This is a genomic window from Telluria mixta, from assembly GCF_029223865.1.
Taxonomy (GTDB): domain Bacteria; phylum Pseudomonadota; class Gammaproteobacteria; order Burkholderiales; family Burkholderiaceae_D; genus Telluria; species Telluria mixta.
The window spans coordinates 6,116,223-6,231,565 of the sequence record NZ_CP119520.1 but is presented as its reverse complement, the minus strand read 5'-3'; the positions used below and the strand labels follow the sequence as shown (position 1 = coordinate 6,231,565).

95 protein-coding genes, 3 tRNA genes and 1 pseudogene (2 of these 99 cut by a window edge) are annotated in these 115,343 nt (G+C 66.7%); 52 read left to right on the top strand and 47 right to left on the bottom strand.

Going from position 1 to position 115,343, the window contains the following annotated elements; all coding sequences use genetic code 11:
* The 7 genes in view from P0M04_RS27445 to P0M04_RS27415 are tightly spaced (at most 44 nt apart) and all read left to right on the top strand, a layout consistent with a single transcriptional unit that may run on beyond the window.
* Nucleotides 1–1,436, top strand: the 3' portion of a protein-coding gene (locus P0M04_RS27445) for an AMP-binding protein (protein ID WP_259451175.1). Its footprint begins 181 nt before the window's first position; the window shows 1,436 of its 1,617 coding nt (coding positions 182–1,617); its start codon lies off the left edge, out of view; it ends in the stop codon at nucleotides 1,434–1,436.
* Nucleotides 1,433–3,820, top strand: a complete 2,388-nt coding sequence (locus P0M04_RS27440) for a bifunctional salicylyl-CoA 5-hydroxylase/oxidoreductase (RefSeq protein ID WP_259451176.1) — start codon at nucleotides 1,433–1,435, stop codon at nucleotides 3,818–3,820. The genes P0M04_RS27445 and P0M04_RS27440 overlap by 4 nt, the downstream gene beginning before the upstream one ends.
* Entirely contained in the window at nucleotides 3,820–4,575 is a 756-nt protein-coding gene (locus tag P0M04_RS27435) for an SDR family NAD(P)-dependent oxidoreductase (RefSeq protein ID WP_259451177.1), read from the top strand. Before P0M04_RS27440 ends, P0M04_RS27435 begins: the two co-directional genes overlap by 1 nt.
* Nucleotides 4,576–4,619: 44 nt before the next feature.
* Complete coding sequence (locus tag P0M04_RS27430) at nucleotides 4,620–5,024, top strand: MarR family winged helix-turn-helix transcriptional regulator (RefSeq protein WP_259451227.1); 405 nt, start codon at nucleotides 4,620–4,622, stop codon at nucleotides 5,022–5,024.
* Between the two features lie 8 nt (nucleotides 5,025–5,032).
* On the top strand, nucleotides 5,033–5,851 hold the full coding sequence (locus tag P0M04_RS27425) for an enoyl-CoA hydratase family protein (protein ID WP_259451178.1): 819 nt from the start codon (nucleotides 5,033–5,035) through the stop codon (nucleotides 5,849–5,851).
* Nucleotide 5,852: 1 nt separating this feature from the next.
* Entirely contained in the window at nucleotides 5,853–7,007 is a 1,155-nt protein-coding gene (locus P0M04_RS27420) for an acyl-CoA dehydrogenase family protein (RefSeq protein WP_259451179.1), read from the top strand.
* 2 nt (nucleotides 7,008–7,009) lie between these two features.
* Nucleotides 7,010–7,408: a RidA family protein gene (locus P0M04_RS27415; protein WP_259451180.1), complete on the top strand. Its 399-nt coding sequence runs from the start codon at nucleotides 7,010–7,012 to the stop codon at nucleotides 7,406–7,408.
* Here the strand turns inward: P0M04_RS27415 and P0M04_RS27410 are convergent, their stop codons facing one another.
* Nucleotides 7,409–9,640 carry a LamG-like jellyroll fold domain-containing protein gene (locus P0M04_RS27410; protein WP_259451181.1) on the bottom strand — a complete coding sequence of 744 codons (2,232 nt, stop codon included), beginning with the start codon at nucleotides 9,638–9,640 and terminating at the stop codon, nucleotides 7,409–7,411.
* Between the two features lie 347 nt (nucleotides 9,641–9,987).
* On the opposite strand from P0M04_RS27410, the gene P0M04_RS27405 reads away from it, so the two are divergent.
* The 4 genes and pseudogenes from P0M04_RS27405 to P0M04_RS27385 all read left to right on the top strand — a co-directional run bounded on the left by P0M04_RS27405 (nucleotide 9,988) and on the right by P0M04_RS27385 (nucleotide 19,849).
* Nucleotides 9,988–11,463: a glycoside hydrolase family protein gene (locus P0M04_RS27405; RefSeq protein ID WP_259451182.1), complete on the top strand. Its 1,476-nt coding sequence runs from the start codon at nucleotides 9,988–9,990 to the stop codon at nucleotides 11,461–11,463.
* 26 nt (nucleotides 11,464–11,489) lie between these two features.
* A pseudogene (locus P0M04_RS27400) lies at nucleotides 11,490–14,620 on the top strand (glycoside hydrolase family 2 TIM barrel-domain containing protein).
* Between the two features lie 210 nt (nucleotides 14,621–14,830).
* Nucleotides 14,831–17,800: a TonB-dependent receptor gene (locus tag P0M04_RS27390; protein WP_259451184.1), complete on the top strand. Its 2,970-nt coding sequence runs from the start codon at nucleotides 14,831–14,833 to the stop codon at nucleotides 17,798–17,800.
* Between the two features lie 75 nt (nucleotides 17,801–17,875).
* Nucleotides 17,876–19,849, top strand: coding sequence for a beta-L-arabinofuranosidase domain-containing protein (locus P0M04_RS27385; protein WP_281042116.1), 1,974 nt, complete (start codon nucleotides 17,876–17,878; stop codon nucleotides 19,847–19,849).
* 13 nt (nucleotides 19,850–19,862) lie between these two features.
* Here the strand turns inward: P0M04_RS27385 and P0M04_RS27380 are convergent, their stop codons facing one another.
* Nucleotides 19,863–21,533 (bottom strand): glycoside hydrolase family 43 protein, encoded by a 1,671-nt coding sequence (locus P0M04_RS27380; protein WP_259451186.1) that lies wholly within the window; start codon nucleotides 21,531–21,533, stop codon nucleotides 19,863–19,865.
* Between the two features lie 220 nt (nucleotides 21,534–21,753).
* Here P0M04_RS27380 and P0M04_RS27375 point away from each other — a divergent pair, with 220 nt between their 5' ends.
* Entirely contained in the window at nucleotides 21,754–22,803 is a 1,050-nt protein-coding gene (locus P0M04_RS27375) for a LacI family DNA-binding transcriptional regulator (RefSeq protein ID WP_259451187.1), read from the top strand.
* 3 nt (nucleotides 22,804–22,806) lie between these two features.
* Here the strand turns inward: P0M04_RS27375 and P0M04_RS27370 are convergent, their stop codons facing one another.
* From P0M04_RS27370 to kduI, 8 genes are read right to left on the bottom strand one after another with little or no spacing between them, the layout of a single operon-like run.
* Nucleotides 22,807–24,009, bottom strand: a complete 1,203-nt coding sequence (locus P0M04_RS27370) for a glycoside hydrolase family 88 protein (RefSeq protein ID WP_259451188.1) — start codon at nucleotides 24,007–24,009, stop codon at nucleotides 22,807–22,809.
* A gap of 17 nt (nucleotides 24,010–24,026) precedes the next feature.
* The gene (locus P0M04_RS27365) at nucleotides 24,027–25,268 is read right to left on the bottom strand and encodes an oligosaccharide MFS transporter (RefSeq protein WP_259451189.1); all 1,242 of its coding nucleotides are present in this window, start codon (nucleotides 25,266–25,268) and stop codon (nucleotides 24,027–24,029) included.
* A gap of 12 nt (nucleotides 25,269–25,280) precedes the next feature.
* Nucleotides 25,281–26,276, bottom strand: a complete 996-nt coding sequence (locus P0M04_RS27360) for a carbohydrate kinase family protein (RefSeq protein ID WP_281042115.1) — start codon at nucleotides 26,274–26,276, stop codon at nucleotides 25,281–25,283.
* On the bottom strand, nucleotides 26,273–27,484 hold the full coding sequence (locus tag P0M04_RS27355) for an AGE family epimerase/isomerase (RefSeq protein ID WP_259451190.1): 1,212 nt from the start codon (nucleotides 27,482–27,484) through the stop codon (nucleotides 26,273–26,275). Before P0M04_RS27355 ends, P0M04_RS27360 begins: the two co-directional genes overlap by 4 nt.
* 11 nt (nucleotides 27,485–27,495) lie before the next feature.
* The gene (locus P0M04_RS27350) at nucleotides 27,496–28,521 is read right to left on the bottom strand and encodes an aldose epimerase family protein (protein ID WP_259451191.1); all 1,026 of its coding nucleotides are present in this window, start codon (nucleotides 28,519–28,521) and stop codon (nucleotides 27,496–27,498) included.
* Nucleotides 28,522–28,536: 15 nt separating this feature from the next.
* Nucleotides 28,537–29,562: a sugar kinase gene (locus P0M04_RS27345; protein WP_259451192.1), complete on the bottom strand. Its 1,026-nt coding sequence runs from the start codon at nucleotides 29,560–29,562 to the stop codon at nucleotides 28,537–28,539.
* Nucleotides 29,559–30,314 (bottom strand): 2-dehydro-3-deoxy-D-gluconate 5-dehydrogenase KduD, encoded by a 756-nt coding sequence (gene kduD, locus P0M04_RS27340; RefSeq protein ID WP_259451193.1) that lies wholly within the window; start codon nucleotides 30,312–30,314, stop codon nucleotides 29,559–29,561. Before kduD ends, P0M04_RS27345 begins: the two co-directional genes overlap by 4 nt.
* 9 nt (nucleotides 30,315–30,323) lie before the next feature.
* The gene (kduI, locus tag P0M04_RS27335) at nucleotides 30,324–31,172 is read right to left on the bottom strand and encodes a 5-dehydro-4-deoxy-D-glucuronate isomerase (protein WP_259451194.1); all 849 of its coding nucleotides are present in this window, start codon (nucleotides 31,170–31,172) and stop codon (nucleotides 30,324–30,326) included.
* A gap of 503 nt (nucleotides 31,173–31,675) precedes the next feature.
* On the opposite strand from kduI, the gene P0M04_RS27330 reads away from it, so the two are divergent.
* Both P0M04_RS27330 and P0M04_RS27325 read left to right on the top strand, forming a co-directional pair.
* Nucleotides 31,676–34,693: a putative Ig domain-containing protein gene (locus P0M04_RS27330; protein WP_259451195.1), complete on the top strand. Its 3,018-nt coding sequence runs from the start codon at nucleotides 31,676–31,678 to the stop codon at nucleotides 34,691–34,693.
* Between the two features lie 10 nt (nucleotides 34,694–34,703).
* Nucleotides 34,704–35,294 carry an NF038129 family PEP-CTERM protein gene (locus P0M04_RS27325; RefSeq protein WP_259451196.1) on the top strand — a complete coding sequence of 197 codons (591 nt, stop codon included), beginning with the start codon at nucleotides 34,704–34,706 and terminating at the stop codon, nucleotides 35,292–35,294.
* A gap of 78 nt (nucleotides 35,295–35,372) precedes the next feature.
* Here the strand turns inward: P0M04_RS27325 and P0M04_RS27320 are convergent, their stop codons facing one another.
* Entirely contained in the window at nucleotides 35,373–36,176 is an 804-nt protein-coding gene (locus P0M04_RS27320) for a lipid-binding SYLF domain-containing protein (RefSeq protein ID WP_259451197.1), read from the bottom strand.
* A 112-nt stretch (nucleotides 36,177–36,288) separates the two neighbouring features.
* On the opposite strand from P0M04_RS27320, the gene P0M04_RS27315 reads away from it, so the two are divergent.
* From P0M04_RS27315 to P0M04_RS27305, 3 genes are read left to right on the top strand one after another with little or no spacing between them, the layout of a single operon-like run.
* Nucleotides 36,289–36,648 carry a DUF2784 domain-containing protein gene (locus tag P0M04_RS27315; RefSeq protein WP_259451198.1) on the top strand — a complete coding sequence of 120 codons (360 nt, stop codon included), beginning with the start codon at nucleotides 36,289–36,291 and terminating at the stop codon, nucleotides 36,646–36,648.
* A gap of 58 nt (nucleotides 36,649–36,706) precedes the next feature.
* A complete protein-coding gene (locus P0M04_RS27310) occupies nucleotides 36,707–37,078 on the top strand; it encodes a DUF427 domain-containing protein (RefSeq protein ID WP_259451199.1) in 372 nt (123 codons plus the stop codon).
* Between the two features lie 18 nt (nucleotides 37,079–37,096).
* A complete protein-coding gene (locus P0M04_RS27305) occupies nucleotides 37,097–37,822 on the top strand; it encodes a M15 family metallopeptidase (protein WP_259451200.1) in 726 nt (241 codons plus the stop codon).
* Here P0M04_RS27305 and P0M04_RS27300 read toward each other — a convergent pair.
* On the bottom strand, nucleotides 37,819–38,817 hold the full coding sequence (locus P0M04_RS27300) for an ATP-binding protein (RefSeq protein ID WP_259451201.1): 999 nt from the start codon (nucleotides 38,815–38,817) through the stop codon (nucleotides 37,819–37,821). The genes P0M04_RS27305 and P0M04_RS27300 overlap by 4 nt on opposite strands.
* A gap of 169 nt (nucleotides 38,818–38,986) precedes the next feature.
* On the opposite strand from P0M04_RS27300, the gene P0M04_RS27295 reads away from it, so the two are divergent.
* Nucleotides 38,987–40,510: a sigma 54-interacting transcriptional regulator gene (locus P0M04_RS27295; protein ID WP_259451202.1), complete on the top strand. Its 1,524-nt coding sequence runs from the start codon at nucleotides 38,987–38,989 to the stop codon at nucleotides 40,508–40,510.
* Between the two features lie 9 nt (nucleotides 40,511–40,519).
* Here the strand turns inward: P0M04_RS27295 and P0M04_RS27290 are convergent, their stop codons facing one another.
* The 8 genes from P0M04_RS27290 to P0M04_RS27255 form a co-directional block, all read right to left on the bottom strand.
* Nucleotides 40,520–40,909 (bottom strand): hypothetical protein, encoded by a 390-nt coding sequence (locus P0M04_RS27290; protein WP_259451203.1) that lies wholly within the window; start codon nucleotides 40,907–40,909, stop codon nucleotides 40,520–40,522.
* 42 nt (nucleotides 40,910–40,951) lie between these two features.
* Nucleotides 40,952–43,252, bottom strand: a complete 2,301-nt coding sequence (locus tag P0M04_RS27285) for a serine/threonine-protein kinase (protein WP_259451228.1) — start codon at nucleotides 43,250–43,252, stop codon at nucleotides 40,952–40,954.
* Between the two features lie 5 nt (nucleotides 43,253–43,257).
* Nucleotides 43,258–45,126: an AI-2E family transporter gene (locus P0M04_RS27280; RefSeq protein ID WP_259451204.1), complete on the bottom strand. Its 1,869-nt coding sequence runs from the start codon at nucleotides 45,124–45,126 to the stop codon at nucleotides 43,258–43,260.
* A 119-nt stretch (nucleotides 45,127–45,245) separates the two neighbouring features.
* Nucleotides 45,246–46,040 (bottom strand): MetQ/NlpA family ABC transporter substrate-binding protein, encoded by a 795-nt coding sequence (locus P0M04_RS27275; RefSeq protein ID WP_259451205.1) that lies wholly within the window; start codon nucleotides 46,038–46,040, stop codon nucleotides 45,246–45,248.
* Between the two features lie 24 nt (nucleotides 46,041–46,064).
* Nucleotides 46,065–46,727, bottom strand: coding sequence for a methionine ABC transporter permease (locus P0M04_RS27270; RefSeq protein WP_259451206.1), 663 nt, complete (start codon nucleotides 46,725–46,727; stop codon nucleotides 46,065–46,067).
* The gene (locus P0M04_RS27265) at nucleotides 46,720–47,493 is read right to left on the bottom strand and encodes a methionine ABC transporter ATP-binding protein (protein WP_259451207.1); all 774 of its coding nucleotides are present in this window, start codon (nucleotides 47,491–47,493) and stop codon (nucleotides 46,720–46,722) included. The genes P0M04_RS27270 and P0M04_RS27265 overlap by 8 nt, the downstream gene beginning before the upstream one ends.
* 11 nt (nucleotides 47,494–47,504) lie before the next feature.
* Nucleotides 47,505–48,740 carry an acyl-CoA dehydrogenase family protein gene (locus tag P0M04_RS27260; RefSeq protein ID WP_259451208.1) on the bottom strand — a complete coding sequence of 412 codons (1,236 nt, stop codon included), beginning with the start codon at nucleotides 48,738–48,740 and terminating at the stop codon, nucleotides 47,505–47,507.
* Between the two features lie 129 nt (nucleotides 48,741–48,869).
* Nucleotides 48,870–49,496 (bottom strand): LysE family translocator, encoded by a 627-nt coding sequence (locus P0M04_RS27255; RefSeq protein ID WP_259451209.1) that lies wholly within the window; start codon nucleotides 49,494–49,496, stop codon nucleotides 48,870–48,872.
* A gap of 67 nt (nucleotides 49,497–49,563) precedes the next feature.
* Here P0M04_RS27255 and P0M04_RS27250 point away from each other — a divergent pair, with 67 nt between their 5' ends.
* The 4 genes from P0M04_RS27250 (at nucleotide 49,564) to cphA (P0M04_RS27235) (ending at nucleotide 56,382) form a co-directional block, all read left to right on the top strand.
* Complete coding sequence (locus P0M04_RS27250) at nucleotides 49,564–50,409, top strand: metallophosphoesterase (protein WP_259451210.1); 846 nt, start codon at nucleotides 49,564–49,566, stop codon at nucleotides 50,407–50,409.
* 256 nt (nucleotides 50,410–50,665) lie between these two features.
* Complete coding sequence (gene bcaP, locus P0M04_RS27245) at nucleotides 50,666–52,069, top strand: branched-chain amino acid transporter BcaP (protein WP_281042114.1); 1,404 nt, start codon at nucleotides 50,666–50,668, stop codon at nucleotides 52,067–52,069.
* A 163-nt stretch (nucleotides 52,070–52,232) separates the two neighbouring features.
* On the top strand, nucleotides 52,233–53,690 hold the full coding sequence (locus tag P0M04_RS27240) for an iron-containing redox enzyme family protein (RefSeq protein ID WP_259451211.1): 1,458 nt from the start codon (nucleotides 52,233–52,235) through the stop codon (nucleotides 53,688–53,690).
* Nucleotides 53,691–53,748: 58 nt separating this feature from the next.
* Nucleotides 53,749–56,382 (top strand): cyanophycin synthetase, encoded by a 2,634-nt coding sequence (cphA, locus tag P0M04_RS27235; RefSeq protein ID WP_259451212.1) that lies wholly within the window; start codon nucleotides 53,749–53,751, stop codon nucleotides 56,380–56,382.
* Between the two features lies 1 nt (nucleotide 56,383).
* On the opposite strand, the gene P0M04_RS27230 is transcribed toward cphA (P0M04_RS27235), so the two are convergent.
* A complete protein-coding gene (locus tag P0M04_RS27230; protein WP_259451213.1) occupies nucleotides 56,384–57,283 on the bottom strand; it encodes a LysR family transcriptional regulator in 900 nt (299 codons plus the stop codon).
* Nucleotides 57,284–57,443: 160 nt separating this feature from the next.
* Here P0M04_RS27230 and sdhC point away from each other — a divergent pair, with 160 nt between their 5' ends.
* From sdhC to P0M04_RS27210, 4 genes are all read left to right on the top strand, one after another.
* On the top strand, nucleotides 57,444–57,866 hold the full coding sequence (gene sdhC, locus P0M04_RS27225) for a succinate dehydrogenase, cytochrome b556 subunit (RefSeq protein ID WP_281042113.1): 423 nt from the start codon (nucleotides 57,444–57,446) through the stop codon (nucleotides 57,864–57,866).
* A gap of 64 nt (nucleotides 57,867–57,930) precedes the next feature.
* The gene (gene sdhD, locus P0M04_RS27220) at nucleotides 57,931–58,242 is read left to right on the top strand and encodes a succinate dehydrogenase, hydrophobic membrane anchor protein (RefSeq protein ID WP_082576994.1); all 312 of its coding nucleotides are present in this window, start codon (nucleotides 57,931–57,933) and stop codon (nucleotides 58,240–58,242) included.
* A gap of 2 nt (nucleotides 58,243–58,244) precedes the next feature.
* Entirely contained in the window at nucleotides 58,245–60,023 is a 1,779-nt protein-coding gene (sdhA, locus tag P0M04_RS27215; protein ID WP_281042032.1) for a succinate dehydrogenase flavoprotein subunit, read from the top strand.
* A gap of 15 nt (nucleotides 60,024–60,038) precedes the next feature.
* The gene (locus P0M04_RS27210) at nucleotides 60,039–60,749 is read left to right on the top strand and encodes a succinate dehydrogenase iron-sulfur subunit (protein WP_281042033.1); all 711 of its coding nucleotides are present in this window, start codon (nucleotides 60,039–60,041) and stop codon (nucleotides 60,747–60,749) included.
* Between the two features lie 44 nt (nucleotides 60,750–60,793).
* On the opposite strand, the gene cphA (P0M04_RS27205) is transcribed toward P0M04_RS27210, so the two are convergent.
* The 5 genes from cphA (P0M04_RS27205) to ctaD all read right to left on the bottom strand — a co-directional run bounded on the left by cphA (P0M04_RS27205) (nucleotide 60,794) and on the right by ctaD (nucleotide 67,521).
* Nucleotides 60,794–63,385: a cyanophycin synthetase gene (gene cphA / locus P0M04_RS27205; RefSeq protein ID WP_259452665.1), complete on the bottom strand. Its 2,592-nt coding sequence runs from the start codon at nucleotides 63,383–63,385 to the stop codon at nucleotides 60,794–60,796.
* Nucleotides 63,382–64,296: a cyanophycinase gene (locus tag P0M04_RS27200; protein ID WP_259452666.1), complete on the bottom strand. Its 915-nt coding sequence runs from the start codon at nucleotides 64,294–64,296 to the stop codon at nucleotides 63,382–63,384. Before P0M04_RS27200 ends, cphA (P0M04_RS27205) begins: the two co-directional genes overlap by 4 nt.
* Complete coding sequence (locus P0M04_RS27195; RefSeq protein ID WP_259452667.1) at nucleotides 64,293–65,213, bottom strand: isoaspartyl peptidase/L-asparaginase; 921 nt, start codon at nucleotides 65,211–65,213, stop codon at nucleotides 64,293–64,295. Before P0M04_RS27195 ends, P0M04_RS27200 begins: the two co-directional genes overlap by 4 nt.
* A 231-nt stretch (nucleotides 65,214–65,444) precedes the next feature.
* A complete protein-coding gene (locus P0M04_RS27190; protein WP_259452668.1) occupies nucleotides 65,445–65,897 on the bottom strand; it encodes a DUF2244 domain-containing protein in 453 nt (150 codons plus the stop codon).
* Between the two features lie 16 nt (nucleotides 65,898–65,913).
* A complete protein-coding gene (gene ctaD / locus P0M04_RS27185; protein ID WP_259452669.1) occupies nucleotides 65,914–67,521 on the bottom strand; it encodes a cytochrome c oxidase subunit I in 1,608 nt (535 codons plus the stop codon).
* A gap of 119 nt (nucleotides 67,522–67,640) precedes the next feature.
* On the opposite strand from ctaD, the gene P0M04_RS27180 reads away from it, so the two are divergent.
* The 5 genes from P0M04_RS27180 (at nucleotide 67,641) to P0M04_RS27160 (ending at nucleotide 73,772) form a co-directional block, all read left to right on the top strand.
* Nucleotides 67,641–68,891, top strand: a complete 1,251-nt coding sequence (locus tag P0M04_RS27180) for an Hsp70 family protein (protein WP_259452670.1) — start codon at nucleotides 67,641–67,643, stop codon at nucleotides 68,889–68,891.
* A gap of 13 nt (nucleotides 68,892–68,904) precedes the next feature.
* Entirely contained in the window at nucleotides 68,905–69,540 is a 636-nt protein-coding gene (locus P0M04_RS27175) for a 3'-5' exonuclease (RefSeq protein ID WP_259452671.1), read from the top strand.
* Between the two features lie 193 nt (nucleotides 69,541–69,733).
* Nucleotides 69,734–71,185, top strand: coding sequence for a tetratricopeptide repeat protein (locus P0M04_RS27170; protein WP_259452672.1), 1,452 nt, complete (start codon nucleotides 69,734–69,736; stop codon nucleotides 71,183–71,185).
* A 105-nt stretch (nucleotides 71,186–71,290) separates the two neighbouring features.
* Entirely contained in the window at nucleotides 71,291–73,471 is a 2,181-nt protein-coding gene (locus P0M04_RS27165) for a prolyl oligopeptidase family serine peptidase (protein WP_259452673.1), read from the top strand.
* Between the two features lie 157 nt (nucleotides 73,472–73,628).
* The gene (locus P0M04_RS27160) at nucleotides 73,629–73,772 is read left to right on the top strand and encodes a hypothetical protein (RefSeq protein ID WP_259452674.1); all 144 of its coding nucleotides are present in this window, start codon (nucleotides 73,629–73,631) and stop codon (nucleotides 73,770–73,772) included.
* A 76-nt stretch (nucleotides 73,773–73,848) separates the two neighbouring features.
* On the opposite strand, the gene P0M04_RS27155 is transcribed toward P0M04_RS27160, so the two are convergent.
* From P0M04_RS27155 to P0M04_RS27140, 4 genes are all read right to left on the bottom strand, one after another.
* Nucleotides 73,849–74,625, bottom strand: coding sequence for a hypothetical protein (locus P0M04_RS27155; RefSeq protein WP_259452675.1), 777 nt, complete (start codon nucleotides 74,623–74,625; stop codon nucleotides 73,849–73,851).
* 92 nt (nucleotides 74,626–74,717) lie between these two features.
* The gene (locus P0M04_RS27150; protein WP_259452676.1) at nucleotides 74,718–76,052 is read right to left on the bottom strand and encodes a metal-dependent hydrolase family protein; all 1,335 of its coding nucleotides are present in this window, start codon (nucleotides 76,050–76,052) and stop codon (nucleotides 74,718–74,720) included.
* A gap of 28 nt (nucleotides 76,053–76,080) precedes the next feature.
* Complete coding sequence (locus tag P0M04_RS27145) at nucleotides 76,081–76,866, bottom strand: alpha/beta fold hydrolase (protein ID WP_259452677.1); 786 nt, start codon at nucleotides 76,864–76,866, stop codon at nucleotides 76,081–76,083.
* 9 nt (nucleotides 76,867–76,875) lie between these two features.
* Nucleotides 76,876–77,748, bottom strand: coding sequence for a fumarylacetoacetate hydrolase family protein (locus tag P0M04_RS27140; RefSeq protein ID WP_259452678.1), 873 nt, complete (start codon nucleotides 77,746–77,748; stop codon nucleotides 76,876–76,878).
* Nucleotides 77,749–77,979: 231 nt separating this feature from the next.
* On the opposite strand from P0M04_RS27140, the gene P0M04_RS27135 reads away from it, so the two are divergent.
* The gene (locus P0M04_RS27135; RefSeq protein WP_259452679.1) at nucleotides 77,980–78,834 is read left to right on the top strand and encodes a helix-turn-helix domain-containing protein; all 855 of its coding nucleotides are present in this window, start codon (nucleotides 77,980–77,982) and stop codon (nucleotides 78,832–78,834) included.
* A gap of 27 nt (nucleotides 78,835–78,861) precedes the next feature.
* Here the strand turns inward: P0M04_RS27135 and P0M04_RS27130 are convergent, their stop codons facing one another.
* Nucleotides 78,862–79,431, bottom strand: coding sequence for a helix-turn-helix domain-containing protein (locus P0M04_RS27130; protein ID WP_259452680.1), 570 nt, complete (start codon nucleotides 79,429–79,431; stop codon nucleotides 78,862–78,864).
* A 133-nt stretch (nucleotides 79,432–79,564) separates the two neighbouring features.
* Here P0M04_RS27130 and P0M04_RS27125 point away from each other — a divergent pair, with 133 nt between their 5' ends.
* From P0M04_RS27125 to moaD, 6 genes are all read left to right on the top strand, one after another.
* Complete coding sequence (locus P0M04_RS27125; RefSeq protein WP_259452681.1) at nucleotides 79,565–80,770, top strand: glycine C-acetyltransferase; 1,206 nt, start codon at nucleotides 79,565–79,567, stop codon at nucleotides 80,768–80,770.
* A 96-nt stretch (nucleotides 80,771–80,866) separates the two neighbouring features.
* Nucleotides 80,867–81,829: an NAD-dependent epimerase/dehydratase family protein gene (locus tag P0M04_RS27120; RefSeq protein ID WP_259452682.1), complete on the top strand. Its 963-nt coding sequence runs from the start codon at nucleotides 80,867–80,869 to the stop codon at nucleotides 81,827–81,829.
* A gap of 192 nt (nucleotides 81,830–82,021) precedes the next feature.
* The gene (locus P0M04_RS27115) at nucleotides 82,022–83,398 is read left to right on the top strand and encodes an L-serine ammonia-lyase (RefSeq protein ID WP_259452683.1); all 1,377 of its coding nucleotides are present in this window, start codon (nucleotides 82,022–82,024) and stop codon (nucleotides 83,396–83,398) included.
* Between the two features lie 146 nt (nucleotides 83,399–83,544).
* Entirely contained in the window at nucleotides 83,545–85,026 is a 1,482-nt protein-coding gene (gene thrC / locus P0M04_RS27110) for a threonine synthase (protein ID WP_259452684.1), read from the top strand.
* Nucleotides 85,027–85,049: 23 nt separating this feature from the next.
* The gene (locus P0M04_RS27105; RefSeq protein ID WP_259452747.1) at nucleotides 85,050–86,258 is read left to right on the top strand and encodes a molybdopterin molybdotransferase MoeA; all 1,209 of its coding nucleotides are present in this window, start codon (nucleotides 85,050–85,052) and stop codon (nucleotides 86,256–86,258) included.
* An 8-nt stretch (nucleotides 86,259–86,266) separates the two neighbouring features.
* Nucleotides 86,267–86,524 carry a molybdopterin converting factor subunit 1 gene (gene moaD / locus P0M04_RS27100; RefSeq protein WP_259452685.1) on the top strand — a complete coding sequence of 86 codons (258 nt, stop codon included), beginning with the start codon at nucleotides 86,267–86,269 and terminating at the stop codon, nucleotides 86,522–86,524.
* Between the two features lie 154 nt (nucleotides 86,525–86,678).
* On the opposite strand, the gene dctP is transcribed toward moaD, so the two are convergent.
* The 6 genes from dctP to P0M04_RS27070 all read right to left on the bottom strand — a co-directional run bounded on the left by dctP (nucleotide 86,679) and on the right by P0M04_RS27070 (nucleotide 91,615).
* Nucleotides 86,679–87,698, bottom strand: a complete 1,020-nt coding sequence (gene dctP, locus P0M04_RS27095) for a TRAP transporter substrate-binding protein DctP (protein ID WP_259452686.1) — start codon at nucleotides 87,696–87,698, stop codon at nucleotides 86,679–86,681.
* 357 nt (nucleotides 87,699–88,055) lie between these two features.
* On the bottom strand, nucleotides 88,056–89,420 hold the full coding sequence (locus P0M04_RS27090) for a M28 family peptidase (protein WP_259452687.1): 1,365 nt from the start codon (nucleotides 89,418–89,420) through the stop codon (nucleotides 88,056–88,058).
* A gap of 109 nt (nucleotides 89,421–89,529) precedes the next feature.
* Nucleotides 89,530–89,997 (bottom strand): MgtC/SapB family protein, encoded by a 468-nt coding sequence (locus tag P0M04_RS27085; RefSeq protein ID WP_259452688.1) that lies wholly within the window; start codon nucleotides 89,995–89,997, stop codon nucleotides 89,530–89,532.
* Between the two features lie 69 nt (nucleotides 89,998–90,066).
* Nucleotides 90,067–91,017, bottom strand: a complete 951-nt coding sequence (locus P0M04_RS27080) for an alpha/beta fold hydrolase (protein ID WP_259452689.1) — start codon at nucleotides 91,015–91,017, stop codon at nucleotides 90,067–90,069.
* Entirely contained in the window at nucleotides 91,014–91,217 is a 204-nt protein-coding gene (locus P0M04_RS27075) for a helix-turn-helix transcriptional regulator (RefSeq protein WP_259452690.1), read from the bottom strand. The genes P0M04_RS27080 and P0M04_RS27075 overlap by 4 nt, the downstream gene beginning before the upstream one ends.
* Complete coding sequence (locus tag P0M04_RS27070; RefSeq protein WP_259452691.1) at nucleotides 91,214–91,615, bottom strand: hypothetical protein; 402 nt, start codon at nucleotides 91,613–91,615, stop codon at nucleotides 91,214–91,216. The genes P0M04_RS27075 and P0M04_RS27070 overlap by 4 nt, the downstream gene beginning before the upstream one ends.
* Before the next feature lie 141 nt (nucleotides 91,616–91,756).
* Between P0M04_RS27070 and P0M04_RS27065 the strand changes: the two genes are divergently transcribed.
* Nucleotides 91,757–93,004, top strand: coding sequence for a TIGR03862 family flavoprotein (locus tag P0M04_RS27065; RefSeq protein WP_259452692.1), 1,248 nt, complete (start codon nucleotides 91,757–91,759; stop codon nucleotides 93,002–93,004).
* On the opposite strand, the gene P0M04_RS27060 is transcribed toward P0M04_RS27065, so the two are convergent.
* The 6 genes from P0M04_RS27060 to hpnC form a co-directional block, all read right to left on the bottom strand.
* Nucleotides 92,979–93,797 carry a head GIN domain-containing protein gene (locus tag P0M04_RS27060; protein ID WP_259452693.1) on the bottom strand — a complete coding sequence of 273 codons (819 nt, stop codon included), beginning with the start codon at nucleotides 93,795–93,797 and terminating at the stop codon, nucleotides 92,979–92,981. The two genes, P0M04_RS27065 and P0M04_RS27060, sit on opposite strands and share 26 nt — an antisense overlap.
* Nucleotides 93,798–93,804: 7 nt before the next feature.
* Entirely contained in the window at nucleotides 93,805–94,602 is a 798-nt protein-coding gene (locus P0M04_RS27055; RefSeq protein ID WP_259452694.1) for a DUF1700 domain-containing protein, read from the bottom strand.
* A gap of 22 nt (nucleotides 94,603–94,624) precedes the next feature.
* Nucleotides 94,625–94,756, bottom strand: a complete 132-nt coding sequence (locus tag P0M04_RS27050; protein WP_259452695.1) for a hypothetical protein — start codon at nucleotides 94,754–94,756, stop codon at nucleotides 94,625–94,627.
* 132 nt (nucleotides 94,757–94,888) lie between these two features.
* Nucleotides 94,889–96,229, bottom strand: a complete 1,341-nt coding sequence (hpnE, locus tag P0M04_RS27045; protein ID WP_259452696.1) for a hydroxysqualene dehydroxylase HpnE — start codon at nucleotides 96,227–96,229, stop codon at nucleotides 94,889–94,891.
* Nucleotides 96,216–97,049, bottom strand: coding sequence for a presqualene diphosphate synthase HpnD (gene hpnD / locus P0M04_RS27040; protein ID WP_259452697.1), 834 nt, complete (start codon nucleotides 97,047–97,049; stop codon nucleotides 96,216–96,218). Before hpnD ends, hpnE begins: the two co-directional genes overlap by 14 nt.
* 67 nt (nucleotides 97,050–97,116) lie before the next feature.
* A complete protein-coding gene (gene hpnC, locus P0M04_RS27035) occupies nucleotides 97,117–97,926 on the bottom strand; it encodes a squalene synthase HpnC (protein ID WP_259452698.1) in 810 nt (269 codons plus the stop codon).
* 120 nt (nucleotides 97,927–98,046) lie between these two features.
* Between hpnC and P0M04_RS27030 the strand changes: the two genes are divergently transcribed.
* The 12 genes from P0M04_RS27030 to P0M04_RS26975 all read left to right on the top strand — a co-directional run bounded on the left by P0M04_RS27030 (nucleotide 98,047) and on the right by P0M04_RS26975 (nucleotide 111,973).
* Nucleotides 98,047–99,168 carry an efflux RND transporter periplasmic adaptor subunit gene (locus P0M04_RS27030; RefSeq protein WP_259452699.1) on the top strand — a complete coding sequence of 374 codons (1,122 nt, stop codon included), beginning with the start codon at nucleotides 98,047–98,049 and terminating at the stop codon, nucleotides 99,166–99,168.
* The gene (locus tag P0M04_RS27025) at nucleotides 99,165–102,269 is read left to right on the top strand and encodes an efflux RND transporter permease subunit (protein WP_259452700.1); all 3,105 of its coding nucleotides are present in this window, start codon (nucleotides 99,165–99,167) and stop codon (nucleotides 102,267–102,269) included. Before P0M04_RS27030 ends, P0M04_RS27025 begins: the two co-directional genes overlap by 4 nt.
* Before the next feature lie 158 nt (nucleotides 102,270–102,427).
* Nucleotides 102,428–102,514 (top strand) — tRNA-Leu (locus P0M04_RS27020).
* A 31-nt stretch (nucleotides 102,515–102,545) separates the two neighbouring features.
* Nucleotides 102,546–103,886: a trigger factor gene (tig, locus tag P0M04_RS27015; protein ID WP_259452701.1), complete on the top strand. Its 1,341-nt coding sequence runs from the start codon at nucleotides 102,546–102,548 to the stop codon at nucleotides 103,884–103,886.
* 83 nt (nucleotides 103,887–103,969) lie between these two features.
* Entirely contained in the window at nucleotides 103,970–104,587 is a 618-nt protein-coding gene (gene clpP, locus P0M04_RS27010; protein WP_166861694.1) for an ATP-dependent Clp endopeptidase proteolytic subunit ClpP, read from the top strand.
* Between the two features lie 179 nt (nucleotides 104,588–104,766).
* Nucleotides 104,767–106,035 carry an ATP-dependent Clp protease ATP-binding subunit ClpX gene (gene clpX / locus P0M04_RS27005; protein ID WP_036239689.1) on the top strand — a complete coding sequence of 423 codons (1,269 nt, stop codon included), beginning with the start codon at nucleotides 104,767–104,769 and terminating at the stop codon, nucleotides 106,033–106,035.
* Between the two features lie 268 nt (nucleotides 106,036–106,303).
* On the top strand, nucleotides 106,304–108,715 hold the full coding sequence (gene lon, locus P0M04_RS27000) for an endopeptidase La (protein WP_259452702.1): 2,412 nt from the start codon (nucleotides 106,304–106,306) through the stop codon (nucleotides 108,713–108,715).
* A 182-nt stretch (nucleotides 108,716–108,897) separates the two neighbouring features.
* Nucleotides 108,898–109,170, top strand: a complete 273-nt coding sequence (locus tag P0M04_RS26995; protein WP_025511959.1) for an HU family DNA-binding protein — start codon at nucleotides 108,898–108,900, stop codon at nucleotides 109,168–109,170.
* Nucleotides 109,171–109,242: 72 nt separating this feature from the next.
* A tRNA-Asp gene (locus tag P0M04_RS26990) sits at nucleotides 109,243–109,319 on the top strand.
* A gap of 18 nt (nucleotides 109,320–109,337) precedes the next feature.
* Nucleotides 109,338–109,414: transfer RNA gene (locus P0M04_RS26985), tRNA-Asp, on the top strand.
* Between the two features lie 82 nt (nucleotides 109,415–109,496).
* Nucleotides 109,497–111,410 (top strand): SurA N-terminal domain-containing protein, encoded by a 1,914-nt coding sequence (locus tag P0M04_RS26980; RefSeq protein ID WP_259452703.1) that lies wholly within the window; start codon nucleotides 109,497–109,499, stop codon nucleotides 111,408–111,410.
* A gap of 131 nt (nucleotides 111,411–111,541) precedes the next feature.
* Nucleotides 111,542–111,973, top strand: a complete 432-nt coding sequence (locus tag P0M04_RS26975) for a GNAT family N-acetyltransferase (RefSeq protein ID WP_259452704.1) — start codon at nucleotides 111,542–111,544, stop codon at nucleotides 111,971–111,973.
* A 1-nt stretch (nucleotide 111,974) separates the two neighbouring features.
* Here the strand turns inward: P0M04_RS26975 and cynS are convergent, their stop codons facing one another.
* From cynS to P0M04_RS26960, 3 genes are read right to left on the bottom strand one after another with little or no spacing between them, the layout of a single operon-like run.
* On the bottom strand, nucleotides 111,975–112,418 hold the full coding sequence (cynS, locus tag P0M04_RS26970) for a cyanase (RefSeq protein WP_259452705.1): 444 nt from the start codon (nucleotides 112,416–112,418) through the stop codon (nucleotides 111,975–111,977).
* A 58-nt stretch (nucleotides 112,419–112,476) separates the two neighbouring features.
* Nucleotides 112,477–113,529 carry a tRNA 2-selenouridine(34) synthase MnmH gene (gene mnmH, locus P0M04_RS26965; RefSeq protein WP_259452706.1) on the bottom strand — a complete coding sequence of 351 codons (1,053 nt, stop codon included), beginning with the start codon at nucleotides 113,527–113,529 and terminating at the stop codon, nucleotides 112,477–112,479.
* Entirely contained in the window at nucleotides 113,529–114,161 is a 633-nt protein-coding gene (locus P0M04_RS26960; RefSeq protein ID WP_371877396.1) for an arylesterase, read from the bottom strand. Before P0M04_RS26960 ends, mnmH begins: the two co-directional genes overlap by 1 nt.
* Between P0M04_RS26960 and P0M04_RS26955 the strand changes: the two genes are divergently transcribed.
* Nucleotides 114,160–114,879, top strand: a complete 720-nt coding sequence (locus P0M04_RS26955) for an ABC transporter ATP-binding protein (protein WP_259452708.1) — start codon at nucleotides 114,160–114,162, stop codon at nucleotides 114,877–114,879. The genes P0M04_RS26960 and P0M04_RS26955 overlap by 2 nt on opposite strands.
* A 17-nt stretch (nucleotides 114,880–114,896) precedes the next feature.
* Here P0M04_RS26955 and P0M04_RS26950 read toward each other — a convergent pair whose 3' ends face one another.
* Nucleotides 114,897–115,343, bottom strand: partial view of an NAD(P)H-hydrate dehydratase gene (locus tag P0M04_RS26950; RefSeq protein ID WP_259452709.1) — the final stretch only. The gene runs 1,050 nt beyond the window's last position; the window shows 447 of its 1,497 coding nt (coding positions 1,051–1,497); its start codon lies beyond the right edge, outside the window; its stop codon occupies nucleotides 114,897–114,899.

Below are 115,343 nucleotides of genomic sequence, written 5' to 3'. Positions count from 1 at the left end.
GCGGCCGCACCGCCATCCTGGGCGACAAGGTCACCTGGACCTATGCCGAACTCATGCAGCAAGTCGACCGCATCGCCCACGTGCTGCGCACGGACCTGGGCCTCGTCCCCGGCAATCGCGTGCTGCTGCGCGGCGCCAACTGCCCGATGATGGCGGCCGCGATCCTCGCCGTGTTCAAGGCCGGCCTCGTCGCCGTGCCGACGATGCCCCTGCTGCGGGCGCGCGAGCTGGGCATCATCCTCGACAAGGCGCGGGTGAACGCCGTGCTGTGTGCCCGGCCGCTCGCGGACGAACTCGAACAGGTGGCGGATCATCCGCCCGTCGTGTACTTCCAGGACCCGGACGGCCTGGAAGCGCTCATGGCCCGCCACGATGCGCGGTTCGGGCCCGTCGACACGGCCGCCGCCGACGTCTGCCTCATCAGCTTCACGTCAGGCACGACCGGCGTGCCGAAGGGCACGATGCACTTCCACCGCGACATCCTGGCGATCTGCGACTGCTTCCCGCCGCATACGCTGGGCGCGCACGCGGACGACATCTTCATCGGCACGCCGCCGCTGGCTTTTACCTTCGGACTGGGCGGGCTGCTGCTGTTTCCCATGCGCGTCGGTGCGGCGGGCGTCCTGCTCGAAAAACTGGCGCCGGAAGGTCTGCTGGCGGCGATCGAGCGGTTCAAAGCCACGGTCTGCTTCACGGCGCCCACGTTCTACCGCCAGATGACGCCCCTGGTGCCGCGCTACGACCTGCGCTCGCTGCAGAAATGCGTGTCCGCCGGCGAGGCGCTGCCGCTGGCGACGCGTGAAGCGTGGAAGGCGGCCACCGGCATCGACATGATCGACGGCATCGGCGCGACGGAACTGCTGCACATCTTCATTTCGGCGAGCGGCACCGACATCCGGCCAGGCGCGACCGGCAAGCCCGTCCCCGGCTACCGCGCCTGCGTGCTCGACGACGACGGCGAACCGGTCGGCCCCGGCGTGATCGGACGGCTCGCCGTCAAAGGGCCGACGGGCTGCCGCTACCTGGCCGACGAACGCCAGCGCGACTATGTGCTGAACGGCTGGAACCTGACCGGCGACAGCTATGAGATGGACGCCGACGGCTATTTCCATTACCGCTCGCGCACGGACGACATGATCATCTCGGCCGGCTACAACATCGCCGGGGCCGAAGTGGAAGACGTGCTGTTGCGGCATCCGGCCGTCGCCGAGTGCGGGGTCGTGGGCCGGGCCGACGAGGAGCGCGGCCAGATCGTGGAGGCGCACGTCGTGCTCAAGCCCGGCTTCAAACAGACGGAAGCGACGGCGCGCCTGTTGCAGGACTTCGTCAAGGCGCAGATCGCGCCCTATAAATACCCGCGCGCCGTGCGCTTCACCGATAAGCTGCCGCGCACGGAGACGGGCAAGCTGCAGCGCTACAAACTGCGACAATCATGAACATCGTCTGCATCGGCGGCGGGCCCGCCGGCTTGTACTTCGCCCTGCTGATGAAGAAGCAGGACCCGGCACACCGCATCGTCGTCGTGGAACGCAACCGCCCGTACGATACGTTCGGGTGGGGCGTCGTGTTCTCCGACCAGACCCTCGGCAACCTCGTCGCGGCCGACGAGCCGACGGCGCGCAGCATCCTGCACGCGTTCAACCACTGGGACGACATCGACGTGTTCTTCAAGGGCGAGCGCATCACGTCCGGCGGCCACGGGTTCTGCGGCATCGGCCGCAAGCGGCTGCTGAACATCCTGCAGCAGCGCTGCGAGGAACTGGGCGTGGAGCTCGTGTTCGAGACCGACGTGCAGGACGACCAGACCGTCGCCGCGCGCTACGGGGCCGACCTCGTCGTCGCGGCCGATGGCATCAACAGCCGCACCCGGGCGCGCCATGCGGCCGCGTTCCAGCCGTTCGTCGAGACGCGCCGGTGCCGCTTCGTGTGGCTCGGGACGAAAAAGAAATTCGATGCGTTCACGTTCGTGTTCAAGGAGACCCCGTTCGGCTGGTTCCAGGCCCACATCTACCAGTTCGACGGCGACACGTCCACGTTCATCGTCGAGACGCCGGAAGACGTCTGGCGCAAGGCGGGCCTGGCGGATATGCCGCAGGAGGAGGGCATCGCCTTCTGCGAGCGGCTGTTCGCCGAGCACCTGGACGGGCACCCGCTGCTGTCGAACGCGAGTCACCTGCGCGGGGCCGCCATCTGGATCGCCTTCCCCCGCATCGTCTGCGAGCGCTGGGTGCACTGGAACGGCGACGTTCCCGTCGTGCTGATGGGCGATGCCGCGCACACGGCGCACTTTTCGATCGGTTCCGGCACCAAGCTGGCGCTGGAAGACGCGATCGAACTGGCGCGCTGCGTGCGGGAACACGGCAGCGACGTGCGCGCGGCGCTGGATGCGTACCAGGCGAGCCGCTCGGTCGAAGTGTTGAAGATCCAGTCGGCCGCGCGCAACTCGATGGAGTGGTTCGAGAACGTGGAGCGCTACGGCGCGCTGGATGCGGAGCAGTTCGCGTACTCGATGCTCACGCGCAGCCAGCGCATCTCGCACGAGAACCTGCGCCTGCGCGACCCCGGCTATGTCGCGCATTTCGAGGACTGGTTCGCGCGCCGCGCGTGTGCGCAGGCGGGCGCGCAGTGGGGCGTCCACCTGCCGGAGAACTCGCATGTGCCGCCGATGTTCACGCCGCTGCGCGTGCGCGACGTCTTCCTGAAGAACCGCATCGTCGTCTCGCCGATGGCGCAGTATTCGGCCGTCGACGGCGTGCCCGGCGATTATCACCTCGTGCACCTGGGCGCGCGGGCGCTGGGCGGGGCGGCACTCGTGATGGCCGAGATGACGTGCATCTCCGCCGACGCGCGCATCACGCCGGCCTGCCCGGGCATGTACGCGCCGGCGCACACGGCCGCGTGGAAGCGCATCGTCGACTTCGTGCATGGGCAGACCGATGCGCGTATCGGCATCCAGCTGGGCCACGCCGGGGCGAAAGGGTCGACGCGCCCGATGTGGGACGGCATCGACCAGCCGCTCCCCGACCACAACTGGCCATTGATCGCGGCGTCGGAGCAGCAGTACCTGCCAGGCATCTCGCAGGTGGCGCGTGCCGCGACGGAAGCCGATCTCGCGCGCGTCGAGGCCGATTTCGTGCGTGCCACGTTGGCGGCCGACGCGGCCGGATTCGACTGGCTCGAACTGCATTGCGCGCACGGGTATCTGCTGTCGTCGTTCATGTCGCCGCTGACGAACCGGCGGACGGACGACTACGGCGGCAGCCTGGAAAACCGTTGCCGCTATCCGCTGCGCGTGTTCCGCGCGATGCGCGCCGTGTGGCCGGCCGGGAAGCCGATGAGCGTGCGGATCTCGGCCCATGACTGGGTCGAGGGCGGCATCACGCCGGCCGACGCCGTGCACATCGCACGCCTGTTCAAGGACGCGGGCGCCGACATGATCGATTGCTCGTCGGGCCAGGTCAGCAAGGAGGAGCGGCCGGTCTTCGGCCGCATGTACCAGACGCCGTTCGCGGACCGCATCCGCAACGAGGCCGGGATCCCGACGATCGCCGTCGGGGCCATCTACGAAGCGGACCACGCCAACAGCATAATCGCCGCCGGGCGCGCGGACCTGTGCGCGGTGGGCCGGCCGCACTTGGCCAATCCCGCGTGGACCCTGGCGGAGGCGGCGAAGATCGGCGTCACGGCGGTCGCGTGGCCGAAGCAGTATCTGGCCGGGAAGGCGCAGCTGGAACGCAATCTGGAACGCGAACGCCAGCTGGCGGCCGCGAACACGGGCCTGACGCCGCAGCAGGTGGCGGCGCGGCTGCTGGAGGGTTGATGGAGACGTTACAAGGAAAACACGCCGTGGTGACGGGCGCCAGCCGGGGCATCGGCCTCGCGATCGCGCATGCGTTGATGGCGCAAGGTGCGCGGATCACGTTGATGGCGCGCGATGCCCGCGCGCTGGAGGCGGCAGCCGCGGAACTGGGCGGCGACACGGCCTGGCAGGCGGTGGACGTGACGGATGCGGAGGGCGTGGCGGCCGCGTTCGCGCGTGCGGGCGCCGTGGACATCCTCGTCAACAACGCGGGCCAGGCCGCGTCGGCGCCGTTCGGCCGCACGGACGCCGCGCTGTGGCAGCGCATGCTGGACGTGAACCTGACCGGCGCCTACCACTGCATCCACGCCGCACTGCCGGGCATGCTGGATGCGGGCTGGGGCCGCGTCGTCAACGTCGCGTCGACGGCCGGCCTCACGGGCTACCGCTACGTGGCCGCGTACTGTGCGGCAAAGCACGGCCTCGTCGGCCTCACGCGCGCGCTGGCGCTGGAAGTGGCGAACAAAGGCGTCACCGTGAATGCCGTGTGCCCGGGCTTTACCGACACGGACATTGTCGCGGACGCCGTCGCCAACATCGTGCGCAAGACGGGGCGTACCGCAGACCAGGCGCGCGCGGAACTGGCGGCCGCCAACCCGCAGGGGCGGCTCCTGCAGCCGGACGAAGTGGCGCACGCCGTCGCGTGGCTGTGCATGCCCGGTGCGGCGGCGATGAATGGCCAGGCCATCGCGGTGGCCGGCGGGGAGGTGATGTGACGCCGGCCGACGACGCCCCCCTCGACCTGAAACTGTGGCTGCGCATGCTGTCCTGCACGGTGCGTGTGGAGAACACCATCCGCAGCCGGCTGCGGACCGCGTTCGGCATCACCTTGCCGCGCTTCGATCTGATGGCGCAGCTGGAACGTCATCCGGAAGGATTGCGGATGGGCGAGCTGTCGAAGCGGATGATGGTCACGGGCGGCAATGTGACGGGCATCGCCGACCAGCTCGAGCGGGAAGAGCTCGTCGTGCGCGTGCCCGACCCGCAGGATGGGCGCGCGTTCATGCTGAAGCTGACGCCGCGCGGACGCGCCGCGTTCGCGGAGATGGCCGCCGTGCACCAGGGCTGGGTGGCGGACCTGTTCGGCGACATCTCTCCGAACGACAAGGCCACCATGATCGCGCTGCTGGATACGATGAAGCGGCAACTGAACGACCGGAACTAGGAGACCACATGCACCGCACGCAGCTGGCCGGCTACCGCGCCGAACATTTCCTGTATGAGGCGGACGGCGGCGTCGCCACCATCACGCTGAACCGCCCCGAGCGCAAGAACCCGCTGACGTTCGAATCGTACGCGGAGCTGCGCGACCTGTTCCGCGCGCTCGCGTACGCGGACGACGTGAAGGCCGTCGTGCTGACCGGCGCGGGCGGGAATTTCTGTTCCGGCGGCGACGTCCACGAGATCATCGGCCCGCTCACGCAACTGGACATGCCCGGCCTGCTCGCGTTCACGCGCATGACGGGGGACCTCGTGAAGGCGATGCTGGGCTGCCCGCAGCCCATCGTGGCGGCCGTCGACGGCGTGTGCGCGGGAGCCGGCGCGATCCTGGCGATGGCATCCGACCTGCGGCTCGCCAGCACCCGCGCGCGCACGGCGTTCCTGTTCACGAAGGTGGGCCTGGCCGGCTGCGACATGGGCGCCTGTTCGATCCTGCCGCGCCTCATCGGCCAGGGGCGGGCGGCGGAACTGCTGTACACGGGCCGTGCGATGTCGGCCGAGGAGGGCGAACGCTGGGGCTTTTATAACCGCCTGTGCGCGCCGGACGACGTGCCCGGCGAGGCGCAGGCACTGGCGCGCAGCCTCGCCGACGGCCCGACGTTCGCGCATGGGATGACGAAGAAGATGCTGCAGCAGGAGTGGTCGATGGGAATCGCGGAAGCCATCGAGGCGGAAGCCCAGGCGCAGGCGATCTGCATGGCGACGAACGACTTCCACCGCGCGTACCACGCCTTCGTCGCGAAGACGGCACCGCGCTTCGAAGGAGACTGACATGGCCGACAAACGCTATCTCGAGTGGCCGTTCTTCGACGGCCGGCACGTCGACATGGAAGCGGCGCTGGACGAATGGGCGGCCACGTACGTGCGCGATCTGCACGGCGCGGATGTCGATGCCGATTGCCGCCGCCTCGTGCGCCTGCTGGGCGAAGGCGGCTGGCTGCGGCACGCGATCGGCGGTGCCGGTTCTCCCATCGACACCCGCGCGATCTGCCTGATCCGCGAGACGCTGGCGCGCCACAACGGCCTCGCCGACTTCGCCTTCGCCATGCAGGGCCTCGGCTCCGGCGCGATCAGCCTGTTCGGGACGGAGGCCCAGCGCGAGCGCTACCTGCCCGGCGTGGCCCGCGGCGAGGCCATCGCGGCGTTCGCGTTGTCCGAGCCGGACGCGGGTTCCGATGTCGCCGCGCTGCGCTGCACGGCGCGGCTTGAGGGCGACGCTTACGTCCTCGCCGGCGAGAAGACGTGGATTTCGAATGGCGGCATCGCGGACTTCTACGTCGTGTTCGCGCGCACGGGCGAGGCGCCGGGCGCGCGCGGCATCAGCGCGTTCATCATCGACGCGGACACGCCGGGATTCACGATCGCGGAACGCATCGCCGTCATCGCGCCGCACCCGCTGGCGCGGCTGCGGTTCGAGGATTGCCGCGTGCCGGCGGCGCAGCGCATCGGCGCTGCCGGGCAGGGGTTCAAGGTGGCGATGGCGACCCTGGACGTGTTCCGCACGTCCGTCGCGGCGGCCGCCCTCGGGTTCGCGCGGCGCGCCTTCGACGACGCGCTGGCCCATGCCACGCAGCGGCAGATGTTCGGTCAGACGCTCGCGGACTTCCAGTTGACGCAGGCGAAGTTCGCGCAGATGGCCACGAGCATCGACGCGAGCGCGCTGCTGACCTACCGCGCCGCGTGGCAGCGCGACCGCGGCGGCAAGGTGACGAAGGAAGCGGCGATGGCGAAGATGACGGCGACCGAGTCGGCGCAGCAGGTGATCGACGCGGCGGTGCAGATGTTCGGCGGCCTCGGTGTCACGCGCGGCCATCCGGCGGAGCGGTTGTATCGCGAGATCCGGGCCTTGCGCATCTACGAGGGCGCCACGGAAGTGCAGCAACTGATCATCGCGCGCGAACTGCTGCGCGAGGCGAAGGAAGAGTGAACATGGAGATACTCCAACCACCCGGGTGGCCGCGCCCGCGCGGGTACGCGAACGGCATCGCGGCGCGCGGCCGCCTCGTGTTCGTAAGCGGGATGATCGGCTGGAACGCGGACGGGCAGTTCGACAGCGACAATTTCACGGCGCAGGCCGGCCAGGCGCTGCGCAACGTCGTGGAAGTATTGCGCGAGGCCGGAGCGGGCCCCGAGCACATCGTACGCATGACGTGGTACGTGGTCGACAAGCGCGAATACCTGGCCGCCGGCAGCGTCCTCGGCGGCGTCTACCGCGAGATCATCGGCGCCCATTATCCGGCCATGACGGCCGTCGAAGTGCGCGCACTGATCGAGGATCGCGCGCGCGTGGAGATCGAAGCGACGGCTGTGGTGCCGGACTCCGGCTGATCAGCTGGCGGCGATCAGCGCGGCGATGTCGGCCGCCGTCAGCGCCCCGCGGTAGATACGGAACTCATCGATCTTGCCGTTGAAGTAAGGGTCGCCGGAGTACTGCGAACGGCCGATCCAGTTCTGGCTAGTGCCGCCCAGCTGCCATGGCGGCAGGAACTCGGCGTTGTTGGTGCCGGCCACGGCGCCGTTCACGTACAGGGTGGCGAGCTGGCCCGACAGGGTGACGGCCACGTGGACCCACTGCGCGGTCGGCAGCGCGGCCGTCCCCGTCACGGCCTGTTCGCCTTTGCCGCCGTCGACGGTGATGGCGAAGCGCACGGTACCGCTGCCCGAGCGCGGCGTCAGGAACATGTAGCGGCCGGTGCCCGAGCCGAAATCGAAGATCCGTTCCCAGTTGCGCGAAGCGTTCCAGTACACCCAGCAGGCCACCGTGAAGTCCGTCAGGTCGGTCACCAGGTTGGCCGGGAGGCTCACGTAGTCCGTGCTGCCGTTCAGCGCCACGGCGCTGCCCGACTTGCCGGTGCCCCAGGCGGCGCTGCCCGTCAGCGTGCCGGCATGGCCCTGGCCGCTGGCGTCGGAGACCACCGTACCGGTGCCCTCGTTGCACGCCAAGGAGGTATGCAGCGTATTGCCGACCTTCGCCGTGGCCCGGTTCGAATCCGCAGTCACGCCGCCGGGGATATTCCCGGACACGACGTAATACCAGGTGCCCGCACCCGGATTGTCGGTGTACGTCAGCAGGTCCGTGACGTTGCTGGTGAGGGTGGTCCAGGGGCCGCTGGTCGACGCCGCGCGCTTGACGTTGTAGCTGGTGGCGTAGGCGCTGCCCCACCACGACAGTTCGACCTTGCCGGCCGGCGTGCGCGCTTTCAGTCCGCTCGGCGCCGCACCCGCGGCGATCGGGTCGCGCGTGCAGGTGAGGGTGCCGTAGCCCAGCTGGTCGAAGCCGCCGCTCGTCGAGCCGTAGTTGCCGCCGCCGCCTTCCGGCTGCACCAGCAGCGCGAACTTCTTCGAATACGGGGCCGCGAGGCCCTTGCGGTTCACGTAATGGTTGTACACCAGCGCCCAACAGGGCCGGACGTTGCCCTGGCCGCCCGTCGCGAACACGGTCTGGTTGACGTTGTCGGCGTTGTTATAAGGGACGTAGGGTACCGTGTAATACGTCGTGCCCGACTGGATCAGGTTCGCCTTGGCCACGTATTCCGCGCCCATCAGGAAGCGGTTGTTGTCGTAGCCGTACAGGTCTACGCCCTGGTTCCAGGCCATCTCGCACATGGCGCCCATCAGCGCGATGCCGAGCGTGTTGTGGCCCTGGTCGCGTCCCGATTCCTGCCATTGGCCCAGGAAGCCCGGGTGGACGTAGTAGACGGCCTGCGCCACGGCGCCGTTGCCCGCGCCGGACTTGAAATAGTTGACGGCCTCGTCGAACAGGCTCTGATCGTCGCACAGCACGCCGATGGCCATGATCGAAGCCATGTTGCACAGGTCCCAGTTGGCCCAGTAGTGCGTGACGTCCGTGCCGTTGTGGCGGATGAGGAAGTCGTGGTTGATCGGATAGAACACGGTCTTCATCATGTTCTGGAAGCGCGCGAAATCCGCCGCGGCCCAGCCGCTGTAGGTGCGCATGATCTCGCCCGCGTTGGCGAATTCGTAGCCGTAGATGCCGGCGGCCAGCTGCGAGTTCGAGTCGCCGCCGATCGTGGTCAGCGTCGACGACCACCCGTTGATGATCTGCACGGCCTTGTTCGCGTAGTTGATGTCCCCCGAGACTTTCCAGCGCAGCGCGCACGCATAGGCGGCGGCCACGTCGTTGTACAGGATCCAGTAGTTTTCCGCATGGACGCCGTCGTTGCCGCGGTAGATGGCAGCCTGCGGATTCGGCGTGTAGCCGAGGCTCGCGTGCGAATTGTTGACCAGGAGGTTCCAGCTGTCGGACCACGGGCTGGTCGTGTATTTCGCGGCCATGCGGGTGAAATCGGCCTGGGTGTGCAGCAGGCCCGGATGGACGAAGGCGGTGGCTGCGCCGGCGCCGCTCATCGTCCCCGTGGTAAGCGTCCGGGTGGCGGGTGAGTCGGCGCCACTGCCGCCACAACCGGCGAGGGCGAGTGCGCCGAGGCTCAGCAGGAATTCGCGGCGTCCCAGCAGGGCGCGCGATTCCTCGTCCGGGGCGTCGGCGAGTGTCAGGGGAGTGGTGGGGGTATTCTGGTCGTGCGGATCCATTCTTTGCATTGGCGTCTCCATGCCGTCGAGGCGTATGTTGGACTGCGATCGAAGGGTGCTGCCGTACTGCCGCGCCGATGCTAGCACGTATGCACGCGGTTTTGTTATCGTTAACCACGATCTTTATCAAATGCCTTGCCATGTCCAAAACATATCCGTTTCGATAAAAAAGGCATGCCTGCTCCGCCGTCCCCGCCGTTATCATGTCTCGCATCGTAGACCGGGGTCCGGAAAAGCCGGAGCATTCTTGACATCGTTTCGAGATGTGATATAACTGGTCAAGTTATCGATACCAAAATAAATCAAACACAAGCCCGGCGGCGGCACGATCCGCACACGGGCAAGGAGACGACCCGTTGTTTACGTTACGTGCGTTCGCGCGCCGCTGCGTCGCGCCGCTTGCCGTGCTGCTGGGGTGCGTGACCGCGAATGCCGCCGTGGCCGCGGAGAACCGGCTGCAGGTGCACCCGTTCCCGAATCCCATCCGCTATTCGCACCACAACGACGACTACACGGTGCGCGTGCGCGTACCCGGCGGGCAGTGGCAGGACCTGTACGAGTACAACGTGAAGGTCGACCTCGACAAGCCGCAGGATGCGTCGATGGTCTACTTCAATTTCGACGGCACGGTGGAAGTGGCGGTCCAGAAGAACAACGGCACGTTCTCGAAAGTGGTCGTGCGGCCGGATGCGAAAGGCGTCAAGCCGGTCGTCCGCGACGGCATCGCGTACTTCACGCTGCGCCGCCCGCAGAACCTGAGCGTGGAATTCGACGACGACCGCCTGCACAACCTGCACATGTTTACGCACGCGATCCGCGCCGACATGCCGGCCGTGCCGGCGAACCTGGCCTCGAACGACATCGGCACGGGCACGACGCCCGATTTCACGCAGCCCGTCGTGTTCTTCGGACCGGGCATCCACAGCGGCGACTTCCGGCTGCGTTCGCACACGAAGGTGTACATCCACGGCGCCGCGATCCTGAAAAGCCCGCTCGTGATCGACGGCGTCGAAGACGTGAAGGTGATTAGCGACGGGCTGTTCACCGGCACCGACGTGACTACCATCCGGAATTCGCGCAACATCGAGATCGACGGCCCCATCGCCATCAACCAGCCGCACGGCACGATGCGCTGCATTACGTCGCAGGATCTCGTCGAAAAGAACATCCGCACGATCGGCGCCGGCCAATGGTCGGACGGCCTGGGCCACTTCGCGTGCGAGCGCGTGACGATCGCCGACAGCTTCGTGCGCACGTCGGACGACTGCCTGACGTTCTACAACCACCGCTGGGACATCTGGGGCAATACGCGCGACGTGCAGGTCCGCGACACGACCCTGTGGGCCGATATCGCGCACGCCGTCATGATCGGCATCCACGGCAATACCCCGACCCCGGCGCATCCGCAGAGCGAGGTGCTGGAGCGCCTGCGCTTTTCCAACATCGACATCCTCGATCACGACGAGGACGATCCGGAATACGAGGGCGCTCTCGGCATCATGGCCGGCGACGACAACCTGGTGCGCGACGTCGTGTTCGAGGACATCCGCGTCGACCGCATCGAGGAAGGGAAGCTTTTCAACCTGAAGATCGCGTACACGGCCAAGTACAACACGAGCCCGGGCCTGGGCATCGAGAACGTCACCTTGCGCAACATCCATTACACGGGCAGGGGTGCACCGAGCGCCAGCGCCATCACGGGCCGCGACGCCGCGCGCAAGGTGAAGAACGTGACGATTGAGAACGTGACCGTGGCGGGCAGGCGCCTCACCGCGCCCGAGGCGGGGTCGCTCGAGGTGAACGAGTTCGTCGACGGTCTACGCTTTCGCTGACATAACAAAAACGACAAAGGAGACACATGGAATCAACGAACATCATCGCGGCCGTCCTGCTGGCGACGGCGGCACTCCCGGCGCTGGCGGCCCAGCCGAAACCGGCCGAGTGGGAGCAGCCGGAAGTCGTCGCAGTCAACCGCGAGCCGATGAAGGCGACGTTCTTCAATTACGAATCGCGCGACAAAGCGCTGGCGGGCGACAAGGCCGCGTCGCAGTTTTACCTGTCGTTGGACGGCACGTGGAAGTTCAAGTATTCGCCGAACCCGGAAGTGCGTCCGCAGGATTTCTACAAGACGTCGTACGACGTCAGCAAGTGGGGACACATCCAGGTACCCGGCATGCTGCAGACGCAGGGTTATGGCAAGCCGATCTTCACCAACATTAAATATCCCTTTCCGCAGAACGAGCCGTTCATTCCGCACGAACTGAACGAGGTCGGCTCGTACCGCCGCGACTTCGACGTGCCCGCCGCGTGGAACGGCCGCGATGTGTTCCTGCAGATCGGCGCGGCCGGCGCAGCGTACTACGTTTGGGTCAACGGTCAAAAGGTCGGGTACTCCGAGGATTCCAAGCTGCCCGCCGAATTCGACCTGACCCGCTACGTGCACCCGGGCCGCAACACGATCGCCATCGAACTGTATCGCTGGGCGGACGGCTCCTACCTGGAAGACCAGGACTTCTGGCGCGTCAACGGCATCGAACGCAGCGTGTACGTGTACGCCGAACCGAAGACGCGGCTGCGCGACTACCGCGTGACGGCGGGCCTGGACAAGTCGAATTACCGCGACGGCCGCTTCGAACTCGTCGCCGAGATGGCGGGCGCGCCGGCGAAGGTCGAGGTCGAGGCGCGGGTGCTGGACGGCACGCGCGAGATCCTGCGCGTAAAAGGCACGCCGGGCGCGGACCGCAAGGCCGTGCTGACCGGCGCGGTCCCGGCGGTGAAACCGTGGTCGGCGGAGACGCCGAATCTCTACACGCTGTTGGTGGAAGTGACCGATGCGCAGGGCCGCCTCCTGTCGGCGACGTCGCGCCGCATCGGCTTTCGCACCGTCGAAATCGCCGACGGCGAAGTGCGCGTGAACGGCAGGCGCGTGATGATCAAGGGCGTCAACCGCCACGAGCACGACCCGGTCACGTACCGCGTGATGTCGATGGACTCCATGCGCAAGGACATCGAGTTGATGAAGCGCGCGAACGTGAACGCCGTGCGCGCGTCGCACTATCCGAACGATCCGCGCTGGTACGACCTGGCCGACGAATACGGCCTGTACATCATGGACGAGGCGGACCTCGAGTCGCACGGCTACATGGAGAAGGGCGACCAGGCGGGCGACCCGCAGAAGCGCGCGGCCATCCAGCTGGGCTACAAGCCGCACTGGCGCATCGGCCACCTGGACCGCATCTCGCGCATGGTCGAACGCGACAAGAACTCGCCGTCGATCATCTTCTGGTCGCTGGGGAACGAGGCCGGCACGGGGCCGAACTTCGAGAACGCGGCCGCATGGATCCGCAAGAACGACCCGACGCGCCTGATCAGCTACCTGGGCCACGGCACGATCGGCGAGGAACACCTGCCGAATGCCTACGTCGACATCTATGCGCCCATGTACGACGACATCGAGAAGATGGCGGATTACGCGCTCGATCCGAACTTCCGCCAGCCGATGATCCAGTGCGAGTACGCCCACGCGATGGGAAATTCGCTGGGCAACCTGGAGGATTACTGGCAGGTCATCCGCGCGCACCGCAAGCTGCAGGGCGGCTTCGTGTGGGACTGGGTCGACCAGAGCGTCATCGCGAAGGACGACAAGGGCCGCACGTACTGGGCGTCCGGCTTCGACCTGAACCCGGCGCGCGGCGACAACAGCGTCGTCGGCGACGGCGTCGTGCGCTCCGACCGCACGCCGGATCCGGAATACTACGAGCTGCAGAAAGTCTATTCGCCCGTCGTGTTCGAAGGCGATCCGGCCGCGGGCAGCGTCGAGGTCGTGAACCGCTACGATTTCCGCGACCTGTCGCACCTGTCGTTCGACTGGGAGCTGGCGCGCGACGGCGTCGTCGTCGCCCGCGGCACGCTTCCCGATGCGGCCACGCCGGCGGGGGCCCGCCAGAAACTGGCGCTGGCGCTGCCGGAGGGCGTGTCCGGCGGCGAACGCGTAATGACCGTGCGGGCCAGGAGCCGTGCGGCGCTGCCGGGTGTGGAGCAGGGCGCCGTCGTCGGCTGGTCGCAGTTCGTGCTGGCGGCCGCGCGCGCCCCGCAGGAGCAGCTGGCCACCGTGGCGCCCGTGCGCACGGACGGTGCGGTGGAGCTGCGTGCCGGCGACGCCGTGCTGCGCGTAGCGAAGGACACGGGTCTCGTGACCTATACCGTGGCCGGCCGCACGGTCCTGAAGGGAGGCGCGCCGAACTTCTGGCGCGGCCTGACGGACAACGACGAAGGCGCCGGTGTGGACAAGAGCCACAAGGTCTGGCAGACGTTCACGGAACAGCGCAAGGTGCGCGACGTGACCGTGACGGGCGACGGCGTACGCGTGCTGTTCAGCTTCGGCGCCGGCGCGGCGCACTGGGAAAACGTCTATCGCATGCGCGCCGGCGGCAGTGTCGACGTGCAGGCCAGCTTCACGCCGCTGCGCGACGACCTGCCGGATCCGCTGCGCCTGGGCCTGCGCTTCGACAGCCTGCCGCGCTCGACGCGCTGTCGTGGTACGGCCGCGGCCCGTACGAGTCGTACGCGGACCGCAAGACGGGATCGGCGCTCGGTCTGTACGCCGGCAAGGTGGCGGACCAGTACCACGGCTATATCCGGCCGCAGGAAAGCGGCAACAAGACGGACGTGCGCTGGTTCCAGCTGCAGGGGAGCGATGGCACGGGCATCCGCGTGGACGCGGACACGCCCATCGCGTTCAATGCGCTCGCGTTCCCTTACGAAGACCTGTACCTGCGGCCGCGCGGCACGTGGAAGAGTTCCGGGATCGTGCCGCATGGCGACGGTTCGGTCCTCATCGACCTGGCGCAGGCGGGCGTTGGCGGGGACACGGGCTGGAGCCTGGATGGCCGGCCGCACGTGAAGTACCGCATCCCGCTCGCGCCCGCCAGCTACCGCTTCGTGCTCGCCCCGTGCGTGCGCAGCGCGTGGCGGACAGGTGATCGATAACCGGGATATGCCCGTCCCGGATCACGACGCCGGCGCCCGTCAAGGCGCTGGCGTCGTGTAAATACCACATCAACAATGATATTTCGCAAAGGCATTACCACCAGGAAGGACTCGCCCTATAATTCAATCCACATTTGTTATCGATACCTAAAACGCCGGCCACACAGAGCCGGGACAAACCATGCCAATCGGACTACAGAGGAGAACACAATGAAACAGCATCGCAATATCGGACCGACGATGTCGGTCGTCGCCGTGGCGCTCGCCCAGGCCTTCGCGGGCCACGCCTGGGCGCAGCAGGCGGACGCCAACACCGTCGTCGTGACGGGCATTCGTGCCAGCGCGCAGTCGTCGCTGGCGGTCAAGCGCGACTCGATGGAGGTCGTCGACTCGATCAGCGCGGACGACATCGGCAAGCTGCCGGACCCGAACGTCACCGAGACCATGACGCGCATCCCGGGCGTGCAGGGTTACCGCTACGGCGGCGAGGGCGCATCGCCGGTGGGCCAGGGCTCGGGCGTGACGATCCGCGGCCTGTCGGGCCAGACGGCGTCTGAAGTGAACGGCCGCGCCTACTTCACGGCCGGCAGCCGCGAGTTCAACCTGGAAGGTGCGATTCCGGGCATGGTCGCAGGCATCGACGTGTATAAAAACCCGTCGGCCGAACACATCGAGGGCGCCATCGGCGGCCTGGTCAACATCCGCACCCGCAATCCGAGCGACTTCAAGGGCCTGACGGGCGCCCTGAACATCGGCGGCCGCTACAACGACCTGGCGAAGAAGGGCAACCCGGAACTGTTCGGGATGATCGCCAACCGCTGGAACCTGCAGGGCGGCGGGCGCATCGGCGTGATGGCGGCGGCCGTGTTCCAGCAGAGCACGGGCCGTTCGGACAACAATCCGGCCAACGGCGGCGCCAACTACAAGCGCGCCGTGCGCGCCGACAGCGCTGAATACGCGACGCTGGCTGGTGCCAATACGGCGAACGATCCGTCCAAACCGATGTCGCAGTACGTCGGCCGCACCGACGTCTCTTATCTGGCGAGCGTTCCCACGCTGCCGACGTCGACGACTGCCGGCGCCTACATGCCGAACCTGGCGGGTCTGACCCAGGAGCAGGCCAGCAACGTCATGGCGGCGCCTGCACTCACCAATAACGTGTTCCAGGAAACGATCATGCGTACCCGGCGCGGCCTGAACCTGGCTGCGGACTGGCGCGTCGACAATACGCTGCGCTTCTACGTCGACGGCAACTACACCTATTACCTGTATCACCAAAACTACCGCGGCCTGAACTCGTCGGATAACAACAACCAGGCCAACAACGTGCAGAACCTGCAGACGACGCCGTTCAGCCTGACGGAGCAGCTCGCCAACGGCAACCTCAACGGCGGCAGCAACGACGTCCTCGCAAGCAAGCGCTTCCTGAGCGGAAGCTTCCTGAATACGAGGATGACGACGACCGGCGGCGACGAGCACCGTCCGTACACGACGTGGATCGCGGCGACCGGGGCGGAATGGCATCCCACGCCGGCATTGTTCCTGAAGGCCGACGTCAACTTCATCAAGGCCGACCAGACCCAGGACAACCGCTCCGTGACACTGTTCTCCAATCCGGGCCTGTACTGGACGGCCAACCGGGTCAGCGACGGCGCGCCGCACCAGTTGACGTTCACCGGGCCGAGCCTGTCCGATCCGGCCAACTTCATGTACCAGGCCTACAGCAACGGCACGCACAATACCGTGCACGACACCGGGGGCGCCATCGCTCTGGACGGTACGTACTCGCTGGACGACGGTTGGTTCTTCAGCCGCTTCAAGTTCGGCACCCGTGCCGCGCGCCAGTCGAGCAGCTTCAACAACTTTGGTTTTGGCGGCCGTCCGCTGACGAGCAACGGCCTCGCGCTGGCCGCCGACGGCAGCAACGGTATCTCGGCGGCGCAGGGTGGCCACACGCAATCGTCGCCGACCAACTTCATGGACGGCCTGGCCGGATATTCGGGCGGCTACGTCGTCTATTCGCCCGACCAGTTACTGGGCAACCAGGTGAGCGCCGCCTTCCCGAAAGCGGGCATCCTGCCCGAGAACGGGCTGGCGGAAAACATCCTGTCGCGTCGTTATACGAACGAGAAGACCAAGGCGATCTACCTCGTGGGTGAGTTCGCACTGCTGGATGACCGTCTCAAGGGTAACGTCGGCGTGCGCGTCGTCCGCACCAATGGCGAATTCGTGGCGCAGGTGGCGGACCCGATCACCGGCGTCATCGGACCGTACCGCCGCACGACGTCCTACACGAACGCACTCCCTTCGTTTAACGTGACCTACGACCTGGCGAAAGACTTCCTGGCGCGCTTCGGTTACGGACGCGGCATGACCCGTCCGGGACTCGACCAGCTCAATCCATCCCTGACCGTCAACTCGACACAGGGTACGTTACAGATCGGTAACCCGGATCTGCGTCCGCTGACCGCGAACAGCTTCGACTTCTCGCTGGAGCGCTACTTCAGCAAGACGAACTACCTGGCCGCCGGTGTGTTCGACAAGGAGATCAACGGGTTCTTCAACGACGTCCAGAATTGCGAGACGGTCTCGCTCGCGACGGGCTATACCGGCGCCGTCTCGAACGGTTGCCCGAGCGGCCAGCTGTTGGTGTCGAAGACCCTGAATTCCGAGAAGGGTTTTGCGCGCGGCGTCGAGCTGTCGGGCCAGTACTTCTTCGACGGCGCCCCGGGCATCCTGAAGAATTTCGGCGTCTCCGGTTCGTACACCTACGTGAAGACGGACAATCCGTTCAACGTCGGCACGAAGGCCGCTCCGAACATCATCTCGACGCCCCAGCCGTTCGCCTCGAAGAACAGTTACAGCGTGAGCGCCCTGTACGAGGACAACAAGGCGTCCGCGCGCCTGGTCTACACGTGGCGTTCGCCGTCGGTGCTGTTCGGTTTCTCGCCGAATCCGATCGATGGCCGCTACATCGACGCTTACGGCATCCTGGACGGTTCGTTCAACTACCAGCTGACCGACAACATGGCGTTGTCGCTGAATGCGTCGAACATCACCAACAAGACGCTGAACCGCAACGTGGGTGGCCTGGGCAACGAGAGCGGCATCGAACGCCAGCATTACGAAAACGGCCGATTCTTCGGTTTCAGCCTGCGTTACAAGTTTGGAAACCTGTAGTATTTTCTCTCTCGTCGCGGGACACTGTCCCGCTTTCGTACCCGCCTCCGGCACTTGCCGGCGGCGGGTTTTTTCATGAAAGGCTTTCCGATGACCTTCACCCGACGCTCGATGCTCAAGGCCACCCTCGCGGCGTGGCCGGCGCATTGTGTCGCCCGCGACCCTGGCGACCGTGACCGACGCCCGCTTCCCGTTCCGGTCGATGCGGCGCGTGCCTTCCTGGCAAACCAGGTACGCCTGCTGCCGGGAAGTCCGTTCCATGCGCGGCAGGAGCTGCATCGGAAAGGGGTGCTCGCATCGTATGATCCGGACAAGTTGCTGTACCCCTACCGCGCGTTGGCCAGGCTTCCCCAGAAAGAAGGCATCGAGCGCGGCTACGACGGCTGGGATAGTGAATTTCTCCGTGGGCACATGACCGGGCACTACCTGTCCGCCGCGTCGCGCATGGCGGCGGCTACGGGAAGCATCCTGTTTCGCGACCGGGTCAACTACCTCGTGGGCGAGCTCGCCACATGCCAGAGGGCCCTGGATCTGGATGGTTACCTGTCCGCCTTTTCCACGGCCGCCTTCGACCAGCTCGAAGGCAAGCCCGGGGCCGACGCGGGGAGCATCGGGGTGCCTTATTACACGATCCAGAAGATCATGTCGGGCCTCCTCGACGCGCATGCCCATGTCGGCAACAGGCAGGCGCTCGACGTCGCCACCAGGATGGCCGACTACTTCGGCAAACGGCTCGCGACGCTGGATGCCGCGCAGATCGACAGGATGTTCCGCACGGACGGCAGCCGCAATCCGCAAAACGAATTTGGTGCGATGAGCGACGTTCTGACGGAACTTTACAAAATCGACAAAAATCCCCGTCACCTCGAAACCGCCCGCATATTCGATCGCGCCTGGTTTGTCGGGCCCCTTGCCGAGGGCGAGGACCGGCTGGGCGGCTTGCACGCCAATACGCACATCGCGCAAGCAGTGGGCCTGGCTAACGGTGCGAACGTCAATGGCAACCCGGTGGCACTGAAGGCGTCCGAGAACTTCTGGCGGCTGGTCGTACACAGGCATTCGTTCGCCAATGGCGGCACGGCATTCAACGAATGGTTCGACAAACCCGGCGTGGAGGCCGGCCCGTCGATCGACAATCAGAAGGTATTGCCGCCGACCACCGCCGAAACCTGTAACACCCATAACATGCTCAAGCTCACCGGCAGGCTTTTCGAGCGCAATCCGCGTGCGGCGCTTGCCGACTACTACGAGCGTGCCTTGTACAACCACGTGCTGGCATCGGTCGCGCCCGATTCGGGCGCCATGACCTACTTCACGCCGTTCCATGGCGACTTTCGCACCTATCTCAACGGCAGCTTTTGCTGTACGGGCAGCGGTATCGAAAACACCGCACGCTACAACGAAGGCATTTACTTTCACAAGGACGATGCGCTCTGGGTGAACCTGTATATCCCATCCGAGCTCAGCTGGCGCGAAACCGGGATGGTCTTGCGGCAGCAAGGAGATATCATGCGCGGTGACCCGGTGCGCTTTACGGTCGTCAAACCTGGCACCGGCGCCGTCACGCTCAATTTGAGAATCCCCGCGTGGGTCGCCAAACCGGCGGCAGTCAGGATCAACGGGAAGCCGCGACGCGTGGACGCGAAGCCGTCGACCTATATCGCGTTGCGGCGGCCATGGAAAGCCGGTGACGTGATCGACCTGGCACTCCCGGCGGGGCTGCGGCTGGAGCAAGCCGGGGACGACGCCTCGATGGTCTCCCTGTTCCATGGTCCCGTCTTGCTGGCCGGAGAACTTGGCAGGGACAACATGCCTGCCAGCGACGTGGGCCACAAGGATGCTTACCTGAAGGTCGCGGCGGCGCCGGTGCCCGATATCGTCGGCACATCCGGCAATCCCGCCGACTGGCTCGCTACTATCCCCGGCGATCCGTCCGCATTCAAGTTCAAGGACGCCGGTCCGGCAACCGGCATTGTCCTTCGGCCGTTATTCGACCTGCACCATCAACGCTATTCCGTGTATTGGCACCTTCGCAAATCCGCGATCTGACGCCAACATGCGGTCAGTACGGCCCGACGCCCGGCGCCGTCACGTTGAAATAGTCGGCTTCGAGGAACGACGGCTGCGCGCGCGCCCGCGCACCGACGCTGAACAGGCCGACCTGCGCGCCCACCCACGTACCGCGCGTGACGGGGAACGGCGCCCCTGCCGGCTTGAAATCGCGGCCGTCCAGGCTGTACGACATGCCGACGAACGCGGTTTCGTACATGGACATGCGCAGCACCACCTCGTCCGGCGCGTCCGGCAGCACGACGGTGGACTCCTCGCGGCAGCGCGGTCCGAACGGGCCGCACACGGTGTGCACCAGTTCCGTCTTTCCGCCGTTGCGCCGCAGGCCGATCCAGGCGTACTGCATGGCGTTGATGATCAGGCCCGCCCGGTCGCCGTCGACAGCACCCGCGAGACGCACGCGGGTCTCCGCGACGAAGCGCGACGCGGGCACCTTCTGCGTCAGGATCGCGCCCGCCGCGCGCACGAAGCTTTCCGCCTCCGGCACGACCTGCGTCGCGAGGCGCAGGTGGCCGGGGTTGTCGGTCAGCGAGTACCAGCCGGACGCCGGATTCGCGCCCCATTGCCACTGCGGGCCGAGGGCAGGGCCGTCGAAGCCATCGTTCGTCGCCGGCGCGGCCGGGCCGAAGCCCTGCACCGGTTTCGCGTACGTGTTCACGGGTTCGCCGACGCCAGGCGTGCGGCCGGGGGCGCCGATGACCGGCCAGCCGTCCTGCCAGCGCATCGGCTGCAGGTGCACGACGCGGCCATACGCGCCCTTGTCCTGGAAGTGCACGAACCAGTCCTTGCCGTCCGGAGCATCCACCCACGCGCCCTGGTGCGGGCCGTTGACGGGCGTGTCGCCCTGGTCCATCACGCGGCGCGCTTCGTACGGCCCGTCGATCGAACGCGAACGGAACACGGCCTGCCAACCCATCTCCACGCCGCCGGCCGGCGCGAACACGTAGTAATAACCGTTCGCCTTGTACAGCTTCGGCCCTTCGACCGTGTGATAGCCGGGGTAGCGGCCGCCGTCGATGATGACCTTGCCGGCGTCGTCCAGCAGGCGCGTGGCCTGCGGGTCCATCCGGCGCAAGGTCAACACGTTGTTGATGCCGGCGCGGCTCTTCGCCCACGCGTGAAGCAGGTACGCCTTGCCGTCGTCGTCCCACAGGGGCGCCGGGTCGATGATGCCGCGCCCGGCGAGCAGCAGCCGCGGCGGCGTCCACGGACCGGCGAAATGCTCGGCCGTCGTGACGTACACGCCGTAGTCCGGGTCGGGATAGAAGATCCAGAAGCGGCCGTCGTGCCAGCGCAAGGTCGGCGCCCACACGCCCTTGCCGTATTGCGGGCGGTCGAACACGTTGGCCGGTTCCAGCCGGGGCAGGGCGTGGCCGACGAGCGTCCAGTTCACCAGGTCGGGCGACTCCAGCAGCGGCAGTCCGGGTGCGTTGTTGAAGCTGGACGCCGTCATGTAGAACTTGTTGCCGACGCGGATCACGTCCGGATCGGAATAATCCGCGTGCAGGATCGGGTTACGGTAGCGGCCGTCGCCGAGGTCGGCGATCCAGGGCGCGGCCGCGGGGCCCGCAGCCGCCGGCGGCTGGGCAGGCGCAGCCACGGTGCGGCAACCCGCGATGGCCGCCGCGGCGACGAGGATGGCGCTAAGGCGTGAAACAGGCACGAAACTCTCCTTCTTCATTCGGTGGAGCTTGGGGTTGTTATCGATCTCATGGTAGCATTGTTGAAACAGAGCAATCAAGGCAAATCAGGCTGCATGAACCTTGCCATGCCGCGTTGTCAAAAGTGGCATTTCCCCTGGCCCGGCGGTATTATGTGACATCGCGTGCCAAGGATGAAATCGATAACATAGCCAGGCCGTCAGACTACAGGACAATAAATCAATGGGTAGTGAAACCAAGCAGGGCGACCGCCCGACCGGCGGTGCGACCGTCTGGGACGTGGCACAGAAGGCCGGCGTCTCCGCGATGACCGTGTCGCGCGTCATCAACGGTAATGCGAGCGTCAGCGACAAGACGCGCGAGAAGGTCAACAAGGCCATCCAGGAACTCAATTACCAGGTCAATGTGGCGGCGCGCGCCGCGCGCATCGGTACGCTGCGCGTGGGCCTGTTGTACAGCAACCCCAGCGCCGCGTTCCTCAGCGCCTTCCTCGTCGGCGCCCTCGGCGAGTGCAGCCAGACTGGCGCCCACCTGATCCTCGAAAACTGCGACAACCTGCGCAGCCAGCGCAAGGCGATCGACCGCCTGATCGCGGACGGCGCCGACGGCATCCTCGTGCCGCCGCCGCTGTGCGACTCCAAGGCCGCGCTCAAGCAGCTGGCCGAAATGGGCATTCCGTCCGTCGCGGTCGCGACCGCAAAGCCGTCGCAGCAGATGTCGGCCGTGCGCATCGACGACTACGAGGGCGCGCTCACGATGACCAAGCACCTGCTGGCCCTTGGCCACACGGACATCGGCTTCATCAAGGGCGACCCGGAACACACGCCGGCCCAGTTGCGCTACCAGGCGTTCATCGACGCCATGCGCGAGGCCGGCCACCACGTCCCCGCCGAGCGGGTGGCGCAGGGCATGTTCACGTACCGTTCCGGCCTGCTGGCGGCGCGCGAACTGCTGGCCCAGCCGACGCGGCCCACGGCGATCTTCGCGAGCAACGACGACATGGCGGCCGCCGTCATCGCCGTCGCGCACGGACTGCACATGCAGGTGCCGGACGACATCGCCGTCTGCGGCTTCGACGACACGCCCGTCGCGACGACCGTCTGGCCGGAACTCACCACGATCCACCAGCCGATCACGGAGATGGCGCGCAGCGCCGTCGCCCTGCTGGTGGAACACATCCGCGCGCGCCGCGCCGGCCAGTCGTACATGCCGCAGCACCGGCTGATGCCGTTCACGCTGGTCGAACGCGAATCGACGGAAGCGCACGAGTAAACATTACCAGTAGGGACGCCACGTGCGGGTCAACCGCACGAGGGCCTCCAGGTAGAAGTAATCGCCCCAGATGCACGCCTCGTCCACGCCGACGCCGTTCGGCTTGTGGTACACGCCGTGCTTCAGCAGGCCGGCGCCCGGCGTGCCGCTCGCGTCGGCGTAATCGGCGGCGAGCGTGAGCACCGTGCCGGCCGCGGCGCGTTCGTAGGCGGCGCGCAGCGGGTCGGCCAGCGGCAGGTTGCGGGCCAGTTCCAGCAGGCCGCACGCGGCGATGGCGGCGCCCGAGCTGTCGCGCGGCTCCGGTCCGCTCGTGAACACGAGATCCCAGTAGCAGATGCCGTCCGCCGGCAGGCGGTTCAGGTAGTAATTCGCCAGCACTTTTGCCAGGTCGACGAGGCGGCCGTCGCCGTTGTGGCGGTAGACGAGCGGGAAGCCCGAGATGCCCCAGGCCTGCCCCCGCGCCCAGCACGAATCGTCCGCATGACCCTGGTGCGTCTTGCCGTACAGCGGCGCGCCGCTGGCCGGGTCGAAGAAGAACGTGTGGAACGTGGAGCCGTCCGGGCGCACGATGTGGCGCGCGGCGGCCTCGATGTGGCGGTCGGCCGCGGCGCGGAACGCCGGGTCGCCCGTATGGTCGCTCGCCCAGTACAGCAGCGGCAGGTTCAGGTTGCAGTCGATGATCATGCGGCCGCGCTGTGCCGGGTCGGACAATTCGCCCCACGCCTGGATGATCCCGGCGCCGGGCAGGTAGCGTTCCAGCAGCAGGCGCGCGGCACCCAGCGCCGCCTCCGCCGCCAGCGGCTCGCCCGTCAACTGGTAACCCGACACGCACGAGAGGCTGTACAGGAAGCCGAGGTCGTGGTGGTTGACGTTGATGCGGTCGCGCTGGCGCGCATGGAAGCTGGCCACGTGGCGCAGGGCGCAATCGCGGTAGCGCGCGGTACCCGTCAGCTCGTACGCGAGCCACAGCATGCCGGTCCAGAAGCCGTTCGTCCATTCCGTGTTGTCCATCGCCTGGTAGACGCCGCCCTGCGACGACGGCATCGGGAAGGCGTCGCCGAAGTGGGCCAGGTTGCGGTCGACGGCGTCCAGCGCGCGCGCGATCGCACGGTCGATGGCGGCCTTGTCGACGCCGCGGTTCCAGTGGGCCGGCAGGGCGCCGGTGTTCAGCGGCTCGAGCGTGGCCGCGTTCAGGGGTGATGTCATGCTTGCTCCTTCGGGATTCATTTGGCGGGTTCGGCGAGCGGCGCGGCCTGCTCGCCAACCGTTTCGGCGGGCGTCGGCAGCAGGAACACGGCGGACAGGATGAGGAAGACGAGGCCCAGGCCCGCCAGGGTCAGATAGGTCGCGGGGAAGCCGATCCGGTCGTAGCCGATGCCGGCCAGCGACGACAACGCGAAGATGCCGATCGAGTGGCCGAAGCTCACGCCGACCATGTAGACGGTCGACGCCAGGCGGTTGTCGAAGTGGCGTGCGATGTAGCGGAACAGCGAGACGGCGAGGATCGGCAGTTCCACCGAGTGCAGCAGCTTCATCGCCGAGATCGAGACAGGGCCGACGGCGAGGCCGGAACCGGCGATCCGCACGAGCATGATGGAACCGGCCAGCAGCAGGCCGTTCTTGGCGCCGATGCGGCGCACGAGCAGCGGCGCGACGAACAGGCCGCCCGCTTCCAGGAAGATCTGCGCGGAGTTCAGGTAGCCGAACATGGCGACGCCGGTCTTCGGGTCCGGGAAAAGCGACGCGAAATAGCGGGGGAACTGCTGGTCGAACACGAGGTACAGGTTCGTCACGCCCAGCACGAACACCATGAAGCGCCAGAAGCCCGGCATGCGCAGCAGCGCGAACGCGTCGGCGAGCCTGACGCCTTCCTTGCCGGGCACGCCGGCGACATGAGGGCCGCCGCGCGTCACGGCCAGCAGCGCGAGCATGACGCCGCCCGCCAGCGACGCGAGCGCGAAATTGATGCCCGGGTCGATGTTGTAGATCCGGCCGCTGAACACGGCGGCGCTGGCGAAGCCCAGCGAGCCCCACAGCCTCACGCGGCTGTATTCGAAGCCGTCGCGCCGGCCGATGCGGTCGACGTACGACTCGATCGCGTAGCTGCCCGCATTGAACGTGATCCCGAGATACAGGCCGCCCACGGCGGCGCCCAGCAGGATGTTCGCCTTCAGCAGCGGCGCATACAGGAAAGGGAAGAACAGGCCGGACAGGGCGACCAGCGCCGCGACCGTCCACAGGATGTTGCGGCGGGTGCCTACGCGGTCCGACACGAAGCCGTAGATCGGTTGCGAACACATCGCGGCGAAGGCGTTGGCCGAAAAGACGATGCCCGCCTCGGTACCCGACAGCTTCAATGTCTGCCCCAACCAGACGGCGAGCAGCGAAATGCTCATCGCCTGGGCGAAGAAGTAGATGTAGACGAAGCCGCACAGGAAGCGGAATTGCGATGTGCGCGTTGCCATGGTGTCTCCTGGTTATCGTTGTAATAGCGTGCCGAAATACTGTTGGCCGGGCGCCGGGAAGTCAAGGGCGTCGTCGCGGCGGACGACGATGGCGTCCGCCAGCGCCAGCGCCAGCGCCAGCACGGCGTCGAGCGTCGGCGGTTGGGCGCCCGCGACCCGGCAGGCGGCGGTGCCGGCGGCGACGGCGACGCGCAGATGGCTGCCGCCCGCGCGCTCCGGCCACGTCATGAGGCTGTAGAGCAGGGCGCCGATGCTGGCGTCGCCCGCGCCGACCGTGTCGACGACGTCCACGGCCGGCGCGGCCGCATGCCATACGCCGTCGGGCCGGACGAGGTGCGCGCCGTCGCCGCCGCGCGTGAACAGGTAGGTCGCGGCCGGATTCAAGGCGCGCAGGGACGCGAAGGCGGCGTCGGTGTCGTCGTGGCGGAACAGGCCGCGCAGGTCTTCGTCCGACACCTTGACGACGTCCGCCAGGCCGACCATCGTGCGCAACGTGTCGTCATAACGGTCGTCCATCAGCGCGCGGAAGTTCGGGTCGTAGCTGATCTTCGTGCCGCGCAGTTTCAGGTCGCGGGCCAGCGCCACGAGCGTGCCCGCGAGCGGTTCGCGCGCGAGGCTGATGCCGCCGAAGTGGACCCACGCGGCGCTCTCCTGCCAGCCGGCCGGCAGGTGCTCCGGAGCGAAGTGCAAGTCGGCGCTGTCGGTGCCGATGAAGAAGTAGCGGGGCGGATGACGTTCGTGCACGACGGCCAGCAGCGGCGGGCGGTCGACCTGCTGCAGGAAGCCGGGGTGGAGTCCCGCGGCCGCGTTGGCGGCGGCGAGTTCGAGCCCGAACACGTCGCGGCTGACGGCGCCCGCGAACGCGCTCGGGATGCCGAGGCGGGCGACGACGCGCGCCACGTTCCACGTCGAGCCGCCCGTCTGGCTCGTCCACGTGCCGCGACCCGTCGTGAGCAGGTCGGTCAGGGCCTCGCCGGCCGCGACGAAGCGGGGCAGTGGGGTGTTCATGCCCCCTCCAGCGCATGCAGCACGTCGTAGCACGCGCCCATCGTGTGGTAATCCGTCTTGCCGGCCGGGCTCTTTTCATCGGTCAGCTTGCGGTTGTCCTGGCCGAGGATGCGGTACCAGGCGCCATGGTCATGGTCGACGAAGTGCGCCCAGCTGTACGTCCAGATGCGGTCGTACCAGTCCCAGTACGCCGGGTTCCCGGTGCGCACGGCCAGCAGGGCGGCGGCCGCGAAGCTTTCGGCCTGCACCCAGAAATACTTGTCGCCGTCGCAGATGCTGCCGTCCGGGGCGTAGCCGTAGCAGATGCCGCCGTGCTCCGCATCCCACGCACGCAGCAGCGCGGCGTCGAACAGCTGGACGGCGCGCGGCGCGAGCCAGTCGGCGTCGCCCGCCAGGTGGGCGCGGTGGCGCTCGAGCAGCAGCAGGAGCTTGGCCCATTCCGTCAGGTGGCCCGGCTGGTAGCCCCACGGACGGAAGATGTTCGTCCTGTCGTCGCGGTTGTAGTCCCAGTCCACCGACCAGTCCGTGCGGTAGTGTTCCCACACGAAGCTGCCGGCCAGCGCCGCCTGGCGCAGCGTGATGTTGCGGGCCAGCGTCTCGGCGCGGTGCAGGTAGCGGACCTCGCCCGTCGCCTCGTACGCTGCGAGCATTGCTTCGCACGAATGCATGTTGGCGTTCTGGCCACGGTAGGTGTCCAGCACGGACCAGTCGGCGCTGGCCTGGTCGGCGTACAGGCCGTGCTCCGGTTCCCAGAAGCGCGTCTCCATCAGGTCGAAGGTCTCGGCGAGATAGCCGCGCGCCGCGGACACGCCGGCGCGCAGCGCATGCGCATAGGCCAGCATGACGAACGCGAGGCCGTAGCAGTGGTTGTCGCCGTCGAGGACCGCCTTGCGGCCGTCCTTCCACGCGAGCTGCCAGGCGTAGCCGCCCGTGCCCGGATCGCGGTGGACGTCGCGCAGGAAGGCGACGCCGTGGCGCACGGCCGCGAGGTAGTCAGGGTCGGCGAAGCGCCGGTACGCCATCGCGTAATTGAAGACGAAGCGCGTGCTGCTGACGAGGTGGCGCGTCGTGCGGTCGTACACCGTGCCGTCGTCGCGGAAGAAGTGATAAAAACCGCCGCTCGGGTCGATGCAGCGCGGGTGATAAAACCGCATCGTATGGGCCACGTGGTCGAGCAGGAAGCGGGGAGAACGGAAGTCGGGTGCCATGGCGGGGTTCTCTATCGTTGGGTTGGCAGGGGCGGTTGGGGCCAGGCGGCGATGCGGTAGCGGGTCTCCCACGGCGCGTCCGGGGTGATGGCGATGCCGAGCCGGTCCGCCAGCGGGTGATCGGCCGGCGCCGTCGCGACACGGCCCAGGTCGAACAGGCTGTTCACGGGTTCGGCACCCAGCGCCAGGTGGTTGCTCATCCAGGGGAAGTGGATGCGGCCACCGTTGCTCACCCAGAGCAGCAGGTCGGGCAGTTGCGCCGTGTCCCACCACAGGCCGACGCAGGCGTCGTAATCGAGGTAATGCAGGGCGAACGGCGCGGCGCCGTCCCGGCCGCCGATCGCGCGCACCTGCAACAGCTCCTCGGCCGGTGCGGCGAACGGGAGGTGCGCGAGGTCGATGGGACCGTCGACGCCGGCCAGGCTGTCCAGCGATGCCGAGCGCGTGTCGGACAACAGCCGCGACACGGCGCCCGCCGGCTGGGCGGGATAGCTGTGGATGCCGTCGTGCGGCCCGAGCACCACGCGCACGCGTCCCGCCGCCGGCGGCAGGCGGAAGGTCGGATGCAGGCCGGCGGGCACGCGCGCCGGACGGCGGGCCCACACGCGCAGGGTGATGTCGACGGCCGGGGCGTGCGGGTCGGCCGCGATCTCCCGTTCGATATGCTCGATCGGCGAGCCGGGCGGATAATCGATGGCCAGGTGGATGCGCTGTCCGGTCGCGGACACACAGCGCCAATGGTGGTTCGCCGCATACCCGTGGTTCCACGCATCCTCGGGCGCGCGCGTGCCCCAGCCGGCGGGCAGGCCTGACGGCGCCTCCGTGCAGCCGAACGGCAGGCATGGCCACTCGCCGCGCAGGCGGCGCATGAGGCCCGGCAGGCTGCCGGCGCGCGTCATGCCGGCCCAGGGTGCCACGTGCATGATTTCCAGTTCGCGCTCGTCGCCGATGCGCAGGCTCAAGGGACCGAGCATCCCGCCCAGCGACTGCACGTCCGCGCTGCCGTGGTCCCAGGTCAGACGCCAGCTGCCGCTCATGCGGACCTCCCCGCGTCAACGCCGTACATCGAACACTCCGGCGCGTGCGGCCTCGATCTGGTCTGCCCGGGCGAGGTTGAAGTCGCCCGAGATCGCATGTTTCATGGCGGCGGCGGCCAGCGCGAATCCGGCCACGTCCGCGGGGGCCATGCCGGTCTGCAGGCCATGCAGGACGCCGGCCGCGAAGGCGTCGCCGGTCCCGATGCGGTCGACGATGCCGGACAGCCGGTAGCTGCCGCCCGTCACGGAAGCCGCGCGCGTGTGCAGGACGGCCGACAGCTCGTGTTCGTCCACGCTGTGCTGCGCGCGGCGCGTCCAGGCCAGCAGGTCCAGGTGCGGGAACGCGGCGAACGCGACCCGCGCCGCTTCCGGTTCGCGCGCCGGATCCGCCAGTTCGGGGCGGTCCAGGACGAGGGCGATGTCGCGCGGGCCGGCGAACAGCACATCCGCCATGCGCATGGCTTCCAGCAGCAGCGGCGCGCCGTCCTGGCCGCGCTCGGCCCATAAGGTCGACCGGTAATTGCCGTCGAACGCGACGCGCACGCCGCCGGCGCGGGCCGTCCGCATCGCCGCGAGCACGGCCTGGGCAGGACCGTCGCCGACGGCCGGGGAGATGCCCGACACGTGCAGCCACCCGGCGCCGTCCAGCAGCGCGGGCCAGTCGTACAGGCCAGGGTTGGCCAGCGCGTATGCGGAGCCGGCGCGGTCGTAGATGATTTCGGAGGGGCGCACCACCGCGCCCGGCGTGATGAAATACAGGCCCATGCGGCCGGGGCGCAGGCGGATGCCGGCCGTGTCGACGCCGTGCGCGCGCAGGCTGTCGAGTGCCGCGCGGCCCAGGGAATTGTCCGGCAGGACGCTGACCATGGCAGTGCGGTGGCCGAGCAGCGCCAGCGATACTGCGACGTTCGCTTCCGCGCCGCCCGTGCACGCGTCCAGCGCCGGCGTCTGCAGCAGCATGCGGCCCGGCGGGGCGGCGAGGCGCAGCAGGATCTCGCCGAAGCACACGATGCGGCCCGCCATGTCGGGACGGACGCTCATCGGGCGAGCCAGCCGCCGTCCACCGGCAGAACGATGCCGTGGACGTAGTCGCTGGCGCGGCTGGCCAGGAACACGGCGGCGCCGGCCAGGTCGCCCGGCTGCCCCCAGCGGCCGGCGGGAATGCGCGCAAGGATGGCCGGTTCGCGCACCGGGTCCGCGCGCAGGGCCGCCGTATTGTTCGTGTCGAAGTAGCCGGGTGCGATGGCGTTGACGTTGATGCCTTGCGCGGCCCATTCGTTGGCCAGGGCCCGCGTCAGGCCCGCGACGGCGCTCTTGCTTGCCGTGTAGGCCGGCACGCGGATGCCGCCCTGGAACGACAACAAAGACGCGATGTTGACGATCTTGCCGCCGCCGTGCTGCGCCATATGGCGCGCCGCGGCCTGCGCCAGGAAGAAGACGGACTTCAGGTTGGTGTCGATGACGGCGTCCCAGTCCGCCTCGTCGACGTCGAGACTGTCGGCGCGGCGGATGATGCCGGCATTGTTGACGACGATGTCGAGCCGGCCGTTGAGGGCGACCGCGGCATCGACGACGTCGCGCACGGGTGCCGTGGACGACAGGTCCGCACGCACGTCGAGGAAGCGGCGGCCGAGCGCGCGGACTTGCGCGGCCGTGTCTTCGGCGGGGCTGCGCCCGGCGACGACGATGTCGGCGCCGGCTGCGGCCAGCGCGATGGCGATGCCCTGGCCCAGGCCCGTGTTGGCACCCGTGACGAGCGCCGTGCGGCCGGCGAGGTTGAACAGGTCGAGCATGGAATCCCCTTATTTCAGCTGGCAGATGTCGAGGACTTTCATGTCCGTGTAGTCCAGGTTCTCGCCGCCCATCGCCCAGATGAAGGCATAGTTCGCCGTGCCGGACCCCATGTGGATCGACCAGGGCGGGGACACGACGGCCTGCTCGTTGGCCACGACGATGTGGCGCGCCGAGTCGGGGGCGCCCATGAAGTGGAACACGCGCTGGTCATCCTGCAGGTCGAAGTAGAAATACACCTCGGAGCGGCGCTCGTGCACGTGCGGCGGCATCGTGTTCCAGACGCTGCCCGTCTTGAGGATCGTGAGACCCAGCAGCAGCTGGGCCGACTTGCACACGCCGGGGATGACGTACTGGTAGATCGTGCGTTCGTTCGATGTCTCCGGGCTGCCGCGCTCCAGCGGAATCGCCTGGGCGTGCGTGATCTTGACGAGTTCGCAGCGGACGTGGGCGGGCGTCGACGCGAGGTAGAAACGGGCCGGATCGGCCGCGTCCAGCGATTCGAAGACCACGTCGGCGCTGCCCATCGGGACGTACAGGCCGTCGCGCGGGGCCAGCTCGAACGCCTGGCCGTCGACGGTGACACGGCCCGTGCCGCCGGACACGTTGATGATGCCCAGCTCGCGCCGTGCCAGGAACGGCTGGCCGGCGGCGGAGGCAGGCTCGGTGTGCGCGGGCAGGGCCAGCGGACCGGCGACGGGTGCGGCCCCGCCGATGACGAAGCGCTCGTCGTGGCAATAGTTCAGCGTGACGGCGTCCGGCGCGAACATCTTGTCGAGCAGGTAGCGCTGGCGCAGCTGGTCGTTGCTCGCGCCGTTCATCATGTCGGGGTGGGTTGCGTAGTACGTCTTTTCGAACATGGGTGTCTCCTCGTTCCCTGTATGGCGGTTATCGATAACAATCATATCAGGGTATTTCAAAAAGTAAAACCCCGCGGCAGGCCGGCCGGCACAAAAAAAAATGACCCGCCCCGACGAGGTCGAGGCGGGCCGAATACGGGTCTGGAACGTACCCGCAAGGAGATCGCCATACCGGCACGAACCGGCTATGCCCGAGCGTACAGCGCAAGTTAACGATAACAAAAGTTGTCGTCGCGATCAACAGATTTCGATGGGGTCGGGTTTTTTCCACGCCATGCTGCGTTTTTCGGGCGGCGCAACACGCTCGGGTAACGATAACAAAATTTCATCCGTTTAGTTGTTCTCGTGTTACGATCGCCAGCGCTATCGATAACACAACAGTCAAAGGAGGAGGCAGTGTCGTCGACGGCACCCATGAACTGGTTAGCAAACATATAAGGACAATCATGTATAACCATTCGCATCAAAGGTGGAATGCGTTGCGCGGCAACGCAAAAGGAAAGATGGTGACACTGGCACTGGCGTCCGCGCTGGTGCTCGTGGGGAGCGGCGCCAGGGCCGTGACCTTCGTCGCCACGCCGATGGCCCAGCCGGTCGTGAGCAGCACCGGCTTCCGCCATCCGGGAGTGGGCTTCACGCCGGAGCAGCTGGAATACGTGCGCCAGCAGATCCGTGCCGACGTCGAGCCCTACAAGTCGTACTACAACGTGCTCGCGAACGTGTGCTGCAACTACGCGAACATCAATTTGCAGCCCACGAACCGCGACGCCACGAAGGTCGATACGCCGAACACGCCGAACTACAGCAGTTCGACGGCGCAGACGCGCATGATCAACGATTCGCAGGGCGCGCTGACGCAGGCGATCCTGTACTACGTCACGGGCCGCAACGAGTACCGGCGCAACGCGATGCGCATCCTGCGCACGTGGAGCAACATGAACCCGAACGGGTATGCCTATTTTCCGGACGCGCACATCCACAACGGCGTGCCGCTGTCGCGCATGCTGATGGCCGCCGAGATCATGCGCTACACGCCGGCCGATCCGACCTATGCGGATTATCCGCTCGCGTGGACCGACACCGACACGCAGAAGCTGAAGGACAACCTGATCGACCCGATGGAGCGCACCTTCTTCTCCAGTAACGAGCGGTTCAGGAACCAGCAGCAGTATTCGCTCGTCGGCAGGATCGCCGGGGCGATCTTCACCGACAACCGGTCGCGCTACGACGAGTCGGTCGAATGGCTGACCGTCAACGCCACGTCGACGCGCCAGGACATCAACGGCGCGATCATGTCGGCGATCGCGCGGATCGACGCCGACAACCCGATCAACAAGACCGGCAAGACGTTCTACGAGGTGGAAGAGATGTCGCGCGACGGCGCGCACGCGGGCGATAACGTCGATATCCTCGGCGGCCTGCTGCGCCTCGTGACCGCGCAGGGCACGAAGGTCGATCCGTTCACGGGCAAACCGTCGACCGGCAGCGACGCCGTGAACGTATACCGGTTCGGCGACAACCGCCTGCTGCGTGGCGCGAACGCGTACGCCGAGTACATGCTCGGCTACGATACGCCCTGGGCCGACACGACCGGAGGCACGTCGGGCATCTCGCCCGCCTACCGCGGCCGCCTGTACGAGGTCGACGCGATCGCCGAGATCTACAACACGTACAAATACGTCGAAGGGGTGGACGTCGATGCCGAGGCGCCTTATCTGGCGACGGCCGCGGCGCACGCGAACGGTCCGGCCATCCCGTGGGGACCGGCGACGCCCAACAACAAGGACATGGGCCCGACCGCGATCTTCACGTTGCCGCGGGCGCTCACCGGCGTGCCGCTGCCCGCCGGTACGCCCGGCATCCTGGAGACCGAGCGCAAATCCATCTTCCTCGACGGCGGCTGGACCATGCAGACGGAGGGCGAACGCACGTTCGGCCATGGCAGCGTGACGCCGGCCGGCGCCACGATCGTCTTCCACGACGTGCAGTATGCGGACCGCTCGAAGTATGCGCCGGTCGGCATCATGGTCCGCACCAGCGCACCGGTGACCCTGTCGGCGAGCGCCAGCCGCGACGCCACGCCGTGGTCGGTCATGACGGTGCCGGACACGCACGGCCAGTGGCGCTACATCGTGCCCGACACGTCGGCCGCAGCCATCGGCGGCCGCTGGCTCGGCGACAACATCATGTTCTTCAAATTCTCCGGCCCCGAGGGTGCGACGGTGGACGTGGACTACGTCAACATGTCGGCGCCGTCGCAACTGACGCCGCCGCGCTTCGCCATGCCCGTGTTCCCCGTGACGGAGATCGTCGTCCAGGGCATGCCTTACCGCGCGAGCTATGCCGCGACGGACGCCAACACGGCCGACAGCGTCGCGTACGAGGCCGTCAGGCTGCCGGCCGGTGCGACGGTGAACACGTCCAGCGGCGCGTTCGACTGGACGCCCGCGCCGGCCCAGGTCGGGGTGCACGACATCGTCGTGGCCGCGACCGACGGCGTCGCGATCAGCACGATGACGGCACGGCTGAACGTGCAACCGGACCGCGCGTCCGCGTTCCAGACCGCGCTCGACGGCTACGATCCGGCCGCCGCGTACACGACGCCGTCGCTGGCCGCCTTCAAGGCGGAGCTGGCGCCGCTGCAGCAGCAGATGGGCACCGTGTCCGATGCCGATTTTCCGGCCTTGCTGAAGGCCGTGCAGGCGGCCGTGCGCAAGCTGGAACTGGTCAATCCCCGCGTCGCGTCCGACGGCAGCCTGGACTGGAGCAGGAACATGGTGACGACCATCGGCTTCGGCGCCGACCGTCCGGCCCTGCTGGTCGACAATAACTACAACAGTTATTCCGGCGACCTGCGTGCCCCGATCACCATCGACTTCGGCGAGAACTACCGTGTGGCCGTCGGCGCCTTCGGCATCCAGGCCCGCTACATGTTCGGCAACCGCTCGCAGGGCGCCAACGTGTACGGGTCGAACGACAACGTGAACTGGACGCTGCTCACCAGCCGCGAGACGACGGACACGGGCGGCCGCAACTTCGAGATGGAAGTCATCCCCGTGGTGCCCGGCCAGGAGACGCAGCAGTACCGCTACTTCATGGCCCGCGTGGACCATCCGGGACCGCCGACGGATCCGGCGTATCCGGGCATTTCGTCGTACGGCGAATTCCACTTCTACGGGACGCGCTACGACCTGCTGGCGCCCGTGGACCTGACCGGCAATGTGAAGATTGCGCGTTCCGGCCTGACGATGAACCGTTTCACCCAGAAGTACACGGGCACGGTGACGTTCACGAACACGGGCGGCACGGCCCTCAAGGGACCGCTGCAGTTCCGCCTTGTCGGGCTGACGAACGGCGTCGCGCTCGACAACGCGACGGGCGTGAAGGACGGCGTGCCCTACGTGACGCTGGGCGAGGCGGAACTGGCGCCGGGCCAGACGGCGACCGTGACCACGACGTTCTCGAACCCGGCCAGGGCCGCGATTGCCTATACCCCGCAACTGTACAAGGCTAACTACTAGGAGACGAATGATGAAGTCCATCACACACCGCGCGGCCCGGCTGCTGGCCGCAACCTGGATGTGCCTGTGCGCCGGCGCGGCGCTGGCCGTGCCGGTCCACCACGTCGACATCGACACGTCCACGCTGGGCACGGGCACCGCTTACCTCGGTTTCACGTTCCTGAGCGTCGGCGGCGCCACCGCGGCCAGCGCGTCCGTGACGAACCTGGCCGCCGACCTGCTGGGCACGCCCGTCGCGACGGGCTCCGTGACAGGCGGCCCGCCGGGCGCGCTGGCGTTCGCGAGCGATGCGGGCGGCGGCGACTGGTTCCAGGCGATCCGGCTGGGCGGCCACGTCGGCTTCGACGTGAGCTTCCTGTTCGGCGACGGCAGCGACGGCAGCACATTCGGCTGGTCGCTGTTCGACGACACGCACTACCTCGGCGTCGACGGCGACCTGGGCAGCATCGCCCTCCATCCCGACGCGGCGCCGGACGGGCGCCTGACCGTCACGCCGGACAATGCGTTCAGTGCCGTGCGTGCCGTGCCGGAGCCGTCCACGCTGTTGCTGGTGGTGCTGGCCGGCTGCGTGCTGGCGGCCGTGCGGCGTCGGCCGGTGTAACCGTCCACGGTGGCACGCCGCCGGGCGCAGCCACCGTCATCGGGTCCGGGCGACCATCCCGGGCCCGGTATGCCGCTGCTACCGCCCGCCGGTCTTGCCGCTGCTGCCGGCCGGCGTCGGCGGACTGCCGAGCACCTTGCGCAGGGCGTCGGCCTGGGCATTGGTCTCCGTGCTGTCGATCGCCTGCAGCGCCGTCATCGGCTTGCCGTAATAGGCCTCGGTCAGGCGCTGGTTGTAGCGCACGTCGTTGATGCCCACCGTGGCCGCGTTGCCGAACAGGCCCTTGCTGCCGGACCACGCGACGACGTCGCCTGCCGTGGAGCCCTGGGCCATGCGCGCGAAGTTGACGACGGTGAGGCCGGCGTCGGCGCTGAGCGAGAAGTTGTTACGGTTGCGGAAGCTGTCCACGGCTTTCTGGTTCAGCAGCACGAGGGCGATCGGCCCGCCTTCCACGCCGGCCTGGAGTCCGATGCTGAGGCCGCCGGTGTCGAAGAACACCGGGTTGCCCCAGGAACCGTCCGCGCGCCGGGCCATCAGCACGCCCGCGCCGCCGGCACCGCCGACGCCGAGCGCGGCCCGTCCGTAGGTGGGCACGATGAAGACGCCGCGCGCGCGGCCCAGCAGCGCCGGCATCCCGGTGTCGTTGGTCATCGTATGCACGACGCCGACGGCGTCGCTGACGTGCTTGACGGCGGTCTGCTGGCGCCGCGTGGCGGAGTCGCTGTCAGTGGCGCGCGACGCCTGGGAAGACTGCGCGGTGGCGACAGGCAGTGCGAAGGCGAGCATCAGCAGGGCGGCGGCGCCCAGCAGGGCTTGCCTAAGGATGGACCGGCGCCGGGCCGCGGACGGCGGCGTGGTCGTGCGTGGCATCACGTGCATCATGATGTTCTCCTCGGTTCGGCCGAACGGATCGGCGATGAAGGTGGAGAATAGGAGTGCACCCGGATGCGGGTTTGACATGTATCAGTCGTGCGCCGGTGGTTATCATGGGCCCATGGTCTATCACACACTCGCCACCGTGGTGCTGGTAGTGCACCTGGGCTTCATCCTGTTCGTCGCGGGCGGCGCGCTGCTCGTCGTGCGCCGGCGCCGCCTGTTGCCGTTGCACCTGGCCGCCGTCATATGGGGCATCGGGATCGAGGCCACCGGGGCGGCATGTCCGCTGACCGGGCTCGAGAACCACCTGCGCATGCTGGCCGGGGCGGCCGGCTACGCGGGCGGCTTCGTCGACCATTACCTCGTCGGACTCATCTACCCGGCCGGTCTCACGCGGACCATGCAATGGGGGCTGGCGGCGGCCGTGCTGGCGCTGAACGTCGTGCTGTACGCGCGCATCGTGCGCGGCGCGCGCTGATCGGGCTTGCGCCCGACTGGCCGGCATGAGATCGTAGATGGCCAAGACAGGAGAGAACATGCCGACAGCCATGAAGACACCCGGTCCCGACCATCCGATCAGCATCGCGCCGGCGCCCGGCCACGTCACGGTGCGCGCCGGCGGTGCCGTGATCGCCAGCAGCGGCCGCGCGCTCGCGCTGCGCGAGGCGGATTATCCGCCCGTGCTGTACATCCCGCGCGAGGACGTGGCCATGGACCGCCTGCAGCGCACCGACCGGCACACGTATTGTCCGTACAAGGGCGACTGTTCCTATTTCTCGATCGCGGGGGCAGGGCCGCGCGGCGAGAACGCGGTGTGGAGCTACGAGGCGCCATACCCGGCCGTGGAGGCAATTCGCGAACACGTGGCGTTCTATCCCGACCGCGTCGATGCGATCGAGACCCGCTGAAGCCGGCGGCGCGACGCGATGAGCAGCGGGCCGTTCGACGAGTTCACGCTGACGGGGCGTGCGCGCACGCATGTCCAGCAGTATGGGCAGACGCCAGGGCAACCGCCGGGGCAGCCCCGCTTTGCGGCCCGGCCCGAGGTCGCGGCGGCCTTCCTCGCGATGCGCGCCGCGGCCGCGCATGACGGCATCGACATGCTGCCGATCGCATCGTGGCGGCCGTTCGACGCCCAGGCCCGCAACTGGAACCGCAAGTTTTCCGGGCAGGCAACGCTGTACGATTGCCAGGGCAGGTCACGCGACTTCGAGGCGCTGGCGCCGCCGGAGATTGTCCGCGCGATCCTCGACTGGACCGGGTTGCCGGGTGCGACGCGGCGTCACTGGGGCACGGATATCGACGTGTTCGACCGCGCCGCGCACCCGCCCGGCTACCGCGCGAAGCTGTTGCCGGACGAGGCCGGGCCGGACGGCGTGTACGCGCGCCTGCACGCCTGGCTCGACGTGCATGCGGCGCGTTTCGGATTCTTCCGCCCGTATCGGACGCGGCGCCGCGGCATGTGCCCGGAGCCGTGGCATCTGAGCCATGCGGCCTCGGCACAGGCGGCGCTGGCGGCCATCGACATCGACATGGTGGCGCGCGCAGTCCGGGGGAGCGACCTGCTCGGCCGCGACCTCGTGCTGGACATATTGCCGGACATTTTCCGCGACCACGTGCTGGACGTGGACGACCCGGTACCGGCGCGTTAGTCGGCGGCCTGGCCGCCTGTGCGGCCGAGGCGGTGCACGCCGCCGGCGTCGGCGCGGTCCGTGCGCCCGGGCGGCGGCGTCAGGTGCAGCGTGGTGCGGGCCAGCGCGTCCATGCGCACGCCGAGCGGACGCCGCATCGGACCCGGTTCCAGGCGGGTGGCGAACATCCACAGCACGGGGTAATCCAGCGTCGTGGGCACGACCACGTTCAGGATCATCGCGAGCTGCCAGTCGGCGCACTGGAGGTCGTCGATCGCGATGAGGAGGGGCTGGTTGGCCGCGCGGTGCTGGACCAGCGCGCACAGGGCGGCCGTCTGCAGCAGCTGGGTGGCCGGCAGGGGCCATTCAGGCGCGGCGTCGATGAGGCCGACGCAGGCATCGACATGGACCGGCGACACGCCCAGCGCGGCGCAGCGGGACCGCACGAGGTCGGCCAGCGGGACGGCGTCGGTGCCGGCGTCGGCCTGCAGGCCGAGCAGGGCGAGCATCAGGCCGGCGGCCGTGTGGCTGTCCGGTGCGCCGTCGAGCACGACGCAGGTGTAGCCGCGTGCCCGGGCGTCGCGGGCGCCGAAGGACAGCAGGTGCGATTTGCCGGACCCGGCCACGCCCTGCATGTCGATGATCCGCCCGCGGCCGGCCACGTGGACCGCATCGATGACGGCACGGCATTGCAGGCGCTCGACGTCCGACATGTCCGGCAGGTCCGGCACGCGGCGCGCGAGCGTTGCCTGGCGGGTCGGCTCCGCGTCGATCAGGGTCTCGACGCCGATGCCGTAGAACGCGGCCAGGTGGCGCACGGTGCGGTAGGGCACGGGCTTGCCGGATTCGGCGCGCTTGATGGCGGCGCGGGTGAGGCATAGCCTTCGTTCCTGGAATTGTTCGGACAGTGCCTCGCGTCCGCCGCGGCGCTGGCGCAGGGCTTTCAGGCTGTGCACGTCGAGCATGACGCGGGCGTCAAAGGGCTGGATGGGCGAGGAAGCGAGGTTGAATGTCATGGCACGTCCGGGAAAAGGCACCGCCCCGATGGCGGCGATACTCCTATTGCAAACGCCGTGCCATGACGAAATCCTGGGCAAACGCGCCCGATTCCGGCCCGGCGAGAGTTTCTGCGTGTAAAATTGCCATGTTTTTTACATGTAAAGCGACAACGTAGACGTTCCGCGCATGCTCGACTCCACCGAATACACCCAGACTTTGCAGCTGTCCGCGCAGGGCATGCCCGGACGGCCGCTGCTGGCGCTGACGATCCTCTGGCATCCCGATCCGGCGCGCATCGGCGAACAATTCGTCGGCGATCCCGGCACGCTGGAAGTGAACCGCTATGCGCCCCTGTTCTATCGTCCTGGCCAGGCGGGCCTGCCGCTGGGCCACGGCACGATCTCGCGCGATCCCGTGCGGATCGTGAAAGAGACCGGCGGAGAAGGCGTCGTCGTGCACTTCCCGGCGACCCGCATGCCGGTCGAGCTGAACGGCCGGGCCGCGACGGGGCCGATCCGGTTCGATGCGGCCGACGTCGCGCGCGGCCAGGTGCTGACCCTGGGCCGCGCCGTCGTCCTGTGCCTGCACTGGATGGAATGCCTGCCCAAGCACAACCCGGTGCCGGGGCTCGTGGGCGTGGGCGCGGCGGCGATCGCGCTGCGCGACCAGATCCGCATGGTGGCCCCGACGGACATCCCCGTCCTGCTGCTGGGCGAAACGGGGACCGGCAAGGAAATCGCGGCGCGCGCGATCCACGCGCTGGGCCAGCGTGCCCAGACGCGGCTGGTCGCCGTCAACATGGCGGCACTGAACGAATCGCTGGCGGCCGCCGAGCTGTTCGGCGCGGCGCGCGGCGCGTACACGGGGGCGCAGGAGCGCAAGGGGCTGTTCGCGGAAGCGGACGGCGGGACCCTGTTCCTCGACGAGATCGGCAATGCGCCGGCCAGCGTGCAGCCGATGCTGCTGCGCGTGCTGGAAGGCGGCGACTACCGGCCATTGGGCGCGAGCCAGGACCGCAAGACGACGGCACGCCTGATCGCGGCCACGGACCAGGACCTCGACACGGCCGCGTTCAACCAGGCCCTGCTGCGCCGCCTGGAAGGGTTCGCGCTCCAGCTGCCGCCGCTGCGCGCGCGGCGCGAAGACATCGGCGTGCTGATCGTGCACCTGCTGCAGGCGCATGGCGCGCAGCCCGTGCTGCCGCTGGAGCTGGTGGTCGAAATCGCGTGCTACGACTGGCCCGGCAATATCCGCCAGCTGGGCCACACGCTGCGCCGTGCCGCGCTGCTCGTGCAGCACGGCGGCACGCCGCAGCTCGAACAACTGGTGCGCCTGACGCCGGCCCCGGCCGGCAGCGCGGCGCGCCTCGTACCGGCCGCGGAAGCACCGCCCGCGCCGGCACCGGACACGCCGCGCCGCAAGCCGTCCGACATCACGGATGCCGAGGTGCTGCAGGCGATGGCCGGCAACGAGTGGAACATCCAGGCCGCGGCGCGCGATCTCGGCATCTCGCGGCCGACGATGTACAAGCTGCTCGATGCCCACCGCGAGATCCGCTGGGCGGAGCGGATTCCCGCCGACGAGATCGAACGGGCGCTGGCCGCGTGTGCCGGCGACGTCGGGCGCTGCGCGGTACTGCTCAAGACGCCGACGGAGTCGTTGCGGCGGGAGGTGCGGCGCCTGGCGCTGGAGCGCGTGGCGCCGACGTAGACCAGCGGATCAGTCGTCCGTCGGGACGGTGCCGACATCCATTTCCGGATCCGGCAGATAATAGAACGAACTGGTCCCGTCGCTATTGCGGGTGGAGAACGAGATCGTGAAACCCCACAGGCCCGATTGCTGACCGACGTTGAGGGTCGAGTGCACCTTGAGGTTGACACGGTTGCCTTCGCTGAACGGGGAACTGCCGTGGGCACGACCGTTCATCTGACCACTGATCAACACACACTCCGCGATGTCGTCGGGACCTTCGAACTGGAACGCGACCTTGTCGCCTGGCAGGACCGTGAACTGGTCGCCGTCTTTCTGGGGAACACCGTCCAGACTCCATGTGGCCAGGGTCTGGTCCTTGACGTAGGTGACGAGTACTTGGTGAGTTGGTTGCGGCATGATCTTCCTTTCAGTTGAACAGCGATCGGTGGGTGAGTCGAATCAATCGGCGTGATAATCGGGATCGCGGCGCAGCGCGACCAGGTCGGGTTCGGCTTCCACGTACTTGACCGGATAGCCCAGGCGCAGCGCCGCCGCGATCGCCGCGAGGGCGCGCTTGCGGTCGCCGAGCAGTTCATAGGCGAGACCGGCGCGGAACTGGACGTCGGCCGACGCCGGTGCCAGCGCCAGGGCGCGCGTCAACAATGCCGGCGCCTCATCCTTGTGGCCTGACCGGACGGCGTACAATCCCATGCGCGAGACGAGCACGACGTCGTTGGGAGAACGCTCGAGCCGGTCGGCAAGCAGGCGACGCGCCTTTTCGTATGCCTGCCGGGCCTCGTCGCCGCGACCGGGGATCCACAACAGCGTATCGGCCAGGTTCGCCCAGTTCTGGTAGGAGCCGGGTGCGCCGCGGGTAGGCGAGACGGCGTTTTCGAACGCGTCGGCCGCGCCCACATACTCGCCGCGCAGGAAGAGGATGTTGCCGAGGTTGGTGTACAGGGTCGCGCTCGGACGCACCTCCAAGCCCTGTTGCAGTACGCGTAACGCCTCGTCGGCGCGGTTCTGGCGCATCAGGACGGCGCTCAGGTTGGCGTAGGATCGTACCGCGTCCGGTTGCAGCACAATGCTGTGGCGAAAAGCCTGTTCGGCCGCCTTCAGGTCGGATTGCTCGTAGTACACCGTACCAAGTGCATCCGAGAAAACACGTTCGCGGGGAAAGCGGCGCGCCGCCTCGGCGATGGCTGCCTGCGCTTCGGCATAGCGTCGTGCGTGGCGCAGGGCCTCGGTCTTGCCCCACCAGGCGAAGAAGTTGGAGGGATCGAGGCGCAGGGCACGTTCGTAAGCCGCGAGCGCGTCTTCGCGCCGGCCCTGCGTATCGCGCACCCAGCCCTGGGCGATATGACTCAGCGCCAGCTGATCGTTCAGTTTCATTGCCTGCTGCGCGCCCGCATCGCCCCTGCGCAGCCATGTTTCGTCCGTGCGGTCGCTGATGTAGCGGAGTGTACTGATGATCGACTTTCCGGCTACCGCAGCGGCGCTGTCCGGGTTGTGTTTCAGGATACGGTCGAAGCGCGCTTCGGCCTTGTCGAGATTGTCCGGCACATCGACCTGCTTGAGTGCAGCCAGACCCTGCTCCATCTCGATCGCTTCGGAATAGGGTGCGAAGGCCCGGGTGAGCGCGTCCATCCGCGGTGCCATCTGCCACCACAGCCCGCCGACGAGCGCGATGCCGAGTGCGGCTGCGGCACCGATGCGCACGGCCCGGCGCGGCGCGGCAGGTGCGGAAGCGGCGACGGGCGCGCGCGGCGCGCCGGCGTCCGTCTTGCCGGTCAGTTCCGCAATCCGCCTGGCCACCTCGGCCATGCTGTCCACGCGCTGTTCGGGCTGCCGCGCCGTCATCGCCCGGATCAGCGCAATGAGCGGTGTGTCCAGGCGGTCCGGATAATCCCACCCGTCCGACGACGTCTGGACCAGGGCCGCGGCCAGCGCCAGCCCATGCAGCGTGGCGAACGGCCGCTTGCCGCACACGAGTTCGTACAAAATGACGCCCAGCGCGTACACGTCCGCGCGCGGGTCGGGCGTCGCGCCCTGCAGCCGTTCGGGGGCCATGTAGGCGATCGTGCCTTGCGGATCGGTCTGGCCGTTGGCCGCGACCTCGCCCAGCGAGACGGTCTCGGTGGCGAGCGCGTCCTGGCGCAGCGCGAGGCCGAAGTCGAGGATGCGCATGCGCCCGTCGGGTTCCACCATCAGGTTCGACGGCTTGATATCGCCGTGAACGAGGCCCGACGCGTGGGCGTCGCGCATCGCGTCCGCCACCTGGCTGATCCAGTCGAGCGAGATCGGCAGCGCGACCCGCAGTTCGGCCGACTCCTCCTGCAGGATCTGTTTTAACGTACGGCCATGCACCAGTTCCATGACGATGAACTGGCCGGCGCCATCCTCTTCGACAGCGTGCACCTTGACGAACGCGGGATGACGCAGCGACGCGGCCAGGCGCGCTTCGCGTACCAGGTCCGTGCCCGTCGTGCCGCCATGGCGGATGGCCTTGATCGCGACGCTGCGGTGCAGGCGCGTGTCCCAGGCTTCGTGGACCTCGCCGAAACCGCCTTCGCCGAGGCGGGCGCGCAGTTCGTAATGCCCGGACTGCCCGCGCCGCGGCGGCTGGTCGGATGTCCTGCTCGCTTCAGGAAGAGTGGTTGCCGCCATGACCGTAAATATATGATGTACGGCAACATTATAGCGATAAAGCAACTCTGGGGCGGGAAAATCGTGACCAGCGAGATAAGACGTGACGTGAATGCAACTCAGGTCCGCGGCGCCCGCTCCGGCGCCACGAACGCCAGCGCTTCCTCGAACGAGCGCAGCACGATGTCGACATGTTCCTCGACCGTCGGCTGGGGCACGGTCGACTGGTCGAACGGCAATCTCACCGTCGCCAGCAGCGCGTCCGGCAGGTGGGTACGCAGCTCCGTGACGGCATTCAGCCAGTCGCCCAGCCGGTCTTCCACGGGATAGGGCACGATCACGGTGGAGATCAGCTCCGCCTTTTCCGGACCAGGCCGGTCAGCCGCGCCCAGCAGGGTGCTGCGCGCATCGATATCGGCGTCGCGCAGGGCAGAAACGAGCAGCTCGGCGAGCAATTCATCCCGTTCCGCCGCCAGCGCCGCGCACAGCACGACGGAGTGCGCGGGCACGTCCAGCGACCCCTGCCAGCGGCCCTGGCGGGTTTCGCGCATCTGGCGCAGGTAGGCGCCCAGGTTGGCGTCGAGCAGCGAGACGTCGCGCCGTCGCCGCGTGCGTGCGGGCGCGCGGCCTTCCGGGTTCAGCGTCGCCGCCACGCGGCCCATGGCGGCGCGCATGGTTTCCATCTGGCCCGCGTCGATACGGCCCGCGCGCATGTCGGCGCCGGCCAGGGCCAGGCCAGGCAGCAGCACCTTGTCGCAATAGCGCGCGAAGCTGGCGCGACGCAGGTAGGCGTGGGCGTCGCGCACGATCGTGTCGCTGTCGGCCGTGAGCAGGCGCTGATATAAACGTTGGGCACCCGAGACGTTGGGGGCGTCGCCGAGCAGGATCGTCACCGGTTCCAGCCCGCGCACGTGGCGGCCGGCCACGACGAAGCACAGCGTCAACGGGGTCGACAGCAGCAGGCCCACCGGCCCCCACATCGCGCCCCAGAACACGGCCGAGACGATCACGGCGAGCGGAGAGAGGCCCGAGCTGTGGCCGTAGACCTTCGGTTCGACGACGTTCGCGACGAACAGTTCCAGCGCCACGAACAGGGCGATGCAGGACAGGGCCAGCTGCCAGCCCGGATCGATGGCGGCGACGAACACGGCGATCACCGCGCCCGCCGCCATCACGCCGATGTAAGGCACGAAGCGCAACAAGCCAGACAGCGCGCCCCACAGGCCCGCGTGCGGCACGCCGGCGAGCCACAGCAGAACGCCGATCAGGGTGCCGAAGGTCACGTTGACGGTGAATTGCGACAGGAAGAAGCGCGACACGCCCTGGGCCGCGTCACCGAGGGTACGGATCGTGCGGTTGATCTCCGTCTGGCCGGCGAGCCGGATCAGGCGGTCGCGCAGCGATTCGTGTTCGAGCGAGATGAAGACGAGCAGCACGAGCACGAGGCCGGCCTCGCCCAGCGGACCGAAGGCCATCGCGAACAGGCGCGTGAGCGAGTCGCGCGTCGTCAGGCGCGGCTGGCGGATCTCCACCGGCAGCGGCTGCGTGGGGCTGACGGTCACCGTATTCATGCCGCGCCGGCTGCTGACGGTGCCGCTCTGCTGCGCCTGCGGCTGCACGGCGCTGATCTCGGCCTCGATGCGGGCGAACGGCCGCTCCGCCAGTTCGCGCACCGCCGCGACCTTGGTGCGGATCGCGGCGCGGTATTTCGGCAGGTCGCCCGTGACGGCGACGAGCTGGAACGCGAGGACGATGCCGAGGCCGACGACGCACGTGCCCACCATCAGCACGGACAGCATCGTCGCGGGCATCTGGCCCAGGCCGATGCGCCGCAGGGTGCGGATCAGCGGGGCGATGACGAGGCTGAGGATGACCGCCAGCGCGAGCGGTTCGAGGACGTCGCGCCCGAAATACAGCAGACCGAGAACGCAGCAGGCGGTGACGATCGAACTGGAGGTCAGGTGCTTGAACAGAGTGGATTCGCGCATTCGCGGCCGGCTGCGGGGATGGCGGCCATCCCGTAAAGGTAAAACCGCCAATGTAGCAAAAAACGTGGCCGGCAATCAAATTTCTATGAAGAATTTTCCATTTATCGTGAATTGCGGGGTCAATCCGTCCTCGCGTAGCCCGGCTGGTGCTTGGCCGACCACGCGAGGAAGTCGCGCGAGCGGTAGGCATTCGCGATGTCGCGCGCGAACGGCTTGTCCCGGTCGGCCGTGCGCACGGCGACCAGGTTCACGTAGTTGCGCGAGATAGTCTCCCGGCGCAGCGCGTCCGTGAGTGTCAGGCCCGATGCGAGCGCATAGTTCCCGTTGATGAACGCATAGTCGGCGTCCTGCAGGGCACGCGGCAGTTGCGCGGCTTCCAGCGGCAGCAGTTTCACGCCCTTTGGATTGGCGGCGATGTCTTTCTCCGACGCTTTCACGGGATCGGTATGCGGGCGCAGCCGGATCCAGCCCATCTGCTCCAGCATGACGAGGGCGCGCGCCTCGTTGGTCGGGTCGTTCGGCAGCGCGACGGTCGTCCCGGCTTTCGCCTCGTCGAGCGACTTGTGGCGGCGGCTGTAGATGGCGATGGGCGCCGTCGGCACCGTGACCAGTTCGGACAGCGCCAGTTTGTGCTCGGCCGCGAAGCGGTTGAGGTAGACGATGTGCTGGAACACGTTGGCGTCCAGCGATCCTTCGGCCAGCGCGAAGTTCGGCTGGACGTAGTCGCTGAACTCGACGATCCTGACTTTGTAGCCCTGGCGTTCCAGCAGCGGCTTGATGCCGAGCCGGACCTGGTCCGCGTACGGGCCGGCGCTCGTGCCGATCACGAGCTCCTTCGGGTCCTTCGCGTGGGCGCCGGCGGCGACGGCCAGGGCGGCGGCGAGCACCAGCAGGGTGCGACGTTTGAAGTGCATGCGTTGTCCTTGCGGTTCGATGAATCAGCGCTTGTCCAGCCGCCGCGCGACGCGGGTGCCCGTGAGCTGGATGACCTGCACGAGCGCGACGAGGACCGCGACGGTGAACACCATGATGTCCGTCTCGAAGCGGTAGTAGCCGTAGCGGATGGCGAGGTCCCCGATGCCCCCGCCGCCCACGACGCCGGCCACCGCCGAATAGGACAGGAAACTGATGGCGAGGACGGTCAGCGCCAGCACGAGGCCGGACCGGGCTTCCACGAGGAGCACGCGCGTGACGATCTGCAGTTCCGACGCGCCCATCGCCTGCGCCGCCTCGATCACCCCGCGCGGCACGTCGCGCAGCGTCTGTTCGACGAGGCGCGCGAAGTACGGGACGGCGGCGATCGACAGCGGCACCGACGCGGCCAGCGGCCCGATCGAGCTGCCCACGACCAGCCGGGTGAGCGGCACGAGGGCGACGAGCAGGATGATGAACGGGAACGAGCGGATCGTGTTCACGGTCCACCCGAGCAGCAGCGCCAGCGGGCGGTTCTGCAGCGACTGGCCGTCGCCGACGAGGAACAGCAGGATGCCGAGCGGGCCGCCGAACAGCACGGCCGCAGACACGCCGATGCCGAGCATGGTGAGCGTCTGGCCCAGCGCGGCGGCCAGGTCCGGGAGCAGGTCGATGAGCGGTTCAAGCATGGAGGACTCCGGGGTGGAACAGGGCGCCGGCTTCGGTGCCGTAGAACGCGAGCTCGCGGCCGAGGGCCGTGATGCGCGGGGCGGTCGTGTCGGCGGGGGCGAACGTCTCGGCGACGACGCCGTTTTCCAGCACGGTCACGCGGTTGCAGAGGGCGCCGAGCGCCGGCAGTTCGTGGCTGACGATGACGATCGTGACGCCCAGGTCCGCGTTCACGGCGCGCAAGGTGTCGAGCAGGGCGCGCGTCGTCCCGGCGTCGAGGGCGGACGTGGGCTCGTCGCACAGCAGGACCTCGGGCTGGCTCGCGAGCGCCCGCGCGATCGCGACCCGCTGCTTCTGGCCGCCGGACAGGCGCGCCGGATAGTCGTCGGCCCGCGCCGAGAGGCCGACCAGTTCCAGGCATTCCAGCACGCGCCGGCGCAGCCGGGGCGGATTCAGCATGCCGTGCAGGCGCAGCCCGAAGGCGACGTTGTCGAACACGGTCAGGTTCTGCAGCAGGTTGTAGTGCTGGAAGATCATGCCGATGTTCTGGCGCGCGGCGCGCAGATCGCGTTTCGACAGGCGCGTGAGATCGCGGCCGGCGACGGTGACGGACCCGCTGTCCGGCGTCTCCAGCAGGTTGATGGTGCGCAGCAGGGTCGACTTGCCGGCGCCGCTCTGGCCGACGATGCCGAAGATGTCGCCGCGCTCCACGTGCAGCGACACGTCGCGCAGCACGGGCTCGGGACCGAACGATTTGGTCACGCGGTCGATGCGGATCAGGCTCATGGCGCGCTCCGTCACGCGTACGCGGTCGGTTCCGGCAGCGTGCCGTCGAGGGCATGGCGGCCGATGTCGCGCAGCTTGTAGTCGACCGGGTCGTGCAGCGTGTGCACGCGGGCGTCGCGCCAGTAGCGGTCGAAGCCGTGGTGCACGGACGTGGAAGGGGCGCCCGTCAGTTCGAACAGCTGGCTGCCGATCTCGATGGCGGCCTTGTGCGCGACGACCTTCGCTTCCGCGACCGCGAGCGCGACCTCGCCCCGTTCACGACCCGTCAGGTGGGCGCCGCGTGCGAAGGCGTCGTCCAGTTCCGCGGCGGCGCCGTCCGCCAGCACCTGCGCGGGCCGCACGAGCACCTGGAACTGGCCGAAGCGGTGCTGTACGTACGGATCGTCGGTGGCGGCGGCGACGTCGAGGCTGGACGCGAACCACGGCTGCGCCTCGCGGCGCAGGTAGCCGCGCGCCGCCCCTAGCGCGCCTTCGGCCAGGCCGACGTACACGTTCGTGAGGATCAGTTGCGCGACCTGGGCGCGCAAGGTCGCCTGCGGCGTGGCCGCGCGGGCGGCCGGCTGCAGCACGTCGTCTTCCGTCAGCAGCACGTTCGTGAACGTCACGGTGCCGCTGTCGGCCTGGCGCAGGCCGAACGCATTCCAGTCGGCGTGCACGGCGACGCCGTCCCGCTGCGTGGGCAGCACGGCGACGAGCGAGCCGTGCGCGAGCGGGTCCCAGGCGCACACGGTGAGCCAGTCCGACCCGACCGATCCCGATGCAAAACCCTTGGCGCCGTCCAGCACGTAGCCGCCGGCCGTCGGCCTGGCGACGAGGCGCTTGTCGAGCGGGTTCAGGGCATCGCCCCAGAACACGTCGTGCTCGATGGTCTCGAATAGCAGCCGGCGCTGCTGGCGCGCGTTGCCGGCCAGGCGGATGCCGGCGATCTGCAGGTGGTGGAAGCCGAGCAGGTGGGCGAGGGCGCTGTCGGCACGCGCGACGATGCGCACGACGTCGGCGATCGTCTTCCAGCTCGCGCCCAGGCCGCCGTACTCGCGCGGCACCGAGAGGGCCAGCAGGCCGGACGCGCGGATCCACTGCCGCTCGCGCGCGGCATGGCCGCCGAGGCGGTCGCGCTCGACGGCCGTGGTGGCCAGGCGCGCCGCCAGGTCGTGGGCGGCGGCGATGGGGTCAAACGGGTCGGGGGCCGGCGCCTGGTGGGCGGGGCCGTCCGACGATGCGGGAACTGGGTGCAGTGCCAGGTGCATGGTCGATATCCTTCAGCAAAGTCGGCCCAGTATTGCAAACGGGCGACCCGGCGTGAACGAAGATATTCGCCGTTCGATATGTGACGAACGTTAAAACGAAAAGCGACTATGCAACTACGGCCGACGCCATCAACGCGAGACGATCAGGCGCAGGCCGAGGGCGATGAAGATGGTGCCGGCGATACGGTCCAGCCATTGTCCCGCCTTGGGACGGCGCGCGAGCCACTGGCCGATGGCGCCGGAAAAGAAGCCGAGCAGGCCGAACAGCACGACGGCCTGCAGGGTGAACGTGAGACCCAGCAGCGCCGTCTGCAGGTTGGCGTCGCCGCGCTGGGCGACGACGAACTGGGGCAGGAACGACAGGAAGAACAGGGCGACCTTCGGATTGATGGCGTTCGCGACGAGGCCCTTGAAGAACAGCGTGCGGGCCGGGTCGGCGGCGGCGTGCGCGGTGTCGACGCGGGCACCGCCGCGGCTGCGGATGGCGTGCCAGCCCATCCATGCCAGGTACAGGCCGCCGCACACCTTCAGCGTCGTGAACGCGAGCGGCGAGGCGGCGATGAGGGCGGATACGCCCACGACGGCCAGAAGCGTGTGCGACAGGCACCCGAACGCGCACCCGAGTCCGAAGGCGATGCCCCGCGCCCGGCCCTTGGCGATCCCGACGCTCAGCACCATCATGTTGTCCGGTCCTGGCGACAGGGTCAGCAGGATGGCGGCGGCGAGGAAGGCGAAGAACTGGTCGGGTGTCAGCATGGGCGGTCCTGGGCAAAAGGTCAATGTTACCGCACTGAACCCGGCATTGGTGTAAAGTGCGGCTCCTATGTCCAGTCACAAGCACCAGCAACCCCTGCGCAATGCGTTCGAACGCGTCCTGAATGCCTTTCTGTTGAAGGGCCTGGTCGCCGGGATCAGCTACCGGCTCGGTGGTCTCGGCCGGGTACGCGTGACGCGCCGCGACGTGGAACTGGCCCCGGAACGGCGCCTGGCGCAGCCGCTGCGCATCGGTTTCGCGTCCGATTTCCACGCGGGCCCGACGACGCATCCGGCCGTATTCGCCGACCTGCTCGCGGCCATCCGCGCGGAAGCGCCGGACGTGCTGCTGCTGGGCGGCGACTATGTGTGCTTCGATGCGGAGAACGTGGCCGTCCTGGCGGACTTTTTCACCGGCGCGCGGGCCCCGCTGGGCACCTATGCCGTCGTCGGCAACCACGACGTCTGGAACGGCCGTACCGTGATCGAGGACGCGCTGCGCGCGGGCGGCGTCGAGGTGCTGGTGAACCGCAGCGTCGCGCTGCCGGCGCCGTTCGGCGACGTCAGCGTGTGCGGCATCGACGATCCGTGGACGGGGGCGCCGTCCGCCAGCGCCACGTTCGCGGGCGCGGGCCCCGTCCGGATCTACCTGACGCATTCCCCCGACGGCCTGTACCGCCTGGAGCGCCAGCGCTACGACGTCGCCTTCGCCGGGCATACCCACGGCGGCCAGATCGCGCTCCCGGATGGTGCGCCGCTGTTCCATCCGAGCGGGCCGTGTTCGCGCGATTTCTGCTACGGCCGCTATGACCAGCCCGACAACGGGCCTCTCATCGTCAGCCGCGGCGTCGGCTGTTCCGGTATCCCGCTGAGGCTGAACGCCGATCCGGAACTCCTCATTTGCACGCTCCGCTAGGCTTTCATGGCCGATTTTTTGCGGATTCCCAGCTTCGTTCCCTTGAAATATTGAGTATTTCCTTTGATTCTGGATAACAGAATGGCGATAATGTGACGCCGCCAGGCTGGCGACCGGCATTGTTCTTGCATGCCAGTCCCGGCGGTCCGAGCCCAGGAGGAGACCCCCTTCGGCGTACGTATGTGCAGGTTACCGCCTGCCCGCCGCGCATAACAATCAGGGACCGGGATCTATCTACTATCGATTGGAGAAAGCAGTGAGTCTTTTCAGAACCAAGAATCTCGACAACATGGTCGCAGCCTCCCGTACCCCGGGCGGGCTGAAGAAAGTGCTGGGGCCAACCGACCTCATCCTCATGGGCATCGGGGCGATCGTCGGCACCGGTATCTTCGTGCTGACCGGTACCGGCGCCCTGACGGCCGGGCCGGCGCTGACGGTATCGTTCATCGTCGCCGCCATCGCATGCGGCTTCGCGGCCATGTGCTACGCGGAGTTCGCGTCCACCGTGCCGATCGCCGGTTCGATCTATACCTACAGCTACGTCGTCCTGGGCGAACTCGTCGCCTGGATGATCGGCTGGGACCTCCTGCTCGAATACGGGCTGGCGACGTCGGCGGTGGCCGTCGGCTGGTCCGGCTATTTCCAGTCGCTGATGAGCGGCTTCGGCATCACCATTCCGGAAGTGCTGTCCGCGGCGCCGGGCGCGGTGCCGGGCGTGCACAGCGTGATGAACCTGCCGGCGCTGGTCATCATGCTGGTGCTGACCGCGATGCTGTCGTACGGCGTGCGCGAATCGGCCCGCGTGAATAACGTCATGGTCGTCATCAAGATGGTCGTCGTGCTGCTGTTCATCGCCGTCGGCTTCAAGCATGTCACGCCGGCCAACTGGCACCCGTTCGCGCCGTTCGGCGGCACGGGCATCATGAGCGCCGCCGCCGTCGTGTTCTTCGCGTTCATCGGTTTCGATGCCGTCACGTCGGCCGCCGAGGAAGTCAAGCGTCCGGAACGCGACCTCCCGATCGGCATCATCGGCTCGCTGACCATCTGCACGATCCTGTACGTGATCGTCGCCGCCATCATGACGGGCATCGTCCCGTTCCAGATGTTCAAGGGCATCGACCACCCGGTCTCGCTGGCCCTGCAGCACGCGGGCGAAAACTGGTTCGCCGGCTGGATCGACCTGGGCGCGATTCTGGGTATGACGACCGTGATCCTGGTGATGGCCTATGGCCAGACCCGCATCATCTACGCCATGTCGCGCGACGGCCTGCTGCCGGCGAAACTGTCGACCGTGCACCCGAAATTCGGCACCCCGTTCTTCGCAACGTGGGTGGTCGGCATCCTGTTCGGCCTGATCGCCGCCTTCGTCCCGCTGAACGTGCTGGCCGAACTGGTCAACATCGGCACGCTGGCCGCGTTCTGCCTCGTCTCCGTCGCCGTGATCGTCCTGCGCAAGAAGCGTCCGGACCTGAAGCGCGCGTTCCGCTGCCCGGGCGTGCCCATCGTGCCGGGCATCGCCGTCGTGTTCTGCCTGGCGCTGATGTCGTTCCTGTCCGCGATCACGTGGGTGGCGTTCGTCATCTGGCTGGTGCTGGGCCTGCTGGTGTATTTCGGCTATGCCCGTTCGCGGTCCTTGCTGAGCGGCGTGACGCAGTCCTGATTCGACTTTGCTTCCATAAAGCGGCGCTGCGGCGCCGCTTTTCTTTTTGGCAACGATACAATTTTTGTAATCCCTGTCCGACATTCTGGAGGGAAGCGTACCGATTACGCCAACCAGGCCGGGTCCGCATAATCTTGGTAGAACATTTACCAAAAGATTTGTTATGACCTCCACTTTTGTCGTCGACAGCCCGGCACGCGCAGCAGGCCGGGACACCCGCCCGGTCCAGGTATCGTCCGCCAGGGACTTGTACTTCGCGCTGATGGACAACCCGGCGGCGGCCATTGAGGCGTCCCGCGCGTTCCTCGCGGCGCAGGTCGAGGTGGCGCGCGCCGAGCCGTGCGAACTGCCGGACGCCGTCTGGCAGTTGCAGGGCTGGATCCAGGGCCGCGCCGAATCGGTCGGCATCGCGTACCGCGAATACCTGGCCGCGCGCAAGAACGGTGCGCCGCGCCGCTACTTCACCAGCAACTCGCACGCACTGTACTTCCTGAAGGGCGTCGCGCCCACGAAGCTCGTCGACGGCGCCTGGCTGTACGGCACCCTGCCGCGCTGGGAAAACCCGGACTTCCACCCGCTCATCAAGACCTATCTCGAAGAGCTGGGCGACGGCGTGCCGGACAAGAACCACGTGACCCTGTACCGCCGCCTGCTCGCGGCCCACGGCTGCGAGCACTGGGAAACGCTGCCGGAAGACCACTTCGTGCAGGGCGCCATCCAGCTGGCGCTTGCGTACCACGCGGACGCCTTCCTGCCCGAAGTGGTGGGCTACAACCTCGGCTATGAACAGCTCCCGCTGCACCTGTTGATCACGTCGTACGAACTGAACGAACTCGGGATCGACCCGTATTACTTCACCCTGCACGTCACGGTCGACAATGCCGGCAGCGGTCACGCGCACAAGGCCGTGCAGGCATTGCGCAACCTGATGGCGCAGTCCAGCGACCCGGCCGCGTTCTTCCAGCGCGTGCTGGACGGCTACCGCCTGAACGACCTGGGCGCATGCACGACGTCCGTCATCGGCGCGTTCGACCTGGAGGCGGAGCTGGTCGAGATCTTCAGCGCGAAGGCGGCCATCGGCAAGAACATGCACTCGGATTACTGCCGCGTGGCCGGCCGCTCCGTGAACGACTGGCTCGCCGACCCGAAGCAGATCCCCGATTTCCTGGCGAAGCTGGAGGAATCCGGCTGGATCCAGCGCGGCGAAGAGGTGGAGCAGAGCCGCTTCTGGCGCCTGATCCAGGGCGAGCGCGCCGAGATGTTCGGCGTGTTTTCCAGCTATGAGCAGCAGGTGCTGCGCGACTGGATCACGACGCCGCGCGACGCCACCGCCACCGCGCGCACCGGCCGCGTGTTGAGCCACCGTGCACGCCAGCGCGCCCTCGACAGCCTCACGCAGCACGCGCAGCGCAGCGGCTATCCGGAGCGGGGCCTGATCCGCCGGCGCCCGGCAGGCAGCGGCGGCGACTCCGAACTGCACCAGCTGGAAGAGCGCGTGGCTGCGGCCGCCGGCAAGCCGGAGGCGATGGCCATGCTGGCGCAGCTGATGTCGCCGTCGATCCACCACACGGCCATCGGCCTGATGGCCACCCGGATGTATTCGCAGCTGCTCGACGCTTAAGCAAGTACGCAGCGGCGCGCCGATGCGCGCCGCGACGACCGACAAACAAGGGATTCCTGTGCACATACTCGAACAACGCTTTTTGCGTGGACCGAACATCCACGCCGCCACTCCCTGCCTGCTGTCCGTGCTCGACCTGGACGCTTTATATGGCGTCTCGACCCGCGACCTGCCGCAGTTCAACGAGGCATTGCTGGCGCTCCTGCCGTCGCTCGCGGACTATCTCGTGCCGACGGGCCAGCCGGGCGGTTTCGCCCAGCGCCTGCGAGAAGGCACGTATCTCGCGCGCGTGATCGAGCACGTGACGCTGGGACTGCAATGCCTCGCGGGCGCGCCGGTCGCGTTCGGGCGCACGCGGCCCGTGACGGGCAAGCCGGGCCAGTACCGCATCGTCTGCGCCTACCAGCTGGAAAAGGTCGCGCAGCCGGCGTTCGCCCTCGCTGTGGACATCGTCGACGCGCTCGCCCACGGCCGCCCGTTCGACCTGGCGCCGCGGCTGGACGAACTGCGCGCGACCGCGGAGCACTATGCCATCGGCACGAGCACCGCCGCCGTACTGGCCGCCGCGCAGGAGCGGGGCATCCCCGTCACGCGCATCACGGAGGACGCGAACCTGTTCCAGCTGGGCTGGGGCGTGAAACAGAAACGCATCCAGGCGACGATCACGGGCGACACGGGCACCATCGCCGTGCGCATCGCCAGCGACAAGCAGCTCACCAAGCAACTGCTGCACGAAGCGGGCGTGCCGGTGCCGCAGGGCGAGACCGTGACCACCATCGAGGACGCGCTCCGCGTGGCGCGCAAGTTGAACGCGCCGGTGACGGTGAAACCGCTGGATGCCAACCAGGGTAAAGGTGTGACGGTCGCGTGCCGCACGGATGCGGAGATCGAGCAGGCCTACGCGTACGCGCGCAAGTTCGGCCGCCACATCATCGTCGAGCGCTTCATCGAAGGCGCGGATTACCGCGTGCTCGTCGCGGGCGGCAAGGTGGCGGCGGCGTCGCTGCGGCGGCCCGCGCACGTCGTAGGCGACGGCACGCACACGGTGCGCGAACTCGTCGACCTCGAGAACCGCAACCCCGCGCGCGGCGCGGGCCACACGAACATCCTCACGCAGATCGCGCTGGACGCCCACGCGGAAGACCTGTTGCGGCGCCAGGACCTCGTGCCGGACGCGGTCCCCGCGGCCGGCACGACGGTGTATTTGCGCGGGAACGCGAACCTGTCCACGGGCGGCACGGCGGAAGACGTGACGGACCTGCTGCCGGAATCCACGCGCCGCCTGTGCGTACGCGCGGCCGCGAAGATCGGCCTGGACGTGGCGGGCATCGACATCGTCTGCCGCGACATCGCCGTGCCGCTGGCGGACCAGGGCGGCGCCGTCATCGAAGTCAACGCGGCGCCCGGCATCCGCATGCACCAGCATCCCAGCGGCGGCACGCCGCGCGACGCGGGCGACGCCATCGTGCAGGGCCTGATGGGCGAGTCGGACGGGCGCATCCCGATCATCGCGTGCACGGGCACGAACGGCAAGACGACGACCACGCTGCTGATGGCGCATACGGTGCGCCTCGCGGGCAAGGTCACGGGTGTGACGACGACGCACGGCGTCTACATCGCCGGCAAGGAAGTCACGAAGGGCGATTGCACGGGCTACTGGTCGGCGCGCACGGTCCTCGCGTCGCCGGACGTGGAGTTCGCGGTGCTGGAGACGGCCCGCGGCGGCATCCTGAAACGCGGCCTCGCGTTCGACCGCTGCGATATCGGCATGGTGCTGAACGTGTCGCCCGACCATCTGGGCCTGGACGGCGTCGACACCATCGAAGACCTCGCGCAGGTGAAGGCCGTGGTGCCGCTGTCGGCCAGCCGCGCCGTCGTGCTGAACGCCGAGGACCCGCTGTGCGTGTCGATGGCGCGGCGCGTGCACCCCGATGTGGAGATCGTGTATTTCGCCATGGAGGCAGACAGCCCGGTGCTGCTGCGCCACCTGGAAGAGGGCGGCCGTGCCGTCTACTTCCAGGACAATTCGATCGTCGTGGCGGATGCGACGTACCACCAGGAGCTGCTGCGCGTGGAAGCGATGCCGATCGCACTGGGCGGCCGCGCGCGCTACAACATCGCCAACGGCCTCGCGGCGGCGGCGGGCCTGATGGCCGCGGGTTTCAGCAACCTGCAGATCGCGACGGGCCTCTCGACCTTCGTCAGCGACGGCAAGACGAACCCGCTGCGCACCAATGTGTTCGACGTGCGCGGCGTGACCGTCATCGTCGACTATGCGCACAATCCCGCCGCGTATGCCGCCCTGGCCGAGATGGCGCGCTCGCTGCTGCCCGGCCAGCTGGTGGGGATCGTGACGGCGCCGGGCGACCGCCGCGACGCCGACCTGCTGGAAGTGGGCCGCGTGTGCGCCGGGCGCTTCGACGAGCTGGTCGTCTACGAATCGTCGAGCCGCGGCCGCGCGTACGGCGGCGCCGTCGACCTGATCCTGCAAGGGGCCGAGGAGGTCGTCGGCAAGACGGATACCCTGCACCGCGAACTGGACGTGGGCGAGGCGATCCGCCTGGGCCTGTCGCTGTGCCGGCGCGGGGACGTGCTCGTGTTCGCGTGCGGCTCGTCGCTGGACGTGTTCGTGGACGCCATCCGGCAGACGGACCCGGAGAGCGCGGCGCGTATCGCGGCGCAGGTCGGCTGAACTATTTGCGCGCGCCCGCCGCCGCGCGGCGCGCGATCTCCAGGAAGTTGTCCACCCGCGTCGACGAATTCCCCTCCAGCGAGGCCAGCGCCAGCTTCGACCGGACTTTCGTATCCGTGATGTCCACGTACGTCACCCCTTCGGCATGGAACTGGCTGACCGAGGCCGGCACGATCGACACGCCGAATTCCGCCGCGACGAGGCTGACGACCGTGGACAGCTGCGGCGCCTGCTGGCCCGGCATCGGCTCGAAGCCGGCGTGGCGGCATGCCGAGACGATCTCGTCGTGCAGCATCGGGCTCGCCAGGCGGGGGATCAGCACGAACGGTTCCTGCGCCAGTGCGGACAGCGGGATCCGCGCCCGCTGCGCGAGCGGGTGCGTGACCGGCAGCACGGCCTTCATCGGCTCGCTCGCGATGTCCTGGAGCACGACGCCGGCGAACGAGTGCACCCCCGGGCGCAGGAAGGCGAGGTCGATCCGGCCTTCGTCCAGCAATGCCAGCAGGTGTGCCGTGGTGCCTTCGGTCAGCGTGAGGCCGACGCCGGGATAGGCGTTGCGGAACTCGCGGACAAGCGCGCGCACGATGGGGTGGAAGGCCGCCGACGCCGTGAAGCCGAGGTGCAGGTGACCCGTCTCGCCGCGACCCGCCCGCTGCGCGTTCAGTGTCGCGTGTTCGACGTCGTCCAGCAGGCGCTTGGCGTCGACGAGCAGGGCCTTGCCGGCGTCGGTCGCCACCACGCCGTGGCCCGTGCGGTGGAACAGCTTGACGTCGAGTTCCCGCTCCAGCGCGTGGATTTGCTGGCTCAGCGGCGGCTGGCCGATGCCGAGACGTTCCGCCGCCCGGGTGATATTGCCTTCCTCGGCGACGGCGACGAAGTAGCGTAAATGTCTGAGTTCCATGCGGTATCTGTGAAAAGTATGGATCCTAGATTATCCATATATTGGACAGCATAGTGAGATTTCGAGATAATACAGGTATCCCACGGACAAGTTTTTTGCGGCGAGAGCCGCATGGACGCGTTTTGGCGGGCCCATAACTTTATTTTGGAAGAGTGCTGGAATGTCAGAAGCAATAAAAAAAGTTCAGGAGCGAAGGCAGCCGATCCGTAATGTGAGCATTACGGACATCACGATGAATTACAAGCAGCCGCCGTCGGCCATCGTGTCGATCCTGCACCGTATCAGCGGCTTCGTGCTGTTCCTGTTCCTGCCGTTCCTGCTCTACCTGTTCGAGCAGAGCCTCCGTTCCGAGATCTCGTTCGCGCACTTCGCGGGCATCGTCAGCCATCCGTTCACGAAGATCGTCATCCTGGGCCTGTCCTGGGGCTACCTGCACCACTTCTGCGCCGGTATCCGCCACCTGTTCATGGACAACCACATGGCCCTGGACAAGGACGCCGCGCAGCGCACCGCCCGTTACGTGCTGGTCGTCGCCCTGGCGCTGACCCTGCTGGTCGCCCTCAAACTGTTCGGAGTGTTTTAATTATCATGGCTACTACCCCAAGAACATCGGACAGCGCCGCCTCGTCGTCGGCGCGCACTACGGCATGCGCGACTGGCTCGCCCAGCGCGTGACCGCCATCGTGATGGTCGTCTTCACCGTCATCCTGCTGGTCTCGTTCCTGACCGGCCAGAATTTTACGTACGAAGGCTGGGCCGGCCTGTTCGCCCGCCAGTGGTTCAAGCTTTTCACGATGGTCACGTTCTTCGGCCTGTTCTACCACGTGTGGGTGGGCATCCGTGACATCTGGATGGACTACGTCAAACCGGTCGGCATCCGCCTGACCCTGCAGATCGCCACGGTGCTCTGGCTGCTCGCCTGCGCCGCCTGGACTGTGCAAATTCTCTGGAGCGTGTAATCGTGGCAGCAATCAACACCAACATCCCCGTCCGCCATTTCGACGTCGTCATCGTCGGCGCCGGCGGTTCCGGCCTGCGCGCGGCGCTGCAACTGTCCGAAGCGGGCCTGAACGTGGCCGTGCTGTCGAAAGTGTTCCCGACCCGCTCGCACACGGTCGCCGCACAGGGCGGCATCGGCGCGTCCCTCGGCAACATGAGCGAGGACGACTGGTACTGGCACATGTTCGACACCGTCAAGGGTTCGGACTACCTGGGCGACCAGGACGCCATCGAATTCATGTGCCGCGAAGCCCCGAAGGTCGTGTACGAACTGGAACACTTCGGCATGCCGTTCGACCGCAACCCGGACGGCACGATCTATCAACGTCCGTTCGGCGGCCACACCGCGAACTTCGGCGAGAAGCCGGTGCAGCGCGCCTGCGCCGCCGCCGACCGTACCGGCCACGCGCTGCTGCACACGCTGTATCAACGTAACGTCCGCTCGCGCACGCACTTCTTCGTCGAATGGCAGGCGCTGGACCTGGTGCGCAATGCCGACGGCGACGTCCTCGGCGTCGTCGCGCTGGAAATGGAAACGGGCGACGTCATGATGCTGCAGGCGAAAACGACCGTGTTCGCCACGGGCGGCGCGGGCCGTATCTTCGCCGCGTCGACCAACGCCTTCATCAACACCGGCGACGGCCTGGGCATGGCGGCACGTGCCGGCATCCCGCTGCAGGACATGGAGTTCTGGCAGTTCCACCCGACCGGCGTGGCTGGCGCGGGCGTCCTGATCACGGAAGGCGTGCGTGGCGAGGGCGGCATCCTCATCAACAGCAACGGCGAACGCTTCATGGAGCGCTATGCGCCGACGCTGAAGGACCTCGCACCGCGCGACTTCGTGTCGCGTTCGATGGACCAGGAAATCAAGGAAGGCCGCGGCGTGGGCCCGAACAAGGACCACGTGCTGCTGGACCTGCGCCACATCGGCGCGGACACGATCCGCAAGCGCCTGCCGTCGATCCTGGAAATCGGCCACAAGTTCGCCAACGTCGACGCGACCAAGGAACCGATTCCGGTCGTGCCGACCATCCACTACCAGATGGGCGGCATCCCGACCAACATCCACGGCCAGGTCGTGGTCCCCGACGGCACCGGTTCGCAAAAGGTCGTCAATGGCCTGTACGCGATCGGCGAATGCTCGTGCGTGTCGGTGCACGGCGCGAACCGCCTGGGCACGAACTCGCTGCTCGACCTCGTGGTGTTCGGTCGCGCGGCCGGCAACCACATCGTCGCGCAGAATCTGAAAGAGCAGGGCAACCGCGCGCTGCCGAAGGATTTCGCCGACTACGCGCTGGGCCGCCTCAACCGTCTCGAGACCTCGACCGGCGGCGAGAAGGTGCAGGACGTCGCGAACGACATCCGCGCCACGATGCAGAAGCACTGCGGTGTGTTCCGTACGCAGGCGCTGATGGACGAAGGCGTCAAGGAAATCATGGCCCTGGACGAGCGCCGCAAGCACGTCTCGTTCAAGGACAAGTCGAAGGTGTTCAACACGGCGCGCATCGAAGCGATCGAGCTGGATAACCTGATCGAAGTGGCCAAGGCGACCGTCGTGTCGGCCGCGGCGCGCAAGGAATCGCGCGGCGCCCACGCCCACAGCGACTACGAGCAGCGCGACGACGTGAACTGGATGAAGCACACCCTGTTCTACTCGGAAGGCAACCGCCTCGACTACAAGCCGGTCGTGACCAAGCCGCTCACCGTCGACACGTTCAAACCGAAGCCCCGCACGTTCTAACCAGGTACAGAAATAATGGCACGCACAGTCCAACTGAAAATCTACCGCTACGATCCGGACAAGGATTCGAAGCCCTACATGCAGGACGTCACCGTCCAGCTGAAAGACACCGACAAGATGCTGCTGGACGTCCTGCAGCGCATCAAGTCCGACGTCGACGACTCGCTCGCGCTGCGCCGCTCGTGCCGCGAAGGCGTGTGCGGTTCGGACGCGATGAACATCAACGGCAAGAACGGCCTGGCCTGCACGACGAACCTGAACGAGCTGACGCAGCCGATCGTGCTGCGTCCGCTGCCGGGCCTGCCGGTCATCCGCGACCTGATCGTGGACATGACCAACTTCTTCAAGCAGTACCACTCGATCAAGCCGTACCTGATCAACGAGTCGATTCCGCCTGAAAAGGAGCGTCTGCAGTCGCCGGAAGAGCGTGAAGAGCTGGACGGCGTGTACGAGTGCATCCTGTGCGCGTGCTGCTCGACGTCGTGCCCGTCGTTCTGGTGGAACCCGGACAAGTTCGTGGGCCCGGCCGGCCTGCTGCAGGCGTACCGCTTCATCGCCGACTCGCGCGACGAAGCGACCAACGAGCGCCTGGACAACCTGGAAGACCCGTACCGCCTGTTCCGCTGCCACTCGATCATGAATTGCACGGACGTGTGCCCGAAGGGTTTGAACCCGAACAAGGCCATCGGCAAGATCAAGGAATTGCTGGTACGCCGCGCGATTTAAAGCGCATCGCTGCAACGAGAAACGGGCCCGCGGGCCCGTTTTTTTTATACGGCTTCGGCTTCGATCCTGCTCGCCGTCGCGGGCGACGTCGGCCGGATCGCCTCGGTCAACTCCGTGAGCGCCGAGCCGCAGCCGAACACCAGCACATCGCCCGGCTCGCAGCGCGCAAGGCCGGCGCGGATCGCCTCGTGCACGTTCAGCTCGACCTGCAGGTGATCCGTCTCGTACTTGCCGAGGCGAGCGCCCTGCACGAGCAGTGCCGCCACCTCGCCGGACGCGCGGCCGCGGTTCTCCGTCTCGTACACGACCAGCTCGTCGAATCCGGCCGCGCAGGTCTCGCCGATCGCAACGAGGTCTTCGTCGCGGCGGTCGCCCGGCGCCGCCACGACGCCGACGAGGCGGCCCGGCGTCAGCGCGCGCGCCGTCTCGGCCAGCGCGGCATAGGCGGCCGTGTTGTGGGCGTAGTCGAAGATGACGGTCACGCCGTCGACGTCGAACACGTTCGAGCGCAGCGGGTTGTGCTTCCAGTCGGAGACGAACGTGCGCAGGCCGGCCGCGATCTCGAGGTTGCCGAAGCCGGATGCGCTGAGCGCCGCGGCGGCGGCCAGCGCGTTGGCGATGTTGTAGCGCGCGGCGCCCTTCATCGTGCACGGCATCGTGCGCACGTCCAGCAGCGCCTCGTGGCGCGTGCCGTTTGCCAGCACGATCATGTTGTCTTCCAGGTAGACGCCGCGGCCGCCGTTTTCCAGGTGGCGCAGCAGGACGGGGGTGTCCGGGTCCAGCGAGAAGTACAGCACTTCGACGCCATGCGCCAGCTCGGACGACATCGCGACGCAGTGGTCGTCCTCGGCGTTCAGCACGACGGCGCGGCGTGCCCGCTCGGCGATGACGAATTTCACGCGCGCGAGCGCCTCGACCGTGTCAATGCCGTCCAGGCCCAGGTGGTCGGCCGACACGTTCAGCACGACGGCGACGTCGCAGCGGTCGAACGCGAGGCCGCGCTTGAGGATGCCGCCGCGCGCTGTCTCCAGCACGGCGAAGTCGACGTCGGGCGACGCGAGCACGGTGCGCGCCGAGCGGTAGCCCGTGCAATCGCCTTTCACGATCCGTTCGCCGTCGATGTACACGCCTTCCGTCGTCGTCACGCCCGTGCGCAGGCCCGCGAGGCGCGTCGCGTGCGCGATCAGGAGGCTCGTCGTCGTCTTGCCGTTCGTGCCCGTCACGGCGACGACCGGGATGCGGCCGTCGTCCTCGCCGAACAGCGCGTCGACGATGGCGGCGCCCGCGTCGCGCGGCGTGCCGCGGCTCGGGTACTGGTGCATGCGGATGCCCGGCGCCGCATTGACTTCGATGATGCCGCCGTTCTGCTCGCGCAGCGGACGCGCGATGTCCTGGCAGACGATGTCGATGCCGGCGACATCGAGGCCGATCGTGCGCGCGGCGCGGATGCAGATGTCGCGCGTTTCTTCCGGCAGCAGGTCCGTCACGTCTTCGGCGGTGCCGCCGGTCGACAGGTTCGCGTTGCCGCGCAGGTCGACCACGCTGCCTTCCGCCGGGACCGAATCCAGGTCATGGCCCTGGCTCGCCAGCACTTGCAGCGCGAGGTCGTCCAGCGGGATCTTCGTGAGGATGTTCGTGTGGCCGTCGCCGCGCGCCGGGTTGCGGTTCTCGACGTCGACCAGCTCGCGCACCGTCGACACGCCGTCTCCGGTCACGTGCGGCGGGCGGCGCCACGACGCGGCGGCCACCTTGCGGCCCGTGACGAGCACGCGGTAGTCGCGGCCCTGCAGGAATTCCTCGACGATGACGTGGCGGCCGTATTGGCGGGCGAACTCGAAGGCGCGCCCGATTTCCTCGGGTGTCGCGCAGTTGACCGTCACGCCCTTGCCTTGGTTCGCGTCCAGCGGCTTCACCGTCACCGGACCCTTGATGCGGCGCGCTTCGCGCAGCGCCTGTTCGAGCGTGGTGACGGTGGCGCCGGCAGGGACGGGGACGCCGGCCTGGTCGAGCAGCGTCTTCGTCAGCTGCTTGTCGCTGGCGATGCCGACGGCCACGTGGTTCGTCGCGCCGGTGATCGTGGCCTGCAGGCGTTGCTGGCGGCTGCCCCAGCCCAGCTGGAACAGGTTCGCTTCCTCGATCAGGCGCAGGCTCGGGATGCCGCGCCGGTGCGCGGCCGCCAGTACGGCGGCCGTGCTCGTGCCGATGGCGTGGCGGTGCGCGGTGTCGCGCAGGTCGTCCAGTGCCGCGTCCAGGTCGAACGCCTCGTGGCGTGCGCACGCATCGATCAGCGCGGCCGCCGTGCGCAATGCCCGGTTCGCGACCTGTTCGACCGTGTAGCCGCATACGACGCGGGCCTGTCCCGGCTTGGCGGGGTCGATTTTTGTCATGCCGAAGGTGCCGGGCGTGCCGGCAAGGCGCTGCAACTCCATCACGACGGGTTCGAGCGCTTCGTGCGCGGCCTGGCAGTCCGACAGGCGCGCCGCCGCTTCGGCCGGCATCGCGGGCAGCAGGGCCAGCAGGCGCGCGCCCAGGCCGGCCGCGTTCTGCTGCCCGGCGAGGTCGAGGACCGCCAGCAGGCAGGGCGTCGCGGCATACAGGCTCGGGCCGCGCAGGAAGCGTTGTTCTGCGATTTTCATGAGATCGGATTCCGTTTCGTGATGTTTTCCAAAAACTCGAGCAGCGGGGGCGGGACGCGTCTCGCGTCGTCGTCCGTGCCGGGTAATGCGTACTGGCTGCCTGCGGGTAGCAGGTGGAGGCGGACGTCGATCAGTTCCGGCGTCTCGTGATTCGCGATCTCCGCGACGTTCGTCGACATCGTGCGGCCATCGACGACGGTGACGGCGCCTTGTCCCACCACTTCGATGCCGACGCCGCGTTCGACGACGAGGGCCGTGTCCTCGTCGATGCCGATCCCTTGCAGGTACGGGTTCTGGGCGACGATGGACAACAGCCGCGACAGGCGCTGGCGTTCCGAGAAGTGCTGGTCGATGACGACCTTGTGCAGGAAGCCGAGGCCCGCGCCCAGGCTCACGGAGCCTTTCTCGGGATGCAGTTCCGCGCGGCCCTGCGCGAGCATGTGGCCGGACATGGCGGACGCGCCGGCGCTCGTGCCGCCGATGCAGGCGCCGCGCAGCTTGAGCGCGGCGTGCATCTCGGCGTCCAGCGCCGTGCCGCCGATGATCGCGAGCAGCCGCTTCTGGTCGCCGCCCGTCATGAAGATGCCGTCGGCGTCGACGACGTCGCGGATATGCCGTTCGTCGTTGGCATCGTGGCGGCTCTGCAGGTGCAGGTGCGAGTGGCGCGAGACACCGAGATCGGCGAACGCGCGGTCATAGGTTTCCCACATGTTCTGCGCGACGCTGCTGGCCGCCGTGATGACGACGATCTTGGCGTCCGGGCCGCCGCACAGTTCGACGAAGCGCTTGAGGATCGCCATGTCGTTCTGCTTGTCTTCGCCGCCGCCGATGATGACGAGGTGGCCGTGGCTTTTGGCCACCCGTTCCGCCTGTTCGGCCTGGGCGATGGCGTTCTTGTCCTGTGCTGTCATCGTGCGACTATCCTTGCGTGGGGCATGTCCTGGTTGCTGTGCGAAGCGGCTTCGGTGCGGGTCACGGCGATCAGGCCGACGGGCACTTTAAGATCGAACAGGTCGACGCCGCGCTTGAGGGCCAGCTCGAGCGGCATGCCGTCCTCGATCCAGCCGTACACGGTGCGCGCCAGCAGGTGGCGGACGATCTGCTCGCCGATGCCGGTGGCCGCGACGGCACCTTCCGGGCCGGCGTAGAAGCCGCTGCCGATGATCGGCGTGTCGCCCACGCGGCCCAGCAGCGAAGGCGCGGAACCGCCCGTGGACAGCGCCACGGCGAAGTGGCCGGCCGGGTCGCGCACGACGGCGCCGACCGTGTCGCAGGCGGCGTGCGCGGGGAGCTCCAGCGGCGTCTGGTAGTTCCAGAAGCGGAGGAAGGCTTTCGCTTCCTCCGGGATGCCCGGCATCGCGGGCACGCGGCCCGCCAGTTCGCGTACCACTTTGTCGTGCGCTTTCCGCTGGTGGTCCGAAATGGCGGTGTGCGTCGGGTGGCCGATGGCGGCGGCGAAGCGGGCGGCGCCGTCGCCCGCCAGCAGCCAGTGCGGCGTCTCGGCGACGGCCCGCGCCAGCAGCACGGGGTTCTTGACGCCCTGGACGCAGGCGACGGCGCCGAGGCGGCCGCGCGTGTCCATGATGGACGCGTCCATTTCGACGGTCGCGCCGTCCAGGCACAGGACTGAACCGCTGCCGGCATTGAACCGGCCATCGTCTTCCATCGATACGACCGCCGCGATGGCGGCCTCGAGCGCGTCGGCGCTGATGGCCAGCTCCTCGACGGCCCGTTGCGCCGCACGTTCGCAGCCGTCGTCGTACGCGCGCGGGCTGCCGGCGCCGCCGTGCACGACGATTGCATAGTCGTATTCTTGCGTAACGCTCATGTTGTTCTTCTCTCCTGGAAAACTTGTGCAATGCGCGCACCGATACGGCGCGGCAAAGCTGATACCACATTATGCAAAACATAAAAAAATAGAAACATCGGTCGCGTCGCCGTGTGGTTGTCGGACGCCGCTTACACGGATCAGTCTGTCCCTAGGTGTGGGAAGTGCGGGATGCCGGCAGAAGATATTTCCGGCGGCAAATGACTGCGAGAAAGCTCGCGATGGAAGGCGCTAGCGCATTGCCGACACGCTGCGGAGGGCCTGGCGCAGTTCGCGCGCCACCTGGCGGCGCCGGGAATCGTTCACGAAGCGCCCGATCTCGACCTTCACACCGCGCGATTCCAGCTGGATCAGGGTGCGGCGGGGTTCGTCGGGCACGACGACGCGGGTCCACAGCGGATCGAGCCGCGTGAGTTCCCGGTGGTCGGCCTGGACGCACGTCACGAGCAGTCCGGACTCGGACAGGGCGATGCGCTCGTGGTCCGTTGCATGGCGCGCATAGACGAGCAGGGCGAGCCCGACGAGCGCCAGCTCGAGCAGGGAAAACGCAAGAACGAACCAGATGCCCTGCACAAGGAAGCCGACGGCGACGGCGAGCGAGCCCAGGCACAGCACGGCATAGGCGCGCGCGACCTGGCGCGGGGACAGGGAGCAGTTGCGCCGCAATGTCCATTCGCGCGTCATGCCGGCCCTCCCGGATTCATTTGACGAGCGGCGGCGTCTCGAACGTGTGGAACGGCGCCGGGCTGGGGACGGTCCATTCGAGGCCTTCCGCGCCTTCCCACGGCTTGGGTGGCGCGGGCGCACCGCCGCGCACGTTCGGGATCACGACCCGGAACAGCCAGTACACCTGCGAGAGGCCGAACAGGAACGCGCCCACGGACGTGAACGCGTGGAAGTCCGTGAACTGGACGGGATAGTCGGCATAGCGGCGCGGCATGCCCGCGAGGCCGAGGAAGTGCATCGGGAAAAAGGTCACGTTGACCCAGACGAGCGAATTCCAGAAATGAAACCGCCCGCGCCGTTCGTCGATCATGTGTCCGGTCCATTTCGGCGCCCAGTAGTAATAGCCGGAGAACAGGGCGAACAGCGACCCCGCCACCAGCACGTAATGGAAGTGCGCGACCACGTAGTAAGTATCCTGCACCTGGACGTCGATGGGCGCCACCGAGAGGATGAGGCCGGTAAAGCCGCCGATCGTGAACACCCAGATGAAGCCGACGGCGAACAGCATCGGGCTTTCGAAGCTGAGCGACCCCTTCCACATCGTCGCGATCCAGTTGAACACCTTCACGCCGGTGGGGATGGCGACGAGCATCGTCGCATACATGAAGAACAGCTGGCCCGTGACGGGCATGCCGGTCGTGAACATGTGGTGCGCCCAGACGACGAAGGAGATGATGGCGATGGCGGCCGTCGCATAGACCATCGACGCGTACCCGAACAGGGGCTTGCGTGAAAACGCCGGGATGACCTGGGAAATGATGCCGAAGCCGGGGAGGATCATGATATACACCTCCGGATGGCCGAAGAACCAGAAGATGTGCTGGTACATGACGGGGTCGCCGGCGCCGGCCGCGTTGAAGAACGTCGTGCCGAAATGGCGGTCGGTGAGGATCATCGTGACGGCCGTCGCCAGCACGGGCATCACGGCGATCAGGAGGTAGGCCGTGATCAGCCAGGTCCAGCAGAACATGGGCAGCTTCATCAGCGACATGCCCGGCGCGCGCAGGTTCAGGATCGTCGTGATGATGTTGATGGCGCCCATGATGGACGACACGCCCATCAGGTGGACGGCGAAGATGGTCATGTCCATGCCCGGCCCCATCTGGACCGACAGGGGTGGATACATCGTCCAGCCGGCCGCGTTGGCACCGCCGGCGACGAAGAATGAGCCCACCAGCAGGATCGCCGCGGGCGGCAGCAGCCAGAACGAGAAGTTGTTCATGCGGGCGAACGCCATGTCGGATGCGCCCACCTGCAGCGGGATCATCCAGTTCGCGAACCCGACGAAGGCCGGCATGACGGCGCCGAAGATCATCACGAGGCCGTGCATGGTGACGAACTGGTTGTACAGCTCCGGCTGGAAGAACTGCAGGCCGGGCTGGAACAGCTCCAGGCGGATCAGCAGGGCCAGCACGCCGCCGGTCATGAACATGACGACGGAGAACCACAGGTACAGGGTGCCGATGTCCTTGTGGTTCGTCGCGAACAGCCAGCGCCGCCAGCCGTGCGGGTCGGCGTGCTCGCCGGCATGGCCGCCGGGGGCGTGATCGGTACTGCCTGTAGAACTGCCGGCCGTGGTCATCTTCCCTCCGTGTGGCGTCGTGTGCATGAGACAAGCCGGGCCGGCGTTGGTTCCGCGGCCGGAATCTGGTAACATCTCGCCCCTTCATTTGTCCCCTTTCATAGAAAGACTTCCCTGCCATGGCCAACGCATGCGGCGTCGATTTCGGTACGTCCAATTCCACCGTCGGCTGGGTGCGGCCCGGCCAACCCACGCTGCTGTCCCTCGAGGACGGCAAGGCGACCCTGCCGTCCGTCGTGTTCTTCAACGCGGACGACGAGCAGGTGCGCTATGGCCGCGCCGCACTGGCCGACTACCTGGAAGGCTATGACGGCCGCCTGATGCGGTCGCTGAAAAGCCTGCTGGGCACGAGCCTGATGGAAGGCCAGACGGAAGTCGCGGGACGGGCGTTGCCGTTCCGGCAACTGCTGGGGCATTTCATCGGCGAGGTCAAGCGCCGCGCCGAGTGCCAGGCGGGCCGCGCTTTCGACCGCGCCGTGTTCGGCCGCCCCGTGTACTTCGTCGACGACGACCCCGACGCGGACCGGCTCGCCGAGGACACGCTGGCCGACATCGCCCGTTCCGTGGGCTTCACCGACATCGGCTTCCAGTACGAACCGATCGCGGCGGCGTTCGATTACGAATCCCGCATCGACCGCGAGGAACTGGTGCTGATCGCCGACATCGGCGGCGGCACGTCCGACTTCTCGCTCGTGCGCCTGGGGCCGGAGCGCGCCGACCGCCTGGACCGCCGCGACGACATCCTCGCGACGGGCGGCGTGCACATCGGCGGTACGGACTTCGATAAATACCTGAGCCTGGCCTCCGTCATGCCGCTGCTGGGCCATGGCAGCACGCTGCTGTCGGGGGCCTCGGTGCCGTCGAGCTATTACTTCAACCTGGCGACATGGCACACGATCAACCAGGCCTATACGCGCAAGAGCATCGCGCAGCTCGCCGACCTCGTGCGCGACGCCGCCGAGCCCGATAAACTCAAGCGCCTGCAGCGCCTGATCGACGACCGCGCCGGCCACTGGCTCGCGATGCGCGTGGAAGAGGCCAAGATCGCCCTGTCGGACGCGCCGGAGGTGGCGCTCGACCTCGACCGTCTCGACCCGCCCGAACTGCTGCGCGTGCACCGCGACCTGTTCACGGACGCGATCGCGGGCATGATCGACAGCGTCGGTGCGACCGTGCAGCGCCTGCTCGATGAAGCGGGCGTCGACCCGGAGCGCGTCGATACCGTATTCTTCACGGGCGGCTCCAGCGGCGTGGCGAGCCTGCGCGAGCGCATCGCGGCCATCGTCCCGGACGCGCGCCGCGTCGAAGGCGATCTGTTCGGCAGTATCGGCGCCGGGCTGGCGATCGACGCCGCCCGAAAGTTTGGTTAAAGAAAGGATCACCGTGTTCGAACGTCCCATCGTCATGCTCGACTTCGAGACCACCGGCCTGTCGCCCGATTCCGGCGACCGCATCACCGAGGTGGCGGCCCTGCGCATCGCGGACGGCCGCATCGTCGAGCGCTACGTCTCGCTGGTGAATTGCGGCGTGCGCGTGCCGTCGTTCATCACCCAGCTGACGGGCATCACGCAGGCGATGGTCGACGGCGCGCCGCCAGCCGCGGAGGTCGTGCCGGCCCTCATCGAGTTCATCGGTGACGACGTGCTGGCCGCGCACAATGCGAGCTTCGACGAGAAATTCCTCAAGGCCGAGGGCGCGCTGCTGGGCCACGGTTGCCGCCACGGCGGCCTGGTCTGCTCGCTGAAGCTGTCGCGCCGCGTCTTCCCCGGCCTGCCGAGCTACAAGCTGGGCCAGCTGTCACGCGCGCTTGGCATCGTGTTCAAGGGCAACGCCCACCGGGCCGAGGCCGACGCCGAAGTCGCCGCGCAGTTGCTGCTGCACATTGGCCGCCACCTCGGCGACGCCTACGGGCTGGCGGGCGTCGACCCCGACCTGCTCGTGTCGCTGAACCGCGTGGCGGCCGCGAAGGTCGACGCGTTCATGGGCGTGTACGCGGCCGGGCGGCGCGTGCCGGCCTGAACGGCGCACTTATTTCCTGCATGCAGTAGGGCTTCGTCGCGTGGCAGTGTCCCGCGCGGCTGAGCCGTCGCGCCGGCGTCGTTTTGTCGTCGTCCATCCCCTACACGTTGTTGCAAGTCAAATCCGTAATGCATCTCGTCATTACACTTTTTGCAATTCTTGGCCTCAACGCGTGTCCGTCAGGAGCTACCGCATGCACAGTCACGAGTCCCTACCGCGCGCCGGCGCGCTCGCCTGGTTCGCCCGCGCTGCCGCGCGTGGCGATGCCTATGCTCAGTTCAACCTGGGCATGATGTACAAGGACGGCGACGGTGCCCCGCAGGACGACGTCGCCGCCTGCCGGTGGCTGCGGCGCGCCGCGCGCCAGCGCCTCGCGTTCGCGCAGAACCACCTGGGCAGCATGTATTTCCTTGGCCGGGGCGTGGCGCAATCCGACTACGAAGCGGCGTACTGGTTCGGATTGGCCGCCGTGCAGGGAGACGCATCCGCGCAGCAGAACCTGGGCGACCTGTACCGGACGGGGCGGGGCGTCGCACGGGACGCGGCGCAGGCTGTCGCCTGGTACTACAAGGCGGCCGAGCAGGACCTGCCCAGCGCCCAGCGGTTGCTCGGCACCTGCTACCGCGACGGCGAGGGCGTGGCGTGCAGCCTGCCGCTCGCGATGGCGTGGTTCCGCAAGGCCGCGCTGCTGGACGACGCCGAGGCCGCCGTCGCCCTCGGCCAGATGTACCGGCGCGGCGAGGGCGTGACGCCCAGCGAGCCCGAAGCGTTGTACTGGTTCCGGCGCGCGGCCGCGCGCGGCCATGCGGCGGCGCAGCGCTTGCTGGGGCTCGCTTACCTGGCCGGACAGGGGCTGCCTTCCGACACGCAGGGCGCGCGCGCGTGGCTCGAATGCGCGGCCGAGCAGGGCGATGCGGAAGCGCAGTTCAGCCTGGCCCAGTTGCTGGCCGCGGCCGACGCGGAAGCGCTCGCGGGCGGGCGCGACGGGGCTGAAGGAGGCGCCGAAGCAGGGGCCGAAGCGGGGCCGCGCTGGAGCGGTCCCGCGCTGGCCTGGACGCTGGCCGCGGCCGAGCAGGGCCACGTGCTGGCCCAGGTGAACCTCGGCAACCGCTACGCGTTCGGGCGCGGCGTCGCGCGCGATCCGGAGCAGGCGCTGTACTGGTACCGGCGCGCGGCCGAGCAGGGTGCGGCCAAGGCCCAGTTCACGCTCGGCGTGATGTACGCGAACGGCCAGGGCGTGCACCGCGACGAGGCGCTGGCGGCGGAGTGGTACCGGCGCGCGGCCGAGCAGGGCGATGCGAGCGCCCAGAACAACCTGGGCGTCATGTACGCGAATGGCCAGGGCGTGCCGCAGGACGACGCGCAAGCCGTGCACTGGTACCGGCTGGCCGCCGAACAGGGGCACGCGCTGGCCCAGTACAACCTGGGCGGCATGTATAACAGCGGCCGCGGCGTGGTGCGCGACACCGTGCGCTCGTACATGTGGATGCTGCTGGCGGCCGACGCCGGCGATCCGGCCGCGAGCGCCAACAAGGCGATCGTCGCGCGCCGCCTGTCGCAGGAACAGATCGCGAGCGCCGACGACATGCGGCGCCAGTGGCAGAGTGCCCGGACGTACGGCGGGCCGGAGCGGCGTGCCGCGTGAGCCCGGCGTTGGAGTTGCCGTCGTGATACTTGATTTGTGCTACTTGATTCGCGCTATCATGCTCAGCGGCATCCGCCGACAACCCATCGTACAACACCAACAACCATGCACATGAGACATGCCACCTTCGTCGCCGCCCTCATCGCCCTCACTGCGGGGCTCGGCGCCGGTCCGGCCACCAGCCAGACCTGCCCCGGCGGCGGCACGCCGCTGACCTATCCGGTCGCGAAGAAAGTCGACCAGACCGACACCTATTTCGGCACGGCCATCGCCGATCCCTACCGCTGGCTGGAAGACGCCAACAGCGCCGAGACGAAAGCGTGGGTCGACGCGGAAAACCAGGTGACCCAGGCTTACCTGGCCACGATTCCGCAGCGCGACGCGATCCGCCAGCGCCTGACCCAGTTGTGGAATTACGAGCGCTACAGCGTGCCGTTCCGCGAAGGCGGCCGCTATTTCTACAGCCGCAACGACGGTCTGCAGAACCAGGCGGTGCTGTACACGATGACGTCGCTGACGGACACGCCGCGCGTGCTGCTCGACCCGAACACGCTGGCCGCCGACGGTACCGTCGCCCTGGCCGGCCTCGCCGTGAGCCCGGACGGCAAGCTGCTCGCGTACTCGACGGCGGCATCCGGTTCGGACTGGAACGAGATCAAGGTGCGCGACGTGGCGACCGGCAAGGATCTCGCGGATCACATCAAGTGGGTCAAGTTCTCGGAGACGGCCTGGACGCGCGACGGCAAGGGCTTTTTCTACAGCCGCTACGACGAGCCGAAGGAAGCGACCAAGCTCGCCGACGTGAATTACTTCCAGAAGCTGTACTACCACAAGCTGGGCACGCCGCAGGATGCCGACGTGCTCGTCTACGACCGGCCGGACGAGAAGGAATGGGGCTTCGGTGCCGCCACGACGGACGACGGCCGCTACCTCATCATCACGGCGACCAAGGGCACGGCCCATAAATACCGCGTGTTCTACAAGGACCTGACGAAGCCGGACGCGAAGGTGCAGCCGCTGATCGACAACTTCGACGCGGCCTACGAGTTCGTCGACAACGTCGGCCCCGTGTTTTATTTCGTCACGGACCGCAACGCGCCGCGCCAGCGCATCGTCGCCATCGACACCCGCAAGCCGCAGGAGGCGAACTGGAAGACGATCGTGCCGGAAAGCGACCAGACGCTCGTGGCGGCGCACCTGGTCGGCGACCGGTTGATCGCGCAATACCTGGCGGACGCGCGCAGCGTCGTCAGGATCGTGGACCTGAAGGGCACGCCGGTGCGCGAGCTGGCGTTGCCGGGCATCGGCAGCGTCGCGGGCTTCACGGGCAAGCGCGGCGACAAGGACACCTTCTTCTCGTTCACCGGCTTCACGACGCCGACGACGATCTACCGGCTGGACATCAAGAAGGGCACCACGAGCGTGTTCCGTCAGCCCAAGGTCCAGTTCGACCCGAACGATTACGAAACGCGCCAGCAGTTCTTCACGAGCCGCGACGGCACGCGCGTGCCGATGTTCATCGTGGCGAAGAAGGGCCTCAAGCTGGACGGCAACAACCCGACCTATCTGTACGGTTACGGCGGCTTCAATATCTCGCTCACCCCGGCGTTCTCGCCCGCGAACCTGGCATGGATGGAAATGGGCGGCGTGTACGCGGTCGCCAACCTGCGCGGCGGCGGCGAGTACGGCGAAGCGTGGCACGAAGCCGGCACGAAGCTCAAGAAGCAGAACGTGTTCGACGACTTCATCGGCGCGGCCGAATGGCTCGTCGCCAACAAGGTGACGTCGCCCGCGAAGCTCGCGATCGGCGGCGGCAGCAACGGCGGCCTGCTCGTGGGCGCGGCGATGACCCAGCGCCCCGAGCTGTTCGGGGCGGCAATCCCGCAGGTGGGCGTGATGGACATGCTGCGTTTCCATAAGTTCACGATCGGCTGGGCATGGACGTCGGACTATGGTTCGTCGGAAAACCCGGACGAGTTCAAGGCGCTGGTGAAATACTCGCCGCTGCACAACGTCAAGCAGGGCACGTGCTATCCCGCCACGATGATCACGACGGCCGACCATGACGACCGCGTCGTGCCGGCGCACAGCTTCAAGTTCGCCGCGACGGCCCAGGCGGCGCAGGCCGGTACCAACCCTGTGCTCATCCGCATCGACACGAAGGCCGGCCATGGCGCAGGCAAGCCGACGAGCAAACTGATCGAGGAAGTGGCCGACCGTTGGGGCTTTTTGACGAAGGCACTCAACGTGGACGTCGCGCCTGCCGTGGCGGGCGGCGCGGAGTGATATAAGCTGGCGTGATCCCCGCTGTCATCGGTTGCAATATGACAGCGGGAAGACATCACGAGAACATATCACAGAGATCGGAAAAGGAAATTGGATTGATATCTGCTGTCGGCGTACACTGCATTCATTGCTGAACGACATGATGAATGGAGCTGATATGAATGCCACGACGACGATCTCGACCTCGAGCCGCCCTGCCGCTGAAACCAAGTTTGGCCGCCTGTTCCGCGCATTCTGCCAGGAAGCCCGCCGCGCCATCGAACTGGTCGGCGCTTCGTACCGCTACGGTCCGCCGCTGTAAGCGCGAACCACATTGGCAGCACCGGCGCCCAGGCGCCCGCGAACAGACCCCGCCGTGTGCGGGGTTTTTACTTTGGTTACATCGTCCACTTCAACATCAGGCTCGGCGAGTGCCGCGAGTAATGCTGGCCGTTGAGCTTGTAGCGATGCATTTCGGAACGCAGTCCCAATTGCCACGCACCCTTGTTATCCAGCTCCCACAACAGCTCAGGCCTGAGGAAGACTTCAGTGCCATTGTCTCCCGTGCCGTTTACGAGCGATAACAGGTTGAAGTGGAATGTTTGGCCGGCGATGGGGAGTGCGTTCGACATCAGAACGGATCGCCAGAGCCATTCGCCATGATAAAAGTTCGTATTTCGACGCAGCACGCCAGATTCAAAGTAGGCGAACCCCGGCACGTTGAAATTCAATGAGATGCCGTGGTTGTAGGAGCGGAAGTCGGCGTAGCTGGCACGCTCGTAGCGCGCGATAAGTGAAATATCGGTGACAGGTCCGAATGCAAGATCACGGCCGGTCAGTTTGCCAAGACTTAGGCGGGGATTGAAGACCATCAGCTGCTGGAAGCTGCCGTTGGCGCCAAACGAACCTGCGCCGGCACCGCCGACGCTGTCGCCATGGAAGACTTCAGCGTCGACATACACGTCGCCGTACTTGTAACCGCCAAAATATTCAAACTGATATGTGGCGAGGTGTTCGTTTTCGGTGCCCGTGCCCAGGACGGGGTCGGCTTTGGCATCCTTCGTGTAGAGCGCGGTCAGGCTGGCCACCTGGAACTCGGCGGCCGCCGTCACTGCGGCGCCGTTCATCAGGGCGGCAACCACGATGACGCGTGCCGCGCAATGCTTCGTACTCATATTGTCTCCATCCAGGCCTGGGCCACGGGGCTTGGCCTGTGTTGTGGTGTCAGTGGTGCCCGGACTGCCGAAGCAACACCGGGCGAAGGGAATCAGGCAGGAACAGCTTCCTGGACGCCCTTGTCGAGCAGCGGGTTCCCGGCCTGGGCAAGGTGGAGCGCGGCCTCGGCGGGCGCGGCATCGCGCAATTGCTTGTGCACAATGCCGTCCTGCATGACCATGGCGATGCGGGACGGCTCGGTCAGGATGCGCAGGTCCTGCAACGGGTCGCCATCGACCATCACAAGGTCGGCGATGTAGCCGGGCCGGATCTGGCCAAGTTCGTCGCCGCGCATCATGATTTCACCGCCCAGCCGGGTTGCGGACACCAGTGCTTCGCTTGGCGTCATGCCGATGTAGTCGACGAAATACTGCAGGTCATTGGCATTGGTCCCATGCGGCATCCAGGCAAACCCGTAATCCCCGCCGGGCAGTACCCGGATGCCGCGCTTGTGCATCTTGCTCAGCGATTCTGCGGCGGCTTCGAGTTCGCGCCGGTAGCCCATTGTTTCCGCCACCTCGGGTGTGATGCCGTATTCGGAGGCGTGGAAGCTGGTGCGTACCAGCCAACCAATCCCTGGTGCGACAAAATGCCTGTCCTTGTTCGCTTCGAGCATGTCGAGCGCTTCTTCGTCGGCAAAGCTGGCATGGAAGACCAGTTCGATGCCATGGCGGACGCACTGTTTGACCGACTCGCTCGAACGCGCATGGGCCGCCACGCGTTTGCCGTAGCGCCTGGCTTCGGTCGTGAGCATGACGATTTCTTCTTCGGAGACAGGCGACAATTCCGCCGGAATCCCGGCGATGTATTCGCCCGACAGGTTGATCTTCAAATGGTCGACGCCATACTTCACGAACATGCGCACGGCCTTGCGCACTTCCTCCGGTCCGCTGACGATGTGGCCGAAGCTGAGTTCAGGAAAAGGCAGGTGCGGCAGGGTCATGTCCCCCAGCCCACCCAGGGTCGTGATCTCCTGGCTGCCCGCCAGGTAGCGCGGGCCAGGACAGTGACCGGCACGGATGGCATTGCGCAGCACGACGTCCAGGCGAGCCTTCGCGGCGGCCGCACCGATTGCCGATGTCCAACCCATGTCGAGGTAACGCTTGGCGACCTCGACGCACCAGAGGATGTGCTCCTCGGGCGGCATCATCTGGATCGCGGCCAGGGTCGGCTGGTCGTTCCAGGAAAAATGGGTATGTGCTTCCGTCATGCCCGGCATCAGGAACTTGCCCTTGCCGTCGATGACCTGGTCCGCATGTCCGACGATCTTGTTCGGAAAGCGTGCCACGTCGACGATACGGTTTCCTTCTATGAGGACTTCACCGTTGAATACTTGCCCACCGCTGCCATCGAAAATCGCAACGTTGGTAATTGCCGTCTTTTTCATGTCTGTCTCCTCGGCGCCCCGGAAGGGCTTAATTGGCGGGACGTAAAAATTGATCGAGCTCGCGCGCACATTCCAGCGGCTTCTCGAATGGGGTCCAGTGACCGCAGCCGGCCAGCACGACCATGCGGCTGCCTTCGATGCGCCCCGCCATGGCGTCGACGGCGGCAGGCGGCGCCACACCATCCTGGTCGCCAGTCACCAGCAGGGTCGGCACCTTGATCTGGTCGATCGGCGCCGCTTGCGCGCCGGCGAGTGCGGCGCAGCTCTGCGCATACCCGTGCGGCGTCTGGCGCATCACGCTCTCGCGCACCAGTGCCAGAACGGCGGGTCGGGTTTCCCGGGTTTCGCGCGACGTCGCAGCCGCCACGATGGCGTCGGCGATTTCCTGGAGGGCCGCGATACCCCCCGTCGCCGATTTGTCGGCCCGCGCCAGGATGCCGGGGCGTCCCGCATCCGGCGGGCACAGCAGCGGGCCGAACAACGCAAGCCCCGTGACCAGCGACGGATTCCGGGTCGCGACGTGCTGGCAGACGATGGTGCCCATCGAATGTCCCAGGAACACGGCTGCGGTGACGTCAAGGTGGCGGCATACGGCCTCCACGGCATCCGCCATGCTGCCGATGCTGAGCTCGCCGGCAATGCTTGCCGAGCGGCCGCTCCCGGGCAGGTCGATGCGGACGATCCTGCGGCCCCGCAGGGCCGGCAACAGCGGTGTCCAGGTATTGCTGGTTCCGCCCAGGCCGTGCACGCAGACGATGGCAGGGCCATCGCCCTCGACTTCGACGGCCAGGCCTTCGATCAGGTGAGTCGTCATGGCCGCTCCTTATGCGAACCTGTTTTCGATCGCGCCGATGCCATCGACCTCGATCCGCACGACATCGCCTGCCGAGAGGAAGCGCGGCGGCTTCATCCCCATGCCCACGCCGGCCGGGGTGCCGGTCGCGATCACGTCGCCGGGGTAGAGGGTGATGCCGCGCGAGATGGTTTCGATCAAGGTCGGGATATCGAAGATCAGGTTTTCGGTCGGGCCTTCCTGGCGCAGTTCGCCGTTGACCCAGCAGCGCACGCGCGTGCTGGTACCGTCGAGCTGGTCGGCGGTGACGATCCACGGGCCCATCGGGCAGAAGGTATCGAAGGACTTGCCCATGTCCCACTGCTGGTGGCGCATCTGGACGTCGCGGGCCGTGATGTCGTTGACGACGGTGTAGCCGAACACGTGTTCCATCGCATTCGCGCGTGAAATGTTCTTGCCGCCCTTGCCGATGACGACCGCCAGCTCGGCTTCGTAGTCGATCTGTTCGGAAATCGCGGCGCCCGGCAGCGTGATGTCGTCGGTCGGGCCGACCACGCATTCCGGCACCTTGGTGAAGACGATCGGCCACGATTCCGGGTTGGCATCGTTGTCCTTGAAGACGGACGTCTGCAATTCCTTGGCATGGGCATGGTAGTTCCGTCCGACGCACCAGAGATTACGGCGCGGCTTTGGCAACGGCGCCTCGATCCGGACCGAGGCGAGCGGCAGCGCCGGGCCCGACGCCGGCGGCAGCGCTTCGCCTTGTGCCAACAGTTCGATGACGGCAAGGACGCCGGTCGCGGCCACATTTTGCGGCAGGTCCAGCGCGGTGACCGACTGCCGGTCGTCGCTGACGAGTCCGACAAAACGGCGGCCGTCGAATTGATATGTTGCGAGTTGCATGTGATTCCTCCGAAAGGGGTCTTCGACTGCGCCTCATGCGCAGCAAGTGACCGTCCGGGGAGTCTACGAATGAAGAACAAGCATTGCTTATCGTGCGATGGGCGGGCTTATCAACGTATTCGGGCGCTTATCAATGCGTCTGATATATTTTCGACGAATGCCCGTCATCACTATCGCCGGCATTAAAATCGGATCACAAGATGACCGGAAAGACCGGCGAGGAGACATGCAATGGCAGAGGCATACGCATTCCGCGAAGGCGCGTTTGGCCAGGCGATCGTGCTGGAGGCGGGCAGCGACCTCGTTGCGCACTCCCATTCCGAATCGCAGATCGTGTTCTGGCTGGGTGGAGCAAAAGCCCGTGCCACCGTCGGGACCGAAACCGTGCTCTATGGCGAGAACACCGGTCTGGGGTCGAACGCCAACGAATCGCACGACATGGTCTTGCTCGACGAGAGCGGACCTGCGGTATTCCTGGTATTCATGATTTCACGAACCTGGCTGAACGAGCGGCGCCGCGTCACTGGCCGGCCCTTTGTTTTTCCTTCGCCCCGGATTCCGATCGACGCCGCATTGCGCCAGGCTTGCTGGCAGGTCCTCGATCTCATCTTCTCCGGAGACGAGTCACAGAACACGCTGGATGATTTGGTGGAACGGCTGATTATTGCCGCCATCGATGCGGTGACCCAGGCGCGCGCACCGGATGCCAAACCACTGCTACCGCCCCTGATCGATCATCGCCTGCGGGCGGCAATTGCACTGATGCGTACCCACGTCAGCGAAAAACTCGCGCTGGACGACATCGCCGCGCGCGTCGGGCTGTCGCGAGCCCATCTCTTTACGCTGTTCCGCGACCAGCTCAATACGACGCCCCAGGTCTTCTGGAGCGCCGTCAGGGTGGAAGAAGCCATGCGGCGCCTGATTCGCGAACGCGCATCGCTGACGAACGTCGCCCTGGATCTCGGCTTTTCGGCGCCGAGTAACTTTTCCCGGTTTTTCAAGGAACACACCGGGGTGTCGCCTTCCACCTTCCGCCGTGCGGCGAGCGGCGCGACGCCGGCAACCGTGACAGGGCTGGCGGGCTGAGCCCAAATACTTGCCTGGAAAAACCTTTTACCGGTGCACGACGACCAGCAACGCCTTCGCCTCCGTCTTCCCAGGATTCCGGATGACATGATTCTGGTCGGCCGGATAACGCGCCGTCGCGCCGTGCTTGATTTTTCGCTTCTCGGCCCCGACCTCTAGTTCCACCGTCCCAGTTACCACGGTCAAATGCTCGTTGGTACCAGGATCGTGCGCCTGCGACGCCAGTTCGCCGCCCGGCTGCAACGTCAGTTCATACCATTCATACTTGCCGGCAAGGTCCATCGGTCCCAGGATGCGCAGCGAGTAGCCGGCGTGGCTGCCGGGCAGGGTGGGGATTTCGTGGGCGTCGACGACACGGATCAGGTCGACCGGACGCACTTCGGACGACAGCAGTTCGCCGATCTGCACGCCGAGCGCATTGGCCAGGCGCCACGTGATGGCGATGGTAGGGTTGGCTTTTTCGCGTTCGATCTGCGACAGCATCGATTTCGAGACGCCGGCGATGCGCGACAGGTCTTCCAGGGTCAGGCCGCGTGCGAGTCGCAGCCGTTGCAGGGTGGCGCCGACTTCCGGCGGGGCACTGGTATTGTTGTTCATGGAGCTTGCTTGCCAAGTTCAATGGCTGGGAGTAATATTCAATATATTGAATTTCTGTTCGAAATATAGAACAAGTTCCATACATCGAACGAATCCACACTATACCATTCGCCAACGACAAGGACGAGGAAACATGAGCGATCAAGCATTCTATAGCGGCCTTCAGCAGAAACTCGACACGCTCAAGACCGAAGGCCTGTTCAAGCCCGAACGCGTGCTCGCCTCGCGCCAGGGCGCCGAAGTGGTCGCCGACGATGGCCGCACCCTGATCAACATGTGCGCCAACAACTACCTCGGCCTGTCGGGCGACATCGAGACCCAGAAGGCGGCCGAAGCCGCGCTGCAGAAATACGGCTACGGCCTGTCGTCCGTGCGCTTCATCTGCGGCACGCAGACGGTGCACAAGGAACTCGAGAAGAAGCTGTCGGAGTTCCTCGGCACGGAAGACACGATCCTGTACGCCGCCGCGTTCGACGCCAACGGCGGCGTGTTCGAACCGCTGTTCGACGAGAACGACGCGATCATCTCGGACGCCCTGAACCACGCCTCGATCATCGACGGCGTCCGCCTGTGCAAGGCTGCGCGCTACCGCTATGCCAACAACGACATGGCCGACCTGGAAAAGCAGCTGCAGGCCGCGACCGAGGCGGGCAAGCGCCACAAGATCATCGTCACGGACGGCGTGTTCTCGATGGACGGCACGATCGCGCAACTGGACAGGATCGTGGCGCTGGCCGAGAAGTACGGCGCGCTGACGATGATCGACGAGTCGCACGCCTCCGGCTTCATGGGCAGGACGGGCCGCGGCACGCACGAGCACTGCGGCGTGATCGGCAAGATCGACATCATCACGGGCACCCTCGGCAAGGCGCTGGGCGGCGCCATGGGCGGTTTCACGTCCGGCCGCAAGGAAGTCATCGAGACGCTGCGCCAGAAATCGCGTCCCTACCTGTTCTCGAACACGCTGGCGCCGATGATCGCGGGCGCGTCGCTCGCGGTGCTGGACCGCATCAGCAAGTCGACGGAACTGCGCGACCGCCTGCACGAGAACACCGCCCACTTCCGCCGTGAGATCGAGCGCATCGGCTTCACCATCAAGCCGGGCACGCACCCGGTGGTGCCGGTGATGCTGTTCGAGGCGCCCGTCGCGCAGAAATTCGCCGCCCGCATGTTCGAACTGGGCGTGCTGCTGTCGGGCTTCTTCTATCCCGTGGTGCCGATGGGCCAGGCGCGCGTGCGCGTGCAGCTGTCGGCCGCGCATACCCGCGAACAGCTGGACAAGGTACTGGGCGCGTTCGAACAGGCCGGCCGCGAACTGGGCATCATCAAGGCCGCCTGAACGGGGCGGCGGGATCATCGATCGACCGGATGCGCCGCCCACGAAGCGGGGCGCCGGGGACAGGCTCACGAAGCCGCAAAGAGTAAGGAACTCAGCATGGAACGCATCCTCATCATCGGCGCCAACGGCCAGATCGGCAGTGAACTGGTGACCGCCCTCGCGGCGCAGCACGGCGCGGCCAACGTGATCGCAGCGGATATCGGCACGGACAACGTCTACGGCGCCGCGCGCTACGTGCGCGTCGACGTGCTCGACAAGGACGCGGTGGCCAGCCTGATCGCCGACGAAGACGTCACCCAGGTGTACCAGCTGGCGGCGCTGCTGTCGGCCACGGGCGAAAAGGCGCCTTTGAAGGCGTGGACGCTGAACATGGACGGCCTGCTGAACATCCTCGAGATCGCGCGCGAGCGGGGAGAATCGGGCAAGCCGCTGAAGGTCTTCTGGCCGTCGTCGATCGCCGCGTTCGGCCCGAATACGCCGGCGGAAGCCACGCCGCAGACCACGATCATGGATCCGACGTCGATCTACGGCATCAGCAAGCTGGCCGGCGAGCGCCTGTGCGAGTACTACCATGCGAAATATGGCGTGGACGTGCGCAGCATCCGCTACCCCGGCATCATCAGCTACAAATCGCCTCCGGGCGGCGGCACGACGGACTACGCGATCGCCATCTTCCACGCGGCGCTGCGCGGCGAGACCTACGAATGCTTCCTCGGCCCGGAAACGACGCTGCCGATGATCTACATGCCGGACGCGATCCGCGCCACCATCGAGCTGATGGACGCGCCGGCGGAGCAGGTCGTCATCCGTTCCTCGTACAACGTGGCCGGCGTGTCGTTCAACCCGCGCGAACTGGCTGCCGCGATCCAGAAAAAACTGCCGGCCTTTCGCATCGCTTACCAGCCGGACAGCCGCCAGCAGATCGCCGATTCCTGGCCGAAGAGCCTGGACGACAGCCGCGCGACCGCGGACTGGGGCTGGAAGGCGCGCGTCGAGGTCGACGAGATGGTCGAGGACATGCTGGCCAATGTCGATGTCGGGTTGAGCAAGGCGGCTTGAGTACACTATGCGCATGTGTGGATTCACCATAAGTGGACAACATATGCACCGTCATTCCCGCGAAGGCGGGAATCCAAGCTGAGCTGGCATTGCCGATTCAGTATGGATTCCCGCTTCCGCGGGAATGACGCTTTTTGAGGGCAGCGTCCACGAGACGTTCGAACAGCCCCCTACACAACAAGGAGACAGCTCATGGACATGAGCGTATTTGACCTTTTCAAGATCGGCATCGGCCCATCCAGCTCGCACACCGTCGGCCCGATGGTGGCCGCGCGCCGCTTCCTCATCGAATGCGGTCCGCTGGACGACGCGGTCGGCGTCGAAGCGCATTTATACGGTTCGCTGGCGCTGACGGGCATCGGCCACGCCACCGACAAGGCCGTAATCCTCGGCCTGATGGGCGAGACGCCGCAGGACGTGGATCCGGACACGGTCGAGAACAAGCTCGCGGAAGCGGAACTGGACGGCGTGCTGAACCTGCTCGGCGTAAAACCCGTGCCGTTCGCCCGCGGCACGGGCCTCGTATGGCACAAGCAGTCGACGTTGCCGGGCCACCCGAACGGCATGCGCTTCATCCTGAAACTGGCGGACGGCAGCGTCATCGAACGGATCTATTACTCGATCGGCGGCGGGTTCATCACGGCCCCCGGCGAAACGCAGGCGGCGCGCGAGACGGTCGCGGTGCCGTTCCCGTTCTCCACGATGCGCGAGCTGCTGGAGCAGGGCACCCGCGACGGCCTGACGATTCCCGCCATGCTGCGCGCCAACGAGTGCGCGCGCATGACGAACGACGCGCTGGAGGCGGGCCTGGACCGCATCTGGGAAGTGATGCGCGGCTGCATCGAGCATGGTCTCGTCACGGAAGGGGAGCTGCCGGGCGGCCTGAACGTCAAGCGCCGCGCCGCGAAGCTGTGGCGCCAGGAGCAGGCGGGACGCAATGCGACGAACCACCTGCCGCACGACGCGGTCAACCAGGTCAGCCTGTATGCGATGGCCGTCAACGAAGAAAACGCGGCCGGCGGCCGGGTGGTGACGGCGCCGACGAACGGCGCGGCCGGCATCATTCCGGCCGTGCTGCGCTACTACGCCGAGGATTGCCGCCCGAGCGACGCACGGCGCGGCATCCACGATTTCCTGCTGACGGCGGCCGCGATCGGCATGCTGTGCAAGAAGAACGCGTCCATCTCGGGCGCCGAGATCGGGTGCCAGGGCGAGGTGGGCGTCGCGTGCGCGATGGCGGCGGCGGGCCTCGTCGCGGCGCTGGGCGGGTCCAACGGCCAGATCGAAAACGCGGCCGAGATCGGCATCGAACACCATCTCGGCATGACGTGCGACCCGATCGGCGGCCTCGTGCAGATCCCGTGCATCGAGCGCAACGGCATGGGTGCGATCAAGGCCATCACGGCGGCGTCGCTGGCGATGAAGGGCGATGGGACGCACTTCGTCAGCCTGGACGACGTCATCGAGACGATGCGCCAGACTGGCTTAGACATGCAGGCCAAGTACAAGGAGACGTCGCTGGGTGGTCTGGCGATCCATGTGGTGACGGTGAATCACGCCGCATGCTGATGCAAACGGTGGGCTTTCCTGCCCACCGCATTGCAGTGCATCATTTTCCAACGAAATAACAAAACAATATTCGGTAAAAAGACAATATTGCTCGTCCGGACTATAATAAATATCCAACGCCAGCCAACTCCGATCTTTTCTACCGTATGCAATATGTGTCCACCCGCGCAACGAGCGCGTCCGCAGCACGTAATCCCCAACACTTTTCCGACATCCTGCTGGGCGGCCTGGCGCCGGACGGCGGGTTGTATCTGCCCGAACAGTACCCGCAGGTAACCGGCGCCGAGCTCGACGCCTGGCGCACCCTGTCGTACGCGGAACTCGCGTACGAGATCCTGCGCAAGTTCGCGACCGACATTCCGGACGCCGACCTGAAGGCCCTGACGGCGAAGACGTACACCCCCGAGGTCTACCGGAACGCCCGCGCCGACGAGTCCGCAAGCCAGATCACGCCGCTGCGCGTGCTGGAACAGTCGCCGGAGCGCACGCTGATCCTGCAAGGCCTGTCGAACGGTCCGACGCTGGCCTTCAAGGACATGGCGATGCAGTTGCTGGGCAACCTGTTCGAATACGCGCTGGCGAAGAACGGCGACGAGCTGAACATCTTTGGCGCCACGTCCGGCGACACGGGCAGCGCGGCCGAATACGCGATGCGCGGCAAGCGCGGCATCCGCGTGTTCATGCTGTCGCCGCACAAGAAGATGAGCGCGTTCCAGACCGCGCAGATGTTCAGCCTGCAGGACCCGAACATCTTCAACATCGCCGTCGAAGGCGTGTTCGACGATTGCCAGGACATGGTCAAGGCCGTGTCGAACGACCTCGAATTCAAGGTCCGCCAGAAGATCGGCACCGTGAATTCGATCAACTGGGCGCGCGTCGTCGCGCAGGTCGTGTACTACTTCCGCGGCTACCTCAGCGCGACGACGTCGAACGACCAGAAAGTGTCGTTCACCGTCCCGTCGGGCAACTTCGGCAATATCTGCGCCGGCCACATTGCGCGCATGATGGGCCTGCCGATCGCGAAGCTGGTCGTCGCGACGAACGAAAACAATGTGCTGGACGAATTCTTCCGCACCGGCGTGTACCGCGTCCGTAAATCGTCCGAGACGTACCACACGTCGAGCCCGTCGATGGACATCTCGAAGGCATCGAACTTCGAGCGCTTCGTGTACGACCTCGTCGGCCGCGACGCGGACCGCACGCATGCGCTGTTCCGCAAGGTCGACACGCACGGCGGCTTCGACCTGTCCGGCGCGCCGGGCAGCGACGGCGACGAGTTCAATCTGGTGGCCAACTACGGCTTCCAGTCGGGCTGCTCGACGCACGAAGACCGCCTCGCGACGATCCGCGACGTGTTCGACGACTACGGCATCACCATCGACACGCACACGGCCGACGGCATCAAGGTCGCGCGCGAACACGTGGAGCCGGGCGTGCCGATGATCGTGCTGGAGACGGCACTGGCCGCCAAGTTCAACGAGACGATCCTGGAAGCGCTGGGCACCGACGCCGCGCGTCCGGCCGGCTTCGAGGACATCGAGTCGCTGCCGCAGCGCTTCGTCGTCATGCAGCCGAACGTCGCCGAGATGAAGCAGTTCATCGCGGCGCACACGGGGCTGGACAAGTGAACCAGCCGGCACGCAAGCCCCTGATGCCGGTGCGGGAAGCGCTGGATTTCCTGCTGGCGGCGGCACGTGCCGTCGACGGCGTCGAGGAAGTCGACACGCTCGCCGCCAACGGCCGCGTGCTCGCCGTCGACCAGGTGTCGGGCTTGAACGTGCCGTCCGCGGACAACACGCAGATGGATGGTTACGCCGTCCGCGCGGCCGATTGCGCGAGCGGCTCGGCCACCTTGCGCATCGCCCAGCGCATTCCGGCCGGTACGGTGGGCCAGAAGCTGGAGCCGGGCACCGCCGCCCGCATCTTCACGGGCGCACTGATTCCGGAAGGCGCGGATGCCGTCGTGATGCAGGAGCAGTGTGAAGCTGACGGCGACCAGGTCACCGTGAAGCACACGCCGCAGCCGGGCGAATGGATCCGCCGCACCGGCGAGGACATCGTCGCGGGCAGCGTGATCCTGCCGGCCGGTACGCGGCTGCGCGGCCAGGAGCTGGGACTGGCGGCTTCCGTCGGCGTCGCGCGCCTGCCTGTGCGCCGGCGCGTGCGCGTGGCCGTGTTCTTCACGGGCGACGAACTGGCGATGCCGGGCGAGCCGCTGGCGCCGGGCGCCATCTACAACTCGAACCGGTTTACCTTGCGCGGCCTGCTGGAAAACCTCGGCTGCGAGATCAGCGACTACGGCATCGTGCCCGATTCGCTGCAGGCCACGCGCGACACCCTGCGTGCCGCGGCCGCACAGCACGACCTGATCATCACGTCGGGCGGCGTCTCCGTCGGCGAGGAGGACCACATCAAGCCGGCCGTGGAAGCGGAAGGGCGCCTGAACATGTGGCAGATCGCCGTCAAGCCGGGCAAGCCGCTCGCGTTCGGCGAAGTGCATCGCGATGGCCAGGGCAGTGCGTTCTTCCTCGGCCTCCCGGGCAATCCGGTCTCGAGCTTCATCACGTTCCTGCTGTTCGTGCGGCCGTTCCTGCTGCGCCTGCAGGGCGTGACGGGTGCTGCTGCACCGAAGGCGATTCCGCTGCGCGCGGATTTCGACTGGACGAAGCCGGACCGCCGCAATGAATTCCTGCGCGCCCGCATCAACGACGCCGGCGGGCTGGACCTGTTCCCGAACCAGGGCTCCGGCGTGCTCACGTCGACGGTATGGGCCGACGGCCTGATCGACAATCCGCCGGGCCAGGCGATCGCGAAGGGCGACATCGTGCGCTTCATTCCGTTCGCGTCGCTGCAGTACTGAGAGATGTCATGAAGATCAATTTGAAATTCTTTGCCAGCGTGCGTGAAGCCGTCGGCAGTTCGGGCGAGTCGGTCGACCTGCCGGCGGACGTGGCGACCGTGGGCGCCGTGCGCGATTTCCTGATCGCCCGCGGCGGCGCATGGGCGGACGCCCTCGCGCACGAGCGTGCGCTGCGCATGGCGTTCAACCATGTGATGTGCGAGCCGGGGATGCCGGTGCAGGAAGGCGGGGAAGTGGCGTTCTTCCCGCCGGTTACTGGCGGCTAAATGGCACAGCTGTAACGGCCGCTACTGCCGAACAACGTCGCCCCCGCGCAGGCGGGGGCCCAATTTAAGCCTGCAGTACTGCACGCTTAACGGCGACGCTACGGAATTGGGTTCCCGCCTTCGCGGGAACGACGGTTTTGCTTTGCGTGGTCGCTCAGACGATCGTCTTCTCCGCCAACGCCAGCAATTTCGCGCAATTGGCATTGCGCTCGCCATAGTCGCGCCACGCGGTGGCGCGCGCGAGCTCCTGCCATTTGCGCAGCGAGTCCTGGCTCAGGTCCACGGTACGGCCGCCGGCACCCTGGAACAGCGCGGCCACGGCCGCGTCGTCCTGCTGGGCCGACTTGCGCGCGAACGCTTCCAGGTCGGCGCCCACGGACAGCAGCACGGCCTGCTGGTCTTTCGGCAGGCGCTCGAAGGCGGCGCGCGACATCAGCAGCGGCTCCAGCATGAACCAGTACGTGCCGCCGCGCGCGGTCGTCACGGACTTGCTCACTTCATCGAGCCGGAACGAGATCAGCGACGAGGACGAGGTCATTGCCGCGTCGAGCTGGCCCTTTTCCATCGCGCTCTTGATGTCGTTCGACGGCATCGAGACGACGGTGGCGCCGGCTTCCTTGAGGATCATGTCCATTTCGGGCGAGCCGCCGCGCACCTTCAGGCCGGCGGCGTCCTCGGGGTCGACGATCGGCTTCCCGCGCGACGCCATGCCGCCCGCCTGCCAGATCCAGCTCAGCATGATCAAGCCCTTGTCGGCCAGCATGCGGTTGAATTCCTTGCCGATCTCTTCGTTTTTCCAGGCATAACCCTGCTCGTACGACGTGACGAGGCCGGGCATCAGGCCGATGTTCACTTCGGGCAGGTCGGCACCGGCGTACGACAGCGGCACCAGCGAGATGTCGAGCGCGCCCTTGGCCAGCGCGGGGATCTGCGCATCGCTCTTCATGAGGGTCGAGCGCGGGTAGATCGAGAATTTGACTCTTCCTTTGGTCCGCCGTTCCGTCTCGGCCGCGAACATGCGGCACAGGCGGTCGCGGAAATCACCTTCGGCGACACTGCCGCCGGGGAATTGATGGGAAATCTTGAGGTTCGTGGGCTGGGCCCATGCAGCGTGCAACAAGAGCGGACTGGCCGCAATTCCAACCAGCATTGTCCTACGGGTGATAACCGACATACACATCCTCCAAGATGATATTGCGGACTACCTTACGAATCGTGGACGCCTCTTGACGACCGCCTTGGGCGTACATCGTTCGAGCTTTTTACATTTTGTAGCCTATAAGAATAGGCTCAGCAGTTTGCTTGTCAAGAAAATATTGCGCCAAAAAACCATGCGGCGCAGCATAAAGACAGGCCGAAAAAGAGCGGAATGAAGGGCGCAGTATCGCGGCGCAGAGTCGAACCGGTTTGCGCTGGATCTGAAGTGCGGCGTGCTGCGACGCCGCGAATGTTACGCAGATGGCCGGACGGTCGCCGGCGTTTTTTGACAGACCATGCAAGGCGCGTCATGCGCCGTGCATGACAGGAAGGATCAGCGGGCGGGGAACGGATACGTGGCCGGGCTCACGTTGCCGTCCCTGTCGACGGCCTGCACGCCGAACAGCAGGTTGTCCTTCGACAGGTCGACGCGGTACGTCGTGACGTTGCCGACGAATTTCGAGCCCTGCCACTGCGGTGCCGTCGTGTCGCGCCACACGATGCGGTAGCCGGCCAGGTCGGGTTCCGTGTTCGCCTTCCACACGAGGTCCGTGCCGTTGTCGAGGTTCGCCGTTTTCACCTTGACGTCCTGCGGGGCGGCCGGCGCCAGCGCGAGCGATGCCAGCGACGCCGCGTTCACCCGCGCGACCTGGGCCACGTACTCCGGATCGACGTATTCGACGAGATCGCCGATCTTCTTGCCGTTTTCCGTCCGCAGGTCCTGGTGCTGGTGGTTGAAGTCCTCGTGCGGTTCCGTGAAGCGCACGGCCGCGTAGCCGGCGTCGAGGAACGGGCTGTGGTCGCCGCCGCGCAGGTAGCGGTCGCGCCGGTAGATGATGTTCACCTTGAAGTCCGGGACATAGCGCTCGCCCGTCTCCTTGACGTGGCGCGCCAGCTGGCGCGTGATCGAGTCGTTCTCGCCGCCCGTCTGGAGCAAGGTGCGCAGCGCCGGCGTCGTCTCCTTCACGGGCGGGACGCCTTCCGCGAACAGGCGCACTTCCGCGTTATCCAGCTTGCCGTTCTCGTCGTGCGAGCTGCCGATGATGTCGTTATTGAGCATGCCCGCGATGTTCATGCCGGCCGCTTTCGCCTTCGCCGCGTAGTCGCCGGAGCCGTACAGGCCTTGCTCTTCCGCCGCGACGGTCATGAACACGAGCGAGGCGTCGAACTTGTGGCGCGACATCACGCACGCCATCTCGATGACGGCCGCGGTGCCGGAGGCGTCGTCGTTGGCGCCCGGCGCGTCGGCCGTGTAATTCATCACGTCGGTCACGCGCGAATCGTAATGGCCGCTGACGACGTAGTAGCGATCCTTCGATGCCGCCTGCGTGCCGGGCAGGGTCGCCACCACGTTGACGATTTCGGTCGGGCGCGAGATGCGGTTGGCGACGGGGTGGACGTGGCTCTGGAACTGCACGTCCAGCTTGCCGGCGCCGCAGCGTTCCAGTTCGGCCTTGATCCAGCGCCGCGCCGCGCCGATGCCGCGCGTGCTTGACTCCGTCTCGGACATCGTGTGGCGCGTGCCGAAGCTCACGAGTTTTTCCACGTAGGCGTGGATGCGCTGCGGCGAGATCTCGCGCACGATGGCGTCGACGTCGGCCTGGCGCGCGGGCAGCGTGGCGTCCGTGAGCGGCGCGGCGTGGACGCCGGCGCCGAGCAGCAGCAGGATGGGGAGGGTGGTCTTGTGAACGGGGTGCATGGGACTCCTTGCCGGTTGGGCTTTTTGTATGAAGGGCGACGTGCGGATGCGCGGGCGTCGCCGCCATGCACTGTACCCGACGGCGGCAAACCGGGAAATCTTTACACCGTCACGTCTTGGACCAGCGCCGCAGCATGGCGAGGATGACGAGGGCGAACAACGTGGACAGCAGTGCCGTCGCTTCGCGGCCCATGCCCGCCGCGACGCCGAGTGCGGCCGTGAGCCAGATGCTGGCCGCCGTCGTGAGGCCGCGCACGTCGTTGCGGTCCCGTTGCTTGAGGATCGCGCCGGCCCCGAGGAAGCCGATGCCGGCCGTGACGCCCTGCAGCACGCGCGACAGGTCTTCCATCTTCATGCCGGCCTGCAGCGGAATCAGCACGAACAGCGCGGAGCCCAGCGACACGAGCATGTGCGTGCGCAGGCCCGCGGGCGCGCCGACGGATTCGCGCTCCCAGCCCAGCACCCCGCCGAGCACCACCGCCACCAGCAGGCGCACGACGATGCGCACGATGCCCGCGCCGTCGCCGATGTCGGTGAATTCCTCGCGTACCGTGCTCCACACGTCGTCCCAGGTCATGCCGTCTCCTCTCTGCCGATGAGCGTCATGATGCCAGCCCGGGCCGCTCGGCGGCGCACGGCCGCGCGCTCATAACGTGCCGAGGAACGTACGGATCGCGGCGGTGACGGCCTGCGGCTGGTCGAACATCGCGAAGTGGCGCGCCGGCGCGACCGTCACCACCTGCAGCTTCGGCGTGCCTTCCATCAGCGCGCGGTAGTAGTCGGCCTTGGCGGCGGGCGTGAGGCCCTGCTGGCTGCTGTCCAGGTCCAGGTAGGGCACGATGGCCAGCACCGGCGCCTGGATCGATTTCAGGCCGGGGCGCAGGTCCACGGTCACCACGTCGGCGGCCCAGGTGCCGACGGACGCCGGATCGCTGCGCGCCGTCAGCTGGGCCAGCGCATCGGCCCTGGCCATGTCCATCACGCCGATCGTACGCATATAGCCCTGCTGCTGTTGCGCGAACCGGTCCGGGGCCTGCGTGCCGACCTGGGCGCGCATCCGCTCGGCGAACTGGGCGCGCTGGGGCGGCGTCATGTCTTCCGCGCCGGGCATCACGGGCAGGCCGTCGATGCTGACGATGCCGCCGACCAGCGCCGGCTTGTCCTCGGCGACCGCGAGCGCGAGGATGCCGCCCAGGCTGTGGCCCACGATGACGGGTTTCTCGAGCCGGCGGCTCGCGATCAGTTCCTCGACCGCGGCGCGCGCCGCGGCGAACGGGGCCGGGCCGGCCGGCGGGCGGCCGTCGAAGCCGGGCAGGGTCAGTACGTAGACCGCGTGGTCGGGCGCGAATGCGCGGATCGTGTCCTGCCACACCCAGCTGCCGCTCGCCAGGCCGGGGATCAGGATCAGCGGGCGTCCCTTGCCGCCATGGCGTTCGACCAGCACGCCGCCCACGTCGAAGCGCTCGGCCGGCGCGATGGTGGCGGCGAAGCGGTTCGGTGCCGGCGCGGCGTCGGCGGCGCGGCTGTGGTGGCCGGCGCTCATGCACAGCGTGACGGCGATGGCGGCGAATAGGGCTTTGTTGCGGAAGATGTTCATGCGGTCTCCTGGTCCGGGAAGAAGATGGTTTCGATCGGTTGTTCGAAGAGTTTCGCGAGCGCGAAGGCCAGCGGCAGGCTCGGGTCGTAGCGGCCCGTCTCGATGGCGATGACGGTCTGGCGCGAGACATCCAGCAGCTCGGCCAGGTGCGCCTGGCTCCAGCCGCGCGCCGCGCGCAGGTCGCGGATGGTGTTCTTCATGACTGGAGTGCCCGGCGTGCGGCCAGACCGCGCACGAGGCTCGCGACACCCCAGCTGGCACCCATGACCATCCAGACGCTGAACATCGACAGCTTCGGGAAGCCCGCGGTTTCGAGGAAGCCGTAGCTGAATGTGACCGCGCCGGTGATCCCGAACGCGAGCGCCAGGGTCTCCAGCAGACGCATCCGCTGGTATTCGTCGATGCGCGCGACGTGGCGCGCGATGGCGCGGATCATCAGGCCGAAGCCGATCATCGGCGCCAGCAGCACGATGGTGCGCAGCAGGCCGTCGTCCATGGGGCGGCCGTAGCGGATCGACGCCACGAGCAGCACGACATACACGGCGATGGCCGTCCACAAATCGATGCGGTAGGCCCGGGCGACACGTTTCTCATGCATTGCATACCTCCTCATGTAAAGTATGCTTTACATCGTAGGCCGGCTCCGGATCGATGTCAAGCTTCCTTTACATCCATTTTTGGCGCTTGTTCGACTACAATGCTCGCCTCCGCGTTTTCTCGTTTCCCTCCCGCTACCGCCATGTCCCACCCCACCGAAACCCGTCCCCACGCCATCGTCATCGGCGGCGGCCCCGCCGGCCTGATGGCGGCCGAGATGCTGTCCGCGGGCGGCGCGCACGTGGACCTGTACGATGCGATGCCGTCCGTCGGCCGCAAATTCCTCCTGGCCGGCAAGGGCGGCATGAACATCACGCATGCGGAACCCTACGACGCGTTCATCGGGCGCTATGGCGCGCGCGCCGGCGCGGTGAAGCCGTGGGTGGACGCATTCCCACCGGCGCAGCTGCGCGAATGGATCCACGGACTGGGCGTCGACACGTTCGTCGGGACGTCGGGCCGCGTGTTTCCGACCGACATGAAGGCCGCGCCGCTGCTGCGCGCCTGGCTGCACCGGTTGCGCGAGGCGGGCGTCATGTTCCATATGCGCCACCGCTGGACCGGCTGGCGCGACGGTGCGCTGGCGTTCGACACGCCCGGCGGCACGACGACCGTGGATGCGTCGGGCGCCGCAACCGTGCTTGCCCTGGGCGGCGCGAGCTGGGCGCGGCTCGGGTCCGACGGTGCGTGGGTCCCGCTGCTCACCAACCGTGGTGTGGAGTTGGCGCCCCTCGTGCCGGCCAACTGCGGCTTCGACGCCGACTGGTCGGATCACTTCGCGGAGCGTCACGCCGGCGCGCCGCTGACAACGGTCGCGCTGGCGCTGGCGGGCGGCCCGTTCCGCAAGGGCCAGTTCGTCGTCACCGCGACCGGTATCGAGGGCAGCCTCGTGTACGCGCTGTCGGCCGGGATCCGCGACCGCATCGCGCAGGACGGCCAGGCGACCGTATTGCTGGACCTGTTGCCGGACCACGACCCGCAGCGTGTGCTGGACGAAGTGATGCGGCCGCGCGGCACGCGCTCGATGTCCAGCCATCTGCAAAGCCGTCTTGGCATCAAGGGCGTGAAATCGGGGCTGCTGCACGAGTGCCTGGGCAAGGCCGATTACGCCGACCCGTTGAAGGTGGCGCGGGCACTGAAGGCCCTGCCGCTCGTGTTGAAACGTCCGCGCCCGATCGACGAAGCGATCAGCAGCGCGGGCGGCGTGCGCTTCGACGCGCTCGACGGCGCCATGCTGCGCGCGCTCCCCGGCGTGTTCGTGGCCGGCGAGATGGTCGACTGGGAAGCGCCGACCGGCGGCTATCTGTTGACGGCCTGCTTCGGCAGCGGGCGCGCCGCGGGACGCGCGGCACTGGAGTGGCTGCTCAATCCCGCTTGTCGTCGAAGCTGACGGTCGCGCTGCCGTTGCGGCTGACGGAGCGTTCGTCCGGATTGCCGAACACGCGCGCCTCGCCGCTGCCGGTCAGGTCCGCATGCAGGCGCTTGCGGGCATACACGGCGCTGTCGCCGGAACCCTGCTGGGCGAGGTCGACCTCGTCGGCGCGCAGGTGGCGCGCATCCAGGTCGCCGGAGCCGCGCAGTTCGGCGTGCAGCGCGCGCGTCGAACCCACCAGCGTGAGGCGGCCGCTGCCGATGACGGCGGCATCCACCGTGTCGCTCGTCCCGCCCGTCAGTTCCATGTCGCCGTTGCCGTGGATCGCGGCCATGATCTCGCGGTAGCGGCCGTTGAAGCGCATGCGACCGGACCCGTCCAGTGCGACGTCGAGGTGGTCGCCGGCGAAGCCGCTCACGGTGTGCTCGCCGCTGCCGTTGATGCTGAGGGATTCGAGCGATGGCAGGGTGACGGTCACCTCGATCGGCGTGCGGTGGCGCAGCAGGATGCCGCGCGGGCCGATGTGCAGCATGTCGCCGTCGACGGTCGTGTCGATATTGGCCAGCAGGCGCTGCTCGCCGCGCACTTCGAGCGACGGCGCCGGACCCTGGCGCAGGGTGAGGTTGACGGGGCCGGACAGGTCGACCTTCGCAACAGCCTGGTCGAGCGGGCGGCGTTCCGTGGTGAGGAGGCGGCTGCCCGGGTTGGACGGGCCATTCGTGCCGTGGGCCCGCAGCATGCTGTAGGAGACGCCGATCAGCAGGAAGGCGATGACGAGCAGGGTGAAGCCGATCTTGAGTAACGCGCGCATGGTGGCCTCAGCTCCCCTTGAGCAGGGAACGGTTCATCTGGATGTAGCGCTTCAGGCCGATGAAGGTATAGCGCGTGATCACGAGGGACAGCAGGAACAGGGCGATCCCGCCCAGCACGAGGCCGAAGCCGAACAGGGTCTGCGTCGTGCGCGATTCCGCGTCCATTTCCGTGCTGATGCGCACCGTGCTGTCCGCGAGCGCCTCGGCGCCCCGTACCGCGCGCGAACGTTCGAGGCGGCTGCTCCGGCCGGCGTCGGCGTCCGGGTCCGCGGGCGGCAGCGGGTCCGCGATCTGCGGGCGCTCCTGCGTGACGTTGATCCCGTGGCTGCCGATCTCGATGCGCATCTGGCGTCCGCGCCCGTCGTCGTCGATGGTGACGAAGCGGCTCGGCCAGTCCAGTACGAGTTCGTTGGCGCCGGCCAGGCCGCTCGCCGTCGTCGCGATGCCGGCCAGGTAGAACGTCAGCGCGCACACGTACAGCGCGAACAGCAGCGCCGAGTAGACCATCGCCGGCACGATCATGAACAGGTTGAAGATGGCCAGGCCGACGGCGGAGACGGCCACGCGCAGCACGTTGGCCGGGTTCTTCTTCTCAGTGAACGCGTTCAGGTGGGCGTTGGCGCGCAGGGTCATGGCGATCTTCGTCGGATCGTCGAGCTCGCGCGCCACGTCCGGCTCGCCCCGTCCGGCGGCCACGCCGTCGACGAAGCGCTGCTCGTAATAGGCCAGCGTCTTGGCCTGGACGTCGGGAGGCAGGCCGAGCATGGCCCGCTTGAGCGCCTCGAGGTATTCCAGTTTGCCCATCGTTACTCCTGGCAGGGCCCTATTAATTTCGACCAAGCAACAGCATGGCATTCAGCGTCGGATCGGCCGCGCCGCCCGGGTGGACAAGGATGAGCGTCGCGGCCGCCACGACGGCCAGCAGGGCAAGGGTACGCAAGCCGAGATGGATATTCATTTGCATTTCCGCCAACACTTGTTTCGATGTTGACACTGTACGGATCCGGGATGGCGCGCGCCACCGGTGTGCGACAGGCTGCGGAATTCGCGGCGTAGGGCGCGCCCCGGCGGGATGACCGGCGGGCATGCATCAGCGTTTACTCCCTGTAATGACGGCCGCCGCGGCCACCCCGCTGCGCACGGCCGCCTCCAGCGTGGCGGGGTAGTCGCAAGCCGTATAGTCGCCCGCCAGCGCGAGCCCGGCCAGGCCCGTCGTGTTGGCCGGGCGGTCCAGCGCGGGCGTACACGCGAACGTGGCGCGCTTTTCCGTGATGACGCGGGTCCACTGGGGAGATGCCAGCGCCGGCTGCGCGAACGCGGCGGCCAACTGGGCCGCCACGCTGGCCGCCAGCGCTTCCTGGCCGATGTCCCCGGCCGGATCCGCGCTGCTGATCACGACGGCCAATAAACCGTCCTGGCCGGGATCGAGCTGGCCGCGGTCGAATACGAACTGGCCCCAGCGGTTATCGCGCGGCGCATCGGCCAGCGCGCAGAACGGCAGCGGCAGGCACACGCCGGCCGCGTATTGCAGGTACACGGTGGCGATCGGCTCGTAGTCCAGCGCATCGAGCCGGGAGACGATGCCGGCGGTGCCGTCGAGAGACCGCAGCAGGGCCGCTGCCTGCCAGGGTGGGGCCGCCAGCACGACGGCATCGAACGTGTGCGTGTCGGCACCCGCGCGTACGATCCACGTGCCACCGTCCGGGCTGAGCGCATCGATGCGGCGGCCCGTGTGCACGACGGCGCCGCGGCTTTCCAGGTAGCGGCGCGCCGCCTGCGGGAACAGGGCGTCCAGCAGCACGCGCGGGATCAGCATGTCGGATGCGGCCCGTTTCGCGCCCAGGCTGTCGCGCAACACGGCGAGAAACACCTGCGCCGATGCGCGTTCCGGCGGCGTGTTCAGCGCGGCGAGGCACAGCGGGCGCCACATCAGGCGATTCAGGCGTTCGGTCTGGTCGTAGCGGACGAGCAGTTCCGCCACGGTGCAATCGTTGTGCAGTTGCCAGCCCATCCAGCGGGCGGTCGTCTTGAAGCGGGCGAGGGCCAGCTTGTCGGCGCGGTCCAGGCCGCGGGCGCGCAGCAGCGCGACGAGCATGTGCAGCGGCGCGGGCAGGCGCGGCGCGACGAAGTCCATGCCCTCGTCGCCGGCCGGGTAGCGCATCTGCAGCGGCAGCCGCAACAGCGCCCGTTTCGGATCGACGCCCACGCGGCGCATCAGGCGCAACGTGTCCGTATAGGCGCCCAGCATGATGTGCTGGCCGTTGTCGAGCAGGCGCCCGTTCGTCTCGATGGCGCGGGCGCGGCCGCCCAGCGTACGGGCGGCTTCGAACAGGGTGACGTCGCAGCCCGCGTCCAGCAGGGCGACGGCCGCTGCGCAGCCGGCCCAGCCGCCGCCGACGACCGCGACCTGTCGCTTCTTATCCGCGGACATACGTCTTCCACGCGAGCCACAGCTTGCGCAGCGGCGTCAGGGAGATCTTCTGGGTGAGGACGTGGAAGCCGTCGCGCTCGATCTCGTCGAGCAGCGTGCGGTAGATGGCGGCCATCATGAGGCCGGGGCGCTGGGCGCGCCGGTCTTCCTTGGGCAGCAGCGCGAACGCGTCGTCGTACAGCTTCTGCGCGCGTTCGGCCTGGAATTTCATCAGCGCTTCGAATTTCTCGCTGTGGCGCGCGTTCAAAAGGTCGGCCGCCGTCACGTTGAATTGCTGCAGTTCGTTGACCGGCAGGTAGATGCGGCCCTTGCGCGCGTCTTCGCCCACGTCGCGGATGATGTTCGTGAGCTGGAACGCGAGGCCCAGCGTCTCCGCATACTTCAGCGTCTGCGGATTCGTGATGCCGAAGATGCTGGCCGACAGGATCCCGACGACGCCGGCCACGTGCCAGCAGTATTTCTTCAGGTTCGGGTAATCGAGGTAGCGCGACTGGTCGAGGTCCATCTCCATGCCGTCGATGATGGCCTGCAGGTGTTCCTGTTTCAGGTCGTACGGCTGGATGTGCGGCTTCAGCGCCAGCATCACGGGATGCGTGGGCGTGCCGCCGTACATCTGCGCGACCTCGTTGCGCCACCAGGCGAGTTTGATGCGCGCGACCGACTGGTCGGTCGCGTCGTCGACCGTGTCGTCGACTTCCCGGCAGAACGCGTACAGCGCCGTGATCGCCCTGCGCCGCTCGGGCGGCAGGAACAGGAAGCTGTAGTAGAAGCTGGAGCCGCTTTGCGCGGTCTTTTGTTGGCAGTATTCGTCGGGGGACATAATTTGGTTGTTATTGCGCGGAGCAAGTCCGCGATGGGGCAAGGCCGCTATATTAGTCGATGGGCGGCTACATAAGTATTGCGCGCCAGCCTACCGTGAGCCAGTCGAGGCGTTTCAGGCGCGGACGGCGCCGGAACACGTCGTAATCCACGCGTTCGATCGCTTCCAGGATGCGCAGGCCGCCCTGGACGACCATGCGCAACTCCCAACCGATGCGGCCCGGCAGGCGCGTGGCGAGCGGCGCACCATCCAGCATCAGCGCGCGCGCCCGGTCCACCTCGAAGCGCATCAGCGCGCGCCAGGCGGGTCCGGTGCGGCCCTGTTCGATGGCGTCCTGCGTCACGCCGTGGCGGCCCAGGTCGTCCAGCGGTATATAGATGCGGCCCTTGGCGATGTCGATGGCGACGTCCTGCCAGAAGTTGATCAACTGGAGGGACGTGCAAATGGCATCCGACTCGCGCAGGCTGGCCTGGTCGTCCACCCCGTACAGTCCCAGCATCAGGCGTCCGACGGGATCGGCCGAACGCCGGCAATAATCCAGCAGGTGCGGGAAATCCGGGTAGCGCGTCGTGACGACGTCCTGCTTGAAGGCCGAGAGCAGGTCGCGCAGCGGCTGGATCGGCAGTTGGTATTCCGCCAGTACGGCAGCGACGCGCCGGAACATCGGGTCATCCGGCGGCGTACCGGCCGCGATGCCGTCCAGCGCCGCCTCGTAGGCCCGCAGGGCGGCCAGGCGCTCGGCCGGGGCGGCGTCGCCCTCGTCGGCGAGGTCGTCAGCGCTGCGCGCGAACGCATAGATCGCCTCCACCGCGGGCACGAGGCGGCGGGGGAGGAGGATCGACGCGACAGGGAAGTTTTCGTAATGGTCGACGGCCATGTGACTCTGTAGATTGCTGACTCTAAAGTCATTTACTGGCGATAATTGCATGATTATAATTGCTAGGATAAATCCACGACAGTGCCTCGCCGTCCGGGCCGGGCCACCATGAGGAAACCAATGCGTGCTTTTCCGTTCGCCCTTCCTTTGACCCTGGTGCTGGCTGCGGTATCGCTCGCAGGGTGCTCCCGCAACGAGACCCCCTTCGATGACGTGCGCCCCGTGCGTGCCCTCACGCTGGCGACGGGCACGGTCGGCTCGTCCGCGGAATTTTCCGGGGACGTCCGGCCCCGTTACGAATCCCGCCTCGGTTTCCGCGTCGGCGGCAAGATCAGCGCCCGCAAGGTGGACGTGGGCACGGTCGTCAAGCGCGGCCAGGTACTGATGCAGCTGGATCCGCAAGACCTGCGCCTTGGCCAGGCCCAGGCCCAGGCGAACCTGCGCGCGGCGCAGACCAGTTACGAGCTCGCGCGCGCCGACCTGAAACGCTACCAGGACCTGCGCAGCCAGAACTTCGTCAGCCAGGCGGTGCTCGACCAGAAAGTGGCGGCCGCGCGCTCGGCGCAGGCGAGCATGGAGGCGGCCCGCGCCGCGTCGCGCGAGCAGGCCAACCAGACCGGTTACGCGAACCTCGAATCCGACGCGGATGGCGTCGTGACGGGCATCGACGCGGAAGTCGGCCAGGTCGTGCAGGCGGGCACGCCCGTCGTGCGCGTGGCGCGGACGGACGAGAAGGAGGTCGTGATCGGCGTGCCGGAAGACCAGGTCGACGAGTTGCGCAACGTGGGCGCCGTGAAGGTCAGGCTGTGGGCGGACCCTGGCCGCAGCATCGCCGGCAAGATCCGCGAGATCGCGCCGGTGGCCGATCCCGCCACGCGCACGTACACCGTGAAAGTGGCTATCCCGGCGCAGGAAGACATCCGCCTCGGCATGACTGCCGTCGTCCAGCTGGCGCATGCGAACACCGGCGCCGCGATCAAGGTGCCGCTGTCCGCGCTGTACCAGAACAAGGGCGCGACATCCGTCTGGGTGATCGAAAACGGCGCCGTGCACCTCGTGCCCGTGCAGGTGGGCGGCGTGTCCGGCAACGACGTGGTGCTGGCCGGCGGCGTGAAGCCGGGCCAGACCATCGTCACGGCGGGCGTCCACCTGCTCAAGCCGGGGCAGAAGGTCAAGGTGCTGGCGGCCGACGTCGCACGCCGCGGCGATGCCGAGGCGGAAGCGAATGGAGTCCCCAAATGAGAGGGTTCAACCTGTCGCGCTGGGCGCTGGAAAACATCCCGCTGACGCGCTACCTGATCGCCGCGCTGCTCATCGGCGGCATCCTCAGCTACGGCAAGCTGGGCCAGGACGAGGACCCGCCGTTCACGTTCCGCGTGATGGTCATGACGGCATACTGGCCGGGCGCCACGTCGGTGCAGATGGCCCAGCAGGTCGCCGACAAGCTCGAACAGAAGCTGCAGGAGACGCCGCACATCGACAAGCTGCGCAGCTTTTCCAAGCCGGGCGAGACGACGATCATCATCGAGCTGAAGGAATCGACGCCGCCGGCGGAGGTGCAGGGCGTCTGGTACCAGGTGCGCAAGAAGGTCGGCGACATCGCGGGGACCCTGCCGCCGGGGGTGATCGGGCCGTTCTTCAACGACGAATTCGGCGACACGTACGGCTCCATCTTCGCCCTGTCCGGCGACGGCTTTACGTATGCCGAGATGCGCGACTACGCCGATTTCGTGCGCCAGCAACTGCTCACCGTGCCGCTCGTGTCGAAAGTCGAGCAGTTCGGCGTGCAGCAGGAAAAAGTGAATATCCTGTTCTCGCAGCAGAAATTCGCGCAACTGGGCATCCCGTTCGAGCAGATCGTGAACCAGATCGCCACGCAGAACGGCATCGAATCGGCCGGCGTGCTCGTGACGCCGCTGGAAAACCTGCAGGTGCGGGTGACGGGCGGCCTGAAATCGGCCAGGCAGATCGAGGACCTGAGCCTGCGCGCAGGGAACACGACGTTCCGCCTCGGCGATTTCGCCACCGTGCAGCGCGCGTACGAAGATCCGCCGCACGACAAGATGCGCTTCAACGGCAAGGAAGTCATCGGCCTCGGCGTGTCGATGGAGAAGGGCGGCAATATCATCCAGCTAGGCAAAGGCCTGGAGCAGACGGTGGAACACATCCGGCGCCAGCTCCCGGTCGGCATCGAACTGGAGCGCGTGTCGAACCAGCCCGCCGCGGTCACGGCGTCCGTCAGCGAATTCATGCACAGCCTCATCGAGGCGGTCGTCGTCGTACTGGTCGTGTCGTTCGTCGCGCTGGGCCTGCACACGAAGCCGAAGCTGCGGCTGGACATGCGTCCCGGCCTGGTCGTCGCGCTGACGATTCCGCTCGTGTTGGCGATCACGTTCCTGTTCATGCGCGTGTTTGACATCTCGCTGCACAAGATCTCGCTGGGCGCGCTGATCATCGCACTGGGTCTGCTCGTCGATGACGCCATCATCGCCGTCGAGATGATGGTGCGGAAGATGGAGGAGGGCATGTCGCGCTTCGACGCGGCCACGTTCGCGTATACGTCGACCGCGTTCCCCATGCTGACCGGCACCCTGATCACGGCGGCGGGCTTCCTGCCGATCGGCCTCGCGAAATCGGCGGCCGGCGAGTACACGTTCTCGATGTTTTCCGTGAACGCGATCGCGCTGCTCGTGTCGTGGGTCGTTGCCGTCACGTTCACGCCCTATATCGGTTTCATCCTGCTGCGGGTAAAACCCCATGGTGACGGGCACCACGACGTGTTCGACTCGCCGATGTACCAGCGCTTCCGCCGCCTCGTCGACCGCTGTGTGGAATGGCGCAAGACGACGATCGTGCTGTCGCTGGCCGTGTTCTTCCTGGGCGTGTTCGGCTTCAAGTTCATCGAGAAGCAGTTCTTCCCGGATTCGAGCCGCCCCGAACTGATGGTCGAGATGTGGGCGCCGGAAGGCACGAGTTTCGCCGTCAACGAGGCGCTGGCGAAGAAATTCGAGGCCTTCGCCCGCGCGCAGCCGGAGACGGACAGCGTGACGTCGTACATCGGCACGGGCAGCCCGCGCTTCTACCTGCCGCTGGACCAGATCTTCCCGGCGTCGAACGTAGCGCAATTCGTCGTGCTGCCGAAGAACGTGCACCAGCGCGATGCCCTCAAGCGCAAGATCGAAGACAGGTTCAGGTCGGATTTCCCGGAAGTCAGGGGCCGCGTCAAACTGCTGCCGAACGGGCCGCCGGTGCCGTATCCCGTGCAGTTCCAGGTGATGGGGCCGGATATCGGCGTCGTGCGCAAGGTGGCCGACCAGGTCAAGGAGATCATGATCGCCAACCCGAACACGGTGGGCGTGAACGACAACTGGAACGAGTCCGTCAAGGTGCTGCGGCTGGAGCTGGACCAGGACAAGATGCGCGCGCTGGGCGTCACGTCCCAGACCGTGCGCCGCACGATCGCGACCCTGCTGTCGGGGACGACGGTCGGCCAGTTCCGCGAGAGTAACCGGCTGATCGACATCGTCGTGCGCCAGCCGCTGGACGAGCGCTCGAACATGTCCGTCCTCGCCAACACGAACGTGCCGACGCCGACCGGCAGGGCCGTGCCGCTGTCGCAGCTGGCGCGCATCGAATTCGTGTGGGAGCCGGGTGTCGTGCAGCGCTACGGGCGCGAGTGGGCGATCATGGTCCAGTCGGACGTCGTCGAAGGCGTGCAGGGGCCGACCGTGTCCGACCAGGTCAACGCGAAGCTGGAAGCGCTGCGCGCGAAGCTGCCGGCCGGCTACCGCATCAAGCTGGAAGGCGCGGCCGCGAACAGCTCGACGGCGGAAGACTCCATCTCGGCGAACGTGCCGCTGGTGCTCTTCATCGTCTTCACCCTCCTGATGCTGCAGCTGCACAGTTTTTCGCGCGCCGTGATGGTCTTCCTCACCGGGCCGCTGGGCATCGCGGGTGCCGCGATGGCGCTGCTGCTGTTCCATTCGCCGTTCGGTTTCGTCGCCAATCTCGGCGTGATCGCGCTGTTCGGCATGGTGGTGCGCAATTCCGTCATCCTCGTCGACCAGATCGAGAAGGACATCGCGGCCGGGCACCCCGCGTGGGAGGCGATCGTGGAAAGCGCCGTGCGGCGCTGCAGGCCGATCCTGCTGACGGCCGCCGCGGCGGCGCTGGCGATGATTCCGCTGTCCCGTTCCGTGTTCTGGGGGCCGATGGCGATCGCGATCATGGGCGGATTACTGGTCGCCACGGCGCTCACGCTGCTGTTCCTGCCGGCGCTGTATGCGGCATGGTTCCGCGTAAAGCGCCCCGTGCGCGAGAGGGCGGCTGTCGTAAATCCTTGAAATATCGGGCGATTTACTACGAATTAAAATGTGCCCAATCGTGTCAGAAAATCCAGTAAAATATCGGGTTGAAGTTGTAGCCCCTAGACATTGGATTCAGGGCGGCCGGTTTCGTTGTCGGGCGCCCTTTGTTTTTGTGGCAAGATCAGCAATCCTGCGCGAGGATGGCGAAATTGGTAGACGCACCAGGTTTAGGTCCTGACGCCAGCAATGGTGTAGGGGTTCGAGTCCCCTTCCTCGCACCACGAACAATTATTTTTTTGGACGATTTTTACAATGGCAACTGCAGTCGAAAACCTGGGTAAACTCGAGCGTCGCTTGACTCTCTCTTTTCCGCTGAGCGACGTACGTACGGAAGTTGAAAAGCGCCTCAAGAAGCAGGCCAAGACCGCACGTGCGCCGGGCTTCCGTCCGGGCAAGGTGCCACTGAAGATGGTCGCCGCACAATACGGCTACCAGATCGAATCCGACGTGCTGAACGACAAGGTCGGCCAGGCCTTTGGCGCCGCCGCCGACGAAGCCCAGCTGCGCGTTGCCGGCATGCCGAAAATCGAGCCGAAGCAGGATGCACCGGAAGGCATGCTGGCCTTCGACGCGACCTTCGAAGTCTACCCGGAAGTCACGCTGCCGGCGCTGGCCGACATCGAGATCGAAACGGTCAAGACCGACGTCACCGATGCCGAGATCGACAAGACCATCGATATCCTGCGCAAGCAGCGCGTGCACTACCACACCAAGGGCGAAGCCGGTGAGCACGGCGACGGCGGCGAGCCGGTCGCAGCGAACGGCGACCGCGTGACGGTCGACTTCGTCGGCGTCATCGACGGCGTCGAATTCCCGGGCGGTAAAGCCGAAGACTACGCGTTCGTGCTGGGCGAAGGCCGCATGCTGCCGGAATTCGAAGCCGCGACCGTCGGCCTGAAAGTGGGCGAGTCGAAGACCTTCCCGCTGGCGTTCCCGGAAGACTACCATGGCAAGGACGTGGCCGGTAAAACCGCCGAGTTCACCATCACGCTGAAGAAGCTGGAATGGGCGCACCTGCCGGAAGTCGACGGCGAGTTCGCCAAGTCGCTGGGCATCGAAGACGGCAGCATCGAAAAGATGCGCGAAGACATCAAGGTCAACCTGGAGCGTGAAGTCAACGCCCGCATCAAGGCCCGCAACAAGGAAGCCGTGATGGATGCGCTGGTCAAGCACACCGAGATGGACGTGCCGAAGGTCATGATCGAGCAGGATTCGCAGCGCCTGGCCGAGCAGACCCGCCAGGACATGGCCCAGCGCGGCATGGACGTGCAAAGCCTGCCGTTCCCGGCCGACCTGTTCGCCACCAAGGCCGAGCGCCGCGTGCGCCTGGGTCTGATCCTGTCGCAACTGGTCCAGGAAAACAACCTGCAGGCAACCCAAGAGCAGGTGAAAGCCCAGATCGAAGACTTCTCGCAGAGCTACGAAGACCCGAAGGAAGTCCTGAAGTACTACTACAGCGACCGTCGCCGCCTGGGCGAAGTGGAAGCTCTTGTATTGGAAGAAAACGTCGTTAACTATGTGCTCGGCAAGGCAAAGGTGACGACCAAGGACATCGCCTTTGACGAGCTGATGGGAAGCGCTGCTCAGGCTTAACTTCCTTGAGGAAGCCGTACGACGTTCCCGAGAGAAATCTGAGATAGTGCGGCTTCGTAACTTTTACAAAGGAATTGACAGGTATGAATCGTAATCCGGCATTGGATACCCAAGCCCTCGGCCTCGTGCCGATGGTGATCGAGCAGAGCGGCCGCGGCGAGCGCGCCTACGACATCTACTCGCGCCTGCTGAAGGAGCGCGTGATTTTCCTGGTCGGTCCTGTCAACGACCAGATGGCCAACCTCATCGTGGCCCAGCTGCTGTTCCTGGAGAGCGAGAATCCGGACAAGGACATCTCGCTGTACATCAACTCGCCGGGTGGTTCCGTGTCGGCCGGCCTCGCCATCTTCGACACGATGAACTTCATCAAGCCCGACGTGTCGACCCTGTGCACCGGCCTGGCCGCCTCGATGGGCGCGTTCCTGCTGGCGGCCGGGGCCAAGGGCAAGCGCTTCTCGCTGCCGAACTCGCGTGTCATGATCCACCAGCCGTCCGGTGGCTCGCAGGGCATGGCGTCGGACATCGAGATCCAGGCCAAGGAAATCCTGTACCTGCGCGAACGCCTGGCCCGCATCATGGCGGACAACACCGGCCAGACGATCGAACAGATCCACAAGGATACCGATCGCGACCGTTTCATGTCGAGCGAAGAGGCCGTGGAATATGGCCTCATCGACAAGGTTCTGACGAACCGCGGCTGAGGCTAATCCGCGCGGTTTTCGAGATCGCGTGGAGTACTCGACAACTGTTGCTCAAATACGCCCGGACGCGACAGCGCTTCGGGCGTTTTGTTTTCAAATCGGGTAGCATGGTGTCGTGCGCACTTGTTGCGCCCTCGTATTAGCGTTATATTCATAGCAATTCAACTGAAACCTGCCCCATGTCAGACAAAAAATCCTCTAGCGGCGAAAAACTCCTGTACTGCTCGTTCTGCGGCAAGAGCCAGCACGAGGTCAAGAAGCTCATCGCAGGACCTTCGGTCTTCATCTGCGACGAGTGCATCGACCTGTGCAATGACATCATCCGCGACGAGACCTCGAACGTCGAATCGGTGGCGGGCGCCAAGTCCGACCTGCCGACTCCGCACGAGATCGCCGAACTGCTCGACCAGTACGTCATCGGCCAGCAGACGGCGAAGCGCATCCTGTCGGTGGCGGTCTACAACCATTACAAGCGCCTGAAGCACCTGGGCAAGAAGGACGACGTCGAGCTGGCCAAGAGCAACATCCTGCTCGTCGGCCCCACCGGTTCGGGTAAGACCCTGCTGGCCCAGACGCTCGCGCGCATGCTGAACGTCCCGTTCGTGATCGCCGACGCGACCACGCTGACGGAAGCCGGCTATGTCGGCGAGGACGTCGAGAACATCATCCAGAAGCTGCTGCAGAGCTGCAACTACGAAGTCGAAAAGGCCCAGCGCGGCATCGTCTACATCGACGAGATCGACAAGATTTCGCGCAAGTCCGACAACCCGTCCATCACCCGCGACGTGTCGGGCGAGGGTGTGCAGCAGGCGCTGCTGAAGCTGATCGAAGGCACGATGGCGTCCGTGCCGCCGCAGGGCGGCCGCAAGCATCCGAACCAGGATTTCGTGCAGATCGACACGACGAACATCATGTTCATCTGCGGCGGCGCATTCGACGGCCTGGACAAGATCATCCAGAACCGTTCGGAAAAGAGCGGCATCGGCTTCGGCGCCAGCGTCAAGAGCCAGTCCCAGCGTTCCGTCAGCGATATCCTGATGGAAGCGGAACCGGAAGACCTGATCAAGTTCGGCCTGATTCCCGAACTGGTCGGCCGTCTGCCGGTCGTAGCTACCCTGAGCGAGCTCACGGAAGAGGCTTTGATCCAGATCCTGGTCGAGCCGAAAAACGCCCTTATCAAGCAGTATTCGAAACTGCTGGATATGGAAGGCGCCGAACTGGAAATCCGCCCGGCGGCCCTGCACGCGATTGCCAAGAAGGCATTGGCGCGCAAGACCGGTGCGCGTGGTCTCCGTTCGATCCTGGAACACGCTCTGCTCGACGTGATGTATGAATTGCCGAGCCAGCAAAATGTCGTGAAAGTCGTTATCGATGAAAATACGATCACGAATGGCGCGAAACCTTTGCTGATTTACAGCGAATCGCCAAAGGCAGCAGGCGAAAACTGAAAAATTTCCGGGCGCAAACACAACAAAGGTATTGAATCGCTGAGTTGAGACGGTACAATTAATCTCAACAAAAGACGGCTTCAATCGAAAAGCCACTCGCGGCCGATGCTGTGAAGTGGCTTTTTTATTTGAATTCGAGACTTTTGTAGAAACGGCTATTATTCGTATCAAGTTAAAGTTTTTTTACTTGTAGAAAATATTTCCCAGCCGGTCTTGTGTTTCGAAGGTGTGCTCCCACATCGTCTACACGCTTTCTATAAGGTATGCCATGACAACTTCCAAATTGACCGAGCAAATGACGCTGCCCCTGTTGCCCTTGCGCGACGTGGTGGTGTTCCCGCATATGGTGATACCGCTGTTCGTTGGCCGCCCGAAATCCATCAAGGCGCTCGAGGCCGCCATGGAACAGGGTAAGAGCATCATGCTCGCAGCCCAAAAGGCCGCCGCCAAGGACGAACCCTCGGCCGCAGACATCTACGAGATCGGCTGCGTGGCCAATATTCTGCAAATGCTGAAGCTGCCCGACGGCACCGTGAAGGTGCTGGTCGAAGGCGCACAGCGTGCCCGTATCGATCACATCAACGACGGGCCCAGCCATTTCATCGCTGACCTGACCCCGATCAATTCCGAAATCGGCGACGATTCCGAAGTCGAGGCAATGCGCCGCGCGATCGTCCAGCAGTTCGACCAGTACGTCAAACTGAACAAGAAGATTCCGCCCGAGATCCTGGCTTCGCTGGCCGGTATCGACGACGCCGGCCGCCTGGCCGATACCGTCGCCGCCCACCTGCCGCTGAAACTCGAGCAGAAACAGGTCATCCTGGAGATCTTCAACGTCGCCAAGCGCCTGGAGCACCTGCTCGGCCAGCTGGAAGGCGAGCTCGACATCCTGCAGGTCGAAAAGCGCATCCGCGGCCGCGTCAAGCGCCAGATGGAGAAATCGCAGCGCGAGTACTACCTGAACGAACAGGTCAAGGCCATCCAGAAGGAACTGGGCGAAGGCGAAGAGGGCGCCGACATCGAGGAGCTCGAGAAGAAGGTCATCGCCGCCAAGATGCCGAAGGAAGCGATGGAAAAGGCCCAGGCCGAGATCAAGAAGCTGAAGCTGATGTCGCCGATGTCGGCCGAAGCCACCGTCGTGCGCAACTACATCGACACGCTCGTGTCGCTGCCGTGGAAAAAGAAATCCAAGGTCACGATCGACTTGGAGAAGGCCCAGGAAGTGCTGGAAGCCGACCACTACGGCCTCGACAAGATCAAGGAACGCATCCTGGAATACCTCGCGGTGCAGCAGCGCGTCGACAAGCTGAAGGCCCCGATCCTGTGCTTCGTCGGTCCTCCGGGCGTCGGCAAGACGTCGCTGGGCGAATCGATCGCCCGCGCGACGAACCGCAAGTACGTCCGCATGGCACTGGGCGGCGTGCGCGACGAAGCCGAGATCCGCGGTCACCGCCGTACCTACATCGGCTCGATGCCGGGCAAGGTGCTGCAATCGCTGGCGAAAGTCGGCGTGCGCAACCCGCTGTTCCTGCTGGACGAGATCGACAAGATGGGCGCGGACTTCCGCGGCGACCCGTCGTCGGCCCTGCTTGAAGTGCTGGATCCGGCGCAGAACCACACGTTCTCGGACCACTACGTCGAGGTGGACTTCGACCTGTCGGACGTGATGTTCGTGGCGACGTCGAACTCGTTCAACATCCCGCCGGCCCTGCTGGACCGTATGGAAGTGATCCGCCTGTCGGGTTACACCGAGGATGAAAAGACGAGCATCGCGCAGCGCTACCTGCTGCCGAAGCAGATCAAGGCGAACGGCCTGAAGGACGAAGAGATCAAGGTCGACGAAGCCGCGATCCGCGACATCATCCGCTACTACACCCGCGAAGCCGGTGTGCGTTCGGTCGAGCGCGAAATCTCGAAGATCTGCCGCAAGGTCGTCAAGATGCTGCTGCTCAAGAAAGACAACAAGCGTGTGATCGTGTCGTCGAAGAACCTGGACAAGTTCCTGGGCGTCCGCCGCTACGACTTCGGCGTGGCGGAAAAGGAAAACCAGATCGGCCAGGTGTCGGGCCTCGCCTGGACGGAAGTCGGCGGCGACCTGCTGACGATCGAAGCCGTGCAGGTGCCGGGCAAGGGTGCCGTGATCCGCACCGGTACGCTGGGCGACGTGATGAAGGAATCGATCGAAGCCGCGCGTACCGTCGTGCGCAGCCGTGCGGCGCGCCTGGGTATCAAGAACGAGGTGTTCGAGAAGACCGACATCCACGTCCACCTGCCGGAAGGCGCGACGCCGAAGGACGGTCCGTCCGCCGGTATCGGCCTGACGACGGCGCTGGTCTCGGTATTCACGGGCATCCCGGTGCGAGCCGACGTGGCGATGACGGGCGAGATCACGTTGCGCGGCGAAGTCCTGCCGATCGGCGGCCTGAAGGAAAAACTGCTGGCGGCCCAGCGCGGCGGCATCAAGACCGTGCTGATCCCCGAGCAGAACGTGAAGGACCTGGCCGACATTCCTGACAACGTCAAGAACAAGCTCGAGATCGTGCCGGTGCGCTGGATCGAGAAGGTGCTGGAAGTGGCACTGGAACGTCAGCCTGAACCGATCGTCGACGTGCCGGCAGTGGCGTCGTCGTCGGTGGCCGCCGCCACGACCGACGGCCAGGGCGGCGTCGTCAAGCACTAAGCCTGCTGAGCACCGTTAAAAGCGGCACCTTCGGGTGCCGTTTTTTTATGTCGCGCCGTTGCTCGTGCGTTACTTGACACAACGCATTGTCGGCTTGTTTAATACGCCCTTGCGGTTTTTGCCGACGGTCAATCCGGCCCGGTCGCGCATGCCGTGTCCAGAACGTACAACGAGGGAAGAAAGTGAACAAAACTGAACTGATCGAAGAAATCGCGAAGTCCGCGGACCTGACCAAAGCTTCTGCGGCGCGCGCCCTCGATGCCATGATCGACGCTGTGACCAACACGCTGAAGAACAATGACAGCGTGACGCTGGTCGGGTTCGGCACGTTCACCGTCGGCGAGCGCGCCGCGCGCACCGGCCGCGATCCGCGCACGAAGGAAGCCATCAAGATCAAGGCGGCCAAGGTCCCGAAATTTAAGGCTGGTAAAGCACTGAAAGATGCAGTAAACTAATGCCTCCGCTGCGCTGACACGCAGCAGGACGCTGCTGGATTCCAGTCAGTCGAGCAGTACCCAGTATTTCGTGGAGCGGTAGTTCAGTTGGTTAGAATACCGGCCTGTCACGCCGGGGGTCGCGGGTTCGAGCCCCGTCCGCTCCGCCACCGAAATGCAAAGAATCTGGAGCGGTAGTTCAGTTGGTTAGAATACCGGCCTGTCACGCCGGGGGTCGCGGGTTCGAGCCCCGTCCGCTCCGCCAGATACTGAAAAAGAGGCGAACCTAGGTTCGCCTTTTTTTTTAAGTTTTTCGATAACGCATTTTCAACCTTGAATGGCTGACCATGTTTGAATTTATCCGTACTCACCAGCGCCTGATGCAGTTCCTGCTGTTGCTGCTGATCCTGCCGTCGTTCGTACTGGTGGGTGTCAGCAGCTACAACGAACGCGGCAGCAACGATGGTGTGGCCACCGTGGACGGGAAAAAGATCACCCAGCAGGAGTGGGAATCCGCCCAGCGCCGCCAGCTGGACCAGGCCCGCCAGATGATGGGTGAGCAGTTCGACCAGAAACTGTTCGAAACGCCGGAAGCGAAGCAGGCCGTGCTCGACCAGCTCGTCGCCGAACGCGCCATCAACGCCGAGATCATCCGCAACCACCTGACGGTGAGCGATGCCGCGCTGCAGAAGGCCATCCTCGACATCCAGGCATTCCGCAAGGAAGACGGCACGTTCGACATGGACCGCTACAAGGCCGCGCTGGCCGCGCAGGGCATGACCCCGGAGATGTTCGACCAGCGCATGCGCCACGACCTGGCCGTGCAGCAGCTCGTCGGCTCCGTCCAGCGGACCGCGTTCGCGCCGCGCACGGTCGCCAACCGCCTGTCGGACATCAACGACGAAGAGCGCGAAGTGCAGGAGCAACTGTTCCCGGCCGCGAACTACGTCGCGCAGGTCAAGGTCACGGACGACATGATCAAGGCTTATTACGACAAGAACGCGACCCTGTTCCAGGTGCCGGAATCGGTCAAAGCCGAATACGTCGTGTTCGACGCATCCGCTGTCGAGAAGCAGGTCAACGTGTCCGACGCCGAAGTCGCCGATGCGTACAACAAGAACAAGGCACGCTTCACCACGCCGGAAAAGCGTACCGCCAGCCATATCCTGATCAACGCGAAGAAGGATGCCTCGGCCGCCGAGGACGCGGCCGCGAAGGCCAAGGCACAGGCGATCCTGGATGAAGTGCGCAAGAGCCCGAACGATTTCGCGAAGATCGCCAAGGCGCAATCGCAGGATCCGGGCTCGGCCGAATTGGGCGGCGACCTGGGCGTCGTGCAGAAGGGCGTGTTCGTCAAGCCTGTCGAAGACGCGATCTACGGCCTGAAGGAAGGCGAAGTCAGCGGCCTCGTGCGTTCGGAATTCGGCTACCACATCATCAAGATCACGAAGATCGTGCCGGAAAGCCAGAAGTCGCTGGAAGACGCGAAGCCGGAAATCGTCGCCGAGCTCAAGAAGGCGAAGATGTCGGCGAAGTACACCGAACTGGCCGAGACCTTTCGCAACACCGTGTACGAGCAGGCGGACAGCCTGAAGCCGGTCGCCGACAAGCTGGGCCTGGCCATCCAGACCGCCGAAGGCCTGACCCGTACGCCGAACCCGGCCCTGGGCCCATCGCCGGCCAATAGCCCGAAATTCCTGGAAGCGATCTTCTCGAACGACGCCATCAAGAACAAGCGCAACACCGACGCCGTCGAAGTGGCGCCGGGTACGCTGGTCGCGGGCCACGTCGTGGAATTCAAGCCGGCGACCAAGCGTCCGCTGGCCGATGTGGAAGCGGCGATCCGCCAGCGCGTCACGCAGGAAGAAGCAGCCAAGCTGGCACGCCAGGCCGGCGAAGCGAAACTGGCCGCCGCCAAGGCATCGGGCGACACCGCCGGCTTCGGCGAGGCGAAGATCGTGGCGCGCACGAAGCAGCCGACGATCAACGAGACGGCCGCGATCGCCGTGCTGAAGGCGGACGCGAGCAAGCTCCCGGCCTATGTCGGCGTCGACATCCCCGGCATGGGGTATGGCGTCTACCGCATCGGCAAGGTGAGCCAGCCGGCGCAGCCGGACGTGGCGCGCCGCAAGCAGGAAGCGGAACAGATCGGCCGCGCGGTCGGCAATGCCGAGACCTATGGCTTCGTCGAAGCGCTGAAGCACAAGGCGAAGGCGAAGATCAACGTCAAGCCTGCCGATCTCGGCACCAGGTCCGAATAAATCCGGACGCATCACATCGAAGCCCGGCCGCGTGAGCGGACCGGGCTTTTTTCATGGCTGGAGCCGAGGTGCACCGGGGTTCGCTTCCCCCGCTAGAATGATGGTCTCGATAACGACCGGAAGGAATGCGCATGACCGTGACCTGGACCGATACTCTCGACAACGTGGACTGGAGCGAACTTTCCGAGCTGTACCGCAAGGCGCCGCTGGGCGACAAGTCGCCCGAGCGCCTGAAAACGGTGTTCACGAACAGCATGTTCCGCCGGTTCGGCTACGAGGACGGCGTGCTCGTCGCGGCCGGGCGGGCCCTGGCGGACGGTATGGATTGCTCCTACATCTGCGACGTGGCGATCCTGCCCAGCCACCAGGGACGCGGGCTGGGAGATGCGTTGATCTCCCACCTGGTCGAGCGGTCGCGCGGGCACGCGAAGATCATCCTGTATTCGGTGCCGGGCAAGGAGGCGTTCTATGCGCGCTACGGCTTCCGGCGCATGACGACGGCGATGGCCGTGTTCCAGGATCAGGACAAGGCCGCCGCCCAGGGCTATCTGGCGCAGGACTGATTCAGTACTGCTTGTATGGCAGGAACTTGCCCGACAGTACCACGTTGACCCGGTCGCCTTTCGGATCGGGCTGCCGGACGATATCCATGCTGAAGTCGATGGCGCTCATGATGCCGTCGCCGAACTCTTCGTGGATCAGTTCCTTGATCGTCGTGCCATAGACGTTGACGATCTCGTACCAGCGGTAGATCAGCGGATCGGTCGGGACGGCCGTCGGCAGCGAGCCCTTGTAGGGGACGACCTGCAGCCACTTGCACTCTTCGTCGGTGAGGCCGAAGATGTCGCCGAGGATGGCGGCCTGTTCGACCGAGGCGGTCATCTGTCCCAGGCACAGCGCGGTCGTCCATTCCTTGGATTGGCCGACCTTGCCGGCCACGTCTTCCCACCTGATGCCTTTCGCTACCTTGGCGCCGATGATTTTTTCGGTGACGTCCATGCGGTTCATCGTGGTCCTTTCGTCTACGGGTTGAGGAAAGGACGACGATGCAAAAGGCGTGCCTGTCCTACCCGTGGAGATGCCGCGCGGCCGCGACGAAGTCGTCCTTCGAGATGCCCGGCAAGGCCAGCGTCTCCGCCTTCGGGTACTGCACGAAATTCCGGTCGATCGAGCGCAGGTACGCGGGATCGTAGTGCTCCACGAGCAGCTGGTCCACGAGCTCCGGCATACGCCCCGTATTGGCCATCTCCTGCCACGTTTCGATGCGCGCGCGACCATGCAATTGCACCAGATGGTCCAGCTGCGCATTCAGCGCGGAAGGGTCGGCGCAGAAGTGGTGATAGTCTTCCATCAGCAGCTGCACGCGCAGCGGACGGCCCAGCTGCAGCGCGATGCAGGGCGAGGCGCGCATGCGCTCCATGACCGCTTCCGGCACGCGCAGGTTGCCCACCTTCTTGCTCTCCGATTCCACGAACACGGGTTTCGACGGATCGAAGCGGCGCAGCTTGTCCCAGATGCGCGTCTCGAACATCTTCTGGCTCGGCTGCGGTTCGCCCGGCAGGTGGCCGAGGACGGAGCCGCGATGCGCGGCGAGGCGTTCCAGGTCGAGCACCTGTGCGCCGATGGATTCGAGGGTCTCGAGCAGCCGGCTCTTGCCGCTGCCCGTCGTGCCGCAGATCACGCGGAAATCCAGCAGGGGCGGGTTTTCCAGCGCGGCCGCGACATAGGCGCGATACGCTTTATAGCCGCCGTCGAGCTGCACGACGGGCCAGCCGATCTTGGCGAAGATGAGCGCCATCGAGCCGCTGCGGTTGCCGCCGCGCCAGCAGTACACGAGCGGCTTCCAGTCCTTCGGTTTGTCGGCGAACAGCGTTTCGATGTAGCGCGCGATGTTCTGCGCGACGAGCGGGGCGCCGATCTTCTTCGCTTCGAACGCGCCGACCTGCTTGTACGTGGTGCCGACGAGGACGCGCTGCGCGTCGTCCAGGGTCGGGCAGTTGATGGCGCCCGGGATGCGGTCGAGCGCGAACTCGGACTCGCTGCGCGCGTCGATGATGGTGTCGAACTGGTCGAGCATGGGCAGGACGTCGTCGACGCCGAGGACAGCGGGGTATTTCATTATCGTTTGACGAGAGGCGCGAATTGCGGCCAGATATTGTTGAGGATGGTCGGATGGGCCGTCGCGAGCGGATGCAGGCGGTCGGCCTGGAAGTTTGTCGTCTCCTGGGCGACGCCGTCCAGCATGAACGGCACCAGCGGGACTTTATAGGCGGCCGCCAGATCCTTGTACATGCCGGCGAAGCGTTCCGTGTACGCGCGGCCGTAGTTGGGCGGCATGCGCATGCCGACGAGCAGGACCTTCGCCTTGTTCTGCTGCGACAACTGGATCATCGTGCGCAAATTGTCCGCGGCGGCCGTCACGGGCAGGCCGCGCAGGCCGTCGTTCGCGCCCAGTTCCAGCACGACGACGTCCGGTTTGTGCTGTTGCAGCAGCGCGGGCAGGCGCGTGCGGCCGCCGCTCGTCGTCTCGCCGCTGATGCTGGCGTTGACGATGCGGGCGTCGACCTGTTCACGCTTGAGGCGCTGCTCCAGCAGGGCGACCCAGCCGGTGCCGCGCGCGAGGCCGTATTCGGCCGACAGGCTGTCGCCCACCACGAGCACGGTTTTTGGGGCAGAATAGGCGCTCCCCGCCGCGGTCATTCCAAGAACCGCGACGGCAGCTATCGTCCATTTCCTGAGTAAAGCAAGCATGCGTGATATTCCCGAGACGTCAAAAGGCAGTGCAGGTGTGAACGGAACGGCCAGGCCGGCGATCGAGGTTCGCGGCCTGTCGAAGCGCGTGGCGGATGCCAGCGGCGAGCTCACCATCCTGCACGAGGTGGATTTTACCGTGCAACCGGCCGAGACGCTCGCCCTCGTCGGCGCCTCCGGCTCCGGCAAGTCCACATTGCTCGGCCTGCTGGCCGGTCTCGACACGCCATCGTCGGGCCAGGTCCTGCTCGACGGTACGGACATCTTCGCCCTCGACGAGGACGGACGCGCCGCGTTTCGCAAGGCAAAGCTGGGCTTCGTGTTCCAGTCGTTCCAGCTGCTCGCGCACCTGAATGCCGTGGAAAACGTGATGCTGCCGCTGGAACTGCGGGGCGATGCCGATGCGCGCGCGAAAGCCGAGGCGATGCTGGGCCGCGTGGGCCTGTCCAGCCGCCTGCGCCATTATCCGAAGTACCTGTCGGGCGGCGAGCAGCAGCGTGTCGCGCTGGCCCGCGCCTTCGTCACCGAACCGCCGCTGCTGTTCGCCGACGAGCCCACGGGCAGCCTCGATGCCGCCACCGGCGAAGCCGTCATCCAGCTGATGTTCGAGCTGAATCGCGAGCGCGGATCGACCCTGGTCCTCGTCACCCACGACCCCGCCATGGCCGCGCGCTGCGGCCGCACGCTCACGATCGCCGCGGGCCGCCTGGCCGTCTGAGCGGAGTTTTCAAGCGCCTACGCCAACGCGGCGTCGGCGACGAGCGCATTCAGTTCGGCGCGGATCGCCTTCGGCAGCTCGCCCGCCGTGAGCCCGATCGGGCCGACGCCGCCCGCCACCAGCCGGTCGGCCGCCGCGCCGTGCAGCCACGTCGCGGCCAGCGCCGCTTCCCACGCGGGCCAGCCCTGGCCCAGCAGGGTGCCCACGAGGCCCGCCAGTACGTCGCCCGTGCCGCCCGTGGCGAGGCCCGGATTGCCCGTCGCATTCAGCGCCACATAGCCGTCCGGCCGCGCGATGACGCTGCCGGCACCCTTCAGCACGACGACGGCGTCCAGCCGCTGCGCCAGTTCGCGCGCATTCTCCAGCCGGTCGGCCTGCACGATCGCGGCCGTGACGCCCAGCAGCCGCGCGGCTTCGAGCGGATGCGGCGTGACGACGACGCCGCCGTCGTGCGCGGCCAGGCG

Coding starts and splice junctions, on each gene's coding strand:
- P0M04_RS27300 (WP_259451201.1), bottom strand. CDS start 38,817: ATGACATTCAACCTCGCTTCCTCGCCCATCCAGCCCTTTGACGCCCGC.
- P0M04_RS27150 (WP_259452676.1), bottom strand. CDS start 76,052: ATGAAAAAGACGGCAATTACCAACGTTGCGATTTTCGATGGCAGCGGT.
- thrC (WP_259452684.1), top strand. CDS start 83,545: ATGCAATATGTGTCCACCCGCGCAACGAGCGCGTCCGCAGCACGTAAT.
- P0M04_RS27370 (WP_259451188.1), bottom strand. CDS start 24,009: ATGACATCACCCCTGAACGCGGCCACGCTCGAGCCGCTGAACACCGGC.
- P0M04_RS27430 (WP_259451227.1), top strand. CDS start 4,620: ATGCTGTCCTGCACGGTGCGTGTGGAGAACACCATCCGCAGCCGGCTG.
- kduI (WP_259451194.1), bottom strand. CDS start 31,172: ATGTTCGAAAAGACGTACTACGCAACCCACCCCGACATGATGAACGGC.
- lon (WP_259452702.1), top strand. CDS start 106,304: ATGACAACTTCCAAATTGACCGAGCAAATGACGCTGCCCCTGTTGCCC.
- P0M04_RS27320 (WP_259451197.1), bottom strand. CDS start 36,176: ATGATGCACGTGATGCCACGCACGACCACGCCGCCGTCCGCGGCCCGG.
- P0M04_RS27385 (WP_281042116.1), top strand. CDS start 17,876: ATGAAAGGCTTTCCGATGACCTTCACCCGACGCTCGATGCTCAAGGCC.
- P0M04_RS27085 (WP_259452688.1), bottom strand. CDS start 89,997: ATGACCTGGGACGACGTGTGGAGCACGGTACGCGAGGAATTCACCGAC.
- P0M04_RS27265 (WP_259451207.1), bottom strand. CDS start 47,493: ATGAGCCTGATCCGCATCGACCGCGTGACCAAATCGTTCGGTCCCGAG.
- P0M04_RS27275 (WP_259451205.1), bottom strand. CDS start 46,040: ATGCACTTCAAACGTCGCACCCTGCTGGTGCTCGCCGCCGCCCTGGCC.
- P0M04_RS27375 (WP_259451187.1), top strand. CDS start 21,754: ATGGGTAGTGAAACCAAGCAGGGCGACCGCCCGACCGGCGGTGCGACC.
- P0M04_RS27025 (WP_259452700.1), top strand. CDS start 99,165: ATGAGAGGGTTCAACCTGTCGCGCTGGGCGCTGGAAAACATCCCGCTG.
- P0M04_RS26980 (WP_259452703.1), top strand. CDS start 109,497: ATGTTTGAATTTATCCGTACTCACCAGCGCCTGATGCAGTTCCTGCTG.
- sdhD (WP_082576994.1), top strand. CDS start 57,931: ATGCGCGACTGGCTCGCCCAGCGCGTGACCGCCATCGTGATGGTCGTC.
- P0M04_RS27075 (WP_259452690.1), bottom strand. CDS start 91,217: ATGAAGAACACCATCCGCGACCTGCGCGCGGCGCGCGGCTGGAGCCAG.
- P0M04_RS27125 (WP_259452681.1), top strand. CDS start 79,565: ATGAGCGATCAAGCATTCTATAGCGGCCTTCAGCAGAAACTCGACACG.
- P0M04_RS27170 (WP_259452672.1), top strand. CDS start 69,734: ATGCACAGTCACGAGTCCCTACCGCGCGCCGGCGCGCTCGCCTGGTTC.
- P0M04_RS27410 (WP_259451181.1), bottom strand. CDS start 9,640: ATGCAAAGAATGGATCCGCACGACCAGAATACCCCCACCACTCCCCTG.
- P0M04_RS27145 (WP_259452677.1), bottom strand. CDS start 76,866: ATGACGACTCACCTGATCGAAGGCCTGGCCGTCGAAGTCGAGGGCGAT.
- kduD (WP_259451193.1), bottom strand. CDS start 30,314: ATGCTCGACCTGTTCAACCTCGCCGGCCGCACGGCGCTCGTCACGGGT.
- P0M04_RS27365 (WP_259451189.1), bottom strand. CDS start 25,268: ATGGCAACGCGCACATCGCAATTCCGCTTCCTGTGCGGCTTCGTCTAC.
- clpP (WP_166861694.1), top strand. CDS start 103,970: ATGAATCGTAATCCGGCATTGGATACCCAAGCCCTCGGCCTCGTGCCG.
- P0M04_RS26955 (WP_259452708.1), top strand. CDS start 114,160: ATGCGTGATATTCCCGAGACGTCAAAAGGCAGTGCAGGTGTGAACGGA.
- P0M04_RS27055 (WP_259452694.1), bottom strand. CDS start 94,602: ATGGGCAAACTGGAATACCTCGAGGCGCTCAAGCGGGCCATGCTCGGC.
- P0M04_RS27290 (WP_259451203.1), bottom strand. CDS start 40,909: ATGCCGCAACCAACTCACCAAGTACTCGTCACCTACGTCAAGGACCAG.
- P0M04_RS27050 (WP_259452695.1), bottom strand. CDS start 94,756: ATGAATATCCATCTCGGCTTGCGTACCCTTGCCCTGCTGGCCGTCGTG.
- hpnC (WP_259452698.1), bottom strand. CDS start 97,926: ATGGCCGTCGACCATTACGAAAACTTCCCTGTCGCGTCGATCCTCCTC.
- tig (WP_259452701.1), top strand. CDS start 102,546: ATGGCAACTGCAGTCGAAAACCTGGGTAAACTCGAGCGTCGCTTGACT.
- P0M04_RS27230 (WP_259451213.1), bottom strand. CDS start 57,283: ATGGAACTCAGACATTTACGCTACTTCGTCGCCGTCGCCGAGGAAGGC.
- P0M04_RS27310 (WP_259451199.1), top strand. CDS start 36,707: ATGCCGACAGCCATGAAGACACCCGGTCCCGACCATCCGATCAGCATC.
- P0M04_RS27140 (WP_259452678.1), bottom strand. CDS start 77,748: ATGCAACTCGCAACATATCAATTCGACGGCCGCCGTTTTGTCGGACTC.
- hpnE (WP_259452696.1), bottom strand. CDS start 96,229: ATGTCCGCGGATAAGAAGCGACAGGTCGCGGTCGTCGGCGGCGGCTGG.
- sdhC (WP_281042113.1), top strand. CDS start 57,444: ATGTCAGAAGCAATAAAAAAAGTTCAGGAGCGAAGGCAGCCGATCCGT.
- ctaD (WP_259452669.1), bottom strand. CDS start 67,521: ATGACCACGGCCGGCAGTTCTACAGGCAGTACCGATCACGCCCCCGGC.
- P0M04_RS27315 (WP_259451198.1), top strand. CDS start 36,289: ATGGTCTATCACACACTCGCCACCGTGGTGCTGGTAGTGCACCTGGGC.
- P0M04_RS27195 (WP_259452667.1), bottom strand. CDS start 65,213: ATGAGCGTTACGCAAGAATACGACTATGCAATCGTCGTGCACGGCGGC.
- clpX (WP_036239689.1), top strand. CDS start 104,767: ATGTCAGACAAAAAATCCTCTAGCGGCGAAAAACTCCTGTACTGCTCG.
- P0M04_RS27260 (WP_259451208.1), bottom strand. CDS start 48,740: ATGCACCTGGCACTGCACCCAGTTCCCGCATCGTCGGACGGCCCCGCC.
- P0M04_RS27105 (WP_259452747.1), top strand. CDS start 85,050: ATGCCGGTGCGGGAAGCGCTGGATTTCCTGCTGGCGGCGGCACGTGCC.
- P0M04_RS27280 (WP_259451204.1), bottom strand. CDS start 45,126: ATGCGCGAATCCACTCTGTTCAAGCACCTGACCTCCAGTTCGATCGTC.
- P0M04_RS27415 (WP_259451180.1), top strand. CDS start 7,010: ATGGAGATACTCCAACCACCCGGGTGGCCGCGCCCGCGCGGGTACGCG.
- hpnD (WP_259452697.1), bottom strand. CDS start 97,049: ATGTCCCCCGACGAATACTGCCAACAAAAGACCGCGCAAAGCGGCTCC.
- P0M04_RS27355 (WP_259451190.1), bottom strand. CDS start 27,484: ATGGCACCCGACTTCCGTTCTCCCCGCTTCCTGCTCGACCACGTGGCC.
- P0M04_RS27180 (WP_259452670.1), top strand. CDS start 67,641: ATGGCCAACGCATGCGGCGTCGATTTCGGTACGTCCAATTCCACCGTC.
- P0M04_RS27190 (WP_259452668.1), bottom strand. CDS start 65,897: ATGACGCGCGAATGGACATTGCGGCGCAACTGCTCCCTGTCCCCGCGC.
- mnmH (WP_259452706.1), bottom strand. CDS start 113,529: ATGAAATACCCCGCTGTCCTCGGCGTCGACGACGTCCTGCCCATGCTC.
- P0M04_RS27210 (WP_281042033.1), top strand. CDS start 60,039: ATGGCACGCACAGTCCAACTGAAAATCTACCGCTACGATCCGGACAAG.
- P0M04_RS27080 (WP_259452689.1), bottom strand. CDS start 91,017: ATGAACATCTTCCGCAACAAAGCCCTATTCGCCGCCATCGCCGTCACG.
- P0M04_RS27240 (WP_259451211.1), top strand. CDS start 52,233: ATGACCTCCACTTTTGTCGTCGACAGCCCGGCACGCGCAGCAGGCCGG.
- P0M04_RS27440 (WP_259451176.1), top strand. CDS start 1,433: ATGAACATCGTCTGCATCGGCGGCGGGCCCGCCGGCTTGTACTTCGCC.
- P0M04_RS27345 (WP_259451192.1), bottom strand. CDS start 29,562: ATGAGCGTCCGTCCCGACATGGCGGGCCGCATCGTGTGCTTCGGCGAG.
- dctP (WP_259452686.1), bottom strand. CDS start 87,698: ATGTCGGTTATCACCCGTAGGACAATGCTGGTTGGAATTGCGGCCAGT.
- P0M04_RS27070 (WP_259452691.1), bottom strand. CDS start 91,615: ATGCATGAGAAACGTGTCGCCCGGGCCTACCGCATCGATTTGTGGACG.
- P0M04_RS27120 (WP_259452682.1), top strand. CDS start 80,867: ATGGAACGCATCCTCATCATCGGCGCCAACGGCCAGATCGGCAGTGAA.
- P0M04_RS27090 (WP_259452687.1), bottom strand. CDS start 89,420: ATGCACCCCGTTCACAAGACCACCCTCCCCATCCTGCTGCTGCTCGGC.
- P0M04_RS27255 (WP_259451209.1), bottom strand. CDS start 49,496: ATGCTGACACCCGACCAGTTCTTCGCCTTCCTCGCCGCCGCCATCCTG.
- P0M04_RS27435 (WP_259451177.1), top strand. CDS start 3,820: ATGGAGACGTTACAAGGAAAACACGCCGTGGTGACGGGCGCCAGCCGG.
- P0M04_RS27390 (WP_259451184.1), top strand. CDS start 14,831: ATGAAACAGCATCGCAATATCGGACCGACGATGTCGGTCGTCGCCGTG.
- P0M04_RS27270 (WP_259451206.1), bottom strand. CDS start 46,727: ATGCTTGAACCGCTCATCGACCTGCTCCCGGACCTGGCCGCCGCGCTG.
- P0M04_RS26975 (WP_259452704.1), top strand. CDS start 111,542: ATGACCGTGACCTGGACCGATACTCTCGACAACGTGGACTGGAGCGAA.
- P0M04_RS27250 (WP_259451210.1), top strand. CDS start 49,564: ATGTCCAGTCACAAGCACCAGCAACCCCTGCGCAATGCGTTCGAACGC.
- P0M04_RS27200 (WP_259452666.1), bottom strand. CDS start 64,296: ATGACAGCACAGGACAAGAACGCCATCGCCCAGGCCGAACAGGCGGAA.
- P0M04_RS27330 (WP_259451195.1), top strand. CDS start 31,676: ATGGTGACACTGGCACTGGCGTCCGCGCTGGTGCTCGTGGGGAGCGGC.
- P0M04_RS27360 (WP_281042115.1), bottom strand. CDS start 26,276: ATGAACACCCCACTGCCCCGCTTCGTCGCGGCCGGCGAGGCCCTGACC.
- P0M04_RS27420 (WP_259451179.1), top strand. CDS start 5,853: ATGGCCGACAAACGCTATCTCGAGTGGCCGTTCTTCGACGGCCGGCAC.
- P0M04_RS26960 (WP_371877396.1), bottom strand. CDS start 114,161: ATGCTTGCTTTACTCAGGAAATGGACGATAGCTGCCGTCGCGGTTCTT.
- P0M04_RS27305 (WP_259451200.1), top strand. CDS start 37,097: ATGAGCAGCGGGCCGTTCGACGAGTTCACGCTGACGGGGCGTGCGCGC.
- P0M04_RS27065 (WP_259452692.1), top strand. CDS start 91,757: ATGTCCCACCCCACCGAAACCCGTCCCCACGCCATCGTCATCGGCGGC.
- P0M04_RS27165 (WP_259452673.1), top strand. CDS start 71,291: ATGCACATGAGACATGCCACCTTCGTCGCCGCCCTCATCGCCCTCACT.
- P0M04_RS27135 (WP_259452679.1), top strand. CDS start 77,980: ATGGCAGAGGCATACGCATTCCGCGAAGGCGCGTTTGGCCAGGCGATC.
- P0M04_RS27160 (WP_259452674.1), top strand. CDS start 73,629: ATGAATGCCACGACGACGATCTCGACCTCGAGCCGCCCTGCCGCTGAA.
- P0M04_RS27350 (WP_259451191.1), bottom strand. CDS start 28,521: ATGAGCGGCAGCTGGCGTCTGACCTGGGACCACGGCAGCGCGGACGTG.
- P0M04_RS27325 (WP_259451196.1), top strand. CDS start 34,704: ATGAAGTCCATCACACACCGCGCGGCCCGGCTGCTGGCCGCAACCTGG.
- cynS (WP_259452705.1), bottom strand. CDS start 112,418: ATGAACCGCATGGACGTCACCGAAAAAATCATCGGCGCCAAGGTAGCG.
- P0M04_RS27155 (WP_259452675.1), bottom strand. CDS start 74,625: ATGAGTACGAAGCATTGCGCGGCACGCGTCATCGTGGTTGCCGCCCTG.
- P0M04_RS27060 (WP_259452693.1), bottom strand. CDS start 93,797: ATGCGCGCGTTACTCAAGATCGGCTTCACCCTGCTCGTCATCGCCTTC.
- P0M04_RS27425 (WP_259451178.1), top strand. CDS start 5,033: ATGCACCGCACGCAGCTGGCCGGCTACCGCGCCGAACATTTCCTGTAT.
- P0M04_RS27030 (WP_259452699.1), top strand. CDS start 98,047: ATGCGTGCTTTTCCGTTCGCCCTTCCTTTGACCCTGGTGCTGGCTGCG.
- P0M04_RS27130 (WP_259452680.1), bottom strand. CDS start 79,431: ATGAACAACAATACCAGTGCCCCGCCGGAAGTCGGCGCCACCCTGCAA.
- moaD (WP_259452685.1), top strand. CDS start 86,267: ATGAAGATCAATTTGAAATTCTTTGCCAGCGTGCGTGAAGCCGTCGGC.
- P0M04_RS27295 (WP_259451202.1), top strand. CDS start 38,987: ATGCTCGACTCCACCGAATACACCCAGACTTTGCAGCTGTCCGCGCAG.
- cphA (WP_259452665.1), bottom strand. CDS start 63,385: ATGAAAATCGCAGAACAACGCTTCCTGCGCGGCCCGAGCCTGTATGCC.
- P0M04_RS27115 (WP_259452683.1), top strand. CDS start 82,022: ATGGACATGAGCGTATTTGACCTTTTCAAGATCGGCATCGGCCCATCC.